At 58.7% G+C, this 110,351-nt stretch carries 127 protein-coding genes (2 of these 127 cut by a window edge); 111 read left to right on the top strand and 16 right to left on the bottom strand.

The window, feature by feature from the left end; translation table 11 throughout:
• From pyrH to ispD, 21 genes are all read left to right on the top strand, one after another.
• Window positions 1–317, top strand: the 3' portion of a protein-coding gene (gene pyrH, locus ICA15_RS06195; RefSeq protein ID WP_003222124.1) for a UMP kinase. 427 nt of this gene lie to the left of the window's left edge; only the last 317 of its 744 coding nucleotides appear in the window; its start codon lies beyond the left edge, outside the window; the stop codon is at window positions 315–317.
• On the top strand, window positions 314–871 hold the full coding sequence (gene frr / locus ICA15_RS06190; RefSeq protein ID WP_042557876.1) for a ribosome recycling factor: 558 nt from the start codon (window positions 314–316) through the stop codon (window positions 869–871). The genes pyrH and frr overlap by 4 nt, the downstream gene beginning before the upstream one ends.
• A 14-nt stretch (window positions 872–885) precedes the next feature.
• Window positions 886–1,641, top strand: a complete 756-nt coding sequence (gene uppS, locus ICA15_RS06185; RefSeq protein WP_042557877.1) for a polyprenyl diphosphate synthase — start codon at window positions 886–888, stop codon at window positions 1,639–1,641.
• Window positions 1,641–2,447, top strand: a complete 807-nt coding sequence (locus tag ICA15_RS06180) for a phosphatidate cytidylyltransferase (protein WP_210553890.1) — start codon at window positions 1,641–1,643, stop codon at window positions 2,445–2,447. The genes uppS and ICA15_RS06180 overlap by 1 nt, the downstream gene beginning before the upstream one ends.
• Window positions 2,444–3,634 carry a 1-deoxy-D-xylulose-5-phosphate reductoisomerase gene (gene ispC, locus ICA15_RS06175; protein ID WP_210553889.1) on the top strand — a complete coding sequence of 397 codons (1,191 nt, stop codon included), beginning with the start codon at window positions 2,444–2,446 and terminating at the stop codon, window positions 3,632–3,634. The genes ICA15_RS06180 and ispC overlap by 4 nt, the downstream gene beginning before the upstream one ends.
• 54 nt (window positions 3,635–3,688) lie before the next feature.
• Complete coding sequence (gene rseP, locus ICA15_RS06170; RefSeq protein WP_150604709.1) at window positions 3,689–5,041, top strand: sigma E protease regulator RseP; 1,353 nt, start codon at window positions 3,689–3,691, stop codon at window positions 5,039–5,041.
• A gap of 74 nt (window positions 5,042–5,115) precedes the next feature.
• A complete protein-coding gene (gene bamA / locus ICA15_RS06165) occupies window positions 5,116–7,506 on the top strand; it encodes an outer membrane protein assembly factor BamA (RefSeq protein ID WP_150604708.1) in 2,391 nt (796 codons plus the stop codon).
• Between the two features lie 45 nt (window positions 7,507–7,551).
• Window positions 7,552–8,055 (top strand): OmpH family outer membrane protein, encoded by a 504-nt coding sequence (locus ICA15_RS06160; RefSeq protein WP_042557882.1) that lies wholly within the window; start codon window positions 7,552–7,554, stop codon window positions 8,053–8,055.
• A gap of 3 nt (window positions 8,056–8,058) precedes the next feature.
• Window positions 8,059–9,114: a UDP-3-O-(3-hydroxymyristoyl)glucosamine N-acyltransferase gene (gene lpxD / locus ICA15_RS06155; protein WP_210553888.1), complete on the top strand. Its 1,056-nt coding sequence runs from the start codon at window positions 8,059–8,061 to the stop codon at window positions 9,112–9,114.
• 106 nt (window positions 9,115–9,220) lie between these two features.
• Window positions 9,221–9,661 carry a 3-hydroxyacyl-ACP dehydratase FabZ gene (gene fabZ, locus ICA15_RS06150; RefSeq protein WP_016771469.1) on the top strand — a complete coding sequence of 147 codons (441 nt, stop codon included), beginning with the start codon at window positions 9,221–9,223 and terminating at the stop codon, window positions 9,659–9,661.
• Window positions 9,658–10,434 (top strand): acyl-ACP--UDP-N-acetylglucosamine O-acyltransferase, encoded by a 777-nt coding sequence (gene lpxA / locus ICA15_RS06145; protein ID WP_150604706.1) that lies wholly within the window; start codon window positions 9,658–9,660, stop codon window positions 10,432–10,434. The genes fabZ and lpxA overlap by 4 nt, the downstream gene beginning before the upstream one ends.
• 2 nt (window positions 10,435–10,436) lie before the next feature.
• Window positions 10,437–11,567, top strand: a complete 1,131-nt coding sequence (gene lpxB / locus ICA15_RS06140) for a lipid-A-disaccharide synthase (protein ID WP_215731359.1) — start codon at window positions 10,437–10,439, stop codon at window positions 11,565–11,567.
• A gap of 11 nt (window positions 11,568–11,578) precedes the next feature.
• Window positions 11,579–12,205 carry a ribonuclease HII gene (rnhB, locus tag ICA15_RS06135; protein WP_007908845.1) on the top strand — a complete coding sequence of 209 codons (627 nt, stop codon included), beginning with the start codon at window positions 11,579–11,581 and terminating at the stop codon, window positions 12,203–12,205.
• A gap of 76 nt (window positions 12,206–12,281) precedes the next feature.
• On the top strand, window positions 12,282–15,803 hold the full coding sequence (dnaE, locus tag ICA15_RS06130) for a DNA polymerase III subunit alpha (RefSeq protein ID WP_150604704.1): 3,522 nt from the start codon (window positions 12,282–12,284) through the stop codon (window positions 15,801–15,803).
• 139 nt (window positions 15,804–15,942) lie between these two features.
• Window positions 15,943–16,890 carry an acetyl-CoA carboxylase carboxyltransferase subunit alpha gene (locus ICA15_RS06125; RefSeq protein ID WP_042557889.1) on the top strand — a complete coding sequence of 316 codons (948 nt, stop codon included), beginning with the start codon at window positions 15,943–15,945 and terminating at the stop codon, window positions 16,888–16,890.
• A gap of 123 nt (window positions 16,891–17,013) precedes the next feature.
• A complete protein-coding gene (gene tilS, locus ICA15_RS06120) occupies window positions 17,014–18,342 on the top strand; it encodes a tRNA lysidine(34) synthetase TilS (protein ID WP_210553887.1) in 1,329 nt (442 codons plus the stop codon).
• Between the two features lie 274 nt (window positions 18,343–18,616).
• Window positions 18,617–20,248 (top strand): CTP synthase, encoded by a 1,632-nt coding sequence (locus ICA15_RS06115; protein WP_150594519.1) that lies wholly within the window; start codon window positions 18,617–18,619, stop codon window positions 20,246–20,248.
• 5 nt (window positions 20,249–20,253) lie between these two features.
• A complete protein-coding gene (gene kdsA, locus ICA15_RS06110) occupies window positions 20,254–21,099 on the top strand; it encodes a 3-deoxy-8-phosphooctulonate synthase (protein WP_150594518.1) in 846 nt (281 codons plus the stop codon).
• Between the two features lie 156 nt (window positions 21,100–21,255).
• Window positions 21,256–22,545 carry a phosphopyruvate hydratase gene (eno, locus tag ICA15_RS06105; RefSeq protein WP_210553886.1) on the top strand — a complete coding sequence of 430 codons (1,290 nt, stop codon included), beginning with the start codon at window positions 21,256–21,258 and terminating at the stop codon, window positions 22,543–22,545.
• Between the two features lie 171 nt (window positions 22,546–22,716).
• Window positions 22,717–22,995 (top strand): cell division protein FtsB, encoded by a 279-nt coding sequence (gene ftsB / locus ICA15_RS06100; RefSeq protein WP_007908838.1) that lies wholly within the window; start codon window positions 22,717–22,719, stop codon window positions 22,993–22,995.
• A complete protein-coding gene (gene ispD, locus ICA15_RS06095; protein WP_210553885.1) occupies window positions 22,992–23,699 on the top strand; it encodes a 2-C-methyl-D-erythritol 4-phosphate cytidylyltransferase in 708 nt (235 codons plus the stop codon). Before ftsB ends, ispD begins: the two co-directional genes overlap by 4 nt.
• An 87-nt stretch (window positions 23,700–23,786) precedes the next feature.
• Here the strand turns inward: ispD and ICA15_RS06090 are convergent, their stop codons facing one another.
• Window positions 23,787–24,683, bottom strand: coding sequence for a LysR substrate-binding domain-containing protein (locus ICA15_RS06090; RefSeq protein ID WP_210553884.1), 897 nt, complete (start codon window positions 24,681–24,683; stop codon window positions 23,787–23,789).
• 117 nt (window positions 24,684–24,800) lie between these two features.
• On the opposite strand from ICA15_RS06090, the gene ICA15_RS06085 reads away from it, so the two are divergent.
• The 8 genes from ICA15_RS06085 to rpoS all read left to right on the top strand — a co-directional run bounded on the left by ICA15_RS06085 (window position 24,801) and on the right by rpoS (window position 32,009).
• Window positions 24,801–25,913: an S-(hydroxymethyl)glutathione dehydrogenase/class III alcohol dehydrogenase gene (locus ICA15_RS06085; RefSeq protein WP_042557895.1), complete on the top strand. Its 1,113-nt coding sequence runs from the start codon at window positions 24,801–24,803 to the stop codon at window positions 25,911–25,913.
• Between the two features lie 65 nt (window positions 25,914–25,978).
• Window positions 25,979–26,824, top strand: a complete 846-nt coding sequence (fghA, locus tag ICA15_RS06080) for an S-formylglutathione hydrolase (protein WP_210553883.1) — start codon at window positions 25,979–25,981, stop codon at window positions 26,822–26,824.
• Between the two features lie 44 nt (window positions 26,825–26,868).
• Window positions 26,869–27,342, top strand: coding sequence for a 2-C-methyl-D-erythritol 2,4-cyclodiphosphate synthase (gene ispF / locus ICA15_RS06075; RefSeq protein WP_042557897.1), 474 nt, complete (start codon window positions 26,869–26,871; stop codon window positions 27,340–27,342).
• Window positions 27,339–28,397, top strand: a complete 1,059-nt coding sequence (gene truD, locus ICA15_RS06070; protein WP_210553882.1) for a tRNA pseudouridine(13) synthase TruD — start codon at window positions 27,339–27,341, stop codon at window positions 28,395–28,397. Before ispF ends, truD begins: the two co-directional genes overlap by 4 nt.
• Entirely contained in the window at window positions 28,385–29,134 is a 750-nt protein-coding gene (gene surE / locus ICA15_RS06065) for a 5'/3'-nucleotidase SurE (protein WP_008081730.1), read from the top strand. The genes truD and surE overlap by 13 nt, the downstream gene beginning before the upstream one ends.
• Before the next feature lie 41 nt (window positions 29,135–29,175).
• Window positions 29,176–29,811 carry a protein-L-isoaspartate(D-aspartate) O-methyltransferase gene (locus ICA15_RS06060; RefSeq protein ID WP_170947254.1) on the top strand — a complete coding sequence of 212 codons (636 nt, stop codon included), beginning with the start codon at window positions 29,176–29,178 and terminating at the stop codon, window positions 29,809–29,811.
• A 211-nt stretch (window positions 29,812–30,022) separates the two neighbouring features.
• Complete coding sequence (locus ICA15_RS06055; protein ID WP_210553881.1) at window positions 30,023–30,892, top strand: peptidoglycan DD-metalloendopeptidase family protein; 870 nt, start codon at window positions 30,023–30,025, stop codon at window positions 30,890–30,892.
• 106 nt (window positions 30,893–30,998) lie between these two features.
• Window positions 30,999–32,009, top strand: a complete 1,011-nt coding sequence (rpoS, locus tag ICA15_RS06050; RefSeq protein ID WP_150597634.1) for an RNA polymerase sigma factor RpoS — start codon at window positions 30,999–31,001, stop codon at window positions 32,007–32,009.
• 539 nt (window positions 32,010–32,548) lie between these two features.
• Here rpoS and fdxA read toward each other — a convergent pair.
• Together fdxA and mutS are read right to left on the bottom strand one after the other, a co-directional pair.
• Window positions 32,549–32,872 carry a ferredoxin FdxA gene (gene fdxA, locus ICA15_RS06045; RefSeq protein ID WP_007908827.1) on the bottom strand — a complete coding sequence of 108 codons (324 nt, stop codon included), beginning with the start codon at window positions 32,870–32,872 and terminating at the stop codon, window positions 32,549–32,551.
• A 163-nt stretch (window positions 32,873–33,035) separates the two neighbouring features.
• Window positions 33,036–35,615 (bottom strand): DNA mismatch repair protein MutS, encoded by a 2,580-nt coding sequence (gene mutS, locus ICA15_RS06040; protein ID WP_210553880.1) that lies wholly within the window; start codon window positions 35,613–35,615, stop codon window positions 33,036–33,038.
• Window positions 35,616–35,817: 202 nt separating this feature from the next.
• Here mutS and ICA15_RS06035 point away from each other — a divergent pair, with 202 nt between their 5' ends.
• The 43 genes from ICA15_RS06035 to recX all read left to right on the top strand — a co-directional run bounded on the left by ICA15_RS06035 (window position 35,818) and on the right by recX (window position 69,876).
• Entirely contained in the window at window positions 35,818–36,561 is a 744-nt protein-coding gene (locus ICA15_RS06035; protein ID WP_150604695.1) for a helix-turn-helix transcriptional regulator, read from the top strand.
• A 557-nt stretch (window positions 36,562–37,118) separates the two neighbouring features.
• Complete coding sequence (locus ICA15_RS06030; protein ID WP_210553879.1) at window positions 37,119–37,544, top strand: tail fiber assembly protein; 426 nt, start codon at window positions 37,119–37,121, stop codon at window positions 37,542–37,544.
• 256 nt (window positions 37,545–37,800) lie between these two features.
• On the top strand, window positions 37,801–38,139 hold the full coding sequence (locus tag ICA15_RS06025; protein WP_047299923.1) for a phage holin family protein: 339 nt from the start codon (window positions 37,801–37,803) through the stop codon (window positions 38,137–38,139).
• Between the two features lie 70 nt (window positions 38,140–38,209).
• The gene (locus ICA15_RS06020) at window positions 38,210–38,731 is read left to right on the top strand and encodes a hypothetical protein (protein ID WP_047299924.1); all 522 of its coding nucleotides are present in this window, start codon (window positions 38,210–38,212) and stop codon (window positions 38,729–38,731) included.
• A 3-nt stretch (window positions 38,732–38,734) separates the two neighbouring features.
• Window positions 38,735–39,343: a phage baseplate assembly protein V gene (locus ICA15_RS06015; protein ID WP_150618095.1), complete on the top strand. Its 609-nt coding sequence runs from the start codon at window positions 38,735–38,737 to the stop codon at window positions 39,341–39,343.
• Window positions 39,344–39,357: 14 nt separating this feature from the next.
• Window positions 39,358–39,690: a phage baseplate protein gene (locus ICA15_RS06010; protein ID WP_016985063.1), complete on the top strand. Its 333-nt coding sequence runs from the start codon at window positions 39,358–39,360 to the stop codon at window positions 39,688–39,690.
• Window positions 39,687–40,682, top strand: a complete 996-nt coding sequence (locus tag ICA15_RS06005) for a baseplate J/gp47 family protein (protein WP_210553878.1) — start codon at window positions 39,687–39,689, stop codon at window positions 40,680–40,682. The genes ICA15_RS06010 and ICA15_RS06005 overlap by 4 nt, the downstream gene beginning before the upstream one ends.
• Complete coding sequence (locus ICA15_RS06000) at window positions 40,679–41,314, top strand: phage tail protein I (RefSeq protein WP_210553877.1); 636 nt, start codon at window positions 40,679–40,681, stop codon at window positions 41,312–41,314. Before ICA15_RS06005 ends, ICA15_RS06000 begins: the two co-directional genes overlap by 4 nt.
• Window positions 41,315–43,219 (top strand): phage tail protein, encoded by a 1,905-nt coding sequence (locus ICA15_RS05995; RefSeq protein WP_210553876.1) that lies wholly within the window; start codon window positions 41,315–41,317, stop codon window positions 43,217–43,219.
• Window positions 43,220–43,245: 26 nt separating this feature from the next.
• Window positions 43,246–43,794, top strand: a complete 549-nt coding sequence (locus tag ICA15_RS05990) for a DUF4376 domain-containing protein (protein ID WP_210553875.1) — start codon at window positions 43,246–43,248, stop codon at window positions 43,792–43,794.
• Between the two features lie 99 nt (window positions 43,795–43,893).
• Entirely contained in the window at window positions 43,894–44,079 is a 186-nt protein-coding gene (locus ICA15_RS05985) for a hypothetical protein (RefSeq protein ID WP_210553874.1), read from the top strand.
• 2 nt (window positions 44,080–44,081) lie between these two features.
• Window positions 44,082–45,248 (top strand): phage tail protein, encoded by a 1,167-nt coding sequence (locus ICA15_RS05980; protein WP_210553873.1) that lies wholly within the window; start codon window positions 44,082–44,084, stop codon window positions 45,246–45,248.
• Window positions 45,248–45,754 (top strand): phage major tail tube protein, encoded by a 507-nt coding sequence (locus ICA15_RS05975; protein WP_047299932.1) that lies wholly within the window; start codon window positions 45,248–45,250, stop codon window positions 45,752–45,754. Before ICA15_RS05980 ends, ICA15_RS05975 begins: the two co-directional genes overlap by 1 nt.
• Before the next feature lie 155 nt (window positions 45,755–45,909).
• On the top strand, window positions 45,910–46,491 hold the full coding sequence (locus ICA15_RS05970; protein WP_210553872.1) for a phage tail assembly protein: 582 nt from the start codon (window positions 45,910–45,912) through the stop codon (window positions 46,489–46,491).
• 128 nt (window positions 46,492–46,619) lie between these two features.
• The gene (locus ICA15_RS05965) at window positions 46,620–49,046 is read left to right on the top strand and encodes a phage tail tape measure protein (protein ID WP_210553871.1); all 2,427 of its coding nucleotides are present in this window, start codon (window positions 46,620–46,622) and stop codon (window positions 49,044–49,046) included.
• Entirely contained in the window at window positions 49,046–49,429 is a 384-nt protein-coding gene (locus ICA15_RS05960) for a phage tail protein (RefSeq protein WP_150618087.1), read from the top strand. The genes ICA15_RS05965 and ICA15_RS05960 overlap by 1 nt, the downstream gene beginning before the upstream one ends.
• Window positions 49,422–49,634 (top strand): tail protein X, encoded by a 213-nt coding sequence (locus ICA15_RS05955; RefSeq protein WP_210553870.1) that lies wholly within the window; start codon window positions 49,422–49,424, stop codon window positions 49,632–49,634. Before ICA15_RS05960 ends, ICA15_RS05955 begins: the two co-directional genes overlap by 8 nt.
• Window positions 49,635–49,643: 9 nt before the next feature.
• Window positions 49,644–50,675, top strand: coding sequence for a phage late control D family protein (locus ICA15_RS05950; protein WP_210553869.1), 1,032 nt, complete (start codon window positions 49,644–49,646; stop codon window positions 50,673–50,675).
• 172 nt (window positions 50,676–50,847) lie between these two features.
• Window positions 50,848–51,432, top strand: coding sequence for a hypothetical protein (locus ICA15_RS05945; protein WP_210553868.1), 585 nt, complete (start codon window positions 50,848–50,850; stop codon window positions 51,430–51,432).
• Window positions 51,429–51,611, top strand: coding sequence for a DUF2635 domain-containing protein (locus tag ICA15_RS05940; RefSeq protein ID WP_210553867.1), 183 nt, complete (start codon window positions 51,429–51,431; stop codon window positions 51,609–51,611). Before ICA15_RS05945 ends, ICA15_RS05940 begins: the two co-directional genes overlap by 4 nt.
• Window positions 51,611–53,107 carry a phage tail sheath subtilisin-like domain-containing protein gene (locus tag ICA15_RS05935; protein WP_210553866.1) on the top strand — a complete coding sequence of 499 codons (1,497 nt, stop codon included), beginning with the start codon at window positions 51,611–51,613 and terminating at the stop codon, window positions 53,105–53,107. The genes ICA15_RS05940 and ICA15_RS05935 overlap by 1 nt, the downstream gene beginning before the upstream one ends.
• Before the next feature lie 67 nt (window positions 53,108–53,174).
• Window positions 53,175–53,522, top strand: a complete 348-nt coding sequence (locus tag ICA15_RS05930) for a phage tail tube protein (RefSeq protein WP_007908779.1) — start codon at window positions 53,175–53,177, stop codon at window positions 53,520–53,522.
• A complete protein-coding gene (locus tag ICA15_RS05925) occupies window positions 53,519–53,815 on the top strand; it encodes a phage tail assembly protein (RefSeq protein WP_007908778.1) in 297 nt (98 codons plus the stop codon). The genes ICA15_RS05930 and ICA15_RS05925 overlap by 4 nt, the downstream gene beginning before the upstream one ends.
• 130 nt (window positions 53,816–53,945) lie before the next feature.
• On the top strand, window positions 53,946–55,508 hold the full coding sequence (locus ICA15_RS05920) for a phage tail protein (protein WP_210553865.1): 1,563 nt from the start codon (window positions 53,946–53,948) through the stop codon (window positions 55,506–55,508).
• Entirely contained in the window at window positions 55,495–56,730 is a 1,236-nt protein-coding gene (locus tag ICA15_RS05915) for a DNA circularization protein (protein ID WP_210553864.1), read from the top strand. Before ICA15_RS05920 ends, ICA15_RS05915 begins: the two co-directional genes overlap by 14 nt.
• 3 nt (window positions 56,731–56,733) lie before the next feature.
• Window positions 56,734–57,780 (top strand): phage baseplate assembly protein, encoded by a 1,047-nt coding sequence (locus tag ICA15_RS05910; protein ID WP_210553863.1) that lies wholly within the window; start codon window positions 56,734–56,736, stop codon window positions 57,778–57,780.
• A gap of 114 nt (window positions 57,781–57,894) precedes the next feature.
• A complete protein-coding gene (locus ICA15_RS05905) occupies window positions 57,895–58,404 on the top strand; it encodes a phage baseplate assembly protein V (protein WP_210553862.1) in 510 nt (169 codons plus the stop codon).
• Window positions 58,404–58,802, top strand: coding sequence for a phage GP46 family protein (locus ICA15_RS05900; RefSeq protein WP_150618079.1), 399 nt, complete (start codon window positions 58,404–58,406; stop codon window positions 58,800–58,802). Before ICA15_RS05905 ends, ICA15_RS05900 begins: the two co-directional genes overlap by 1 nt.
• Window positions 58,792–59,838 carry a baseplate J/gp47 family protein gene (locus ICA15_RS05895; RefSeq protein WP_210553861.1) on the top strand — a complete coding sequence of 349 codons (1,047 nt, stop codon included), beginning with the start codon at window positions 58,792–58,794 and terminating at the stop codon, window positions 59,836–59,838. The genes ICA15_RS05900 and ICA15_RS05895 overlap by 11 nt, the downstream gene beginning before the upstream one ends.
• Complete coding sequence (locus tag ICA15_RS05890) at window positions 59,826–60,425, top strand: YmfQ family protein (RefSeq protein ID WP_115146408.1); 600 nt, start codon at window positions 59,826–59,828, stop codon at window positions 60,423–60,425. The genes ICA15_RS05895 and ICA15_RS05890 overlap by 13 nt, the downstream gene beginning before the upstream one ends.
• An 11-nt stretch (window positions 60,426–60,436) precedes the next feature.
• A complete protein-coding gene (locus ICA15_RS05885) occupies window positions 60,437–61,594 on the top strand; it encodes a phage tail protein (protein ID WP_210553860.1) in 1,158 nt (385 codons plus the stop codon).
• Window positions 61,591–62,106, top strand: a complete 516-nt coding sequence (locus ICA15_RS05880; RefSeq protein ID WP_210553859.1) for a phage tail protein — start codon at window positions 61,591–61,593, stop codon at window positions 62,104–62,106. The genes ICA15_RS05885 and ICA15_RS05880 overlap by 4 nt, the downstream gene beginning before the upstream one ends.
• 129 nt (window positions 62,107–62,235) lie before the next feature.
• Window positions 62,236–63,333: a phage tail protein gene (locus tag ICA15_RS05875; RefSeq protein WP_210553858.1), complete on the top strand. Its 1,098-nt coding sequence runs from the start codon at window positions 62,236–62,238 to the stop codon at window positions 63,331–63,333.
• 7 nt (window positions 63,334–63,340) lie between these two features.
• The gene (locus ICA15_RS05870; protein WP_210553857.1) at window positions 63,341–63,907 is read left to right on the top strand and encodes a tail fiber assembly protein; all 567 of its coding nucleotides are present in this window, start codon (window positions 63,341–63,343) and stop codon (window positions 63,905–63,907) included.
• Between the two features lie 22 nt (window positions 63,908–63,929).
• Entirely contained in the window at window positions 63,930–64,670 is a 741-nt protein-coding gene (locus ICA15_RS05865; RefSeq protein WP_210553856.1) for a hypothetical protein, read from the top strand.
• A gap of 2 nt (window positions 64,671–64,672) precedes the next feature.
• Window positions 64,673–65,104: a phage tail assembly chaperone gene (locus ICA15_RS05860; protein WP_150618072.1), complete on the top strand. Its 432-nt coding sequence runs from the start codon at window positions 64,673–64,675 to the stop codon at window positions 65,102–65,104.
• Between the two features lie 54 nt (window positions 65,105–65,158).
• Window positions 65,159–66,361, top strand: coding sequence for a carbohydrate-binding protein CenC (locus ICA15_RS05855; protein ID WP_210553855.1), 1,203 nt, complete (start codon window positions 65,159–65,161; stop codon window positions 66,359–66,361).
• Between the two features lie 11 nt (window positions 66,362–66,372).
• Window positions 66,373–66,591 carry a hypothetical protein gene (locus tag ICA15_RS05850; protein WP_210553854.1) on the top strand — a complete coding sequence of 73 codons (219 nt, stop codon included), beginning with the start codon at window positions 66,373–66,375 and terminating at the stop codon, window positions 66,589–66,591.
• A gap of 33 nt (window positions 66,592–66,624) precedes the next feature.
• Window positions 66,625–67,191 (top strand): glycoside hydrolase family 19 protein, encoded by a 567-nt coding sequence (locus ICA15_RS05845; RefSeq protein ID WP_210553853.1) that lies wholly within the window; start codon window positions 66,625–66,627, stop codon window positions 67,189–67,191.
• Window positions 67,170–67,688 (top strand): lysis system i-spanin subunit Rz, encoded by a 519-nt coding sequence (locus ICA15_RS05840; protein WP_210553852.1) that lies wholly within the window; start codon window positions 67,170–67,172, stop codon window positions 67,686–67,688. The genes ICA15_RS05845 and ICA15_RS05840 overlap by 22 nt, the downstream gene beginning before the upstream one ends.
• Before the next feature lie 68 nt (window positions 67,689–67,756).
• The gene (locus tag ICA15_RS05835) at window positions 67,757–68,257 is read left to right on the top strand and encodes a CinA family protein (RefSeq protein ID WP_210553851.1); all 501 of its coding nucleotides are present in this window, start codon (window positions 67,757–67,759) and stop codon (window positions 68,255–68,257) included.
• Window positions 68,258–68,340: 83 nt separating this feature from the next.
• Entirely contained in the window at window positions 68,341–69,399 is a 1,059-nt protein-coding gene (gene recA / locus ICA15_RS05830; protein ID WP_042557927.1) for a recombinase RecA, read from the top strand.
• Between the two features lie 9 nt (window positions 69,400–69,408).
• Window positions 69,409–69,876, top strand: coding sequence for a recombination regulator RecX (gene recX, locus ICA15_RS05825; RefSeq protein WP_115146419.1), 468 nt, complete (start codon window positions 69,409–69,411; stop codon window positions 69,874–69,876).
• Window positions 69,877–69,931: 55 nt separating this feature from the next.
• Here the strand turns inward: recX and ICA15_RS05820 are convergent, their stop codons facing one another.
• The gene (locus ICA15_RS05820) at window positions 69,932–71,050 is read right to left on the bottom strand and encodes a TIGR00730 family Rossman fold protein (protein ID WP_150605445.1); all 1,119 of its coding nucleotides are present in this window, start codon (window positions 71,048–71,050) and stop codon (window positions 69,932–69,934) included.
• Window positions 71,051–71,402: 352 nt separating this feature from the next.
• On the opposite strand from ICA15_RS05820, the gene ICA15_RS05815 reads away from it, so the two are divergent.
• The gene (locus tag ICA15_RS05815; RefSeq protein ID WP_150605446.1) at window positions 71,403–71,597 is read left to right on the top strand and encodes a hypothetical protein; all 195 of its coding nucleotides are present in this window, start codon (window positions 71,403–71,405) and stop codon (window positions 71,595–71,597) included.
• On the opposite strand, the gene ICA15_RS05810 is transcribed toward ICA15_RS05815, so the two are convergent.
• Window positions 71,598–72,023, bottom strand: a complete 426-nt coding sequence (locus ICA15_RS05810) for a PA3611 family quorum-sensing-regulated virulence factor (RefSeq protein ID WP_042557929.1) — start codon at window positions 72,021–72,023, stop codon at window positions 71,598–71,600.
• 189 nt (window positions 72,024–72,212) lie between these two features.
• On the opposite strand from ICA15_RS05810, the gene ICA15_RS05805 reads away from it, so the two are divergent.
• The 3 genes from ICA15_RS05805 (at window position 72,213) to ICA15_RS05795 (ending at window position 74,270) form a co-directional block, all read left to right on the top strand.
• A complete protein-coding gene (locus ICA15_RS05805) occupies window positions 72,213–72,959 on the top strand; it encodes a tRNA-uridine aminocarboxypropyltransferase (RefSeq protein ID WP_191627723.1) in 747 nt (248 codons plus the stop codon).
• A 223-nt stretch (window positions 72,960–73,182) separates the two neighbouring features.
• Window positions 73,183–73,833, top strand: coding sequence for a response regulator transcription factor ErdR (gene erdR / locus ICA15_RS05800; protein WP_150618065.1), 651 nt, complete (start codon window positions 73,183–73,185; stop codon window positions 73,831–73,833).
• A gap of 74 nt (window positions 73,834–73,907) precedes the next feature.
• Window positions 73,908–74,270, top strand: a complete 363-nt coding sequence (locus ICA15_RS05795) for a diacylglycerol kinase (RefSeq protein WP_042557932.1) — start codon at window positions 73,908–73,910, stop codon at window positions 74,268–74,270.
• Here the strand turns inward: ICA15_RS05795 and ICA15_RS05790 are convergent.
• Window positions 74,267–75,193, bottom strand: coding sequence for a LysR family transcriptional regulator (locus ICA15_RS05790; RefSeq protein ID WP_042557933.1), 927 nt, complete (start codon window positions 75,191–75,193; stop codon window positions 74,267–74,269). The two genes, ICA15_RS05795 and ICA15_RS05790, sit on opposite strands and share 4 nt — an antisense overlap.
• Before the next feature lie 146 nt (window positions 75,194–75,339).
• Here ICA15_RS05790 and fpr point away from each other — a divergent pair, with 146 nt between their 5' ends.
• Window positions 75,340–76,119, top strand: coding sequence for a ferredoxin-NADP reductase (fpr, locus tag ICA15_RS05785; RefSeq protein ID WP_003443014.1), 780 nt, complete (start codon window positions 75,340–75,342; stop codon window positions 76,117–76,119).
• Window positions 76,120–76,329: 210 nt separating this feature from the next.
• On the opposite strand, the gene tsaA is transcribed toward fpr, so the two are convergent.
• The 6 genes from tsaA to rimO all read right to left on the bottom strand — a co-directional run bounded on the left by tsaA (window position 76,330) and on the right by rimO (window position 81,531).
• The gene (gene tsaA / locus ICA15_RS05780) at window positions 76,330–77,028 is read right to left on the bottom strand and encodes a tRNA (N6-threonylcarbamoyladenosine(37)-N6)-methyltransferase TrmO (RefSeq protein WP_210553850.1); all 699 of its coding nucleotides are present in this window, start codon (window positions 77,026–77,028) and stop codon (window positions 76,330–76,332) included.
• Window positions 77,029–77,172: 144 nt separating this feature from the next.
• A complete protein-coding gene (locus ICA15_RS05775; protein ID WP_210553849.1) occupies window positions 77,173–77,943 on the bottom strand; it encodes an SDR family oxidoreductase in 771 nt (256 codons plus the stop codon).
• A 136-nt stretch (window positions 77,944–78,079) separates the two neighbouring features.
• Window positions 78,080–78,550 carry a DUF1456 family protein gene (locus tag ICA15_RS05770; protein WP_150594482.1) on the bottom strand — a complete coding sequence of 157 codons (471 nt, stop codon included), beginning with the start codon at window positions 78,548–78,550 and terminating at the stop codon, window positions 78,080–78,082.
• 75 nt (window positions 78,551–78,625) lie between these two features.
• Complete coding sequence (locus tag ICA15_RS05765; RefSeq protein WP_210553848.1) at window positions 78,626–79,336, bottom strand: rRNA pseudouridine synthase; 711 nt, start codon at window positions 79,334–79,336, stop codon at window positions 78,626–78,628.
• A gap of 188 nt (window positions 79,337–79,524) precedes the next feature.
• The gene (locus ICA15_RS05760; protein ID WP_210553847.1) at window positions 79,525–79,998 is read right to left on the bottom strand and encodes a GNAT family N-acetyltransferase; all 474 of its coding nucleotides are present in this window, start codon (window positions 79,996–79,998) and stop codon (window positions 79,525–79,527) included.
• A 207-nt stretch (window positions 79,999–80,205) separates the two neighbouring features.
• Window positions 80,206–81,531 carry a 30S ribosomal protein S12 methylthiotransferase RimO gene (gene rimO, locus ICA15_RS05755; protein WP_210701091.1) on the bottom strand — a complete coding sequence of 442 codons (1,326 nt, stop codon included), beginning with the start codon at window positions 81,529–81,531 and terminating at the stop codon, window positions 80,206–80,208.
• Window positions 81,532–81,564: 33 nt separating this feature from the next.
• Here rimO and ICA15_RS05750 point away from each other — a divergent pair, with 33 nt between their 5' ends.
• From ICA15_RS05750 to ICA15_RS05720, 7 genes are all read left to right on the top strand, one after another.
• Window positions 81,565–83,184 (top strand): recombinase family protein, encoded by a 1,620-nt coding sequence (locus ICA15_RS05750; RefSeq protein WP_210701040.1) that lies wholly within the window; start codon window positions 81,565–81,567, stop codon window positions 83,182–83,184.
• A gap of 65 nt (window positions 83,185–83,249) precedes the next feature.
• On the top strand, window positions 83,250–83,507 hold the full coding sequence (locus ICA15_RS05745; RefSeq protein WP_210701039.1) for a DUF1654 domain-containing protein: 258 nt from the start codon (window positions 83,250–83,252) through the stop codon (window positions 83,505–83,507).
• A 125-nt stretch (window positions 83,508–83,632) separates the two neighbouring features.
• Window positions 83,633–84,172, top strand: coding sequence for a hypothetical protein (locus tag ICA15_RS05740; RefSeq protein ID WP_210701038.1), 540 nt, complete (start codon window positions 83,633–83,635; stop codon window positions 84,170–84,172).
• Window positions 84,169–84,375, top strand: coding sequence for a hypothetical protein (locus tag ICA15_RS05735; protein WP_210701037.1), 207 nt, complete (start codon window positions 84,169–84,171; stop codon window positions 84,373–84,375). The genes ICA15_RS05740 and ICA15_RS05735 overlap by 4 nt, the downstream gene beginning before the upstream one ends.
• Window positions 84,368–85,363: a hypothetical protein gene (locus ICA15_RS05730; protein WP_210701036.1), complete on the top strand. Its 996-nt coding sequence runs from the start codon at window positions 84,368–84,370 to the stop codon at window positions 85,361–85,363. The genes ICA15_RS05735 and ICA15_RS05730 overlap by 8 nt, the downstream gene beginning before the upstream one ends.
• A gap of 221 nt (window positions 85,364–85,584) precedes the next feature.
• Complete coding sequence (locus tag ICA15_RS05725; protein WP_210701035.1) at window positions 85,585–85,875, top strand: hypothetical protein; 291 nt, start codon at window positions 85,585–85,587, stop codon at window positions 85,873–85,875.
• Between the two features lie 11 nt (window positions 85,876–85,886).
• Window positions 85,887–86,255: a hypothetical protein gene (locus ICA15_RS05720; RefSeq protein WP_210701034.1), complete on the top strand. Its 369-nt coding sequence runs from the start codon at window positions 85,887–85,889 to the stop codon at window positions 86,253–86,255.
• 23 nt (window positions 86,256–86,278) lie between these two features.
• On the opposite strand, the gene ICA15_RS05715 is transcribed toward ICA15_RS05720, so the two are convergent.
• Entirely contained in the window at window positions 86,279–86,998 is a 720-nt protein-coding gene (locus ICA15_RS05715; RefSeq protein ID WP_210701033.1) for a S24 family peptidase, read from the bottom strand.
• 181 nt (window positions 86,999–87,179) lie between these two features.
• Between ICA15_RS05715 and ICA15_RS05710 the strand changes: the two genes are divergently transcribed.
• From ICA15_RS05710 to ICA15_RS05700, 3 genes are all read left to right on the top strand, one after another.
• A complete protein-coding gene (locus ICA15_RS05710) occupies window positions 87,180–87,437 on the top strand; it encodes a Cro/CI family transcriptional regulator (protein WP_210701032.1) in 258 nt (85 codons plus the stop codon).
• The gene (locus tag ICA15_RS05705) at window positions 87,434–88,066 is read left to right on the top strand and encodes a hypothetical protein (RefSeq protein ID WP_210701031.1); all 633 of its coding nucleotides are present in this window, start codon (window positions 87,434–87,436) and stop codon (window positions 88,064–88,066) included. Before ICA15_RS05710 ends, ICA15_RS05705 begins: the two co-directional genes overlap by 4 nt.
• Window positions 88,067–88,254: 188 nt before the next feature.
• Complete coding sequence (locus ICA15_RS05700) at window positions 88,255–88,968, top strand: hypothetical protein (protein ID WP_210701030.1); 714 nt, start codon at window positions 88,255–88,257, stop codon at window positions 88,966–88,968.
• A gap of 704 nt (window positions 88,969–89,672) precedes the next feature.
• Here the strand turns inward: ICA15_RS05700 and ICA15_RS05695 are convergent.
• The 3 genes from ICA15_RS05695 to ICA15_RS05685 form a co-directional block, all read right to left on the bottom strand.
• Window positions 89,673–89,933, bottom strand: coding sequence for an ogr/Delta-like zinc finger family protein (locus tag ICA15_RS05695; RefSeq protein ID WP_210701029.1), 261 nt, complete (start codon window positions 89,931–89,933; stop codon window positions 89,673–89,675).
• Window positions 89,934–90,005: 72 nt separating this feature from the next.
• A complete protein-coding gene (locus tag ICA15_RS05690; protein ID WP_210701028.1) occupies window positions 90,006–90,875 on the bottom strand; it encodes a phage portal protein in 870 nt (289 codons plus the stop codon).
• Complete coding sequence (locus ICA15_RS05685; RefSeq protein ID WP_210701027.1) at window positions 90,772–92,850, bottom strand: terminase large subunit domain-containing protein; 2,079 nt, start codon at window positions 92,848–92,850, stop codon at window positions 90,772–90,774. Before ICA15_RS05685 ends, ICA15_RS05690 begins: the two co-directional genes overlap by 104 nt.
• A 162-nt stretch (window positions 92,851–93,012) precedes the next feature.
• Between ICA15_RS05685 and ICA15_RS05680 the strand changes: the two genes are divergently transcribed.
• From ICA15_RS05680 to ICA15_RS05565, 24 genes are all read left to right on the top strand, one after another.
• Entirely contained in the window at window positions 93,013–93,921 is a 909-nt protein-coding gene (locus tag ICA15_RS05680; RefSeq protein ID WP_210701026.1) for a GPO family capsid scaffolding protein, read from the top strand.
• Window position 93,922: 1 nt separating this feature from the next.
• Window positions 93,923–94,939, top strand: coding sequence for a phage major capsid protein, P2 family (locus ICA15_RS05675; protein ID WP_210701025.1), 1,017 nt, complete (start codon window positions 93,923–93,925; stop codon window positions 94,937–94,939).
• Window positions 94,939–95,652, top strand: a complete 714-nt coding sequence (gene gpM / locus ICA15_RS05670; RefSeq protein WP_210701024.1) for a phage terminase small subunit — start codon at window positions 94,939–94,941, stop codon at window positions 95,650–95,652. The genes ICA15_RS05675 and gpM overlap by 1 nt, the downstream gene beginning before the upstream one ends.
• Window positions 95,653–95,752: 100 nt before the next feature.
• On the top strand, window positions 95,753–96,214 hold the full coding sequence (locus tag ICA15_RS05665) for a head completion/stabilization protein (protein ID WP_210701023.1): 462 nt from the start codon (window positions 95,753–95,755) through the stop codon (window positions 96,212–96,214).
• Window positions 96,211–96,654: a phage tail protein gene (locus ICA15_RS05660; protein ID WP_210701022.1), complete on the top strand. Its 444-nt coding sequence runs from the start codon at window positions 96,211–96,213 to the stop codon at window positions 96,652–96,654. Before ICA15_RS05665 ends, ICA15_RS05660 begins: the two co-directional genes overlap by 4 nt.
• Window positions 96,644–97,312, top strand: a complete 669-nt coding sequence (locus tag ICA15_RS05655; RefSeq protein ID WP_210701021.1) for a phage virion morphogenesis protein — start codon at window positions 96,644–96,646, stop codon at window positions 97,310–97,312. Before ICA15_RS05660 ends, ICA15_RS05655 begins: the two co-directional genes overlap by 11 nt.
• A gap of 14 nt (window positions 97,313–97,326) precedes the next feature.
• The gene (locus tag ICA15_RS05650) at window positions 97,327–98,439 is read left to right on the top strand and encodes a DUF2586 domain-containing protein (RefSeq protein ID WP_210701020.1); all 1,113 of its coding nucleotides are present in this window, start codon (window positions 97,327–97,329) and stop codon (window positions 98,437–98,439) included.
• A gap of 3 nt (window positions 98,440–98,442) precedes the next feature.
• Window positions 98,443–98,895, top strand: a complete 453-nt coding sequence (locus tag ICA15_RS05645; RefSeq protein WP_210701019.1) for a phage protein — start codon at window positions 98,443–98,445, stop codon at window positions 98,893–98,895.
• Window positions 98,895–99,107, top strand: coding sequence for a TraR/DksA family transcriptional regulator (locus ICA15_RS05640; protein ID WP_210701018.1), 213 nt, complete (start codon window positions 98,895–98,897; stop codon window positions 99,105–99,107). Before ICA15_RS05645 ends, ICA15_RS05640 begins: the two co-directional genes overlap by 1 nt.
• Window positions 99,104–99,310, top strand: a complete 207-nt coding sequence (locus ICA15_RS05635) for a hypothetical protein (protein WP_210701017.1) — start codon at window positions 99,104–99,106, stop codon at window positions 99,308–99,310. The genes ICA15_RS05640 and ICA15_RS05635 overlap by 4 nt, the downstream gene beginning before the upstream one ends.
• A complete protein-coding gene (locus ICA15_RS05630) occupies window positions 99,307–99,834 on the top strand; it encodes a lysozyme (protein WP_210701016.1) in 528 nt (175 codons plus the stop codon). The genes ICA15_RS05635 and ICA15_RS05630 overlap by 4 nt, the downstream gene beginning before the upstream one ends.
• Window positions 99,831–100,322 (top strand): lysis protein, encoded by a 492-nt coding sequence (locus ICA15_RS28500; protein WP_210701015.1) that lies wholly within the window; start codon window positions 99,831–99,833, stop codon window positions 100,320–100,322. Before ICA15_RS05630 ends, ICA15_RS28500 begins: the two co-directional genes overlap by 4 nt.
• Window positions 100,323–100,355: 33 nt before the next feature.
• Window positions 100,356–100,646, top strand: coding sequence for a putative phage tail assembly chaperone (locus tag ICA15_RS05615; RefSeq protein WP_210701014.1), 291 nt, complete (start codon window positions 100,356–100,358; stop codon window positions 100,644–100,646).
• Window positions 100,647–100,666: 20 nt separating this feature from the next.
• Complete coding sequence (locus ICA15_RS28560; RefSeq protein ID WP_003342293.1) at window positions 100,667–100,810, top strand: DUF6890 family protein; 144 nt, start codon at window positions 100,667–100,669, stop codon at window positions 100,808–100,810.
• A 5-nt stretch (window positions 100,811–100,815) separates the two neighbouring features.
• Window positions 100,816–103,113: a phage tail tape measure protein gene (locus ICA15_RS05610; protein ID WP_210701013.1), complete on the top strand. Its 2,298-nt coding sequence runs from the start codon at window positions 100,816–100,818 to the stop codon at window positions 103,111–103,113.
• Complete coding sequence (locus tag ICA15_RS05605) at window positions 103,113–103,430, top strand: DUF2590 family protein (protein ID WP_210701012.1); 318 nt, start codon at window positions 103,113–103,115, stop codon at window positions 103,428–103,430. The genes ICA15_RS05610 and ICA15_RS05605 overlap by 1 nt, the downstream gene beginning before the upstream one ends.
• Window positions 103,427–104,596, top strand: a complete 1,170-nt coding sequence (locus tag ICA15_RS05600; RefSeq protein WP_210701011.1) for a baseplate J/gp47 family protein — start codon at window positions 103,427–103,429, stop codon at window positions 104,594–104,596. Before ICA15_RS05605 ends, ICA15_RS05600 begins: the two co-directional genes overlap by 4 nt.
• Window positions 104,593–105,117, top strand: a complete 525-nt coding sequence (locus ICA15_RS05595; RefSeq protein ID WP_210701010.1) for a phage tail protein — start codon at window positions 104,593–104,595, stop codon at window positions 105,115–105,117. The genes ICA15_RS05600 and ICA15_RS05595 overlap by 4 nt, the downstream gene beginning before the upstream one ends.
• Before the next feature lie 8 nt (window positions 105,118–105,125).
• Window positions 105,126–107,336, top strand: coding sequence for a phage tail protein (locus tag ICA15_RS05590; protein ID WP_210701009.1), 2,211 nt, complete (start codon window positions 105,126–105,128; stop codon window positions 107,334–107,336).
• Entirely contained in the window at window positions 107,333–107,833 is a 501-nt protein-coding gene (locus ICA15_RS05585; protein WP_224450851.1) for a hypothetical protein, read from the top strand. The genes ICA15_RS05590 and ICA15_RS05585 overlap by 4 nt, the downstream gene beginning before the upstream one ends.
• On the top strand, window positions 107,826–108,755 hold the full coding sequence (locus tag ICA15_RS05580) for a hypothetical protein (protein WP_210701008.1): 930 nt from the start codon (window positions 107,826–107,828) through the stop codon (window positions 108,753–108,755). Before ICA15_RS05585 ends, ICA15_RS05580 begins: the two co-directional genes overlap by 8 nt.
• The gene (locus ICA15_RS05575) at window positions 108,752–109,294 is read left to right on the top strand and encodes a DNA-binding protein (protein ID WP_210701007.1); all 543 of its coding nucleotides are present in this window, start codon (window positions 108,752–108,754) and stop codon (window positions 109,292–109,294) included. Before ICA15_RS05580 ends, ICA15_RS05575 begins: the two co-directional genes overlap by 4 nt.
• Window positions 109,291–109,989 (top strand): hypothetical protein, encoded by a 699-nt coding sequence (locus ICA15_RS05570; protein WP_210701006.1) that lies wholly within the window; start codon window positions 109,291–109,293, stop codon window positions 109,987–109,989. Before ICA15_RS05575 ends, ICA15_RS05570 begins: the two co-directional genes overlap by 4 nt.
• On the top strand, window positions 109,974–110,351 hold the 5' end (the start) of the coding sequence (locus ICA15_RS05565; RefSeq protein WP_210701005.1) for a hypothetical protein. 594 nt of this gene lie beyond the right edge of the window; the window shows 378 of its 972 coding nt (coding positions 1–378); it begins with the start codon at window positions 109,974–109,976; the stop codon falls past the right edge of the window. Before ICA15_RS05570 ends, ICA15_RS05565 begins: the two co-directional genes overlap by 16 nt.

The raw sequence follows: 110,351 nt of genomic DNA, 5'->3' as shown, positions 1-110,351 counted from the left end.
ATCCGTTCTTTACCACGGATTCGGCAGCCTGCCTGCGTGCAATCGAAATCGATGCCGATGTCGTGCTCAAGGCGACCAAGGTGGATGGCGTCTACACCGCAGATCCGTTCAAAGACCCGCATGCCGAGAAGTTCGATCATCTGACTTATGATGAAGTACTGGATCGCAAGCTGGGTGTAATGGACCTGACAGCTATTTGCCTGTGCCGCGACCACAAGATGCCGCTGCGCGTATTCAACATGAACAAGCCCGGCGCCCTGCTGAACATCGTGCATGGCGGCGCTGAAGGCACCCTGATCGAGGAAGGTCAACAATGATCAACGAAATCAAGAAAGACGCTCAAGAGCGTATGCAGAAATCCCTGGACTCTCTGGCCCATGCATTTGGTCAGATTCGTACCGGCAAGGCTCACCCAAGCATTCTGGGTAGCGTAATGGTCCCGTACTACGGCGCTGATACGTCCATTACCCAAGTGGCCAACATCACCGTTAAAGATTCGCGCACCCTGCAAGTCGTGGCTTTCGAGCGCAACATGCTTGCGGCTGTCGACAAGGCAATCCAGAGCGCTGGTCTGAACCTCAACCCGACCAACCTGGGCGAGTTGTTGCTGATCTCCATGCCTGCCCTGACCGAAGAAACCCGCAAGGGCTTCACCAAGCAGGCACGCAGTGCCGCAGAAGACGCTCGTGTTGCCGTGCGCAACATCCGTCGCGATGCGCTGGGTGATTTGAAGAAACTGGTTAAAGACAAAGAAATCAGCGAAGACGAAGAGCGTCGCGCTGCTGCCGATATCCAGAAGCTCACCGACAAGGCTGAGGCTGATATCGACGCGGCTACCAAGCAGAAAGAAGCGGATTTGATGGCCGTATAAGGGTCGAGTTTTTAATGGACAAGACCAAGCAGACTGCGCCGTCCGCGGTGCCGCGCCATGTCGCGATCATCATGGATGGCAACAATCGCTGGGCGAAAAAACGCTTTATGCCGGGTGTCGCCGGGCATAAGGCGGGCGTGGATGCGGTTCGTGCGGTAATCGAGGTGTGTGCCGAGGCCAAGGTCGAGGTGCTCACCCTGTTCGCTTTCTCCAGTGAAAACTGGCAGCGCCCGGCCGATGAGGTCAGCGCTTTGATGGACCTGTTCTTCAAGGCGCTGCGTCGTGAGGCCAAGCGCCTCAACGACAACAACATCAGCTTGCGCATCATTGGCGATCGCTCGCGCTTTCATCCGGAGCTTCAGGTCGCGATGCGCGAAGCCGAGGCCATGACCGCGGGTGCCAACCGTTTTATCCTGCAGATTGCCGCCAATTACGGCGGTCAGTGGGATATCGCACAAGCTGCACAGCGTCTTGCACGTGAAGTTCAGGCCGGGCATCTGCGTCCGGAGGACATCACTCCGGATCTGCTGCAAACCTGTCTGGCAACCGGTGATCTGCCGTTGCCGGATTTGTGCATCCGCACCGGTGGCGAGCACCGCATCAGCAACTTCCTGTTGTGGCAACTGGCTTACGCCGAGTTGTACTTCTCCGACCTATTCTGGCCGGACTTCAAACACGATGCCATGCGCAACGCGCTGGCCGATTTCGCTTCGCGCCAACGTCGCTTCGGTAAAACGAGCGAACAAGTCGAAGCTGGAGCCCGGGTTTAATGCTTAAACAACGAATCATCACCGCGCTGATCCTGCTGCCGATCGCCTTGTGCGGGTTTTTCCTGCTTGAAGGTTCCGGTTTTGCGCTGTTCATCGGGCTGGTCGTGAGCCTGGGCGCCTGGGAATGGGCGCGGCTGGCGGGCTTCACCGCACAATCGTTCCGCGTCGGTTTTGCCGCCGTCGTCGCATTGATGCTGTTCGTCATGTATGTGCTGCCCGGTCTCGCACCTTGGGTGCTCGGTGCTTCGGTGCTGTGGTGGGCGGTCGCGACGTATCTGGTGCTGACCTATCCACGTTCCAGCGAGCATTGGTCCAGTGCAGCCACCAAACTGGTGATCGGTTTGCTGATTCTGCTGCCGGCCTGGCAAGGTCTGGTACAGATCAAGCAATACCCGCTGGGTAACTGGCTGATCATGGCGGTCATGGTGTTGGTCTGGGGCGCAGATATCGGTGCCTATTTCTCTGGCCGTAAATTCGGCAAGCGCAAGTTGGCTCCTCAAGTCAGCCCCGGCAAGAGCTGGGAAGGCGTTTACGGCGGTCTGGCGCTGAGCCTGGTGATCACCGCGATTGTCGGTCTGGTGCGTGACTGGACGGTGGCCGAGTTGCTCAAGGGCCTGATTGGCGCTGCGCTGATCGTGTTTATTTCGGTTGTGGGAGACCTGACCGAAAGCATGTTCAAGCGTCAGTCCGGCATCAAGGACAGCAGTAATCTGCTGCCCGGTCACGGCGGCGTGCTTGATCGCATCGACAGCCTGACCGCGGCCATTCCGATCTTCGCCGTGTTGCTGTGGATGGCTGCGCCGTGAGTCGCCCGCAACTGATTACCGTTCTGGGCGCGACCGGCTCGATTGGTCTAAGCACCCTTGATGTGATTGCGCGTCATCCTGAGCGTTATCAGGTGTTCGCGTTGACCGGTTTTACGCGCCTCAGCGAATTGCTGGCCTTGTGCATACGTCACGCGCCGCAATTTGCCGTGGTGCCGGAAGTCACAGCAGCTCGCGGTTTGCAGGACGATTTGCGTGCAGCCGGTCTGGCGACCCGTGTGCTGGTGGGTGAGGCAGGTTTGTGTCAAGTCGCTTCTGCGCCGGAAGTCGATGCGGTCATGGCGGCGATTGTGGGTGCCGCTGGCCTACGTCCGACGCTGGCTGCTGTCGAAGCAGGCAAGAAGATTCTCCTGGCTAATAAAGAGGCGCTGGTAATGTCCGGCGCCTTGTTCATGCAGGCCGTACGCAAGAGCGGTTCGGTGCTACTGCCGATCGACAGCGAACACAATGCGATTTTCCAGTGCATGCCACAGGATTTCGCCACCGGATTAAGCAAGGTCGGTGTCCGTCGGATTTTACTCACAGCCTCTGGTGGACCGTTCCGGCAGACGCCCATGAGTGAATTGGCACATGTTTCGCCTGAGCAGGCGTGTGCGCATCCGAACTGGTCGATGGGCCGCAAGATCTCCGTGGATTCGGCCAGCATGATGAACAAAGGTCTTGAGTTGATCGAGGCCTGCTGGTTGTTTGATGCAAAACCGGCGCAGGTCGAGGTGGTCATTCATCCGCAAAGCGTGATTCACTCGCTGGTCGATTATGTCGACGGTTCGGTCCTGGCGCAGTTGGGCAATCCTGACATGCGCACGCCGATCGCCAGCGCGCTGGCCTGGCCGGAGCGTATCGACTCCGGCGTCGCGCCGCTGGATCTGTTTGCGATTGCGCGTCTGGACTTCGAGGCGCCGGATGAAGAGCGCTTCCCGTGCCTGCGTCTGGCGCGGCAAGCGGCCGAGGTGGGCGACAGTGCACCGGCGATGCTCAATGCGGCCAACGAAGTAGCGGTGGCCGCGTTTCTCGACGGACGGGTTCGTTACCTGGAAATCGCGAGTATCATCGAGGACGTCTTGAGTCTTGAGCCGGTCGTAGCGCTGGATGATCTCGATGCTGTGTTCACGGCGGACGCGAAGGCCCGAGTTCTGGCCGAGCAATGGTTGGCTCGTCACGATCGATAGGTTTTGCAACACAATGGTTTCAAGCAGCACTGAACGGGATTGCGGAGAAAGTAGATGAGCGCGCTCTATATGATTGCCGGCACCCTGATCGCCTTGGGTGTGCTGGTCACCTTTCACGAATTCGGCCACTTCTGGGTCGCGCGTCGCTGTGGCGTCAAGGTTCTGCGCTTTTCCGTAGGCTTTGGCATGCCGCTGCTGCGCTGGCACGACAAGCAAGGCACCGAGTTCGTCATCGCTGCGATTCCGCTGGGTGGCTACGTCAAGATGCTCGACGAGCGCGAAGGCGAAGTGCCGGTTGATCAGCTCGATCAGTCGTTCAATCGCAAGTCCGTTCGCCAGCGTATTGCTATTGTCGCGGCCGGCCCTATCGCCAACTTTCTACTGGCCCTGGTGTTTTTCTGGGTATTGGCGATGCTCGGTAGTGAGCAGGTGCGTCCGGTTATCGGTGCGGTCGAATCCGGCAGTATCGCCGCGAAGGCCGGTTTGGGTGCAGGTCAGGAGATCGTTGCGATCGATGGCGAGCCGACTTCCGGCTGGGCTGCCGTCAATTTGCAGCTGGTTCGCCGGCTCGGCGAAAGCGGCTCGTTGCAGGTGCTGGTGCGCGAGCAGGGCTCTACGGCGGATTTGCCCCGTGAACTGACGCTGGATGAGTGGCTCAAGGGTGCTGATGAGCCGGATCCGATCCGTTCTCTGGGGATTCGTCCATGGCGTCCAGCCTTGCCGCCTGTACTTGCCGAACTTGATCCAAAAGGCCCGGCCCAGGCCGCTGGCCTGAAAACCGGTGATCGCCTGGTGTCTCTTGACGGTCAGGCGCTCAATGACTGGCAACAAGTGGTCGATACCGTTCGTACGCGTCCTGATACCAAAATCTTGCTGCGAGTCGAGCGCGATGGTGCTCAAATCGACGTCCCTGTGACCTTGGCGGCGCGCGGTGAGAGCAAGGCGCCCAGCGGTTATCTGGGTGCAGGCGTAAAAGCTATCGACTGGCCGCCGGAGATGATCCGCGAAGTCAGTTATGGGCCGTTGGCCGCGATTGGCGAGGGTGCTCGTCGCACTTGGACCATGAGCATCCTCACGCTGGATTCGCTCAAGAAAATGCTGTTCGGCGAGCTCTCGGTAAAAAACTTGAGTGGACCGATAACCATTGCTAAAGTGGCGGGCGCTTCTGCCCAGTCGGGCGTCGCTGATTTCCTGAATTTCCTTGCTTATCTGAGTATTAGCCTGGGTGTTCTGAATTTGCTGCCCATTCCTGTACTGGATGGGGGGCATTTGTTGTTTTATCTGATCGAGTGGGCGCGTGGTCGTCCCTTGTCGGATCGGGTGCAAGGTTGGGGGATACAGATCGGTATCAGTTTGGTGGTCGGGGTGATGTTGCTTGCTCTGGTCAACGATCTGGGTCGACTGTAACGCTTCGCTGAATTGCGAATCTGCCGCATTTTGCGGCAGTTTGTTTATTGCCAGTTGGAATAAGAAAGGACTTCATGAAACGTCTGCTGCTAACTGCGGTTCTCACCGTATTGATGATCGCCGAAGTTCACGCCGAGTCCTTCACCATCTCTGATATTCGCGTCAATGGCCTCCAGCGGGTCTCCGCGGGTAGTGTCTTTGGTGCCTTGCCGTTGAACGTCGGCGAGCAGGCGGATGATCGTCGCCTGGTGGAATCCACTCGTGCGTTGTTCAAAACCGGTTTCTTTCAAGATATCCAGCTGGGCCGCGAAGGCAACGTTCTGGTGATCACGGTCGTCGAACGTCCGTCGGTTGCCAGTATCGAGATCGAGGGCAACAAGGCGATCTCCACTGAAGACTTGATGAAAGGCCTCAAGCAGTCCGGTCTGGCCGAAGGCGAGATCTTCCAGCGTGCCACCCTCGAAGGCGTGCGTAACGAACTGCAGCGCCAGTACGTCGCGCAAGGTCGCTATTCGGCTACGGTCGATACCGAAGTGGTATCCCAGCCGCGTAACCGCGTCGGCCTGAAAGTGAAGATCAACGAAGGCACCGTTGCGGCCATTCAGCACATCAACGTGGTGGGTAACACGGTTTTCCCTGAGGAAGACCTGACCGACCTGTTCGAGCTGAAGACCACCAACTGGCTGTCGTTCTTCAAGAACGATGACAAATATGCCCGTGAAAAACTATCCGGTGACCTGGAGCGTCTGCGTTCCTACTATCTGGATCGCGGCTATATCAACATGGATATCGCTTCGACCCAGGTGTCCATCACCCCGGACAAGAAGCACGTCTACATCACTGTCAACGTGACCGAAGGCGAGAAGTACACCGTTCGCGACGTCAAACTCAGCGGTGACCTCAAAGTCCCTGAAGACCAGGTCAAGTCCCTGTTGCTGGTGCAGAAAGGCCAGGTGTTCTCGCGCAAGCTGATGACTACCACCTCTGAACTGATCACCCGTCGTCTGGGTAACGAGGGTTACACCTTCGCCAACGTCAACGGCGTGCCTCAGCCGCACGATGATGACCACACTGTGGACATCCTCTTTGCCGTCGATCCGGGCAAGCGTGCCTACGTCAACCGCATCAACTTCCGTGGTAACACCAAGTCGGAAGACGAAGTGTTGCGTCGTGAAATGCGTCAGATGGAAGGTGGCTGGGCTTCGACTTACCTGATCGACCAGTCCAAGACCCGTCTTGAGCGTCTGGGCTTCTTTAAAGAAGTCAACGTCGAAACCCCGGCCGTTCCGGGGGTCGATGACCAGGTTGATGTGAACTACAGCGTTGAAGAGCAGGCTTCGGGTTCGATTACCGCCAGTGTCGGTTTCGCCCAGAGTGCCGGTCTGATCCTCGGTGGTTCGATCACCCAGAACAACTTCCTCGGTAGCGGTAACCGCGTCAGCATCGGTCTGACCCGAAGCGAATACCAGAGCCGCTACAACTTCGGCTATGTTGACCCGTACTGGACCGCCGATGGTGTGAGCCTGGGTTACAACGCGTTCTACCGCACCACTGACTACGATGAACTCGATGCCGATATCTCGAGCTACTCCGTAGACAGCCTGGGCGCCGGTGTCAACGTTGGCTACCCGATCAGCGAGACTTCGCGACTGACCTTCGGTCTGTCTGCTCAGCAAGACACGATCAATACAGGTAAATACACCGTTGACGAGATTTTTGACTTCGTCAAACAGGAAGGCGACAGCTATCTGAACTTCAAGGCGTCGGCCGGCTGGTCCGAGTCGACCCTTAACAAAGGTGTACTGCCGACCCGTGGCCGTTCCCAGAGCCTGACCCTGGAGAGCACCATTCCGGGCAGCGACCTGTCGTTCTTCAAACTTGATTACCGTGGTCAGTTGTTCCAGCCACTGAGCGAAAACTACACCATGCGTCTGCACACCGAACTCGGTTATGGCGACGGTTACGGTTCGACTGACGGCTTGCCGTTCTATGAAAACTACTATGCTGGTGGTTTCAACTCGGTTCGTGGTTTCAAGGACAGTACGCTTGGCCCGCGAAGCACGCCAAGCCGTGGCGCAGGTGTGACCGGTAACACCGGTACGCTGGCCGACCCGGATCAGGATCCGCTGCCGTTCGGCGGTAACGTGTTGATCCAGGGTGGTGTCGAACTGCTGTTCCCGCTGCCGTTTGTCAAAGATCAGCGTTCCCTGCGTACTTCGGTATTCTGGGATGTGGGTAACGTATTTGACTCCAAGTGCGAGAAGACTACCAACGCTACCGTCGGTTCGACTTCCTCCACTCAGTGCAACGACATCAGCCTGAGCAACATGGCAAGTTCCGTCGGTGTAGGCGTGACTTGGGTTACCGCGCTGGGTCCTCTGAGCTTCGCGTTGGCCATGCCGATCAAGAAACCGGATGACGCTGAAACTCAAGTGTTCCAATTCTCCCTCGGCCAGACGTTCTAAGCGTCTGACCCAAGATAACGACAATGGATTTTGTAGGAGTGCATCGTGCGTAAGTTGACTCAATTGGTTCTCCTGGCCTCCGTACTGGTGGCAGGCCCGGCGTTCGCCGACATGAAAATCGCCGTCCTGAACTATCAGATGGCTCTGCTGGAATCCGATGCGGCGAAGAAGTACGCCGTGGATGCCGAGAAGAAGTTCGGTCCTCAACTGACCAAACTGAAGACTCTGGAAAGCAGCGCCAAAGGCATTCAGGATCGTCTGATGGCCGGTGGTGACAAGATGCAGCAAGGCGAGCGCGAGCGTCTGGAGCTTGAATTCAAGCAAAAGGCCCGTGATTTCCAGTTCCAGTCCAAGGAGCTGAACGAAGCCAAAGCCGTTGCCGACCGCGAAATGCTCAAGCAACTGAAGCCAAAACTGGATGGCGCCGTGGAAGAAGTCATCAAGAAAGGTGGTTTTGACCTGGTGTTCGAGCGTGGCGCAGTCATCGATGTCAAACCTCAGTACGACATCACGCGCCAGGTTATCGAGCGCATGAATCAGCTGAAGTAACCCATGACCGTGACTATCAAGCTCGGCCAGTTGGCCGAGTTCCTCGGCGCCACCCTGCGTGGCGACCCGGAGAAGCAAATTACTGGGCTAGCCACTTTGCAAGAGGCTGGCCCAGCTCAGTTGAGCTTTCTGGCAAATCCGCAATACCGCAAATTCCTGGCAGGCTCGCAGGCGGCAGCGCTGTTGCTCAAAGAAGCTGATGCCGAAGGTTTTGCCGGCAATGCGCTGGTGGTGCCGGATCCTTATCTGGCCTATGCACGCATCTCTCACTTGTTCGATCCCAAGCCAAAAGCCACTGCGGGTATTCATCCTTCGGCGGTGATAGCAGCTGATGCGGTGGTTGATCCAACCGCCAGCATCGGTGCGTTTGTGGTGATCGAGGCAGGTGCGCGGATTGGTGCGCAGGTCGCTCTGGGTGCCCATTGTGTTATCGGTGCGCGCAGTGAAATTGGTGAAGGCGGCTGGCTCGCGCCGCGCGTGACCCTGTATCACGACGTTCGCATCGGCAAGCGTGTGGTTATCCAGTCGGGTGCCGTAATCGGTGGTGAAGGCTTCGGCTTTGCCAACGAGAAGGGTATCTGGCAGAAAATCGCCCAGATTGGTGGTGTGACCATCGGTGACGATGTGGAGATCGGCGTGAATACCGCCATCGACCGCGGTGCGTTGGCCGATACAGTGATCGGCAATGGTGTAAAGCTCGACAACCAGATCCAGATTGCTCACAACGTCCAGGTCGGTGATCACACCGCGATGGCTGCGTGCGTGGGTATTTCCGGCAGCACCAAAATCGGCAAGCACTGCATGCTGGCCGGTGGTGTCGGTCTGGTCGGGCACATTGATATTTGCGACAACGTTTTCCTGACCGGGATGACCATGGTGACCCACTCGATTACCGAGCCGGGTGCCTATTCTTCCGGCACAGCCATGCAACCGGCTGCCGAATGGCGCAAAAGCGCGGCACGCATCCGTCAGCTCGATGACATCGCGCGACGTTTGAAACAGCTGGAAAAGCGCGTAGGGGAAGTGACCCCTGACGGCAATGCTTCATCTGATGGCTGATACCATTTCCATATCAAGTGTGCACAGCCGCTAGACTGCCTCCTTGATTTGCTAGAGGAGTGCGCGTCAGTCGCGCTCCCAATCTTTACATAGGCTTCCCCCCGAAATGATGGACATCAACGAGATTCGCGAATACCTGCCTCACCGTTACCCGTTCCTGCTGGTGGACCGGGTGGTGGAACTGGACACTGAAGGCAAGCGAATTCGCGCCTACAAGAATGTCAGCATCAATGAGCCGTTCTTCAATGGTCACTTCCCTGCGCACCCAATCATGCCGGGCGTGCTGATCATCGAAGCGATGGCTCAGGCTGCCGGGATCCTCGGTTTCAAAATGCTCGACGTCAAACCGGCCGACGGCACCCTGTATTACTTCGTTGGTTCGGACAAATTGCGCTTCCGCCAGCCAGTCAAGCCGGGCGACCAGTTGATTCTTGAAGCCACGTTCATCAGCTGCAAGCGCAAGATCTGGAAATTCGAATGCCAGGCTTCGGTTGATGGCAAGCCGGTCTGCTCGGCCGAGATCATCTGCGCGGAACAAAAAGTATGAGTTTGATTGACCCTCGCGCAATCATCGATCCGTCTGCCGTTCTGGCTGACGGCGTCGAGGTCGGCCCGTGGTCGATCATCGGCGCAGGTGTGGAAATCGGCGAGGGTACCGTGATCGGGCCGCATGTGATTCTCAAAGGCCCGACCCGCATTGGTAAACACAATCGCATCTACCAGTTTTCTTCGGTAGGCGAAGACACACCCGATTTGAAGTACAAGGGTGAAGAAACCCGTCTGGTGATCGGTGACCACAACGTCATCCGTGAAGGCGTGACGATTCACCGGGGTACCGTTCAGGACCGTTCGGAAACCACGCTGGGCGATCACAACCTGATTATGGCTTATGCTCACATCGGTCACGACAGTGTCATCGGCAATAACTGCATTCTGGTCAACAACACCGCGTTGGCTGGCCACGTGCACGTCGATGACTGGGCGATCCTCTCCGGGTTCACCCTGGTTCACCAGTATTGCCACATCGGCGCCCACAGCTTTTCCGGTATGGGCACGGCAATTGGCAAAGACGTTCCGGCGTTCGTCACCGTGTTCGGCAACCCGGCCGAAGCGCGCAGCATGAACTTCGAGGGCATGCGCCGTCGCGGGTTCAGCGAAGACGCTATCCACGCGCTGCGCCGTGCTTATAAAACCGTTTATCGCCGAGGGCTGACAGTTGATCAGGCCTTGGCCGACCTGGCAGAGCCTGCTGCTCAGTTCCCGGAAGTCGCTGTGTTCCGCGACTCCATCGAGTCATCGACTCGCGGCATCACCCGCTGATCATGGCCAGTCTGCGTATTGCGCTGGTGGCGGGGGAGGCTTCCGGTGACATTCTCGGTGCCGGTCTCATGCGTGCCCTCAAGGCACAACATCCGTCAGTCGAGTTCATCGGTGTCGGCGGTCCGTTGATGGAGGCCGAAGGCCTGACTTCCTACTTCCCCATGGAGCGCTTGTCGGTCATGGGGTTGGTTGAGGTGCTCGGCCGGCTGCGCGAGTTGCTCAAACGTCGCAAAAAGCTGATTGCCACGCTGATTGCCGAGAAGCCTGACGCGTTCATTGGCATCGATGCCCCGGACTTCAACCTCAATATCGAACTCAAGCTGCGTCAGGCCGGGATCAAAACCGTGCATTACGTCAGCCCGTCGGTGTGGGCATGGCGGCAGAAGCGCGTGCTGAAGATTCGCGAAGGTTGCGATCTGATGCTCACGCTGTTCCCGTTTGAAGCCAAATTCTACGAAGAGAAAGGCGTGCCGGTGCGGTTCGTCGGTCACTCGCTGGCCGATGCCATACCGCTGCAAGCCGATCGCGCCGCAGCGCGTGCCGAGTTGGGTTTGCCCGACGGACCGCTGGTCGCGTTGATGCCCGGCAGTCGTGGCGGTGAAGTCGGTCGTCTCGGCGCGTTGTTTCTCGATACGGCGCAACGCCTGCGAGCCCTGCGCCCCGGTGTGCGTTTTGTCATGCCGTGCGCCAGTCCGGAGCGCCGTGTGCAGCTTGAAGAGCTGCTCGCCGGCCGCGACTTGCCGGTGACCTTGCTTGATGGCAAGTCCCATCTGGCCCTGGCTGCGTGCAATGCTGTGCTGATCGCTTCCGGCACGGCGACCCTTGAAGCGCTGTTGTACAAGCGGCCGATGGTGGTTGCGTATCGCCTGGCACCGCTGACGTTCTGGATTCTCAAGCGGATGGTCAAGAGCCCGTACGTGTCTCTGCCGAACCTGCTGGCCCAGCGCCTGTTGGTGCCGGAATTATTGCAGGATGATGCGACAGTCGAGGCGCTGGCGCAGACCCTGTCGCCATTGATCGAGGGCGGCGAAGAGCAGACCCGTGGTTTCGACGAGATCCATCGCACACTGCGGCTGGATGCTTCCAACCAAGCGGCGGATGCCGTGCTGAACCTGATCGGTCAAACACGATGAGCAAGAAAGTTATGCAGATGGGCCTGGATTTCACTCTGGTTGCCGAAGTTGAAGAACTGGTCGCTGGCGTCGATGAAGTCGGTCGTGGCCCGTTGTGCGGTGCGGTGGTGACGGCGGCGGTGATCCTCGATCCGAACCGGCCGATTCTCGGTCTCAATGACTCGAAGAAACTCACCGAAGCCAAGCGTGAAAAGCTTTACGACGAGATCATCGAGAAGTCCCTGAGCTGGTGCATCGCCCGCGCCGAAGTCGAAGAAATCGACGAGCTGAACATTCTGCACGCGACCATGCTGGCCATGCAGCGCGCGGTGGCCGGGCTGCACATTCAGCCGAAACTGGCGATGATCGACGGCAATCGCTGCCCGCAATTGCCCATGCGCGCCGAAGCGGTGGTGCAGGGCGATGGCAAGGTTCCAGCCATTGCGGCGGCATCGATTCTGGCCAAGGTCAGTCGTGACCGCGAAATGGCGGCATTCGAGTTGATCTATCCGGGTTACGGTATCGGCGGCCATAAAGGCTACCCGACGCCCGTTCATCTGGAAGCGTTGGTTCGCTTGGGCCCGACGCCGATCCACCGGCGCTCGTTCGCCCCGGTGCGTCAGGCTTATGAGGCACTGGAAGGTCTGACTCAGGTTTAGTCGCAAGGCTGATGTTTTGTTCGAGGCCCGGTACAATCCGGGCCTTGTTGTCTCTCTGTAACTGGACAGGATCACTATGCCGGCTTCATTCGTTCATCTACGCCTGCACACTGAATACTCCCTGGTCGACGGGCTGGTGCGGATCAAGCCGCTGGTCAAGGCACTGACCGCCATGAACATGCCGGCGGTTGCGGTCACTGATCAGAACAACATGTGTTCCCTGGTCAAATTCTATAAAAACACCATGGGCGCAGGCATCAAGCCGATCTGCGGCGCCGACCTGTGGCTGTCGAACAAGGATCCGGACGCGCCCCTGAGCCGGCTCAGCCTGTTGGTGATGAACGCCAAGGGCTATCGCAACCTCACCGAGTTGATCTCGCGCGGCTTCATCGAAGGCCAGCGCAACGGCATGATCATCATCGAGCGTGAGTGGGTTGCCGAGGCGAATGAAGGCCTGATCATGCTCTCCGCCGCCAAAGAGGGCGAGATCGGCATGGCGCTGATCAGTGGCAACCCGGCCGAAGCCGAGGCCCTGACGCGTGAGTGGATGTCGGTGTTCCCGGACCGCTTCTACCTGGAAATCCAGCGCACCAGTCGCCCTAACGATGAAGAACAGTTGCACGGTGCCGTGGCCCTGGCCGACAAGCTCGGCGCGCCGCTGGTGGCGAGCAACGATGTGCGTTTCATCAAGCAGGAAGACTTTGCTGCCCACGAAACACGAGTGTGCATCGGTGAGGGCCGTGCACTCGACGATCCGCGGCGCTCGAAGAATTACAGCGATCAGCAATACCTCAAAAGCGCCGAGGAAATGGCCGAGCTGTTCAGCGACATTCCCGACGCAATCGAAAACACCGTCGAGATCGCCAAGCGCTGCAACATCGATGTAAAACTGGGCACGCACTTTTTGCCCAACTTCCCGATTCCCGATGGCATGACCATCGACGAGTATTTCCGCAAGGTGTCCTTCGATGGTCTGGAGGAACGGCTGGCGGTTTTGTTGCCAAAAGACACCACCGAAGATTACGAAACCAAGCGTCAGGTCTACGTCGACCGGTTGAATTTCGAGCTGGATATCATCATCCAGATGGGCTTTCCCGGTTACTTCCTGATCGTTATGGACTTTATCCAGTGGGCCAAGAGCAACGGTGTCCCGGTAGGCCCGGGCCGTGGATCGGGTGCCGGCTCGCTGGTGGCCTATGTGCAGAAGATCACCGATCTCGATCCGCTGGAATATGACCTGCTGTTCGAACGTTTCCTTAACCCGGAACGGGTTTCCATGCCCGACTTTGACGTCGACTTCTGCATGGACGGGCGTGACCGGGTCATTGACTACGTGGCTGAGAAATACGGCCGCAACGCGGTAAGCCAGATCATCACGTTCGGTTCCATGGCCGCCAAGGCTGTTGTGCGTGACGTGGCGCGGGTGCAGGGCAAGTCGTATGGCCTGGCGGATCGTCTGTCGAAGATGATTCCGTTCGAAGTCGGCATGACCCTGGAAAAAGCCTACGAACAGGAAGAGATCCTGCGCGATTTCATCAAGGTCGATGAAGAAGCCGCGGAAATCTGGGAGATGGCGCGCAAGCTCGAAGGCGTTGTGCGTAACGTCGGTAAACACGCCGGTGGTGTAGTGATCGCGCCGACCAAGCTGACTGACTTCTCGCCTATCTATTGCGACGAGGCCGGCGACGGTCTGGTAACCCAGTTCGACAAGGACGACGTCGAGGCTGCCGGTCTGGTGAAGTTCGACTTCCTCGGCCTGCGAACCCTGACGGTCATCGACTGGGCGTTGAAGACCATCAACCGCGACCGCGCCAAGGTCGATCAGCCGCCGCTGGACATTGCGTTCATCCCGCTTGACGACAAGCCGACCTATCAGCTACTGCAAAAAGCCGAAACGACGGCGGTGTTCCAGCTCGAGTCGCGCGGCATGAAAGAGCTGATCAAAAAGCTCAAGCCCGACTGCCTGGAAGACTTGATTGCACTGGTGGCCCTGTTCCGTCCGGGCCCGCTGCAGTCAGGCATGGTTGACGACTTCATCAACCGTAAGCACGGTCGCGCCGAACTCGCGTACCCGCACTCGGACTACCAGTACGAAGGCCTCAAACCGGTATTGGCGCCGACTTACGGCATCATCCTGTATCAGGAACAGGTGATGCAGATTGCCCAGGTCATGGCCGGTTACACCCTCGGTGGTGCGGACATGCTGCGTCGGGCCATGGGTAAGAAAAAACCCGAAGAAATGGCCAAGCAGCGCGGCGGTTTCATTGAGGGTTGCAAGACCAACAATATCGATGCGGATCTGGCCGGTAACATTTTCGACCTGGTGGAAAAATTCGCCGGTTACGGCTTCAACAAGTCTCACTCCGCCGCTTACGGCCTGGTCTCGTACCAGACCGCTTGGCTGAAGACGCATTACCCGGCGCCGTTCATGGCGGCGGTGTTGTCGGCGGATATGCACAACACCGACAAGGTCGTGACCTTGATCGAAGAAATTCGCACCATGAAGCTGCGTCTCGACGCGCCGGATGTGAACACTTCGGAATTCAAGTTTACGGTGAACGACGACGGCCGCATCGTCTATGGTCTCGGCGCAATCAAAGGCGTCGGCGAAGGCCCGGTAGAGGCAATTACCGAGGCGCGTCAGGCGGGGCCGTTCAAGGATCTGTTCGACTTCTGCGCCCGCGTCGACCTCAAACGCATCAACAAGCGCACCCTTGATGGCTTGATCCGCAGCGGTGCGCTAGATCGTCTCGGTCCGTATTTCCACGACGAACAAAAGGCTTATCAAGCCAACATCGACCGTAACCGCGCCGTGCTGCTGGCGGCGATGGAAGAGGCAATCAAGTCAGCCGAACAGACTGCCCGTACCCGCGACAGTGGCCACGCCGATCTGTTTGGCGGGCTGTTCGTCGAGGAAGACGCCGATGTGTATGCGGTGCATCGCAAGGCCAAGGAGCTGACCCTCAAGGAACGTCTCAAGGGTGAGAAAGACACCTTGGGCCTGTACCTGACCGGCCACCCGATTGACGAATACGAAGGCGAAATTCGTCGTTTCGCCCGTCAGCGCATCATCGACCTGAAACCGGCGCGCGATACGCAAACCGTGGCGGGGATGATCATTGCCCTGCGGGTGATGAAGAACAAGAAGGGCGACAAGATGGGTTTCATCACCCTCGACGACCGCTCCGGGCGGATCGAGGCGTCGCTGTTTGCCGAGGCGTTCCACTCGGCGCAGTCACTGCTGCAGACCGACGCGATGGTGGTGGTCGAAGGCGAAGTCAGTAACGACGACTTCTCCGGTGGCCTGCGCCTGCGGGTCAAGCGGGTGATGAGCATGGAAGATGCGCGCACCAACCTCGCCGAGAGCCTGCGTCTGAAGTTGCAGACGCAGGATCTCAAAGGCGATCAGCTACGCTGGTTGGGTGATCTGCTCAAGCGTCATCGCGGGGCGTGCCCGATCACCATGGAGTACACCAGCCCTGATGCGAAGACCTTGCTGCAGTTCGGCGAGACCTGGCGAATCGATCCAGCGGATGCCTTGATTCAAGCCCTGCGTGACCAGTTCGGGCGAGACAACGTCTTCCTCCAATACCGTTGACCGGCAGGTGCCATCATTGCACTTGCCCGCAACCTGAATTTTTAATCTCGACCTCAGCGCGCCTCTCCCTTAAGGTAGGGCGCGAATAGACAACCGGCCGGCCCAAGCTCATTTGGGACACGACCCAAGACGGACGCCTATGAACCCGAATTTTCTAGATTTCGAACAGCCGATCGCCGACCTGCAAGCCAAGATCGAAGAGTTGCGCTTGGTCGGTAATGACAATTCGCTGAATATCGGCGATGAGATCTCCCGCCTGCAGGACAAGAGCAAAACGCTGACCGAAGACATCTTCGGCAAGCTGACCAGCTGGCAGATCGCGCGTCTGGCGCGTCACCCGAAGCGTCCGTACACCCTGGACTACATCGAACACATCTTCACCGAGTTCGACGAACTGCACGGCGACCGTCATTTCTCCGACGACGCTGCAATCGTTGGCGGTATTGCCCGTCTGGACGACCAGCCAGTGATGATCATCGGACACCAGAAGGGCCGCGAAGTACGCGAGAAGGTTCGCCGCAACTTCGGCATGCCGCGTCCGGAAGGCTACCGTAAGGCTTGCCGTTTGATGGAAATGGCCGAGCGTTTCAAAATGCCGATCCTGACCTTCATCGACACCCCGGGTGCCTACCCTGGCATCGACGCTGAAGAGCGCAACCAGAGCGAAGCGATCGCCTGGAACCTGCGTGTCATGTCGCGTCTGAAAACTCCGATCATCGCCACCGTCATCGGTGAGGGTGGTTCCGGGGGCGCATTGGCGATCGGCGTTTGCGATCAGTTGAACATGTTGCAGTATTCGACCTACGCGGTAATTTCGCCGGAAGGTTGCGCCTCGATTCTGTGGAAAACCGCTGAAAAAGCGCCGGATGCCGCTGAAGCGATGGGCATCACCGCCGAGCGTCTGAAAGGCCTGGGCATTGTCGACAAGGTGATTGGCGAGCCATTGGGCGGCGCGCATCGTGACCCGGCAGCCGCTGCGGCGTCGATCCGTGCCGAGCTGAGCTCGCAACTGGCGATGCTGAAGAAGTTCGACAACGAAGCGCTGCTCAAGCGCCGTTATGATCGACTGATGAGCTACGGTCTCTAACCGAACTCGTTGCCTGTGTAGGAGCTGCCGCAGGCTGCGATCTTTTGATCTGGTTTTTTCAAGATCAAAAGATCGCAGCCTGCGGCAGCTCCTACAGGAATCTTTGAGAAGTGATCGATCTTTATGAATCCTTCGAAAAGTGATTTGCCATCCCTGCTACTGCTCAATCTTGCAGCCTGGCGCAATGCTAGGAACTGGCGCGTCGCTTTCTCCGGCGGCCTCGACTCAACTGTCCTCCTGCATCTACTGGCCAATCTCGCCAAAACCGATTCCCTCCCAACGCTAAGCGCCATCCACATCCATCACGGCCTCCAGGCTGCGGCCGATGCCTGGCCGGAACATTGCCAGTCGGTCTGCGATGCGTTGGGTATTGCGTTGCAAGTGGAGCGGGTAAAGGTGCAACCGGGCGCGAGTCTGGAGCGGGCGGCGCGGGATGCGCGTTATTCGGTGTTCGGTGCGGTAACCCAGGCCAATGACGTTTTGCTGACCGGGCAACACCGCGACGATCAGGCGGAAACCCTGTTGTTTCGTCTGTTGCGCGGTGCCGGCGTGCGCGGGCTTTCGGCAATGCCGGCGCAACGTCCGTTGGGGCAGGGCACGTTGGTTCGGCCTTTGCTCGACGTCACTCGCGCAGAGCTTGAAGCCTACGCCGCGGCGCACCAGTTGCAATGGATCGAAGACCCGTCAAACGAAGATCGGCAGTTTTCGCGCAATTACCTGCGTCATCAGATCGTGCCGCTGCTGACCGGGCGCTGGCCGCAAGCGCAAGCCAGCATGGCCCGTAGCGCCGCGCATTTGCGTGAAGCGCAAGGCTTGCTGGATGAGCTGGCGCAGATCGATCTGGCGCACGCCAAAGCCTCAACTAATTTCGACTGGCTGGGCGTACCCTCGCTGGAATTGGCACCTTTGGCGGAGCTGTCTCCCGCCCGTCAGCGAAATGCACTGGGCCACTGGCTCCAACCACTGACTCGGTTGCCTGATACTGACCATTGGTCGGGTTGGGCGAATCTGTGCGAAGCCGCCCACGATGCATCGCCGGTCTGGCGTCTGGCCGATGGCGAGTTGCACCGCAGCGCCGGTCGACTCTGGTGGCTGAGTGGCGACTGGCTGCGTGCGCCAGTGATCGGCAGCGAGTGGCACGCCCCGACATCACCGCTACGCTTGTCCGATAACGGCTGCGTCGTGCTCAGTGGCCAGACGCCTTGTGGGCCGCTGCGCATTGCTTACCGTCGGGGCGGCGAAGTGATGCATCTGGCCGATCGTGGCCATCGTGATCTCAAACGCTTACTCAACGAGCGCGCGGTGCCGGCCTTCGTGCGTGGCAGATTGCCGCTGCTGTTTCGCGGTGAAGAATTGCTCGCGGTGGCGAACCTGCCGGGCCTTGATGGCAATGTGCAGGACGGCTGGAAATTGCATTGGCAGCCAACGGACGAAGATCTAGGTTTGAGATGAAAGGGGCATTCCGGTAGACTACGCTCCCTTCTTGATACAACTTCTGTGGATTCGCCTGAATTGCAGGAGTTGCCGATTACCAAGCAGTCTTTGCTGGGCGATTCCAAAAAATGTGTAGCGAGCAACGTACCGGTGTTTCATCTGCCGGTCTGTCCCAACGCGGCGGTTTTTTTGAAAGGTGCACTGTGATTAATGCAGGTGATCGGGGGCTTCGGCCTTCCTTCGCTTTCCCCGGCGGCTCGTACCGCTTTAACGCAGACTTCTAGGGTTTTTCATGACGCGCTACATATTCGTCACGGGCGGTGTTGTTTCTTCATTGGGGAAAGGCATTGCCTCGGCTTCATTGGCGGCTATCCTGGAGGCGCGGGGGCTTAAGGTCACCATGCTTAAGCTGGATCCGTACATCAACGTCGACCCGGGCACCATGAGCCCGTTCCAGCATGGTGAAGTGTTCGTCACCCACGACGGCGCCGAAACCGACCTGGACCTGGGCCACTACGAGCGGTTCATCCGCACGACCATGACCCAGAACAACAACTTCACCACCGGCCGTGTTTACGAGCACGTGTTGCGCAAAGAGCGCCGTGGTGACTACCTGGGTGCAACCATCCAGGTGATTCCGCACATCACCGACGAAATCAAGCGCCGCATCATCAAGGGTGCAGGCGATGCCGACGTGGCGATGGTCGAAATCGGTGGCACCGTGGGTGACATCGAGTCGCAACCGTTCCTCGAAGCCATCCGTCAGCTGCGATTCGAAGTCGGCGCCAAGCGCGCGATGCTGATGCACCTGACGCTGGTGCCGTACATCGCCACCGCTGGCGAAACCAAAACCAAGCCAACCCAGCACTCGGTCAAGGAACTGCGTTCCATCGGCCTGCAGCCTGACGTGCTGGTTTGCCGCTCCGATCACCCGATCGACATCTCGTCGCGTCGCAAGATCGCGCAGTTCACCAACGTTGAAGAGCGTGCGGTTATCGCTCTGGAAGACGCCGACACCATCTACAAGATCCCGGGCATTCTGCATTCGCAGGGTCTGGACGATTTCGTCGTCGAGCGTTTCGGTCTGCAATGCGGCGGTGCCGATCTGTCCGAGTGGGAAGCTGTGGTTGACGCCAAGCTGAACCCGGAACACGAAGTCACCATCGCCATGGTCGGCAAGTACATGGAGCTGCTGGACGCCTACAAGTCGCTGATCGAAGCGATGAGCCATGCGGGCATCAGCAACCGTACCAAGGTCAACCTGCGCTACATCGATTCCGAAGACATCGAAAACCAGGGCACTGCGCTGCTTGAAGGCGTTGACGCCATCCTCGTACCGGGCGGCTTCGGTCTGCGCGGCGTGGAAGGCAAGATCACTGCCGTTCAGTACGCTCGCGAAAACAAGGTTCCGTACCTGGGTATCTGCCTGGGCATGCAAGTGGCGGTCATCGAGTTCGCTCGTAACGTCATGGGCTGGAAAGACGCCAACTCCACCGAGTTCGATCGCGCCAGCGGCCACCCGGTTGTCGGCCTGATCACCGAGTGGGAAGACGCCACCGGTGCCGTGGAAGTGCGTACTGAAACCTCCGATCTGGGCGGCACCATGCGCCTCGGCGCTCAGGAATGCCTGCTCGAAACCGGCTCCAAAGTGCACGATTGCTACGGCAAGGACGTGATCGTCGAGCGTCACCGTCACCGTTACGAAGTGAACAACAACCTGCTGCCGCAAATCATCGAGGCCGGCCTGAAGATTTCCGGTCGCTCCGCCGATGCTGCACTGGTTGAAGTGGTTGAAGCACCGGATCATCCATGGTTCGTCGCTTGCCAGTTCCACCCTGAGTTCACCTCGACACCACGTGATGGCCATCCGCTGTTCAGCGGCTTCGTCAAAGCAGCGTTGGCTCAACACCAGAAGAAGGCGTAACCCCGATGGCACAGAAGATCATCCGCGTCGGCGACATCGAAATTGCCAACGACAAACCCATGGTGCTGTTCGGCGGCATGAACGTGCTGGAAAGCCGTGACATGGCCATGCAGGTTTGCGAAGAGTATGTGAAGGTCACCGAAAAACTCGGTATCCCTTACGTGTTCAAGGCCAGTTTCGACAAGGCCAACCGTTCTTCTGTGACCTCGTATCGCGGTCCTGGCCTGGAAGAGGGCATGCGCATCTTCCAGGACATCAAGCAGGCTTTTGGCGTGCCGATCATCACCGACGTCCACGAGCCTGAACAGGCCGCGGTCGTCGCCGAGATCTGCGACATCATCCAGTTGCCGGCCTTCCTGTCGCGCCAGACCGATCTGGTCGTGGCGATGGCCAAGACCAACGCGATCATCAACATCAAGAAAGCCCAGTTCCTCGCCCCTCAGGAAATGAAACACATCCTGAACAAGTGCGTTGAAGCGGGTAATGATCAACTGATCCTCTGCGAGCGTGGTTCGAGCTTCGGCTATAACAACCTCGTGGTCGACATGCTCGGCTTCGGCATCATGAAGCAGTTCGAGTACCCGGTATTCTTCGACGTGACCCATTCGCTGCAAATGCCTGGCGGTCGTTCCGACTCCGCCGGCGGTCGCCGTGCGCAGGTTCTGGACTTGGCCAAGGCTGGCATGAGTCAAGGTCTGGCAGGTCTGTTCCTCGAAGCTCACCCGGATCCGGACAACGCCAAATGCGATGGCCCTTGCGCCTTGCGTCTGGACAAACTGGAGCCATTCCTGGCCCAGCTCAAAGCCCTGGACGAACTGGTTAAGAGTTTTCCGACGGTAGAAACCGCGTAAACCTCAATTCTCCGGTAAAGTACCGCACGATTTGTCGCTCATGCCCTCGGGCATGAGCGTTATCGTCTGCAAATCTGCCCGCTGCACCCCCTTGCCGACGGTAAAAAGATTTCCTCTAGCTGCGTCGTTTTCGTCAACTTTGGAGTGTTTACAACAATGGCAAAAATCGTCGACATCAAAGGTCGTGAAGTTCTCGACTCCCGTGGCAATCCCACCGTGGAAGCGGACGTGCTTCTCGACAACGGCATCATCGGCAGCGCATGCGCGCCGTCCGGTGCATCCACTGGCTCGCGTGAAGCACTCGAGCTGCGTGATGGCGACAAGAGCCGTTACCTGGGCAAGGGCGTGCTTAAAGCGGTAGCCAACATCAACGGTCCGATCCGCGATCTGCTGCTGGGCACCGACCCAATCGACCAGAAAGCCCTCGATCACGCGATGATCAAGCTCGACGGTACTGAAAACAAAGCGACCCTGGGCGCCAACGCCATTCTCGCCGTGTCCCTGGCTGCGGCCAAGGCTGCTGCGCAGGATCAGGACCTGCCGCTGTACGCTCACATCGCCAACCTGAACGGCACTCCGGGTGTGTACTCGATGCCGGTTCCGATGATGAACATCATCAACGGTGGCGAGCACGCCGATAACAACGTCGACATCCAGGAATTCATGGTTCAGCCGGTTGGCGCCAAGTCTTTCTCGGAAGGTCTGCGCATGGGCACCGAGATTTTCCATCATCTCAAAGCTGTGCTGAAGGCTCGTGGTCTGAGCACTGCTGTCGGCGACGAAGGTGGTTTCGCGCCTAACCTGGCTTCCAACGAAGACGCGCTGAAAGTGATTTCCGAGGCCGTTGCCAACGCCGGTTACAAGCTGGGCACCGACGTGACCCTGGCTCTGGACTGCGCGGCCAGCGAATTCTACGAAGACGGCAAGTACAATCTGTCCGGCGAAGGCCAGGTGTTCACTGCTGAAGGTTTCGCCGACTACCTCAAAGGTTTGACCGAGCGTTACCCGATCATCTCCATCGAAGACGGTCTGGACGAGTCCGACTGGGCTGGCTGGAAAATTCTCACCGACAAAATCGGCGAGAAAGTGCAGCTGGTGGGCGACGATCTGTTCGTGACCAACACCAAGATCCTGAAAGAAGGCATCGATAAAAAGATCGCCAACTCGATCCTGATCAAGTTCAACCAGATCGGCACCCTGACCGAAACCCTGGAAGCCATCCAGATGGCCAAGGCTGCCGGTTACACCGCAGTGATCTCGCACCGTTCCGGCGAAACCGAAGATTCGACCATTGCCGACCTGGCTGTGGGCACCTCGGCTGGCCAGATCAAGACCGGTTCACTGTGCCGTTCCGACCGCGTTTCCAAGTACAACCAACTGCTGCGTATCGAAGAGCAGTTGAATGGCAAAGCCAAGTACAACGGTCGTAGCGAGTTTCGCGGTTAAGCTGAAACTGATAAAAGGACACCGGATTGTGTCGAAAAAGTCGTGACAGCGATGGATTTGCCACTAATCTGATGCCTTAACAGCACAAGCCTGGATTTTCCAGGCTTCGTGCTATCAGACGCTGCAAAGTTTTGGCGTGGCTGTCTTTTTTCACTGGATACCTGATATTCGATGCGCAGTCCTTACTGGTTGTTTCTCGTCTTGCTCCTGCTGCTGGCCGGTCTGCAGTACCGCCTGTGGGTGGGCAATGGCAGTCTGGCGCAAGTCGCCGAGCTGAATCAGCAGATTGCTGATCAACATGCCGAGAACGAAGGTTTGCTGGAGCGCAACCGGGTGATGGACGCTGAGGTCAGCGAGTTGAAGAAAGGCATGGAGACCGTTGAAGAGCGGGCTCGTCACGAGTTGGGCATGGTCAAGGACGGCGAAACCCTTTACCAGTTGGCCCAATGATCAATTCCCTGCCGGCCTTCTGGGCCGTGATTCCTGCCGCGGGCGTCGGTGCCCGAATGGCCGCGGACCGTCCCAAGCAATATCTGCAACTGGGCGGGCGCACAATTCTCGAACACAGCCTCGGCTGTTTCCTCGATCACCCGAGCCTCAAGGGCCTGGTGGTCAGTCTCGCTGTCGATGATCCTTACTGGCCGAACCTGGCATGCGTCAACGATCCGCGTATTCAGCGCGTTGACGGCGGTGCCGAGCGTTCCGGTTCGGTGCTCAATGCCTTGCTGCATCTGCACGCGCAAGGTGCGGACGATGAGGACTGGGTGCTGGTGCACGATGCGGCACGGCCCAATCTGAGTCGTGATGATCTCGACAAATTACTCGATGCGCTGGCGGACGACCCTGTGGGCGGGTTGCTGGCGGTTCCTGCGCGCGACACCCTGAAGCGCATCGACAAGCACGGTCGTGTGGTTGAAACCGTTGACCGCAGTGTGATCTGGCAGGCTTATACGCCGCAGATGTTCCGCCTCGGTGCACTGCATCGCGCGTTGGCGGACAGCCTGGTGGCAGATGCGGTGATTACCGATGAGGCATCGGCGATGGAGTGGGCGGGGCAGGCACCCCGTCTGATCGAAGGGCGTGCGGATAACCTCAAGGTGACCCGGCCGGAAGATCTGGAGTGGTTGCGTCAGCGTTGGGCTAACCGCCGCTAAAAGATTGCGGCCTGCTGCACTCCTACAGTGGTTTTTGTCGCGGTAAATCCCCCTGTAGGAGCTGCCGCAGGCTGCGATCTTTTGATCTTAAATCCGATACTCCGGCCGTTCGGCCAACCCCTCCTTAAGAAAGTCCACCAACTTGCGCACCTTCGGCGACAAATGCCGCTGCTGCGGATACAGCGCCCACACCGCGGTATTCGGCGGCTGATGCGCCTCCAGCAACGAAATCAATGCGCCGCTGTGCAAATGCTTCAGCACGTAATAGTCCGGCAACTGACACAACCCGACCCCTTGCAAAGCAGCATCCAGTACCGCTTGCCCACTGTTGCAACGCCAGTTTCCTTGCACTCTCTGGGAAAATTCCCTCCCGTTTTGCTCAAGCTGCCAGATGTCTGTGCTGCCGATCAGGCAATTATGCCGGCTCAGTTCCGACAAGCTGTGTGGGCGGCCGTACCTTTCCACGTAGGAAGGGGACGCGCAAAGATACATACGCCGTGGCGCCAGGCGCGTCGCGACCAGTCGTGAGTCTTGCAAGCGTCCCAGTCGAATCGCCAGATCCAGCCCCTCATGCACCAGATCGAGTTGCCGATTGCTCAGCTCTATATCGATGCGCAGTTGCGGGTAGAGCCCCATGAACCGTGTCACCAGCGGCACGATAAATCGCTCGCCATAGGCAACAGCGCACGTCATGCGCAGCATGCCTTTGGGTTCGCTGGTCAGATCGCCCACCGCGCGCAGAGCTTCTTCGCGTCCGTCCTGCAAGCGCTGGCAGTGTTGCAGGAATGTCTGCCCGGCTTCGGTCAGCGTCACCCTGCGGGTACTGCGATAGAGCAGGCGTGTTTGCAAACGCTCTTCCAGTCGTACGATTTGTCGACTGATATGCGAGGAAGAAACCCCAAGACGTTCGGCTGCAGCGGTGAATTGGCTGCATTCGGCTACGGCGACAAACTCGTCGATGCCTTCCCAGCGGTTTTCGGACATCAGGATTATCCCTGTATGGCAATAATGTTTTGCTTTTGGCCTGATTATTCATCGTCAGGCCATGTATTACACTCCTTGTCTGCTTTTTTTATTTAATGGATTCACTGGAGAGTCAGCATGATCAAGTCGCGCGCAGCCGTTGCCTTTGAGGCCAAGAAGCCGCTGGAAATCGTAGAAGTTGATGTCGCCATGCCCAAGGCCGGTGAAGTGCTGTTGCGCGTAGTCGCTTCCGGTGTTTGCCATACCGACGCCTACACCTTGTCCGGCGCTGACCCGGAAGGGATTTTCCCTTCGATCCTCGGCCACGAAGGTGGCGCCATCGTTGAGGCGATCGGCGAAGGCGTGACTTCGGTTGCTGTAGGCGATCATGTCATCCCGCTCTACACCCCGGAGTGTGGCCAGTGCAAATTCTGTAAGTCGGGTAAGACCAACCTGTGTCAGGCCATTCGTGCGACCCAGGGCAAAGGCTTGATGCCGGATGGCACTTCGCGTTTTTCCTACAAGGGCGAAACGATTTTCCACTACATGGGTACTTCGACCTTCTCGGAATACACCGTGTTGCCGGAAATCTCCGTGGCCAAAATCGCTAAAGACGCACCGCTGGAAAAGGTCTGCCTGCTCGGTTGCGGCGTCACCACCGGTATCGGTGCAGTGCTCAACACCGCCAAGGTCAAACCGGGCGACACCGTGGCCATTTTTGGTTTGGGCGGCATCGGTCTGTCGGCAGTCATCGGTGCAGTGAAGGCCAAGGCCGCGCGCATCATCGCCATCGACATCAACCCGGCCAAGTTCGAAATCGCCAAGCAGCTGGGTGCGACTGATTGCGTAAACCCTAAAGACTTCGACCGTCCGATTCAGGAAGTCATCGTCGACATGACCGATGGCGGCGTCGACTTTTCCTTCGAGTGCATCGGCAACGTGCAACTGATGCGCGCCGCCCTCGAGTGCTGCCACAAAGGCTGGGGCGAGTCGGTCATCATCGGCGTTGCCGGTGCCGGTCAGGAAATCGCTACCCGCCCGTTCCAGTTGGTCACCGGTCGCGTCTGGCGCGGTTCGGCATTCGGCGGCGTACGTGGCCGCAGCGAATTGCCAAGCTACGTCGACATGGCCCAGAGCGGTGAAATCCCGCTGGATACTTTCATCACCCACACCATGGGCCTGGAAGATATCAACAAGGCGTTCGACCTGATGCACGAAGGCAAGAGCATTCGTACCGTCATCCATTTCTGATCAATCGTGATGTCATGGCTACAAGTCTTGAAGGCTTGTGGCTGTGACCGCGTAGGAGTTTTTACATGAGCCTGGAAAACATCTCCTGTCAGAAGAGTTTTGGCGGTTGGCACAAGCGCTATCGTCACCGTTCCGACGTGCTGGGCTGCGACATGGTGTTTGCCGTGTACCTGCCGCCGCAGGCGGAGCAGGGCGGCAAGCTGCCGGTGTTGTACTGGCTGTCGGGGCTGACCTGTACCGACGAGAACTTCATGCACAAGGCCGGCGCGTTGCGCATGGCTGCTGAACTCGGTCTGATCATCGTCGCGCCGGACACCAGCCCGCGCGGTGCCGATGTGCCGGGCGATCCGGATGGCGCGTGGGACTTTGGTCTCGGTGCCGGGTTTTATCTGAATGCCACGCAGGAGCCTTGGTCGCGGCACTATCGGATGCATGACTATGTCGTGCAGGAATTGCCTTCACTGGTTGAAGCGCATTTCCCTGCGTCCGATAAACGCAGCATCAGCGGCCACTCCATGGGTGGCCACGGTGCGTTGGTGTGTGCCTTGCGCAATCCGGGACGTTATCAATCGGTGTCGGCGTTTTCTCCGATCAACAACCCGATGGATTGCCCTTGGGGGCAGAAGGCATTCTCGCGTTATCTGGGTGAAGACCGTTCGAAGTGGAAAGAGTGGGATGCCTGCGCGCTGATCGCCGAGGCTGACGAGAAGCTCCCGCTGCTGGTCGATCAAGGTGATCGCGATGATTTCCTCGCGACTCAGCTCAAACCCGAAGCCTTGCAACAAGCGGCAAAACAAGCGGGTCATCCGCTGACGCTGCGCTTGCAACCGGGCTACGACCACAGCTATTTCTTCATCTCAAGCTTTATAGACGACCACTTGCAGCATCACGCACAAGCCCTTCGGGGCTAATGCAGGTAGAATCACGCCCTGACAAAAATCGGGGCGTTTTTTTTATGCGTATTGGCCACGGCTATGATGTGCACCGTTTCGCTGAAGGCGATTTCATTACTCTGGGCGGCGTGCGCATTGCACACAGCTTCGGGCTGCTCGCTCATTCCGACGGTGACGTCCTGCTGCACGCCTTGAGCGATGCCTTGCTCGGCGCGGCTGCGCTGGGCGATATCGGCAAACACTTCCCGGATACCGACCCACAATTCAAGGGCGCCGACAGCCGTGCGTTGTTGCGTCATGTGGTCGGTCTGATCCACGCCAAGGGCTGGAAAGTCGGCAACGTCGATAACACCATCGTTGCCCAGGCGCCGAAAATGGCCCCGCATATCGAATCGATGCGCGCACTGATCGCCGCGGATCTTCAAGTTGAGTTGGATCAAGTGAACGTGAAAGCTACCACCACCGAAAAGCTTGGCTTTGTCGGTCGCGAAGAAGGCATCGCCGTACACTCCGTTGCCTTGTTGCTGCGCGCATGAATGAACTGCAATTGCTCGGCCCGCGCGCCTACGGCGAACCCCTCGGCACCGCGCTACTGAAAGCCATCGCTGAAGATTTTCAGGTGGATGAAGTTCTGGATATTCCGTTCAGCGGCGACGGCGAACACCTGTGGATCTGGGTGGAAAAACGTGGTCTGAACACCGAAGAAGCCGCACGGCGTATCGCCAAGGCTGCCGGTGTGCCGCTGCGCACTGTCAGCTACGCCGGTCTCAAGGATCGTCAGGCGCTGACCCGCCAGTGGTTCAGCGTGCAACTGCCGGGCAAGGCAGATCCTGATCTGTCGGCGGCGGAAAACGACACGTTGAAAATCCTCAAAACCACTCGCCACAAGCGCAAGCTGCAACGCGGCGCGCATTCGGCGAATGGTTTCACGTTGCGCCTGACGCAATTCGCCGGCGACAAAGCCGCGATTGAAGAGCGCCTGCAACTGATCGTCAAACAAGGTATTCCCAATTATTTCGGCGCCCAGCGTTTCGGCCATGACGGCGGCAACGTCGTCGACGCCCGTTCGTGGGCGGCGCGCAAGGCCCTGCCGGAGCAGCGCAATGTGCGCTCACGCCTGCTGTCGACGGCGCGCAGTTTTCTGTTTAACCAGGTGTTGGCTGCACGTGTGGCAGATGGCACCTGGCAACGTGCGCTGGTTGGCGATCTGCTGGCTTTCACCGATAGCCGCAGCTTCTTCCCGGCCGGTGAAGCTGAATTGAGCGACCCGCGTCTGGCGATTCTCGATTTGCATCCGACCGGCCCGCAGTGGGGTGAAGGTGACTCCCCGGCCGCTGGCGCTGTCCATGATCTGGAGCAGGGGATTGGCGCGCGTGAAGCGGATCTGCGCGATTGGTTGATCAACGCCGGCATGAGTCACGAACGTCGCATCCTGCGGCTGCCCATTGGCGGGTTGACGTGGCATTATCCCCAGCCTGACATTCTGCAACTGGAATTCGTCCTCCCGGCCGGATGCTTCGCCACTGTATTAGTGCGCGAGCTCGTTGATCTGGTGCCGGTGGGGCAGACGGACAGCCCATGCGTATTCTGATTTCTAACGATGATGGGGTAACCGCACCCGGTCTTGCCGCGCTTTATGCTGCGCTGGCGGATTACACCGAGTGCGTGGTTATCGCCCCTGAGCAGGACAAAAGCGGCGCCAGCAGTTCGCTGACGCTCGACCGTCCGTTGCACCCGCAATACCTGGCCAACGGCTTCATCAGCCTCAACGGCACGCCAACCGACTGCGTACATCTGGGCCTGAATGGCTTGCTGGAACGCCAGCCGGACATGGTGGTTTCCGGGATCAACCTCGGCGCCAACCTTGGCGATGACGTGTTGTATTCCGGTACGGTGGCGGCGGCCCTTGAAGGACGTTTCCTCGAGCGACCGTCGTTCGCCTTCTCGCTGGTCTCACGCCAGGTCGATAATCTTCCTACGGCAGCCTACTTTGCGCGCAAACTGGTCGAAGCCCACGCCGGGCTCGATCTGCCGCCGCGCACGGTGCTCAACGTGAACATTCCCAATCTGCCTATCGACCACATTCGCGGCATCCAGCTGACCCGACTGGGGCACCGTGCCCGGGCGGCGGCGCCGATGAAAGTGGTCGACCCGCGTGGCAAGGCCGGTTACTGGATTGCGGCCGCCGGCGATGCCGAAGATGGCGGCCCGGGCACCGACTTTCATGCGGTGATGCAGGGCTATGTTTCGATCACGCCGCTGCAACTCGATCGCACCTTCAATGATGCCTTCAGAAGTCTCGATGGCTGGCTGGAGGGACTGCGCTGATGGCTCGCGAACACGAAGACAGAATGCGCAGCGGCATCGGCATGACGTCCCAGCGCACGCGGGAACGTTTGATCCAGCGTCTGTATGAAGAAGGTCTGTCCAACGCCAAGGTGCTGGAAGTCATCCGGCGCACGCCGCGTCACCTGTTCGTCGACGAAGCGTTGGCGCACCGCGCTTATGAAGATACAGCGCTGCCGATCGGCCATAACCAGACCATCTCCCAGCCTTATATGGTGGCGCGCATGAGCGAGCTGCTGTTGGAGGCCGGTCCGTTGGACAAGGTGCTGGAGATCGGCACCGGTTCCGGTTACCAGACTGCCGTGTTGTCGCAACTGGTTGAGCGGGTGTTCTCGGTCGAGCGCATCAAGGTCTTGCAGGATCGGGCCAAGGAACGTCTGGTCGAACTCAATCTGCGCAACGTGGTGTTCCGTTGGGGCGACGGTTGGGAAGGCTGGCCGGCGCTGGCACCGTACAACGGCATTATTGTCACCGCCGTGGCCACCGATGTGCCGCAAGCGTTGCTTGATCAACTGGCACCGGGCGGGCGCCTGGTGATCCCGGTCGGTTCCGGAGAAGTGCAGCAATTGATGCTGATCGTGCGTGAAGAAAATGGCTTTTCTCGACACGTTTTAGGCGCCGTGCGTTTTGTGCCTTTGCTTAATGGCCCACTGGCCTGAGCATTTATTCAACGGCGCTGAATTCCTTTCGTTGGCCTTGGTCTTACACCGGCAGCGATCGTTTAAACGCAGCAGATTGTCAGCTTGCAAACGTGTGCGTGAAGTGATTTCGCTTCATTAAAGGTAAAGCCGATTCGGCCCGTTATACTTGCGACACCTCATGCCGGAGTTCGGCATTCGAATTTTTCAGCCACCACAAAGGGAGCGGCGGGTGAGTCTCACTGTCATTGCGCAGCGTATGGGTAACACGAGCTTTCAGCGCCTGGTGACTGGCCTTGTCTTGAGCACCTTGCTGGTGGGTTGCTCCAGCACCAAATCGAGCAATGTCCGGGTGGTCGATCGCAACGGCGCGGTCGCACAGCGTCCTACCGTGACGACCGGCCAATATGTAGTCCGTCCGGGCGATACGATGTTTTCCATCGCGTTTCGCTACGGCTGGGACTACAAAGCCCTCGCGGCACGGAACAATATTCCTACGCCGTATACGATCCATCCGGGTCAGACAATTCGCTTCGACGGGCGTACCGGTTCTACGCCGACTGCCGTGGTGAGCAGCGCCAGTTCTTCGCCATCATCGTCCAGCAAAACCACCGTAATCCGGCGCCAGGCAAATGGCACGACGACCACCACAACCCGCGGTTCTACGAGCGCTGTACCGTCCGTCGCCAACAAGCAAACCCCGGCTCCAATGCCTCCAGCCGGTCCGGCCCCGACCGGCTGGGGATGGCCATCTAATGGCATTCTGATTGGTAAATTCTCTTCAAACGGTAGTTTGAATAAAGGAATTGATATCGCCGGAGATTTGGGACAGCCTGTTTTAGCTGCGTCTGATGGGACGGTGGTTTACGCCGGGAGTGGCTTAAGGGGCTACGGCGAATTAGTCATCATCAAACACAGCGAAACCTACGTCAGTGCTTACGGACATAACCGCAGGCTGTTGGTTCGGGAGGGACAGCAGGTCAAAGTCGGACAGACAATTGCCGAAATGGGGTCAACGGGTACAGACCGGGTGAAACTGCATTTTGAGATTCGCCGACAAGGTAAACCAGTAGATCCGCTGCAGTTCCTGCCAAGGCGTTGATTTGCAATCCAGCCTGTTCCGTCGCGTAGAGGGGACAGGCTCCAGCGTTGCCAAGGATAGAGGCGTCGCTTGAGCTTGGGGTCGAACTCACCAAAGGACTATAACAATGGCTCTCAGTAAAGAAGTGCCGGAGTTTGACATCGACGATGAGGTTCTCCTTATGGAGACCGGCATCGATTCGGAATCTTCGATGTCGAATGATGAAGGGGCTGCTCCACCTTCCGTTCGTTCCAAATCCAAACAATCCGCCACACTTAAACAACATAAATACATCGATTACACTCGGGCACTTGATGCCACGCAGCTGTATCTCAACGAAATCGGCTTTTCCCCGTTGCTCTCCCCCGAGGAAGAAGTTCATTTTGCGCGCTTGTCGCAAAGTGGCGATCCGGCGGGGCGCAAGCGCATGATTGAAAGTAACCTGCGGCTGGTGGTGAAAATCGCCCGGCGTTACGTCAATCGGGGGCTGTCGCTGCTGGATCTGATCGAAGAGGGCAACCTCGGCTTGATCCGCGCGGTAGAAAAGTTCGACCCCGAGCGCGGCTTCCGCTTCTCGACCTACGCGACCTGGTGGATTCGTCAAACCATCGAGCGCGCGATCATGAATCAGACCCGGACCATCCGGTTGCCGATCCATGTGGTCAAGGAGCTCAATGTGTACCTGCGGGCTGCACGGGAGCTGACGCAGAAACTCGACCACGAACCTTCACCCGAAGAAATCGCCAACCTGCTGGAAAAACCGGTGGGTGAGGTCAAGCGCATGCTGGGCCTGAACGAGCGTGTTTCTTCGGTCGACGTCTCGCTGGGTCCGGATTCGGATAAAACCCTGCTGGACACACTTACCGATGATCGTCCGACCGATCCATGCGAACTGCTGCAGGACGATGACCTGTCGCAGAGCATCGATCAATGGCTGTCGGAGCTGACCGACAAGCAGCGCGAGGTGGTCATCCGCCGCTTCGGCCTGCGCGGCCACGAGAGCAGTACGCTGGAAGATGTAGGCCTGGAGATCGGCCTGACCCGGGAGCGGGTAAGACAGATCCAGGTAGAAGGCCTCAAGCGCCTTCGCGAAATCCTTGAGAAGAATGGCCTGTCGAGCGAGTCGCTGTTCCAGTAAGCGCTTCAAACGACCGCCCGCAAAATGCCCCGACTGGTTCGGGGTTTTTTGTTGCCTGAAATCCACGTCGAATCTTGGCTCTGTGTAGGAGCTGCCGAGCCTTCGGCAGCTCCTGCAAAAGATATCGGTCGAGATTTGTAGTCTCACTCTGTAAGCCTTTGCTTACTGTTTCGTAAGTGTTCGTTATTTTTACACGGCAGTAGACGTCGATATTTCCAATGGTCAGTTTTTAACTTATTGATTCGTATACTTATTTTCTAATATGAAACGCTTGTGACAGACCGTTTAAGCGTCCAGGACCTGTTGCTCTTACCTAAGAATTCTCTAGTATCCGGGTTGTGTCGACGGACAGGCACGCCCTTCAAGGAAGAGGGGAAAGGACATCGCAGGATGCGATTCATCAGGACGATGAAAGGGAACACAGGGAATAGGGAAAAAATGTGGGCGGGTCAAACCGCCCCTTTTTTTGTCTGCAAAAAAGTAAAACCCGCAAAAGCAAAAAGGCCCGCAAGGGGCCTTTTTTTCGAGCGCGTGACAGATCAGCGTTCGAGGTCTTTGATCTTGCCTTTGACGCCATCCCACTCTTCGGCATCCGGCAGCGATTCTTTCTTCTCGGTGATGTTCGGCCAGATTTCCGCCAACTCAACGTTCAGCTGGATGAATTCCTGCATCTCTTCCGGAACTTCGTCCTCGGAGAAAATGGCTACGGCCGGGCATTCTGGTTCGCACAGGGCGCAGTCGATGCACTCATCCGGGTGAATCACCAGGAAGTTCGGGCCTTCGTAAAAGCAGTCCACCGGACAGACTTCTACGCAGTCGGTGTACTTGCACTTGATGCAGTTGTCGGTGACGACGAAGGTCATTTCTAGTTCTCTCCTCAGGCGGCGGCAGCGTTTCCCCTTCACGGTTGGGGTCGCCAGGTTCGGGAGCGATGTCTGCTGGCCAGGCTATTAGCCAGTAGCATCCCAAACCGCGCGAGATTCTAACAGCTTGAAGCCGTTTGCGTTATATCCGCTTCTTCAGTGCTTATATCCGGTTCTTCAGCGCATAGAGCATTTCCAGAGCACGACGAGGAGTCATATCGTCGATATCCAGTTTGGCCAGCTCATCCAGTACCGGGTGCGGCAGGCTGGCGAACATATCGCTCTGTTGCGGCGCTGCGGGTTTTCCCTTGACCGGTTTCGGCGCTTCATGGGGCAGCGCGGTCTCTTCCAGTCGACTCAGATGTTCCCGCGCCCGCACGATGACTTCGCTCGGTACGCCCGCCAGTTGCGCGACCGCCAGGCCGTAGCTCTGACTTGCAGGCCCTGGCAGCACATGGTGCAGGAACACAATGCGCTCGTTATGTTCGGTAGCGTTGAGGTGGACGTTGGCCACCAACGGCTCGGCTTCCGGCAACACGGTCAGTTCGAAATAGTGCGTGGCGAACAGCGTGTAGGCACGCAGATGCGCCAAGCGCTCGGCCGCAGCCCAGGCCAGCGACAGGCCATCGAAGGTGCTCGTGCCGCGTCCGACTTCGTCCATCAGCACCAGACTGCGTTCTGTGGCGTTGTGCAGGATGTTGGCGGTTTCGCTCATTTCCACCATGAAGGTCGAGCGGCCACCGGCCAGGTCATCACTGGAACCGATCCGGGTGAAGATCCGATCAACCAACGACAGTTCGCAACTGGCCGCCGGCACGAAGCTGCCGATGTGTGCCAGCAGCACGATCAAAGCGGTTTGCCGCATGTAGGTGGATTTACCGCCCATGTTCGGGCCGGTGATCACCAGCATTCGCGTGTTGTCATCCAGACTCAGGTCATTGGCCACGAACGGCGTGGTCAGGACTTGCTCGACCACCGGGTGACGACCCTGGGTGATGCGCATGCACGGCTCGCTGACGAAACGCGGGCAGTTCAGATCCAGATTCAGTGCGCGTTCGGCTAGGTTGCTCAGCACGTCAAGCTCGGCCAATGCGCCGGCAGTGTCCTGCAGCGGTGGCAACTGGCTGATCAGATCTTCGAGCAGCGCCTCATAGAGCATCTTTTCACGAGCAAGGGCGCGGCTCTTGGCCGACAGCGCCTTGTCTTCGAACTCTTTCAGTTCTGGCGTGATGAACCGCTCGGCACCTTTCAAGGTCTGGCGACGGATGTAATCCGCCGGTGCCGATTCGGCTTGCTTGCTCGGCAGCTCGATGAAGTAGCCGTGAATACGGTTGTAGCCGACTTTCAGGTGGGACAGCCCGGTGCGAGCCTTTTCCCGGGCTTCCAGATCGATCAGGAACTGGCCGGCGTTTTCGCTCAGCGATTGCAACTCGTCGAGTTCGCTGTCGTAACCGGTCTTCAACACGCCGCCGTCACGTATCACCGCAGGCGGGTTGTCGATAATGGCTTTTTCCAGCAGTGCCGCCAGTTCAGGGTAAGTGCTGGTGGTTGTCGCCAGACTTTGCAGGTGCGGCGCTTCCAGATCGGTCATCGCTACTTGCAGTTCCGGCAGCGCGCCAAGGGCATCGCGCAGGCGCGCAAGGTCACGCGGACGCGCATTGCGCAGGCCGATTCGCGCGAGAATCCGCTCGATATCGCCGATTTCCGTGAGCTGCGGTTGCAATTTTTCGAAACGATAGCGATCGAGCAGGCAGGTGATCGATGTCTGACGCGCCAGCAGCACGGTCAGATCACGCAGCGGGCGGTTCAGCCAACGGGTCAGCAGACGGCTGCCCATGGCGGTCTGGCAGCGATCGACCACCGATTGCAGCGTGTTGTCGCGGCCCCCGGCCAGGTTGGTGTCGAGCTCCAGATTGCGTCGGCTCGCGCCGTCGAGCACAACCGTGTCATCTAGACGTTCGTGGCGCAGGCTGCGCAGGTGGGGCAGGGCGGTGCGCTGGGTTTCCTTGGCGTAGGCCAGCAGGCAACCGGCAGCGCCGATGGCCAGGGTCAGGTTTTCGCAACCGAAGCCCTTCAGGTCCTGGGTGGAAAACTGCTGACAGAGACTTTTCAGCGCCGAATCACGCTCGAAATCCCACGGCGCACGACGCCGCACGCCACGGCGTTTTTCCGCCGGCAGATCCCTCGGCCAGTCATCCGGGATCATCAGTTCCACCGGGTTGACCCGCTCAAGCTCTGCCAGCAGGTTTTCCCAGCCCTTGATTTCCAGCACGGTGAAGTTGCCGCTGGTGATGTCCAGCACCGCCAGACCAAACAGGCGCTCGTCGCCCAGCACGGCGGCGATCAGGTTGTCGCGGCGCTCATCGAGCAGCGCCTCGTCACTGACCGTGCCTGGCGTGATGATCCGCACCACCTGACGATCAACCGGCCCTTTACTGGTGGCCGGATCGCCAACCTGCTCGCAGATCACCACCGACTCGCCAAGCTTGACCAGTTTCGCCAGGTAACCTTCTGCCGCGTGGTAAGGAATCCCACACATCGGAATCGCCTGTCCCGCCGATTGCCCGCGCGCAGTCAGAGTGATGTCGAGCAGCTTGGCGGCCTTCTTCGCGTCTTCATAGAAGATCTCGTAGAAGTCACCCATGCGGTAGAACATCAGCTGATCCGGGTGCTGATTCTTCAGGCGCCAGTATTGCTGCATCATCGGGGTGTGGGAGGACAGATCGGAGACGGCTTTATTCATCGGATTGTCAGGCAACTCGTTAAAAGATGTAGGGCAAAAGCGGGGACAACGGCCGGGCTTTTCCGCGATGGGCGCAAGGTTAACATGGGGAGTCTGCTCGACGCAGGCATCGCGAGTCGCTGTGCATTTGCTTCGTCGAAAAGACGCTATATGCATTGATTATGCAAATCAGCATTTGTCTTCGCGAATAACTTCAAGCAATATGCGCGTTATGCAAAAACGCAACGTATCCTCCGTCTTAAGAGCACTGCTCGATCAGCACGGGATCTCCCCCACGGAGCTCCACCGTCGCACCGGCGTGCCTCAATCCACTCTCTCGCGGATTCTCAGCGGGAAGATCGTCGATCCTTCGGATAAACATATTTCGAAGATCGCCGAGTACTTCGCCGTGAGCACCGATCAGTTGCGCGGGCGCGCGGATGTCGCGCCGTCGGCGGGTGCCGGTCGCGGTGAAGTACACGCAGAACTCAAGGACATAATGCTGTGGGACGACGACACACCTGTCGATGACGACGAGGTGTCGGTGCCGTTTCTTCGCGAGGTTGAATTGGCAGCAGGATCAGGAAGATTCGTCATCGAAGAGAGCGAGCGCTCTAGCCTGCGCTTCGGCAAGCGTAGCCTGCGCCATAACGGTGTGCAGTTCGACCAGGCCAAATGCGTGACCGTGCGTGGCAACAGCATGTTGCCGGTGTTGCGTGACGGCGCCACCGTGGGTGTCAACGCGGGCAAGTGCGGCATCGGCGACATCATTGATGGTGATCTGTACGCGATCAACCACAACGGCCAGTTGCGGGTGAAGCAGCTCTATCGCTTGCCTACCGGCATTCGACTGCGCAGCTTCAATCGTGACGAGCATCCGGACGAGGACTACAGCTTCCAGGAAATCCAGGAGGAGCAGATCGTCATCCTTGGGCACGTCTTCTGGTGGGGCATGTACGCCCGGTAATCACACCGCTTTCAGATGAAACCCGCCATCGGCGGGTTTTTTTTCGCCCGTTAAAAACCCTCGGAGCCTTGATCTATGCGGCGTTCATGCGTGCGTGCATTTATTGCGCATAAATAAATGCATCAATGCATTGACTGTATATGCATCCATGCATATTATTGCCACCAAGCCGCTCGACAAAGCGGCTGGAAACGAAAGCTCTTTAGTTCCACAAGAACAGGCAGCGATGAACCGGCCTTAACGGTTCAGAGGGTTGGCAACTGACCCGGGTGTGCAGCGTAAAGCACCAGAAGCAGTTATCCGGCGGGCAGGGACCGCGGTCGGAAAAACAATCTTAATGGACTCGTACCGCGCCAGTAGCGCCGAAAAGTCAGCTTCCTTTTTTGAACACAGGAATTAAAGGAAGGCGAAGGAGCGCATTACTGAAAAGCCCGGCCAATGGCCGGGCTTTTTGGAATGCCTACCTGTCGAAATTGGCGTTTGTCCCAATCGCGGTTAACGCAAGGTTGGCAGAAATGAAAACAACATTTATTGAAACTTCGTAGTAAGGAAACATGATGAATCGATACGTATTTATTGACGCGTACAGCCCGCCCTTTACCCGCGCGGTACAAATTGTGGATGCAGAGGAGTCGCCACAGTTTACGCCTCCAGGGCCGTCTGGTTATTGGGTAGAGGTCTCTATCGACACTCCGGTTCAAGTGGGCTGGAAGGGTAATTACGTTGGCAATGGCTGGGTGTTCACTGAGCTGACCTACCAAGATAACGTCGTCGTCCTTGATATTCGAGTACGCCAGCTACTGACTCAGGCCGCTAGCTGGCTGACGGTCAATCCTCTTCAATACAAACTCGACCTGGGTGTTGCCAGCACTTCCGAGACCGAACTGCTGCTTGCATATAAGCAGTATTGCATCGCAGTCAGTGAGATTAAAAACCAACCTGGCTATCCCTATACAATCAACTGGCCAGTTGCTCCCTTCTAATCCACCCCCTTGGGAAAATCCAACATCGAGATTGCATCATGCAATGGCGCGACTTTTTTAGTCGCGTCTGCAAAATTGTGTTCAGTCAGATGATCGAAGATCGAGCAAGTACTAAAGCTATCTTTGCTTTCAGCGACAATATCGGTGTGGTCACAACTTAACTTGTACTTCGGCGGGCATTCTTGGAATGCCCGCTTTCAGAGATATCGTTTGAACGGACATAAAAAGCGAATAAATCACTCCCAGGAGGCGTGACATGACAAGCGAGCAACAAGCGTTGGCGGAAATGCCGATCTGGCTGGTCATCCTCCTTGCCGTAGTGGGCGGGGTGTCCGGCGAAATGTGGCGCGCCGACAAAGAGGGCGCCCGTGGCTGGTCACTGCTGCGGCGCCTGGCCCTGCGCTCCGGCGCCTGCATGATCTGCGGCGTGTCGGCGATCATGCTGCTGTATGCCGCAGGGTTGTCGATCTGGGCCGCCGGCGCGTTCGGTTGCCTGACCGCCATGGCCGGCGCCGACGTGGCCATCGGTCTATACGAGCGCTGGGCCGCCAAGCGCATCGGCGTCTGCGAAGTTCCGCCGCGCGACCAGCCTTAACCTGAGTGTTTCTCCGTGCCGCCATTTTGGCGGCAGGGCTGCGCGTGGACGATTGAAAAGGAGGTCATGCATGCCCACACCGATCCAGCAGCCGTCGCAACTGTTTACAGCCATCGCGACGACGCTGCGCAACACCGCCGCGCTCAATATCAATGTCGGCAATCACGACGATTTCACTGCACCCGGCGAACAAGCCTGGGTACTGATCGACATCGAACGTAATGCACCGGGAGAGCGCGCAGCCAACGGGCGTATTGCCCATGTGTTGACGTTGTCACTGCAAGTCATCCCGGCGCTTTCCGCGAGTGCTTTTGCAGCCTGCGATCTGATTGCCGTGTTGAAAAACCTGATCACCGACAACCGCTGGAACCTGCCCGGCGATCAATGCGATCTGCCGATGAACATCGATGGCTTGCCGTCATTGCTCATCCGCACAGAGCAGCCATACAAAGCCTGGACGTTGTCATTCAACCAGACTCTTTACCTCGGTCCGACCTTGCTCGACGACCCGCTCGGCATCCCGAAATTCGCCCGCACCTGGGAGGTCAGCAACATCGACGACCCCGACCAATACACCACGCTGGAGGCCTGACCGATGTTCGACGCATTACTGCGCATGCAGCTGGGCCCGATCATCGAACGGCTGGCCGAGATGGAAGCGGAGATCGAAGACCTGCACCGACGTGCCGAAAGTTTCTGCCGCATCGGCGTCTGTCAGGAAGTCGACGCCGCGAGCAACACCTGCAAGGTCAGCCACGGTGGATTGCTTACGCCATCGATCAAGTTCTTCAACCCCAGCGCTGGCGCTCAAAGCGAATCGCGGATACCGACGGTGGGTGAGCAGTGCCTGCTGTTCAATTACGGCAGCGGTGAAAGCGGCGCGCAGAGCGTGGCGTTGTTCGGCTTGAACAGTGATCGTTTTCCGCCCACCTCGACCATACCGACGCTGACGCGCCGCGTGCATCAGGACGGCAGCGAAAGCGCTTACGACGACGCCACGCACACGCTGAATTGGCTTAACGGCCCGGCGGCTTTCAACGGGTCTCGTGAATCGCTTGAACTGAGCATCGGCCCGGCGCGACTGACGCTGACCCCGCAGGTGATCAACCTGCAACTGGGCGCCGTCGGCCTGACCATCGACGCTTCGGGCGTTCACTTCAGCGGCCCATTGGTGGATCACCAGGGCCGTGTCATAAGCCCCTGATCTAAGAGCCTCCCATGATCGGAATCGATAGAGACAGCGGGGCCACGGTCGACGACTGGCTGCAGTTTGTGCAGCGCGCGACCCGGGCCCTGACCACGCCGCTGGGCACTCGGCAAAAAAGGCCCCTCTATGGCTCGCTGATCCCCACGCTGCTGGGGCAGAACCTCGGTGACGACGTCCTGCTTCTGGCCCAGAGCCACGCGGCGCAGGCGTTCTACAACAAGCAAAACGGCATCGATGATTTTCAGCCGCAAGTGATTGTCGCCAGCCGTCAGGGCGCCGGCCTGTTGCTGCGTTTCGCCGGCACCTGGAAAAACCGTCAACAGACTTTCGAGGTAGTGACATGAGCATGTTGATCCCCGGCCAGAACCAATTGGCCGAACCTTCGCTGATCACCGTCGAAGCCTTCGAAGACCTGCTCGCCGAGTTCAAGACCTTTGTCGTCGAATACGTCGGCGCCCGAGCACCGGACAGCGCAGCAAAACTCAAGAGCAGCCTGGAAAACGAAAGCGAATTGCTGACGCTTGCGCTTGAAGCGTTTTGCGTCCGGCTGCAAACCCACGAACGCAAATACAACGCCCGCATCAAGCAGATGCTGGCGTGGTGGGCGACCGGCAGCAATCTCGATGCACGGCTGGCCGACATGGGCCTGGAGCGGCAGTTGCTCGATCCGGGCGATCCGGCAGCCTTCCCGGCGGTGCCGGCGATTTATGAAAGCGACGACGATGCGCGGCTGCGTTATTACCTCGCGCCCCATGCCCCGGCGGCGGGTTCGCGGATGCAGTATCGCCGCGAAGTGTTCACCCTCGGCGAGCGGCCGACAGTGAAAGTCGAGTCGTCCGATGCCGGCGTGGTGAACGTTACCTACACGTTCAACCCCGACGGCCTCGCCGCGAAGGTCAAGGATGGCAACGGCCGCCGCACAGCGCCCGGCGAAGTGCAGGTCACTGTGCTTTCCCGCGACGGTGACGGCACGCCTTCCGAGGCATTGCTCAATGGCGTTCGCCAACACTTTGCCCGGCCCGATGTCCGCCCGGAAACAGATCGGGTCACGGTCAAGGCTGCCGACATTCAGCGCTACAAAATCCGTGTCGTCGCCAAGATCAACTCTGGCCCCGATTCGGGCCTGACCCAAGTCGCTGCGCAACAACAATTGCAGGCCTACGCCGACAGTTGTCATCGCCTTGAAGGGCGGGTCGATCCGAGCTGGATCGACTACACGTTGCACAGTGCCGGCGCCGTGCAACTGCAAATTCTTGAGCCGGTGGATTCGATCATCACCAGCGCGTTTGAAGCGCCGTACTGCACGGCGGTCGAAGTCGAGGTGCTGACTATATGAGCGATCAGACTCAGCGCCCGACGTTGCTGCCGGCGAACAGTTCGGCACTGGAGCGAGGGCTGGATCTTGGCTTCGGCGCACTGCTTGATCGCATCGCGCCGCCGTTTCCCGAATTGATGAATCCGAGCGAAACGCCTGTCGCATTCCTGCCGTATCTGGCAGCCGATCGTGGCGTCGCTGAATGGAGCACGACTGCACCGGAAGCGGAAAAGCGCCTGACCGTCGAACTCGCCTGGCCCACCGCGCGCCAGGCCGGCACACGCAAAGCGCTGGAGAACGCCGCCAAGGGTTTGCAACTGCGCCCGGAAATTCGCGCCTGGTACGAACAGACACCGCCCGGCGCGCCGTACAGTTTTTCCGTGCGCGCCTTCAGCGACCAACCCTACAGCGCAGCAATCGACGCTCGTCTCGACCGCCGTCTGGCGGATGCCAAGAGCGAACGGGACATTCTGTCGGTGTCGGTCGGGTTGAGCGCATTCGGCAGCCATTACATCGGCGCCGCGACCTTCTGCGGCGAACTGACCACGGTTTATCCGGTGTTCATCGAAGGGCTCGAAACCTCGGGAGAGGCGTTCATGGCTGCCGGCATGTACACCGTCGAAACATCCACTATTTATCCTCAGGGGGCCTGAATGGCTGACTATTACACCCTGCTCACCAACGCAGGGATTGCCTACGAAACGGCGTGCAAGGCCGCGGGCACGCCGATCAAGTTGACACAGATTTCCGTCGGTGACGGCGGCGAGGGCGGGGTCTACAACCCGGCCGCAACCGCCACCTCGCTGAAACGCGAAGTCTGGCGCGGGCCGCTCAATGCGCTGTTCCAGGACGAGAAAAATCCTAGCTGGCTGCTCGCTGAAGTGACCATTCCGCCGGATGTTGGCGGTTGGTATGTGCGGGAAGCGGGGCTGTGGACGGACACTGGCGTTCTCTACGCCATCGTCAAATATCCGGAGTCGTTCAAACCGGTTCTGGCCAACTCGGGGTCGGGTAAAGAGTTCTACATCCGCTCGATTTTCGAGACCAGTAACGCGTCGCTGGTGACATTGTTGATTGATGACACGGTGGTGAAGGCGACGCGTGCGTGGGTCATGAGTTATCTGGCCGAAGAACTCGGCAAACTTGATGGCAAGCAATCGGTACGCATCGCTGCAACTGGCAACGTGGTGATGAAAGGCGCGCAGCAGATTGACGGTGTGGCGGTAATTGCCGGTGATCGCGTGTTGCTGGCGAACCAGACTTTGGCCAAGGACAACGGCCTATGGATTGCTGCCAACGGTGACTGGGTTCGAGCGAACGATGCCAGCACCAGTGCCAAAGTCACGCCGGGCCTGACGGTGATGGTGGAGGAGGGCACGGCGAACGGTGATTCGCTTTGGCACTTGACCACTAACGCACCGATCACACTCGGCACCACTGCACTGACCTTCAAGATGCTGGCCGGGCGCACCGGAATTGCTGCCGGCACTTACAAGAGTCTGACCGTTGACGAATACGGCCGGGCGACGGCTGGTGCCAATCCCGAAACGCTGGCCGGGTTCGGTATTAAGGATTCGTACACCAAGGCTGAAGTTGAAGCGTTGATTGCCAAGGCGTCGGCGTTGCCGGTGGGTTCGATAGTTGCGTTCCCGGTTGATGCACCACCGCCGGGTTTTCTGGAGCTGGATAACAGCGTCAAGAGCAGTGCGACTTACCCAGACTTGAGCGCTTATTTGGGCGGCAAGTTTAATAAGGGGGATGAGGGTGTTGGGAATTTCCGCTTGCCTGAGACGCGTGGGGAGTTCTTGCGTGGTTGGGATCATGGGCGGGGTGTCGACAGTAACCGCGCGGTCGGCAGTTACCAAATTGACACTTTGCAAAATATAACCGGTGTCTTTGACGGCTATCTTGACATCACGTCGGCAAGTGGTGCGTTTGAAAAAAGTAATCTGAACACTGCGCCGAATCCCGTTAGCCAAAAAAACGCTTATCACGCCGTTACGTTTGATGCCTCCAAGGTAGCGCGTACCTCTTCTGAAACACGTCCACGCAACATTGCTGTCGTTTGGTGCATCAAAGCCTGGAACGCGTCTGTCAATCAGGGAAACATCGACCTGGCTGCGTTGGCTGTAATGGCGCAGCAAGCGACTGAACTGAATCAGGGCACAGCAAAAATCGCCACCCAAGCCCAGGCAGACGCGGGCACTGATGACAAAGCCGTAGTCACTCCCAAAAAAATGCGTTGGGGATTTTCAATTGGCATTTCTGAGAACTTGGGCAGTAGCTACGTTGTATTTCCGACGTGGCTCGGAGGTTTGATCATTCAGTGGGGTATGACGAACGCAATCGCATCCGGCGCAAATTACCTCCAGGCCTTTCCGGTAGCGTTCCCGTTGTTTGTGCCAGCAGTGTTTACGACTTATCCCAATGCTGCAGTGGATGCGCCGACGAGCTCGACCTATATCGGTCAGGTTCGAGCTCAGAGTAAGGCAAACGTGACCATTCGCAACATTGGCCCCACCCCGGCACAATTTTATTTTCTGGCTATCGGCCGTTGAGGCAGAGAACCAGTCGAGGGTTAGCTATGAAGTTCGCAACATTTAGTGAAACCGGTGAGTTGACCGGACGTTATGACTCGGCCCTTCACTCAGTCATTCCTGAACAAGCGGTCGAACTGAGCGATGAAGTTTTTCTCGCCACCAGAACCGATCAAACGGGTGAGTGGAGGCTGTTAGATGGACAGGTCGTAAAAGTACCCTTCGCAATAGCGGAGCCGAATTACCCCGAACTGTTCGCGCAAACGCGGTTCTTGCATGAAACACACGGTATCGCTGTAGAGGGATTGAATATAGAAACAACTCGCGACAGTCAGGCACTTATTGCCAGTACCGGACTGTCAGCGATTCTCGACCCGGAGTACCGATGCAACTTTAAAACGCTGGATGGGTTTGTCCAGCTCGACGCAGCGCAAATTCTGAACATTGCCAGATCTGTCCGGGCTCACGTCCAAGCCTGTTTTGACAGAGAGCTGGACCTGTTGAGTGCATTTGAGTCCGGTACTTACACAGACCAAATGCTCGTGGACGGCTGGCCCGATTCTTCCACGGACACGCCGGTCTCCGCGCATCCATAAACGCCCCGAACCCCGGGGCGTTTTCTTATCCGCCAAAAAAAACCAACACCCGCCAAAGCCCCTCCCCGAGGGGCTTTCCCGTTCATGGAGAAACGAAAAATGGCAACCCGCCAAACCTACACCGTGCTCGTCCCATTCCCCACCGGGGGTGGTCACTGGTCGAGCATCGGTCAAGACCTTGATCTGCTCGACGTCGAGGCGAGTGCGTTGCACATCGCTGGTCGACTTGAACTGAAAACACCCTCCACTCAGGCCATAAAGGCCGCTGCCAAGAAGGCTGACTAAACATGGCTGAGGTTCTGAACTTCGAGCACAACGGCATTACCGTCAATGCCACTGAATCCCCCGAGGCCATGGGTGGCCTGGGTGACAACGTCATCGGTCTAGTCGGCACCGCGCCGAAGGCTGATCCGCTGATTCCGCGTAACGCACCGTTCCGCATCAACAGCTTCACCACCCATGCACTGCTTGATCCGACCGGTTCGGAAGAGGGCACGCTGTATCACGCGGTCTACCAGATCCTCAAAGTGGTCAAGGTGCCGGTGTATGTCGTGATCGTCGAAGCGGGTGCGACCCCGCCCGATACCGTTAACGCAGTGATCGGCGGCGTCGAGCCGGCGACCGGCCGCAAGCTCGGTCTGGCGGCGCTGGGCAGTGTCCCGGAAGACCTGACCATCATCGGCGCGCCGGGCTTCACCGGCACCAAAGCGGTGGCCAGCGAGTTCGCCTCGTTCGGCAAGCGCATCAAGGCCCGTGTGGTGCTGGACGGCAAAGACGCTTCGGTCGCTGACCAGGTTCTGTACAGCCAGGAACTCGGCGGCGCCGACCTCGGTTTCGACCGTTGCCTGGTGGTGCACAACATGCCCGCCGTTTACTCCAAAGCGGCGAAGAAAAACGTCTTCCTGTCGCCTTCCAGCCTGGCGATCGCCGCGCTGGCCAAGGTCAAGCAGTGGGAGAGCCCGGGCAACCAGGTGACCTACGCCGAAGACGTCTCGCGAGTCGTCGAATACAACATCCTCGACACCTCCACCGAAGGCGATCTGCTCAACCGCTACGGCGTCAGCTACTACGCCCGCACCGTGCTCGGCGGCTTCTCGCTGCTGGGTAACCGTTCGATCACCGGCAAGTTCATCAGCTACGTCGGGCTTGAAGATGCAATCAGCCGCAAGTTGGTGAAGGCTGGCCAGAAAGCCATGGCCAAGAACCTGACCAAGTCCTTCATGGATCAAGAGGTCAAGCGCATCAACGACTGGCTGCAAACCCTGGTCGCCGACGAAACCATTCCAGGCGGCAGCGTGTATCTGCACCCGGAACTCAACAGCGTCGAGAAGTACAAGAACGGCACCTGGTACGTGGTCATCGACTACGGCCGCTACGCGCCGAACGAACACATGGTTTATCAACTCAACGCCCGCGATGAAATCATCGAGCAGTTCCTGGAGGACGTTCTCTAATGTTTACCAACCGTAATCGCCAGGCCATCGCGGCCACTCTGCAAGGCCTCCCGCTGTCGGCGACCGTGGAAGAATTTACTCCGCCGAAGATCGAATTCGACGTGGAAGAAATGCGCGGCGGCCGCTTCATTGTTGAAGAAATGGTCAAGGGTGGCAAAGCCCTCAACGCCAAGCTGACCCTGCAAGGCATGGGTACAGAGGTGATGCTGGCGCTGGGTGTGAACCTTGGCGACGACATTCTGCTGAACGTGCGTGAAGCCGGTCAGGATCAGGATGGCAACACCTGGTTCACCTACCACACCGTCGGCGGCAAGCTGAAATCCCTTGAGGAAACTGCGGTGAAAATGGGCGAAAAACCCAAGACCAACCTGGAGTTGTCCTGCCGCACCTACAACCGTCTGGAAAACGGCGTACCGGTGATCGACATCGACGTGCGCACGCAGAAGTTTGTGCTCAACGGCGTCGACATCCTCGGTGATGCGCGGCGTGCGGTGTTGATGCCGTAACCCCTCCCGACACCGCAAAAACCTGTAGGAGTGAGCCTGCTCGCGATGAGGCCAGCACATGCAATATCGATGTGACTGAAACACCGCTATCGCGAGCAGGCTCACTCCTACAAGGGAATGGTTACACCCCCCAAGAATCACCAAGGAATTCATTCATGTCGTGGATGCCACCCAAGCATGACCTGTTGTCGCCGATTACCGGTGACGACGGCTCGCAGATCGAGACGATCCAGCTCAAGCCGCTGTTCTACGCCGCGCAGAAAGACGCGCTGGAACGTGCCGGCGATGACGAAGACGATCAGTTCTTCGAACTGGCGCTGCTGGCCACCGGGCTCTCGGTCAAGGAACTCGACCAGCTCAAGCGCCCGGACTTTGTGAGCATCGCTCAGTACGTGCACGAAATGTCGACCCGTCCGGCGTCGCACTTTCTCGACCAGGTCGAAGACGCGGAAAAATCCGCCGATCCCGACCAGGTGCAGTTGCTGCAACCGCTCGCCATCACCGGTCGCACAGTCACCTCGCTGAGCCTGGAAATGCCAGTACTGCGCGCCACCAAAGTGATGAAGAAACTGAAAACGGCCAAGGAACGCGCCGAATTCATCACCGCCCATTGCACCGGCCTGATGATCCCCGATCTGGCCCAGTTGACCGTCCCTGACTGGACTCAGTTGCAGGTGCGCATAGACGATTTTTTAAACCAGCCGGCGGCCTACTTTCGGAACGCGACATCGAAGTAATCCTCGATATCGTCCCGCTCATTTACCCGGTAAGTGAGGCGGAAATTCTGGAATGGGACGCCGAAAAGGCGTTGCGCCGCTACGACATAGCGATCACTCGCCTTGGCGTGAAACAGGAGTAGAGCGGCATGGCAGAGAGCAAATATGCGCTCGTGCTGACCACCATGAATGGCGGCGCAGGGTATAACGCCACGGGCCCGGCAAGTGGGCAGTTGGTAATCGATGCGCTGGCCAGACCTCTGGCGGAACTGAAGTTGGCGGTCTTGACGGCGAGCCAGGATATTCGGCTGCTGATCAAGGAACAGGTCAGACTGCGGGATGTTATGGCCGCGCTGCAATCGCTTGCGAAGTTCAATTTAGCGGCTCCAGCAGCCGTTGCGGCGAGTGAGCCGAAGTCAAAACTCACGGCTGCAATCGAGCAGCGTCCACCCCGCGCATCTATGCAGCCAGCCATGGCACTTCAGACGGCCATGGCCAGACTCAAGCAAGTGCCAGGGATGAGCAGCGACCTCAAGAGCATGGAGAATGCCAACCGTGAACTGGCCAGCGAAAAGTCGATGGCCGGCAGTGGCGCTACCGCTGTAAGCCTGGCCGAGGTTGAGTATGCAGCCGGCAAGTCTGGTGTTGGCGCCAATCTCACAGGCGACGCGAAGGAAAAGGAACTGCTTGATTTCGGTCGCGATGCCGCGACGAATGCGACAGCGTTTGGCATTGAACTCAAGGCTGCAGGGGAAATGCTGGCCGCATGGCGAACCTCGCTCAAACTGGATCGTGCACAAAGTCAGAATCTGGCCGATGCCACCAGTCATCTCGGGAAACACTCGCTGAAAGCAACGGCAGCCGATATCGGCTCAGTGGTGCAGAGTTCCGGCGAAGCGGGCGTTGCAGCGGGTATTGCGCCTGAGCAATTGGCCGCACTGGCAGCCTCTCTGCTCAATGCTGATGTGGACAAGGCAACTGCCAGCGCCTCGGTGAAAAGTATTAGCGCGGCGCTGGCGAAGGGCGCCAAAGGCTCCGCTGAGGAGCGCGCGGCCTGGGCAACACTTGGACTTCAGCCAGACAAACTGACCGATGATGTGCCGCAAACCCTTTTCAGGACTTTGGAGGCGCTGAAGAAACAGCCGGCCAGCCAACAGGCCGCACTGCTCAAAACGCTGTTCAACGGCGATGAAGGCGTAAGCAAACTGCTGGAAAAACCGCAGGACGTCGGCCAGACGTTTGCACTGCTGACGGCTAAAAAACCGCTCGATCCACAGACCGAGTTGCTGAAGAAGTTATCCGGCGGTAGTGAGGGCTTACATCAGTTGATGGCACTACCATCGGCTGACGGAAAGGCGTTCTCACCGCTTCCTCTCCAAGGACCGACGCAAAGCCTTGAGCCGCAATACAAGGGTGCGGTGCAAAGGTCAGCTGATGCGGCAGGGGGCAGCGTACAACAAAGCCCGGACGCATATGAAGCCAGCAAAATTCGGCTGACGAAAGCCGTGGCCCCGAATGTGCAAATGCCGGATTGGCTCACCGCCAGCATGAACTTGATGGCGGACAAAGCCGAAGCGAATCCGAAAGTAGCGACGGCCCTGGCACTTGCGGCGGCGGGCATTACGTCGATGGTGGGGGCATTGCTGGCCAAGGCGTTTGACAACTTTACGGGAAAGCTTGTGAAGTCCGCGGCGGCCAGATTACCCTCGGGGCTTGGCAAGTGGATCGCCGATGTCGATGTTGCCGATATCAAGCCTGACACCTCCCCCGACACCTCCCCTGACACATCCAAAGCCCCCAAGGACAAACGTTCAACGGATAAGCCGGGCTCCACAGGGACCTCCGGCAGACGGGGTGGACTGAGACCTCGCCGGGTCCGCATCAACTCCAGGATTCAAGGCAAGGACGCCAATCGGCCCTTGCTGAGCCCCGGCGATTTTGTTGCTCCCAGACCTGTGATCAGCGCACCCGGACCCTGGCCCGGCAGCATGACGGCATTCGCCGGTTCATCGAGCGCCAGTTCAATGCGCGCAGCACCGTTGTCAGGGTCCTACGCCAAGGCAGGCAGGTTAGTCGCCAAAAAAGCACCACCACTGCGCCTGCTCAGCGCCGGTTATGAAATGGTCACTGGCGTGATGAAAGGGGACACCCGCTCGGTGGTGTCGTCCGGCGCCTCGTTGGCCGGGGCTTCTGCCGGCGCAGCCATCGGAGCGGCGATCGGCACTTTGATTCTGCCGGGTGTGGGCACCATGGTCGGCGGTTGGCTCGGAAGCATGGCCGGCGCTGAGATCGGTGCTTCGCTGGGCGACAAGCTAGGGGCTCAAGTCGATCGGCTTGATTCACCTGCGCAGGTCAGTAAAGAACTGACCGCAGTCGCGGCGACGCCTGCGGCCACCGTCGCGAATCAGCCTGTCACGCTCAACTCGACCATTCACATCAATGGGCAGGATCAGGCCAGCGCTCAGACACTGGCCAATCTGGTGGTGCAAACGACGATGAGCCAGTTGGGCCAGATCATGCCGACCAACCCCCTCGCCACCCGCCGTGACGCAGCCCTCACCGATGGAGTCGCCTGATGAAACAACAAATGGCACTGGGCAGTTTCATCTTCGGCCTGTCGCGAAACTTCGCCTACAGCACGCTGGCGCGAAAATCCGATGGCGGCTGGACGGAACTGCCAATCCTCACCAGTAAACCCAAGTCCAGCCAGACCGGGCAAAAGCCGGAAACCCTGACCATCAGCGGCACCTCGATGTACGCCGTCGCCATGGAGCGGCTCGATGAGTTGCGTGCGCTTCAGGCCCTGCGGGTGCCGCTGCCGTTGATTGACGGTATCGGTCGTAACTGGGGCCTGTGGCGGATCAACAGCATCGATGAAAACCAGAGCGAGGTCATCGATGACGGCACCGCGATGGTGATCAAGTGGACCCTCGGATTATCGGAGTTCAACAATGCGTAAGGTTCGAAGCGTGGCCGGTGATTCGGTGAATCTGCTGCTCTACCGCGAAACCGGTCGCAGCGATGACGCCGCCGAAGAGGCGCTGTGGAAACTCAACCCGACCCTGGCCGAGCACGGTCCGGTCCTGCCCGCGGGCATCTGGATCGTGCTGCCTGAACTCGACAGCAAACCCGTCGCGATCAAAGCGCTTACGGCCTGGGATTAAGGAGGTTGTATGGCACTGGGTTTTACCCCGGTCGTTCAGATTTATGGCGCAAACGCGGATCTGCTCAACCAGCGTCTGATCAGTTGGGAACACATCGATGCGGCCGGTATCGAGTCGGATCAACTGACCCTGACCATTGATCTGGAAGGCCTCGAAGGGCTGCCGAACCTCGGCGGGAAAATCGGCCTGCTGGTGGGTTACCTGGAAATGGAGGAAATGGTCGACAAGGGCCAGTTCAAAGTCACTCGCCTGACGCCGACGCTGTTTCCGTTTCGCCTGACCCTGGTGGCCACGGCAGCGCCGTTCAGCAAGGATGATGAAACTGGCTTCAAGCAGCGCCGCACCGCCAGTCATGGACCGACGACGCTCGGTCAACTGTTTAGCAAACTGGTGTCGCAACACGGTTTTTCATCGCGTGTTGCAGGGGATGTCTCGTTGATCAAGATCGCCCACGTTGACCAGTCCAATGAAACCGACATGGGCTTTCTGACGCGGCTGGCGAAGAAGTACAACCTGGTCGCCAAACCGTACGGTGATGCATATGTGCTGGCGCGACCCGGTCAGATCAAATCAATCTCGGGGCAGAAACTGCAGGATGTGACGTTGTCGGTCACCCACGACAATCGTCCCGGCGATCATGCCTTCATCAGCGCCACGCTGGAGGAATCCGCCCGCGAACAGGCCAAGGGCTGCAAAACCTGTTTTGTGGATGCGGCTACAGGCGTATTGCGCTGGATCGAAACGGGGCTTGCACCGTTCAAGACTATCCGCCAGAAGCAATCCAATGAAGCGGATGCCATCGCCGTCGGCGAAGGCGAAGTGCGCAAGATGTTGCGGCACAAGTACAAGGTGAAAATCACCTGCCCGGGTGATCCAAGGCTGGCTGCCGAAGGCCTTGTGCTGCTCGACGACACATGGCCGGACTTCATGCGTGGGCGCTGGTCGATCGACAAGGTCACTGCCAGCGGCAATCGCGAGAACAGCTATCGCTGTTTGATTGATGCGACTTGCCTCGATCCCAAAGCTGAAGACAAGGACTGATTAACACCTTTCTCGCAGAGATGGAGATTTCTGTGGGAGCGGGCTTGCCCGCGAAGAGGCCGGCACATTCGAAAGAGATGCTGGCTGACACACCGCCATCGCGGGCAAGCCCGCTCCCACAGGTTCTTGCAGTGTTCTGCAGACCGCATTTCACTCGACTCTGGACACCCTCATGAAGATCACCCCGATCCTCACGCAGTTGCGTGCGCAATGCCCCAGCCTGGCCAGTCACATTGCGGTAGGCGTCGATCTGGCATTGCTGCAAGGCAATCCCGATCTGCCGACACCTTCGGCCCACGTGCTGCCACTGGCCGATGTGGCCAGTAGCAGCACCGCACAAAACCTCATCACTCAACCGATCCGCGACTGCTTTGAAATCGTCCTCGTGCTTGATGCCACCGACGCTACAAAAGCGCTGGATCTGTTGCACGACCTGCGCGGCGAACTGTGGCGCGCGCTGGTGGGGTTCAAGCCTGACAACGACTACAACGCCATCGTTTATGACGGCGGCGAAATGGTCTCGATCAACAGCAGCCGCGCGTTTTACCGGTTGCGCTTTTTTGCCGAGTTCCAGCTCGGTCGCAACCTGCCCGGTCAACCTGCGCAGAGCTGGCACGAACGTGAACTGGACGGTTTGTCGTCCTTTACCGGGGCCACCGTGCGAGTCGATGCGATCGACCCCGCCGACCCCAACCTGAAACGCCCGGGCCCCGATGGGCGCGTGGAACTGACTTTCTCTTCTGAGGTAACCCCATGAGCAATCGCATCATCGTGCTGCCGGCCGCTGGCCGCGCCGTACCTGACCCGGAGGCGGGCGATCTGCTGCCCCTCGAAGGCCGTGAAGTGCTGGACAGCGCCTGGTGGCGCCGGCGTCTGGCCGACGGCGATATCACACTCAAAACCGCAAAAGCGGCTAAACCACAGGGAGCCAAATAATGGCGATCGGATTCAGCAACATCCCCGCGGACATTCGTGTACCGCTGTTCTATGCCGAAATGGACAACTCGGCCGCCAATAGCGCGAGCTCGACCATGCGCCGTTTGATCGTCGCTCAGGTCAACGATAACGTCGCCCCGAGCGAGGTCGGCAAACTGGTGCTGGTCTCCAGCATTGCACTGGCGAAAAGCATTGGTGGTCAGGGCTCGATGCTCGCCTCGATGTACGAGACCTTCCGCAAGGCTGACCCGATCGGCGAGATCTGGTGCCTGCCGCTGCACAACGCTGAAGGCGCCGTCGCCAAAGGCGTGCTGACCCTGACCGGCACCGCGACTCAGGCGGGTCTGCTCAACTTGTATGTCGGCGGCGTGCGTGTGCAAGCCACCGTGGTCAACGGTGCAACCGCTGCTCAGGCAGCCACTGCGCTGGCGCAGAAAATCAACGCCAGTGCCGATCTCCCGGTGAGTGCTGCAGCGGCCGAAGGTGTGGTCACCCTGTCTGCCAAATGGACTGGCGACAGCGGCAATGACATCAGCCTGCAATTCAATCGCCTGGGCAAGAGCAACGGCGAAGAAACCCCGGCCGGCCTGACCAGCACAATCACCGCCATGACCGGCGGCGCCGGCGTGCCCGATCAGATCGCTGCTGTCGCGGCACTGGGCGACGAGCCATTCGAGTTCATCGCACTGCCGTGGTCGGATCTGGCCACCCTCAACACCTGGCAAGCCGTCATGGATGACAGCACCGGTCGCTGGTCGTGGGCCAAGCAACTGTTCGGTCACGTCTACAGCGCCAAACGCGGCACCGTCGGCACTCTGGTCGCTGCAGGTCAGGCGCGCAACGATCAGCACATGACCATTCAGGCGCTGGAACCGGGCGTTCCGCAACCGGTCTGGGTACAAGCCGCCGCACTGGCTGCACGCACCTCGGTGTTCATCTCCGCCGACGCCAGCCGTCCGACGCAAAGCGGCAGCCTGCCGGGTGTCGATCCGGCGCCGGCGAGCGAGCGCTTCACCCTGACCGAGCGTCAGTCGCTGCTCAACTACGGCATCGCCACCGCGTACTACGAAGGCGGCTACGTGCGCATTCAGCGCTCGATCACCACCTACCAGAAAAACGCTTACGGCCAGGCTGACAACTCCTACCTGGACAGCGAAACCATGCACCAGTCGGCGTTCATCGTGCGTCGTCTGCAAAGCGTGATCACCAGCAAGTACGGCCGGCACAAACTGGCTTCCGACGGCACCCGTTTCGGCGCCGGCCAGCCAATCGTCACCCCGAGCACCATCCGCGGTGAGTTGATCGCCCAGTACGCCAAGCTCGAACTCGAAGGCCACGTGGAGAACGCCGAACTGTTCGCCGAGCACCTGATCGTCGAGCGCGACGTGCAGGACCCGAGCCGCGTGAACGTGCTGTTCCCGCCGGATTACATCAACGGTCTGCGCGTGTTCGCACTGCTCAACCAATTCCGCCTGCAATACGACGACGCGGCTTGATCGCAGCGTTCGACGTCAAGCATTCAGCCCACCTTGCGTGGGCTTTTTTATTGAAGGGAGTAACACCATGGGTCAACTGATTGCAGGCACTTGCTACGTCAAGGTCGACGGCGCACAACTGACTATCAATGGCGGCTGTGAAGCCCCGTTGATGGCGGTCAAACGCGAAACCGTCGTACCCGGTTTCTACAAGGAAACCGACATCGCACCGTCGTTCAAAGTGACCGCGCTGCACACCGCCGACTTCCCGCTGAAGAAGCTGATCGAAGGCACCGATATCACCGTCACCTGCGAATTCAGCAACGGCAAAGTCTATGTGCTGGCCGGAGCTTACCTGGTCGAAGAACCAGTCTCCAAAGGCGATGACGCCACCATCGAACTGAAATTCGAAGGCATCAAGGGGACCTGGCAATGAGCGGCGCCGTGAAGCTTCAAGTTGCGATCGAAGCTCACGGCGAGCCCCTGACCGAACTCGTCCTGCGCCGTCCGACGGTGCAGGAAGTGCGAGCGATCAAGGCGTTGCCGTACAAGATCGACAAGAGCGAAGAGGTCAGCCTCGACATGGATGTCGCGGCCAAATACATCGCCGTGTGCGCCGGCATTCCGCCGTCGTCGGTCAACCAGTTGGATCTGGCTGACCTCAATGCGCTGAGCTGGGCTGTTGCGAGTTTTTTCATGAGTGCGGCGTCGGCGCCATCACCGACCTGATCGCAGTCGCCTATGACCTGGCCTGGTTCTGGAAGGTTGACCCCGAACAGATGATGGCCAGGCCACTGGATGTGCTCCGCGAATCGCTGGAGCACGCGCAACGGATCAATGCGATGCAGCAGGTGCAGTGATGGCAGACGAAGAAAAGAAAGTGAAAACTCCGGTGCTGATCACGGGCATCGATGAACTATCGCCCAAACTCGGCGCCCTTCGGGCCAATGTCGAGAGCTTCAAGAAAAACCTCGAGCAGACCGGCCTCGGCAAACTGGACGTCAGTGGTCTGTTCAAGGGCGGCAGCGTGATTACGCCGTTCGTGGACGGGATCAAGTCGGCGGTGGCGTTTCAGGGAAAGTTGACCGAGGTCAGCGCGACGGCAAAAACCGTCGACCTGCCCGCCGCACCGAAAGTCGCTGCGCAGAACATGAACGTGTTCAGTGCGTCGATGGAAAAGGTCACGGGCGCAATCGATGCCGCGCTGGTGCCCGCTGTCGGTGCATTGGTCGTCGGACTTGAGCCGATGCTCACCCAGGTCAGCGGTATCCTCGCCGACAACCCGCAACTGGTCGAAGGACTGGCGGCGGGGGCTATCGCGTTCTCGGCGATGCAAACCGCTGTGACCGGTGCGACCCAGGTGTTCGACGTGATGAGCATGGTGATGAAGGCTAACCCGATCATGCTGATTGCCGCTGGCATTGCCTTGGCTGCCGGTTTGATCGTGGCCAACTGGAAACCGGTCTCGACGTTTTTCATCGGGCTCTGGCAGAAAATTGCGCCGGTTGTCATTCCGATGGCCGAGTTTTTCAAGACGATGTTCGGTTACACCCCGTTGGGGCAATTGATCAGTAACTGGGGACCGGTCACAGCGTTTTTCGCGGCGTTGTGGGAGGGCGTCAAGGCTGTCGCGGCGCCGGTGATGGAGTTCTTCAAGACCTGGTTCAACTATTCGCCTCATGGGCTGATCGTGAATAACTGGGGGCCATTGGTCGGGCTGTTCTCTTCGATCTGGGATTTGCTCAGAGCGGTCTCGGTGCCTGTGCAGACTTTCCTGCAAGGCTTCTTTGATTGGTCGCCGCTGGAAGTGATCCAGGCAGTCTGGGGCGGGGTGGTCGGTGTGTTCACCGCGATCTGGGATTACATCAAGCTGCCGTTTGTGGCGATGTACGCGGTAATTCGCGAGCAACTGGGCTGGTCACCGCTGGAAAAAATCATCGAGAACTGGGCACCCGTTACCGCCTGGATCGAAAAGTGGGCGCAGAAGTTTCAGGACGCCATCGCACCGATCAAGGCGTTTTTCAACGGCGGTTTCGGCGAGCTGATCGCTGATGCCAAGGCCAGGGTGGATGTTTTCACTCAAGCCCAGTTGAAGACCAACGCTGAAGGTAAAGGCGAACTGGCGCCGGTGTTTTTCAAAGGCACCGTGGAGTCGTCACCGAGCCCGTTGGCGGCACCCGACACTACGCCGGAAAAACCGGCCATGCAGGCCGGCTCACTGTCGCAAACCTCCAACACGCTGATCCAGCAAAGCGCCGCCAACAACCGCACGCAACTCGAGGGCGGCCTCACCGTGCGTTTCGAAAACGCGCCGGCCGGGCTGCGCACCGATCAACCGCAAACCAATCAACCGGGCCTGGCGCTGTCGTCGCGCATCGGCTATCGCTCACTGTCGGCAGGAGGTTCCAATGAACTGGCGTGACCGCTTGTTGCCGGCATCCTTTCGCGGTGTCGGGTTCTGGATCGATCAGGCGAAAACCCCGGTCGGTCGCAAAGGTCAGTTGCACGAGTATCCGCAGCGTGACCTGCCGTTTTTCGAGGACCTCGGCCAGCAGGCCAAGACCCACGATCTGACGGCATTTATCGTCGGTGCCGATTGCCTGGAGCAGCGCGACAAGCTGCTCAAGGCGCTGGAGGCGGGCAGCGGTGAGCTGGTGCATCCATGGCTCGGACGCGTGCAAGTCAAGGTTGGCGAGTGCGACATGACCCACACCCGCCAGGACGGTGGGTTGGTTACGTTCGCGCTGAAGTTCTATCCCGATCAGCCGTTGCCGTTTCCGACGGCAACCGTCAGTACGCAGAAAGTCTTGCTGGCCAAGGCCGACACTTTGCTCGGTTCTGCGGTGGCACGCTTCGAACAGGCGATGACCTTGATCAAGGCTGCGCGGATCGGTATCGCCAATCTGCGCAACAGCCTGACCGGGGTTTATGAGGTGATCAAGGAACAGCTCAAACCGCTGATCGAGCAATACAAACAGATCACCGAACTGGTCAAAGCCGTCAAGGAACTGCCCAAGGAAGTGGCCGCGGAGTTCAAGGGTTTGCTCGGCGATATCAAGGAGCTGAAGGCGTTCGCGAAGGAGGGCTACCGTGGCGTGATTGCCGACGTGTCGCAACAACTCGAAGCCATCCGCAAGGCCGATGCACCGAAGATCACCACCGGCAAGGACACCACCGCGGCGGCGCAAGCCATGGCGGATCTGGTGCAGGACACAATGCTGGTCAAAGTTGCGCAATGGGTGGCATCGATGCCGGTAGCGACCACCCCGGTCAAGCTGCAATCGACGCCATCGGTAGGCCAACAGGCGACGAGCCCGGTGGCCCGGCAGGAAGTCCCGGTCAGTGACGACATGCAGGCTCTGCGTGACGCCGTGGCCGTGGCGATCAATCCAATGCTGGACAAGGCCGACCCCGCGCACTTCCAGGCCATCAGCGATGTGAAAGAGGCGCTGATTGCGCATCTCAAGGCTGTGGCGTCGTCCGGTGTGCGGCAAGTCAACAAATCCTTTCAGGAGAGCTTTCCGGCGGTGGTCGTGGCCTACAAGCAATTTGGCGATGCAACTCGGGTGACCGAAGTGACTCAGCGTAACGGGATATCTCATCCGGGCTTCTCGCCCAACGACGTGAAAGTCTCCGGGGAGTGAACCATGAGCGAGATGGACAACCGCGTTACGTTGATAGTCAACGACATGGAGTACGGCGGCTGGAAAAGCGTGCAAATCACGGCTGATCTGGAGCGCCAGTTTCGCACCTTCAAACTCGACATCACCTGGCAATGGCCGGGGCAGGTGGTTGATCAGCGGATCAAGCCCGGCGACCCGTGCGAAGTGAAGATCGGCAAGGATCTGGTCCTCACCGGTTACGTGTTCAAGGCGCCCATTACCTACGATGGTCGGCAGATCAGCCTGAGTGTCGAGGGCAGTTCCAAGACTCAGGACCTGGTCGATTGCGCCGCCACCAATCGGCCCAATCAATGGCAGGAGCAACCGTTGCTGAGCATCGTCCAGGCGTTGGCGATGGAGTATTCGCTGACGGTGGTCAACGAAATTCCCGAGACCTCGCGGCTGGCCAAGCACACGATTGTGCCGGGTGAAACGGTGTTCCAGTCGATCGACCGTTTGCTCTCGTTGTTCCGGGTGTTTTCCACCGATGACGAGCAAGGCCGGCTGGTACTGGCCAAGCCCGGCAGTGGCGGGCGCGCCAGCGATGCGCTGGAGTTGGGCAAGAACATCTTGTCGGCCAACGCGGCGATGGATTACAGCCAGGTGTTCTCCGAATACCGGGTGATCGGTCAGCAAAAAGGCTCTGACAAGAAGAGCGGGGCGGCCGTCAGCGAAGTTGAATCGACGGCGGCCGACCTGAGCTTCAAACGTCGACGCACTACGATCATCAACGAAGGCACCGCGCTGACGTTTGAGCTGGCGCAACAACGTGCCCAATGGGAAAGCGCCACCCGCATGGGGCGGGCGCAAACCACCACCTATCAGGTGCAGGGCTGGCGGCAGGCCAACGGCGATCTGTGGCGTCACAACACGCTGGTGAAGGTCAAGGATCCGGTGCTCGGTTTCGATGGCGACATGCTGATCTCCAAAGTGACGTACGCGTTGTCGGCACAGGGCTCGGTGACAACCCTGCAGGTTGCGCCGCCGCATACCTTCGATCCTGATCCTTCGCCCCCCCAAAAGACCTCATAGCCCCTCAAAAGATCGCAGCCTTCGGCAGCTCCTACAGGGGCCCGATATACAGCTGTAGGAGCTGCCGAAGGCTGCGATCTTTTGGCGTCGGCCCCGTTCTCACAGGAACCCAAAATGAGCCTACTGACACGCCTCCTGGCGCGCGGCACTGTCGTGCTCGCCAATTCGGCAACCAAGCTGCAATCGCTGCAAATGCGCCTCACCGCCGGCGAAGTCAACGATGACCTCGAACACTTCGAACCTTACGGCTTCACCAGCAACCCGCTGGTGGGCGCCGAAGGTGTCGTCACATTTCTGGGCGGTGACCGTTCCCACGCTATCGCCCTGGTGGTCGCCGATCGCCGCTATCGCTTGCAATCGCTGGCCAGCGGCGAGGTGGCGATCTACACCGACGAGGGCGACAAAATCCATTTCAAGCGTGGGCGGATCATCGACATCGAAACCGCCACGCTGAACATCCGCGCCAGTACCGCTGTGAACTTCGATACGCCGGTGATCAACCAGACCGGCAAGATCGTGTCCACCGGCGATCAGCTTGCCGGCGGCATCAGCCAGATCAAACACGTGCACGTAGGCGTGCAGGCCGGCAACGGCCAGACCGGCGCACCGGCAGGAGGCCAGTGATGTTTATCAGCCAGAACCTCCACGCCGCGCTGACCCGCGCCGTGCTCATCAGCCTGTTTAGCTGGCGCCGCGCCGCCGATGACGACGCCCTCGACGACGAAGAGCGCTACGGCTGGTGGGGCGACACTTTTCCTACCGTTGCCGACGATCGCATCGGCTCACGCCTGTGGCAGTTGCGCCGGGTCAAATTGACCCGACAGACCCAGATGGACGCCGAGTTTTATGCCCGCGAAGCCTTGCAATGGCTTATCGACGACGGCCATTGCAGCGCCATCGACATCATCAGCGAACGCCTCGACGCCCAGCGCCTGAACCTGCGCACGGTCCTGACCCTGGCCGACGGTGAGCGTCTGGACATCAACCCCGATAACAGTTGGCAGGTGATCTATGCCGTTTGAAACCCCTTCGCTGCCGGTGCTGATCAAGCGCACCCAAAGCGACCTGGCCGGCGATTCGCTGCGCCAGTCCGATGCGCAAGTGCTGGCCCGCACTTTGGGCGGTGCCGCTTATGGCCTGTACGGTTATCTAGACTGGATCGCCGAGCAGATCCTTCCGGACAAGGCCGACGAGTCGACCCTGGAACGCATCGCCGCCCTGCGTCTGAACCAGCCGCGCAAACCCGCGCAAGTGGCCAGCGGCAGCGTCAGTTTTACAGCAACGGCCGGCGCAGTGCTGGACGTGGACACGCTGCTGCAAACGAACGACGGTCGCACCTACAAAGTGACCACGGCGCGCACCACCGCCAATGGCATCAACACCACGACCATTGCCGCGCTGGATGCCGGCAGTTTGGGTAACGCCGATGCCGGTCTGGCATTGACCCCGGTGCAGCCGATTGCCGGCATCGTTGGCAACAGTTTTGTGGTCCTGACGCCGGGACTCAGCGGTGGCGTGGCGCGGGAAAGTCTCGAGTCGCTGCGCTCGCGGGTGATCCGTTCCTATCGCGTCATCCCGCACGGCGGCTCGGCCAATGACTACGAGACCTGGGCGCTGGAAGTGCCCGGCGTAACCCGCGCCTGGTGCCGTGGCGGTTTGCTCGGTCCGGGTACGGTGACGGTGTTCATCATGCGTGATGAAGATCCGCAACCGGTGCCCAACGACGAGCAACTGGCAGAGGTTCAGGACTACATCGAACCGCTGCGCCCGGTCACCGCCGAAGTGCATGTGCAGAAGCCGATTCAGGTGCCTGTGATCTATCGCTTCAAAAGCGTCAATCCCGACACCACCGCCGTACGTGCCGCCGTCGAAGCGCAGTTGCGCGACTTGCACAACCGTGAAGCCGATCTCGGCGTGCCGTTGCTGATCAGCCACATCCGCGAAGCGATCAGCAGTGCTGGCGGCGAATTCGATCACACGCTCACCGCACCGGCCGCCGATGTGCCCGCCGCCCAGAGTGAACTGCTGACGTTTGGAGGTTGCGTATGGGGGGCATAAGAACCGCCGCGCAATATCAGGCGCAACTTCGCGCATTGCTGCCATCAGGTCCCGCATGGGACCCGGAGCGGGTTCCGGAGCTTGAAGAAGTGCTGCAAGGCGTCGCCGTCGAACTGGCGCGCCTCGACGCCCGCGCCGCCGACCTGCTCAACGAAATGGACCCGGCCGGCGTCAGTGAATTGGTGCCGGACTGGGAGCGGGTGATGAACTTGCCCGACCCTTGCCTTGGCGCGGAGCCGCTGTTCGACGACCGCCGTCTCGCCGTTCGCCGGCGCTTGCTCGCGGTCGGCAGTCAGGCCGTCGGTTACTACCTCGAAATCGCCAAAAGCCAGGGCTACCCCAACGCCAGCATCACCGAACACGAGGCCCCACGCATGGGCCGTGCGCGTTTCGGTTCGGCACATTTCGGCACCTGGGAAGCGCAGTTCATGTGGACGCTCAACACCGGCGGTCGGCTGCTGCTGGGTCGACGTTTCGGGGCGAGTTACTGGGGCGAACGCTTCGGCGTAAACCCGGGCTCGGCGCTGGAATGCCTGATCCACCGCAGTGCGCCAGCGCACACCAAAGTGCACATCAACTATGACTAGGGAGTGATGGGATGGATTATCCGAACAGTGTGCCCAGCGCCGGGTTGGTGAACGGGAAGTTTGTCGATGAGAACCCGCTGATGGGAACGCCGGGCTCGTTGATTCCGGCGGAGTGGGGCAACAGTGTCACGCAGGAAATCATTAACGTGATCAGGGCCGGGGATCTGGCGCCGGATGAAAACAAATACGATCAGTTGTTGCAGGCGATTCAGTCCGTAACATCCAAGGGCTGGAATCAGGATCTGGCTTTGCCTTTAGTGGCATTGCCGCTGCCGACGGTCGCCACCTCCGATGGTCGTTTGCCAGTCAGTCCGGCTGCGGCATCCACCAGCGGTGGCAGAGTTTCGATTTCTGCCGGTACGTTTATCAGCCTTGGCCAGGAAGTGGTGAGCGGCCAATTGGGGCGTTCACGCACTTTCGTGACTTCGTCCTGGAGCAGTGCGGATCTTCTGCCCAGCAGCCATTACTTTCTGCGTGCGCAGGTCATCGGTGGTGTGCTGACGTTCTACATGCAAAGGGGTGGCATCCACGACGTGGTGCCGGAGTCACTGAAAGGGGCACTCAACGGTGCTACCGGTGGCGGATTCCAATCCACGGCGCTGGACATGTGCCTGGCGTGGGTGGTGACCGGTGCGCCGGGTTCCGTGCCTACGGTGCGCACCATTTACAACAGGGCACGCTTGACCTGGACACAGACCGTCAACGGCACTGGGGCAATATTCCTTCCGCTTGATCCTCATGCACGTTCTGCTCGTCTGGTTGCTGGTAACCCGACTCCGTCGTCGACGGCAGTGACAACGGTTGCCTTTCCGTCAACTGGTTGGGCCGGAGGCAACTATTGCTTTCTGTCGCCCATTATCGCCGGCAGCTCCAATAACCCGGGTGGCTGGAACCCGGCCACGGTTGCACCGTGCGTGTTGTTCAGTAACAACATCGTCAATGACGTTACGGTTTCCAGTCTGACTGCGAGTTTCGATCACGCCAATTTGCGCTCGCTCTGGCAGTGCTATCAGGCTGAGCACAACCTTGGACAATCGGTTGCCGACAGTGACGAATTATTGCTGAGCATGGGCATCAAGAGCCATCCAGTCACCGACTACAGCGTTGGTATCGCGATCAACTTTTCTGACGCCGTGAACGTCCAGCTTTCGTGGGAGCTTATTCGATGATCGTTATTCAAGAACTTCACCAGTTCGATGGCGAGTTACGTGTTCCCCAGCCTTCAACTGCCCACGACTGGGATGGCGAACAGTGGGTACTGAGCGCTGATAAAAAACGTGTTCTGGACGAGCAGGAAACTGAACACCTGTGCACCAAAGTCGATGCAGCCGCCGACAACGCTCGCACGGCACTGGCCGGCGACCCGCTCAAAGCCATGGAATACGCCCAGGCTGCCGCCGACGCCCAGGTTTATCAGGACGCTGGTTACCCGAAAAAAGAAGTACCGCTGTCGATCGCTGCGTGGGTAGTCAAAGGTCGCACGGCGAAACAGGCTGCGGAGCAGATCCTCGGTAAAGCCGAGCAACTTACCGATCACCTGCTGGCTCTGCGCACCTTGCGCCTGAAGGCCAAAACGCAGATCCGCGCGCAAGCGACCAAGGGCAACATCGATCTGGCGCGCAGCGCCGCCGATGAAGCGATTGCGTCGATCCGCGAACTGGTCAGCGCACAGGCCACCTGAGACACCAATCTGCCTCACGCAAGCCCACTTCACCGTGGGCTTTTTGTTTTCAGTAAAAGACCGCGGACGAGGTTGCAGCGGCAGCGCTCGGGACGCGGCTCATTTGTTATTTCAGAGGAACGAACAGTTATGGATTACCCAAAAAGCATCCCCAGCGTCGGCCTTGTCGATGGCCGCTTCGTCGATGAAAACCCGGTGGCGGGAACGCCGGGTTCGTTGATTCCGGCGGTGTGGGGCAACAGCGTGACTCAGGAGATCCTGAGTGTGATCAGCGGCAGTGGGTTGGTGGCTTCGGAAGCGGATAACAGCCAGTTGTTCAAGGCGATTCAGTTGATAGTCGGTAATGCCAGCCCGATGCGTTCGGTCATCACTCGACTTGCTGTTTCCAAAACGCTGACCGAGCAAGAACTCGGTCTCGTGCTGATCGACGCGAGCCCGACTCCGCTGACCGTGCTGTTGCCGCCGGCTGACGTCTCACTCGGTGTGCGCGATGTGATTGTTCGTCGTGTGGACAACAGCGGTAATCGCTTGGTGATCCAGGCATCCGGCACTGACCGCGTCCGTTTTCACACACATCTTTCACCGAGTGGCTATCCATTTTTCGCACTGATGGGCGGTGGTGACTGGTGGCATTTACGCAGTGATGGTGCGGGAGGCTGGTGGCCGGTCGGTCGCTTTGACAGCACTGCCTTGGGGAGGCCGTTTTTTGAAACCACCACGGTGCTTAACCCCGGAGGTTATGGCGTTCCCAATGGCGATCTGTTCAAACGTGCTGAGTGGCCTTGGCTGTGGGATTTTGCCCAGTCATCCGGTGCGTTGACCACTGAGGCCGGGAGAACGGGAAGGGAAGGAGGTTGGACCAGTGGAGATGGTTCCTCGAACTTTCGAATTCCCGAAATTCGCGGCGAGTTTTTGCGGGTACTGAGTGAAACCAGAAACGTTGATGCCGGGCGGTTGGCCGGCAGTCTGCAAACACATGCCTTGCAAAGTCATAACCACTATCTACCGACTGGCACAGGCGCTTCTTTCAAGCCTGCCCCGGCGATTCCGGATCCGGTGTGGGACGTTGGCACCAACGTCAACTTTTCACCGACTACCACGACAGTCGCAACTACCTATCCTAACCCTGCATTCGACTCGGACACCTACATTGGCAATATCGGCAATTTCGCGGGTGAAACCCGCCCGCGAAATATTGCCTACCCCGCTCGTATCAAACTGATTTGAGGTAAATATGTTCAATTATTTGATAGACGACAGCGGCGCACTGACCGGGCCTGTCGAGTTCCCCCTTGTGCCGGGTATCGGTGTGCAATTGCCGAGTAACGCTGTGACATTGAGTATCGAACTGTCGCCGGCCCCGAGCGGATATGCGTGGGCATATGACAACGGGTCTCTGCAACAAAAGCTCGATTTACGCGGTGACGTTTATCGCACCAATACGGGCATTCGAGAAGTCTGGACAGCGTTGGGCGATATACCCGAAGGCTTCACCAAGCTGCCATGGCCGGGCGGATTTCATGCGTGGGTCGATAATGCGTGGCAGATCGATCAAGCCGCGCAATTGGCCGATCTCAAACGTGTCGTTCTCGTCAAGCGCGACACGCTGCTACGCGAAGCAGTCCTGCGCATCGCGCCTCTGCAATACGCCGAAGACATTGGCGACGCCAGTCATGACGAACAGCTGCTCCTGCTCGAGTGGAAGCTCTACAGCGTCGAGCTCAATCGCATCGAAAAGCAGCCCGGTTTTCCGCAAGAAGTGAGTTGGCCGGTGATCCCCGGCGCCTCCGTCGTCAACTGATTAGTACATAAGGAAATGTACAGTGGACTATCCAAAAAGTATCCCCGGCGTTGGCCTGGTCAACGGCGGTTTTGTCGATGAAAACCCCGTGACTGGAACACCTGGGTCATTAATTCCGGCAACTTGGGGCAACAGCGTCACGCAGGAAATTCTTGAAGTCATCAAAAGCTCGGGGGCGGTCGCGGACGAAGCTGATAACACTCAGCTAAGAGCAGCAATCAATACGCTAATCTCGAAAAAATACAGTGACAGCCTGGCTGGACAGGAGGACGCGGAGTCTGGTGCCAGTGCTACCAAATTGATGACCCCGTTGCGCGTATTCCAATCCATTGCGAAAAAGATCCAGCAGGCAACAGAGTCCATCGTTGGCACAGCAAAAGTCGCCTCTCAGGCAGAGGTTAATGCTGGCGTAAGTGACACGACTATTGTGACGCCGAAAAAACTCAGACTTGGCTTCATGGTGAGGCTGGGGATTTCAGGCTACATCGTTTTTCCTTCCTGGATGGGTGGATTGATCATCCAGTGGATTAACGGCAGTGCCAGTCAGTCGGGCAACAACAATTGTGGCGATCTGAATATGTGGCCGCTGGCATTTCCCAATGCGTTGTTTCTTGCAGTTGCCACACATGAAGGTACATCAACAGCAACGTTTTTGACGTGGAACGGTGTTTCAACGGTGAATCCGCGCGTGGGCATCAACGTACGCTGTCCTGATTATCCGGGTGTCTCCATTTCCGCGCGCACCATCGGGATAGGGTATTGACTATGTATTATTTTTCTCCCGCAACTTCTGGCTTCTACCACTCGGATTTACATGGGCCGAATATCCCGGCCGATGCGTTTCAGCTAAGTGAAGGTGAGTACTGCGCGCTGGTGTCGAACGCCCCTAAAGGCACGGTTCTTTCTCTGAACATTGACGGCCGCCCGGAAAGGGTTTTACTCGCCGTACAAACCGACGATGGTTTAGAACGCGCCTGGCGAAACAAGGCGCTGGAGTCGACTCAATGGCTGGTACTTCGCGACGTTGAAGAAATGGAAGCCGGCGAGGGTACGACACTGCGCACGGAGGAGTTCAAAGAACTTCTCGCTTACCGGCAGGCACTGCGCGATTGGCCAAACGATCCTGAATTTCCGGATACACGCTCTCGGCCGGTCGAACCCGACTGGCTGGAAGTGTTGCTGCGTACAAATGGCTGAGCAGTCTGCCCTTTGGCAGCGGAGACGCAGCCCGAACTAACAAGGAAAATTAACGTGGATTATCCAAGAAGTGTGCCCAGCTCCGGCTTGGTCGACGGCAAATTTGTTGATGAAGATGCGATAGCCGGAACACCGGGATCGCTGATTCCGGCGATCTGGGGCAACAGTGTTACTCAGGAAATACTCAGCGCGATTACCGCGGCGGGTTTGAAGCCAGACGAGCAGCAGACTGATCAGTTGGCTCAGGCGATTCGGCAATTGTCCAAGCCCGACCCGCTGCAACAGTTTCCGGTTCAGGTGTATCGCAGAAATCTGTTGATCAATGGCGGGTTCGATATCTGGCAGCGAGGTGCAATCAACCAAGGGCCAAACATTGGCGGCTATGTGGCCGATCGTTTCCGTTGCGATTGGAATGGCAATGCCGCCGTGACCATCTCTCGCCAGGACTTCGCGCCGGGCCAGCCAGAAGTGTCCGGTGAGCCGAGTTATTTTTTACGCTGGCAACAAACCACCGCTGGCGTCGGTGCAACCGAGCACAAGGTTTCCCAGAGCATTGAATCGGTCCGGACACTGGCCGGGAAAACGGCCACCCTAACCTTCTGGGCGCGATCTGATGCTGCTCGACCGTTAAAAGTGGCGATAGGTCAGTACTTTGGGACCGGTGGTTCGGAGGCGGTCGTAAAAGTCGTCGATATTTTTCAATTAAGCACTGCCTGGGCCAAGTACAGCGCAACATTCCAGGTCCCGGCTATTGCGGGAAAGATGCTCGGTGCCAATGATTACCTGCGGCTGGCTTTCGATCTTCCGCTCAATGTTTTACAGACGGTCGACTTCGCAAGAGTCCAGTTGGAGGAGGGACCGATCTCCACGCCATTCGAATATCGTCCAGCCGCTGAAGAGATGATGCTTTGTCAGCGTTACTTCGAGAAGTCTTTTGCCAACCGTTTAGCGATTCGTGCAAACAATGGCGTTGGTACATGCATTGTCACGTTTACTCAGGCAGCGGCTGCAAATAACGGTCAATACGGAATGGTCGTAGACATGCAGGTGCAGAAGAGAGTGCAGCCTACTGTTGTCCTGTATTGCCCCGGAAATGAAAGTAATCAGGTTTGGAATTACTCGGCGGGAGTGGCCTGCACGGGAACAACTGTACAAAGTGTGACACAGCGCAGTTTTGCGATCGGCACTGTGACGCCTGTAAACAGCCAGCCAGGTAACGGATTGCAGATTGAATGGACAGCAGACGCTGAAATCTAGGAGTGAACCCGATGACCTACCAACTGACCGCTTACGGAGTACTGCGCATGGAGGATTCAGCATTTATCCCGCAGGACCTGACCAACCGGGACTGGCTTGAGTATCAAGAGTGGTTGCTGTCTGGTGGCCTGGTTTTGCCATTGAATGAAACACTCGAAAAGACTGCCTCGGATAGCTCCGTGAAAACTCTGGCAAAAAAATGGCTGGCAGGTATCAGTCGCCAACCATGATTCAATCCCGGCATCCAGGGAGGATTACGCATTATGCAAATCACTGAAAAAAACCTTTTAAACATCATGCCAAACGCCCGCAGCCAAGCGGGCGTTTTTGTTTCTGCGCTCAATAGCGCCATGGCTAACCGTCGCATCGAAACGCCCAAGCGTATTGCTGCATTCCTCGCGCAAATCGGTCATGAATCGGGGCAGTTGCAATACGTGCGGGAACTGGGCAACAACCAGTATCTGAGCAAATACGACACCGGCACGCTGGCGTTACGTCTGGGCAACACGCCCGAGGCCGATGGCGACGGGCAGAAGTACCGCGGTCGCGGGCTGATCCAGATCACCGGCCGTAGCAACTATCGTCAATGCAGCGTCGGGCTGTTCGGCGATGAGCGTCTGCTGTCCTTGCCGGAACTGTTGGAGCAGCCGCAATGGGCCGCTGAATCCGCCGCGTGGTTCTGGGAAAAGAATGGCTTGAACGAGCTCGCCGATCGCGATCAGTTCAACACCATCACCCGGCGTATCAACGGCGGGTTGAATGGCCTGCAGGATCGGCTCGACATCTGGGCGCGGGCGAGGGCGGTGTTATGCCAATTCCCTGGCGAGTGATCGGCATCTTGTCGCTGGCCGCTGGTGCGTTTGCCGCGGCTTGGCAGTTTCAGGAGTGGCGCTACGAACGGCAACTGGCCGAACAGGCTCGGTTAAACGCAGAAGTCCTCAATCAACTGACCCTGACCGCAGCCACCGCGCAACAAGCCGAGCAGGATAAACGCCTGGCACTGGAGCAGCGGCTCGCGGCCAGTGAACGAACCCACTATCGAGCGCTGAGCGATGCCCAACGTGATCAGGATCGCCTGCGCGATCGTCTTGCCACTGCTGATGTGCGCCTGTCAGTCCTCCTCGACGCAGGCGACGTTGCCGCAGGCTGTGCAGTGCCAGCCGCCTCCGGCACCGGCGGCGTGGATCATGCAACCGTACGCGCCCGACTTGACCCGGCGCATGCTCAACGAATTGTCGCCATCACCGACGAAGGCGATCGCGGACTGATTGCCTTGCAGGCTTGTCAGGCCTATGTCAGAGCGTTGGCGCCCGAACATTTTGAATAAGCTTGTGTATTGAAAGCGCAACCGGCTCGTGTACGGTGGTACGCATTCCACACGATCCGGAGAGCACCGTGAAAGAGATCACTCAACTGGCAGCCGAGCTTGGCCGACGTCTGCAAGTGCTCAATGCCCACGTCACCACCGCCGAGTCCTGCACCGGCGGCGGGATTGCCGAAGCCATCACGCGGATTCCGGGCAGCTCGGCGTGGTTCGAGGCCGGTTACGTGACGTACTCCAACCGGCAGAAAACCCAGCAACTGAATGTGCCGGCCGAGTTGTTCGACTCGGTGGGCGCAGTCAGTCGCGAGGTGGTCGAGGCGATGGTGCGGGGTGCGCAGGCACAGAGCCTGGCGCGGTTCGCCGTAGCGGTCAGCGGTGTGGCCGGGCCCGACGGTGGCACGCCAAACAAACCGGTGGGCACCGTGTGGCTGGCTTGGGGCGTTGGCGATGCGGTTTCCAGTGAAGTGCAGCACTTCGCGGGCAATCGCGATGATGTCCGCCGACAAACGGTGAAGGCCGCGCTAGAAGGGCTCATGCGACTAGCGGCACGAGAAATCGAAAATCAGGGGTAGGCGATCCGCGAACGCTGTGGAATAATACTGGCTACTTATACAGGTGTTGGCCGTCAGGCCTTATTGATTACGTGAGGACTTTAATGGACGACAACAAGAAGAAAGCCTTGGCTGCGGCCCTGGGTCAGATCGAACGTCAATTCGGCAAGGGTGCCGTAATGCGTATGGGCGATCAGGACCGTCAGGCCATCCCGGCTATCTCCACTGGCTCTCTGGGTCTGGACATTGCACTCGGCATTGGCGGCCTGCCAAAAGGCCGTATCGTTGAAATCTACGGTCCAGAATCTTCCGGTAAAACCACACTGACACTGTCCGTGATCGCCCAGGCTCAAAAAGCTGGCGCGACCTGCGCATTCGTCGACGCCGAACACGCCCTCGACCCTGAGTACGCCGGCAAACTGGGCGTCAACGTCGATGACCTGCTGGTTTCCCAGCCGGACACCGGTGAACAGGCTCTGGAAATCACCGACATGCTGGTGCGCTCCAACGCCGTTGACGTGATCATCGTCGACTCCGTGGCTGCACTGGTGCCGAAGGCTGAAATCGAAGGCGAAATGGGTGACATGCACGTGGGCCTGCAAGCCCGTCTGATGTCCCAGGCGCTGCGTAAAATCACCGGTAACATCAAGAACGCCAACTGCCTGGTTATCTTCATCAACCAGATTCGTATGAAGATCGGCGTGATGTTCGGTAGCCCGGAAACCACCACCGGTGGTAACGCGCTGAAGTTCTATGCCTCGGTTCGTCTCGACATCCGCCGTACTGGCGCGGTGAAAGAAGGCGACGAAGTGGTCGGCAGCGAAACCCGCGTCAAGGTTGTGAAGAACAAGGTCGCTTCGCCGTTCCGTCAGGCCGAGTTCCAGATTCTTTACGGCAAAGGCATCTACCTCAACGGTGAGATGATTGATCTGGGCGTGCTGCACGGTTTCGTCGAGAAGTCCGGCGCCTGGTATGCCTATGAAGGCACCAAGATCGGTCAGGGCAAGGCCAACTCGGCCAAGTTCCTGGCAGACAATCCGGAAATCGCCAAGAAGCTCGAGAAGCAACTGCGTGACAAGCTGCTGGCCCCGGCAGCAGACGTCAAGGCTTCGCTGGCCAAGGACAAAGTCGACGATATGGCTGAGGCCGATGTCGACGTTTGAAGTCTTTGAATGACACTTGTACTCGATACCCTCGTCGCGGTGCGGCGAACCGCCATGGACCTGCTCGCACGTCGCGAGCACGGTCGAGTCGAGCTGACGCGTAAACTGCGTCAGCGCGGCGCTGAGGCGGAAATGATCGAAACAGCCCTCGACCGTTTGACGGAAGAAGGGCTGCTTTCCGAAGCCCGTTATCTTGAAAGCTTTGTTTCCTACCGAGCCCGTTCCGGTTATGGCCCTCTGCGAATTCGTGAGGAGCTGAGCCAGCGTGGATTGCAACGTGCCGATATCGAACTCGCCCTGCGCGAAAGCGGTATCAGTTGGCAGGAGCAACTTCAGGAAACCTGGCAACGGAAATTCTCCGGGCATTTGCCGATTGATGCCAGGGAACGGGCCAAACAAGGCCGGTTCCTGGCGTATCGGGGCTTCTCGATGGAGATGATCAACCGCTTGTTCAGCGGTAGAGGGATGGACGATTAGAACGGTTGCAACGAAACGGCCCGCTATGAAAATAGCGGGCCGTTTTTTTTTGCCTTCAAATTACCTTCGAGGGTTCTCTGCTGCGTTGCGCGGCTTGCGGTTGGGAGTGGGCCCAGTTTTCCGGCAAGTTGATGTAGTCGACCAGTTCCCTCAAGCGCCCTTGATTGCGGGCGGTGAAGGCAAAAGCCAATCGCGCCAGATGGCTGAACTGGGCGTCGTCGTGTTCTTCGCCGCTGTAAACATGCTGATGGAAATGGCCGCTCAAACACAGATCGGCAAAGGCTTCCTGCATATGCTCCAACGCCTGATCGCTGAGCTTGTGATTCATGCGAATCACGAATTGCCCCTTGAGCCAGCGACTGGAGTGGAAGTTGCTGTAAAACTGGGTGATCTGTTCCACCGCTTCCTCGACGGTGTAGACCAATCGCATCAGCTTCATGTCGGTTGGCAGGATGTAGCGGTTTTCCTCCAGTTGCTGGCGGATGAAATCCATCGCGCCTTGCCAGAACGTACCGCCCGGTGAGTCGAGCAATACCACCGGAACCAGTGGGCTTTTGCCGGTCTGGATCAGGGTCAGCACTTCCAGTGCTTCATCCAGCGTGCCGAAGCCGCCCGGGCACAGCACCAATGCGTCGGCCTCCTTGACGAAGAACAGCTTGCGGGTGAAGAAGAAGTGGAACGGAAGCAGGTTGCCGGTACCGTCCACGGTCGGATTGGCATGCTGTTCGAAGGGCAGGGTAATGTTGAACCCGAGGCTGTGATCACGCCCTGCGCCTTCGTGGGCGGCGGCCATGATGCCGCCACCGGCACCGGTGATGACCATCATGTCCGAACTCGCCAGTTTCGCGCCGAGCTCCCGGGCCAGTGCATACAGCGGGTGCTCAACCGGCGTGCGCGCCGAGCCGAACACGGTGACCTTGCGCCGGCCCTTGAATTTTTCCAGAACCCGAAACGCCTGCTCCAGCTCGCGCAGGGCTTGCAACGTGATCTTGGCGTTCCAGCGGTTGTGGTCTTCCTGGGCCATGCGCAGCACCGTCAGGATCATGTCTCGGTAGATGGGAATATTTGGGCTGTTGGGAGAAACACGGCTGAGTTGTTCTTCGACCTGGCTGATGAGGTCGGGGCCGCTTTCCTGAAAATGACGGTTTAGGAGGTCATTCGGTTGGTAAGGCATTCAACGTCTCCTTCTGCACGGAGCGGGCCGCCCTGACGCGCGGCGTCAGGGCTGCGCTGCGAAAACACACAATCGACAGTTCCTTTTCCTGCCGCTGAAAATTGATTGTGAATACTCTGAATCTAGACCCTTGCGGGTGATTTCGCTGATTTGATCATTGCGCTGCAGCGTTGCGGATGGCAATCGCTTGTTGATTGTTCGGTCGATGGCTTCACCGCTCGTCCGAACGTGCGCCGAACGGCGAACCCTCTGATTAACTAACCTACAGGCACCTTGCTACAACTTGGCATTACTGACCGTACGCAAGGAGCACGCTATTCAAGGATTTGTGGGTAGCAAGGAGGCGGGATACATGGCCAGAGTGGTTCTGGAAATCGATACGCAGCTGTATCGGATGTTGAAAGCAGCAGCCGAGACGAACCAAGTGAGTCTCGAAGAGGAGTGCTGCCGAAGGCTGGCAGGCGGGGAGCGTCGTTCGCGTTATTTACAGGCCCTGGTGGCCGAATTGCGCGCCGAGGATGAACAGCGGCGCGCCAATTCGCGATGATTACTTCTTTTTCGCCGGAGCGGCTTTCGGGCAATCTGAATCCTGGTAGCTGGCAGCGCCAACAGCCTTGTTGGTTTTCACTTCGGTAAATTCGTAACGCATGATCGCGCCTTTGGCCATCAGCTTGCGGAACGATGGGTTGTTGCAAACCGAAGCACCCAACTGGAAATACACGGCTTTGGGGTCTGCGCGCATTTTGTCGGCGTGGCTCTTTTGTACGCTCAGGTGATTGATCAACTGAGTGCCTTCAACGGTGTAGCCCTGATCAAGAATGTCTTCGTTGATTGCCCGTGGCGTGCCGACGCTGCTTTGGGCGGCGACGTTGCGCAGCTCTCTGTTCAGATTCTGCTCACTCAAGGATGCAGCTTGAGCGGTGAAGGACGACGCCAGCAGAATGGCAGCGGTGGGAACGATAAGGCGCAGCATGAAACTCTCCTGGTTCAGTGACTGGTGTTTCGACCAGCCACGTGACTGTGCGTTCAGTGGCGGCGAATTATAGGGGAGCCAGTCTGGACGGTACAGGTTTGTCCCTGTCGCTCTGGTAAACTTGCGGTCTTTATTGCCCTGCCGAGTGTTGTTCGTGTCGAGTTTCCCTGCTGTGTGGCGCCGCCCGTGATCAATCATGCCCCCAACGCCGTAGCCCGCCTGCGCGATCAGCGCGAGGACGAGGGCATCAAGCCGATTCAGGCCCGAGGCTTTCGCTCCGAGCGCTGCCGCGACTGTCGGGTGATCATCAGCCATTGCCTGTGCGCCTGGCGGCCAAGCGTCGACTCCCGCTCGGGTGTGTGCCTGATCATGACCGGCAAGGAAGTATTCAAACCGAGCAACACCGGTTGGCTGATTGCTGATGTGGTACGGGATAACCACGCATTCATCTGGTCACGTACCGAGCCTGACCCGCAGATGCTGGCGCTGCTCAATGACCCACAGTGGCAGCCGTACCTGGTGTTTCCCGGGGAATATGTCGAGCCGTCGCGGGTGACCAACACCGTCGAACTCGATAGCAGCAAGCGCCCGCTGTTTATTCTGCTGGACGCGACCTGGACCGAGGCGCGCAAGATTTTCCGCAAGAGCCCGTACTTCGAGCGCTTGCCGATTCTCAGCCTGCTGCCCGACAAACTGTCGCGCTACCGTTTGCGCCGCTCGACCCGCAGCGAGCATCTGTGCACCGCCGAAGTCGCAGCACTGTGTCTGGAACTGGCAGGTGACAGCGACGCCGCATCGGCACTGGACGCTTATTTCGATGTGTTCAGCCAGCATTATCTGGGTGCCAAACAGCAATTGGATATGAATGAAGCAACGCCGGCCCACGCCGAGTTGCAAGCCTTTATACGAAAGCCGCAGGCGGACTTGGCCCAATAGTGGCCCATACTGCACATTGCTGCGGCCGTGTTGCTTGACCACCCTGTCTTCGCTGGGCATGCTTGGCGCCGATTAGGGTGCGGCCAAGGTTTGAAACGCCGTGTTTGCTGGTTATTGGCGTTGAACGTGCCCCTATGGATGCCGCTGCAAGCGGCATCTTGAGTTGCTTTGGCCAGAGCCGAATAGACCGGGTCTGCCATCAAAAAACAGGATCATTTGAAAAATGGCCACATACGACATCCTGATTGCCGATGATCACCCCCTGTTTCGTAGCGCCCTGCATCAAGCGGTGACGCTGGGCCTTGGCCCGGATGTACGGCTGGTGGAAGTGGCGAGCATCGCCGAGCTGGAAACGCGACTGACAGAAAAGGCTGACTGGGATCTGGTCCTGCTGGATCTGAACATGCCCGGCGCTTTCGGGTTTTCCGGGTTGGTGATGTTGCGCGGCCAATACCCGCAAATTCCGGTGGTGATGGTCTCGGCGCAGGAAGAAGCCTCGGTGATGGTCAAATCCCGCGAGTTCGGCGCCAGTGGCTTTATTCCCAAGTCCAGCGACCTCAGCGTGATTCAGGAAGCCGTGCGCAAAGTGCTCGATGGCGATGTGTTCTGGCCACCGCAAGCTTTTGAAGCGGTCAGCGTTTCTGCCGAAGCCAAAGCCGCCAGCGATGGCCTGGCCAGCCTGACACCCCAGCAGTTCCGAGTATTGACCATGGTCTGCGAAGGCCTTTTGAACAAGCAGATTGCCTATGAGTTGAGCGTGTCGGAAGCGACCATCAAGGCTCATGTCACGGCGATCTTTCGCAAGCTGAATGTGCGTACACGAACGCAGGCGGCATTGCTTCTGCAACAACTTGAGTCAATTGCGAGCCAGTAATGGCTGGCGCGTTCACGCTTTTTTGACTTTGGTTGATCTAGCTTTCCCACTCCTTTTTGGTTGGTTTCTACTTTATGTCACCTTTCAAGGGCCAGACCGGCCTGAAACGCATCCTCAACGCCTCCGGTTACTCGCTGGACGGTCTGCGCGCAGCCTTTACCGGCGAAGCGGCATTCCGCCAACTGGTGCTGCTTAATGTGGTGCTGGTACCACTGACGTTCTTTCTGAATGTCAGCCGTGTTGAACAGGCGCTGTTGATCGCCGTGTGTCTGCTGGCGCTGATCGTCGAACTGCTGAACTCGGCAGTGGAAGCGGCCATCGACCGCATCTCGCTGGAGCTGCACCCACTGTCCAAGAACGCCAAGGACATGGGCAGCGCCGCGCAATTTGTCGCGCTGAGCATGATTGCGCTGGTGTGGGCCGTGATTCTGCTTTAAGCGATAGTCGGCAAGACGATCTCGTCGCTGCGCTGAACCCCGGCGGTGAAAGCGCGGCACAGTTCGAGAAACTCGCGCATGGCCGAGGTCTGGTACTTCTGTTTGTGCCAGATGAAGTAGAACTGCCGCGCCAGATCCATATCTGGCGTTTCCACCGCCACCAGGCTCCCGCGCCGGAATGCATCACGCAGCGCCAGCCGCGAAATGCAGCCAATCCCCAGCCCCGATTCCACTGCGCGTTTGATCGCTTCGGTGTGCTCCAGCTCAAGCCGGATATTGAGTGCGCTGCGATGGTGACGCATGGCCTGATCAAACGTCAGGCGCGTGCCGGAGCCTTGTTCGCGCAGAATCCACGCCTCGTGCGTCAACTCTTCCATGCTCGCGCTGCCGCGTTTGGCCAGTGGATGCTGCGGCGCGCAGAACACCACCAGTTCATCCTCGACCCAGCTCTGCACTTCGATGTCCGGATGGCTGCAATCGCCTTCGATTAGACCCAGATCAATTTCATAGTGAGCGACCTGTTGCACGATGTTAGCGGTGTTCTGAACGTGCAGCTTCACCTGGCTTTCCGGATGGCGCTGCATGAAGCTGCCGATCAGCAGGGTCGCCAGGTAATTGCCGATGGTCAGCGTCGCGCCGACGGCCAGCGAGCCGAAACCGGACTTGCCGTTGAGCAGGTCTTCGATCTCTTTGGCCTGATCGAGCAGGGCCACCGCTTGCGGCAACAGCTGTTTGCCGAGGGCGTTGAGGCTCAGCCGTTTGCCGGCGCGGTCGAACAGCTGGCAGCTGGACTGGCGCTCCAATTCGGTGATCGAGGTGCTCGCGGCCGATTGTGAAAGGTTGAGCAGACCCGCAGCACGGGACACGCTTTCCTGCTGGGCGACGGCGACGAAGACTTGCAGTTGACGGAGAGTAAATCGCATATCGATATAACCGATAACCCTTATCTTAATAATCCAGTTAACAGATATTGTCGTCGCTATTAGAATGCGATGCAATTGCGCACCGTCGGCCTGCCATCATTGGCTTCAAGAGACGCGCAGACCCAATATCCAGGAGTCAAACGTACATGAGCAACATGAACCACGAGCGTGTCCTCAGTGTTCATCACTGGAACGATACCCTGTTCAGCTTCAAGTGCACCCGCGACCCGGGCCTGCGCTTCGAGAACGGGCAGTTCGTGATGATCGGCCTGCAACAACCAAATGGCCGCCCGCTTATGCGCGCTTACTCGATCGCCAGCCCGAACTGGGAAGAGCATCTGGAGTTCTTCAGCATCAAGGTGCCTGATGGCCCGCTGACTTCGCAGTTGCAGCACCTGAAGGAAGGCGACGAGATCATCATCAGCAAAAAGCCTACGGGCACGCTGGTACTGGATGACCTGAAACCTGGCAAACACCTTTACCTGCTCAGCACCGGCACCGGTCTGGCGCCGTTCATGAGCGTGATCCAGGACCCTGAAACCTACGAGCGTTTCGAAAAAGTGATCCTGTGCCACGGCGTTCGCTATGTGAATGAAGTCGCCTACCGCGAATTCATCACCGAGCACCTGCCGCAGAACGAGTTCTTCGGCGAAGCGCTGCGCGACAAGCTGATCTACTACCCAACCGTGACCCGCGAACCGTTCGAGAACGAAGGCCGCCTGACCGACCTGATGCGCAGCGGCAAGCTGTTCAGCGACATCGGCCTGCCGCCGATCAACCCGCAGGACGACCGCGCCATGCTGTGCGGTAGCCCGAGCATGCTCGACGAGACCAGTGAAGTGTTGAACAGCTTCGGCCTTAAAGTCTCGCCGCGCATGCGCGAGCCGGGTGATTACCTGATCGAGCGTGCGTTCGTCGAGAAGTAAGCACCACTGAAAAGCCCCCATTGCCTGCACAGGTAATGGGGGCTTTTTCATGCCTGAAACATTTCCTTGTAGGAGCTGCCGAAGGCTGCGATCTGTTGATCTTGATCCATTAAAAACAAGATCAAAAGATCGCAGCCTTCGGCAGCTCCTACACAAAGCAAAAGCCCGCGTTGCCCGAAAAGGCAGCGCGGGCTTTTTGGTTTTCGGGGCTTACGCGTTGGCGGGGATGACTTCGAGGACGCGAATCTGCTCCGGCACCGGGTAATGCCAGCGCACGTCCAGATCCCAGAATTGTGCGCCGTATTCACGTTCCGGCGCTGGCGTCTGATACGCCGGGCGCGGATCCTGCGCCAGACACTGCTCGATCAACTCAACCAACGGCTCGGCCAGGCGCTGTGCGTGTGTGTGCGCTTGTTGCAGCGCGGTGTCCGTCCACTGCACGTCAATCAGTCGCGGCGCAGCGCTGGCGATGCTGTTGGAGGCGTCGGGGATGATGTCGGCGTAAGGCACGTAAGGTTTGATGTCGAGAACCGGCGTGCCGTCGAGCAGATCGATACCGGAGATGAACAGGCGATTGGCTTCGACCTTGTCCAGTTTCACCACGGATTGGCCAATGCCATTCGGACGATGGGTGGCGCGAGTGGCGAACACGCCCATGGATTTGTTGCCGCCGAGCCGGGGAGGGCGCACTTTCAAGCGCGGTTTTTCTTCCAGAGCCTGATGGAACAGGAACAGCAGCCAGACGTGACTGACCTGTTCCAGACCCTGCACGGCGTCACCCTGATCGAACGGCGGCACCAGTTCCAGCACGCCACGGGCGGCGGGCGCCAATTGCGGTTGGCGCGGGATGGCGAACTTCTCCTTGAAGCAGGAGCGGACAAAGCCGATGGGGGAGACGCTGTAAGTCATGGTTTGAGGTCGAGACGGGGTAGGGTGGGAATGATGCCCTAAAGATCAAAAGATCGCAGCCTTCGGCAGCTCCTACAGGATGTTCGCCGATCCTGTGTAGGAGCTGCCGAAGGCTGCGATCTTTTCCAATCGGCTACGCCGATTTCAGAGGCTGAACCCACCATCCAGCGGAATGATATTCCCGGTCATGTACGCCCCGGCCGTGCTCGCCAGACTGATCGCCAGCGCTGCCATTTCTTCTTCGCGCCCCCAACGTTTCATCGGAATCAGCGCCGTGTCTTCGGCCAATGCTTGCTGATCATTGCCAATATGCTGGGTCATCTTGCTCGGGAATCGGCCCGGTGCGATCACGTTGACGTTGATGTGCTGGCTCACCAGTTCGCGGGCCAGAATCCGTGACAACTGATGCAAGGCAGCCTTGCTTGGCCCATAGGCATAGGCCTGCTCGCCGAAGGAAGAAATCCCCGCCACCGATCCGATATTGATGATCCGCGCCGGATTCGCCGCTGAGCCGGCCTGGCGCAATAGCGGCAGAAACTGCTGGATGCAACTGAACACCGACGTCACGTTGAGCTGCATGACTTTCTCCCAGCCCTTGACCGGGTAGCTCTCCAGCGGCGCGCCCCAGGTGGTGCCGGCGTTGTTCACCAGAATATCCAGGTGAGTGATCTGCTCGGCCAATCGAGCGGCCAACTCCTGAACGCCTTCTTCAGTCGCCAGATTCGCTGCCACGCCGTGGCATATGCCCAACGCGCCGAGTTCTTCGGCCGTTTGATGACAGGCCTCGGCATCCCGGGCGCAGACGAAAACCCGGGCGCCGGCCTCGACAAAGGCCTTGGCGATCATTTTGCCGATACCACGAGTGCCGCCGGTCACCAGAGCGGTGCGGCCTTGCAGGGAAAAGTATGGGTGCATGGCGAATCCTGAATGCTAGGGATCAATACACCCTAGTCGTCAGCCACGAAAAGCGGAGCCACTATTTTTGCGAGGAATGGGGATTCATACAGCCGAGCCTCAAGCCGCCGCCCGGGCGGCTCAAGGCTGGCGGGGCTTACTGCGGGCGAACGCGCAGAGTCAGGCCCTTGAGGAAGTTGCGCAGCAGTTGATCGCCACATGGGCGATAGTTGGTGTGGCCAACCTTGCGGAACAGTGCGCTCAGCTCAGGCTTGGACACCGGGAACTCGGCAGCCTTGAGGATTGCGTGCATGTCGTCTTCTTTCAGTTCGAAGGCCACGCGCAGCTTTTTCAGAATGATGTTGTTGGTCACCGGCACTTCGATCGGCTGTGGCGGACGGCTTTCGTCCTTGCCACGTTTGAAGATCACCAGACCGTCGAGGAAGTGCGCGATGACTTCGTCCGGGCAGCGCACGAAGCCTTCTTCGTCTTCTTCTTTCTTGTCGAGGTATTTCACCAGGTCTTCTAGGGCGATTTCCATGCCGCCGGTCTTGGTGATTTCAATGACTTTCTTGTCGCTGATGTCGAGCATGTAGCGCACGCTGCGCAATACGTCGTTATGAATCATGTGGGCAATCCTGATCTTTCGCTGTGGGCATCGCGCGGGGCGCTGCCGAAAATGTGGGGCGGCAAAACAGAGTCGTCAGAACTTCTCTTTGCCGGACATGTAGCGCCATTGGCCGACTGGCACCTTGCCGATGGACACACCGCCAATGCGGATGCGGCGCACGCTGATAACCTTCAAGCCAACGGCCTGGCAGAGCTGGGCGATGATCCCCGGCTGCGGGTTTTTCATGGCGAAGCGCAGGCGGTTTTCGTTCTGCCAGCTGGCTTTGACCGCCGGCAACTCCTTGCCCTTGTGGGTGAGGCCGTGGGTCAGGCGGTTGAGGCCGTGAGCGACCATCTCGCCCTCTACTTCAACCACGTATTCCTGCTCGATCTTGGCGGAGTCGGCGGTGAGCTTGCGCAGGATTTTCCAATCCTGGGTGAATACCAGCAGACCGCTGGCATTGGCCTGCAGGTCGGCGCTGGTGCTCAGGCGCAGGAAGTGTCCGCGCAACGGGCGTTTGCCGTAGCGGTGTTCTTCGCTCAGGGTTTCGGCGCTGATCAGCTGCATTGCGCTGTCGGTATCCATGCCGGCAGGGACGTTGAGCAGAATAGTGACTGGCTCAGGCGCGGTGGCCTTGGCGTCTTTGTCGAGCTCGACCTTTTGGCCTTCGACCTTGAATTGCGGCTCGTCGATGACTTCGCCGTCCACGGTGACCCAGCCGCCCTCAATGAACAGCTCGGCCTCCCGGCGGGAGCAACCGACCAGTTCGATGAGGCGTTTGGAGAGGCGAATCGGGTCAGTCATGACAGGGCCGTAACAAAAAAGGGGTGGGCATTGTACCTGTGTGGCGCCGGTTAAGCCCGGTTCCATTTCGGTGCGTTCGCATTACTTGTGGGAGTTGGCTTGCCAGCGATGGCATCACCTCGATGTATTTGCCAGACCGCGGCGTCTGCATCGCTGGCAAGCCAGCTCCCACAAGGATCTATATTGTGTCAGCCGTTACCTGAGCGTTGCTCGGTCTGGCGCAAGCGCATATGCAGCAACGGATACGGCTGGCCCATGCCATCGACCTCCGAACGTCCGATCACTTCGAAACCCTGCTTGAAGTAAAACCCCAGCGCCTGCGGGTTCTGTTCGTTGACGTCCAGTTCATCGGCGTTCAGGTGCTCCATGGCGTAACGCAATAATCGCTTGCCCAGGCCTTGACCGCGATGCGCGGGGTCAATAAACAGCATTTCTATCTTGCCCGCTGCAACGCCGGCGAACCCGGTGATGTGCTGGTGGCTGTCCTTGGTGCAGATAAGCATTACCGCGTCGAGGTAGCGGGTGAGCACCAGATTGCGCAGCAGCTCTATATAGCTGTCCGGCAGAAAATCATGGGTCGCGCGGACCGAGGCCTCCCAGACCCGGGTCAGTTCCTGATAATCGCTGAGTTTCGGCGTGTGGATGACCGAATGGTGACGCATGCGCGTTTGCCTCTTGTCCGTTTCAAGGGAGTCCGTCCCCCGGTAAACGATAGCCGTAAAAAAGCCCCGCATCTTCAAGAAAAGAGCGGGGCTTTCTGACGCGGCGAAAAAATCCTGTAGGAGCTGCCGAAGGCTGCGATCTTTTGATTTTAAAAAACAAGATCAATAGATCGCAGCCTGCGGCAGCTCCTACAGTGGTGTGCGGGGTTAGATCTGCTCAGCCCACAAGTCGTATTCGTCAGCGTCAGTCACTTTGCACCAGACCTTGTCGCCCGGCTTGAGGTTGCTGCCGTTATCGATAAACACGTTGCCATCGATTTCCGGGGCATCGAAGAAGCAGCGGCCAACCGCGCCTTGCTCGTCGACTTCGTCCACCAGCACTTCGATTTCGCGGCCAATGCGCAGTTGCAGGCGCGCCGAGCTGATGGCTTGTTGGTGCGCCATGAAGCGATCCCAGCGATCCTGCTTGACGTCGTCCGGCACGATGTCCAGATCGAGGTCATTGGCCGGTGCGCCTTCAACCGGCGAGTACTGGAAGCAGCCGACGCGATCGAGCTGGGCTTCGGTCAGCCAGTTCAGCAGGTACTGGAAGTCTTCTTCGGTTTCGCCCGGGAAGCCAACAATGAAGGTCGAACGGATGATCAGGTCCGGGCAGATTTCGCGCCAGTTCTTGATCCGCGCCAGGGTCTTGTCTTCGAACGCCGGGCGTTTCATCGACTTCAACACTTTCGGGCTGGCGTGCTGGAACGGGATGTCCAGGTACGGCAGGATCTTGCCGGCGGCCATCAATGGGATCAGCTCGTCGACGTGCGGGTATGGGTAAACGTAGTGCAGACGCACCCAGACGCCCAGCGTGCTCAGCGCTTCGCAGAGTTCGGTCATGCGGGTTTTCACCGGCGCGCCGTTCCAGAAGCCGGTGCGGTATTTCACGTCGACACCATAAGCGCTGGTGTCCTGCGAGATCACTAGCAGCTCTTTGACGCCGGATTTGACCAGACGCTGGGCTTCGTCGAGCACGTCACCTACTGGACGGCTGACCAGTTTGCCGCGCATCGACGGGATGATGCAGAAACTGCAGCTGTGGTTGCAGCCTTCGGAAATCTTCAGGTAGGCGTAGTGGCGCGGGGTCAGTTTGATGCCTTGCGGTGGCACCAGATCGATCAGCGGGTTGTGGTCTTTGCGCGGCGGCACGACGTCGTGCACAGCGTTGACTACCTGCTCGTACTGCTGCGGACCGGTCACGGCCAGCACGCTCGGGTGCACGTTGCGGATGTTGCCTTCTTCCACGCCCATGCAGCCGGTGACGATGACCTTGCCGTTCTCCTTGATCGCTTCGCCGATCACTTCCAGAGATTCAGCCTTGGCCGAGTCGATAAAGCCGCAAGTGTTGACCACCACGACGTCGGCGTCCTGGTAAGTGGACACCACGTCATAGCCTTCCATGCGCAGCTGGGTCAGGATCCGTTCGGAGTCGACCAGAGCTTTCGGGCACCCTAACGATATCATTCCTACACGCGGGGCTTTTACTGTCATCATAGGATGATCCTCATCAGGGTCTTTTTTCTAATGGCTAAAAACGGTGCGCGAGTATACAGCTATTTGCGCTTCTCAGACCCTCGACAGTCCACCGGTGGTAGCGCCGATCGTCAGTTGCAGTACGCCCAGAAGTGGGCCGCTGAAAAAGGCCTGGTGCTCGACGAATCGCTATCCATGCGTGACGAAGGTCTATCCGCATATCACCAACGCCACGTTACCCAGGGAGCCCTCGGGGTTTTCCTGGTGGCGATCGAGGAAGGCCGAATCGCGTCCGGCTCAGTCCTGGTCGTGGAAGGGCTGGATCGTTTGAGCCGTGCTGAGCCGATCCAGGCTCAAGCCCAACTTGCGCAAATTATCAATGCCGGCATTACCGTAGTGACCGCCAGTGATGGCCGGGAGTACAACCGCGCCGGGTTGAAGGCCCAGCCGATGGACCTTGTTTACTCGCTCCTGGTCATGATCCGCGCTCACGAAGAGTCGGACACTAAGAGCAAGCGAGTGAAGGCCTCGATCCGGCGACTATGCGAGGCTTGGCAAGCTGGCACCTATCGGGGCCAGATCCGCAACGGCAAAGATCCTCAGTGGCTCAAGTGGACTGGTACCGAATGGGAATTTATTCCTGAGCGAGTTGCTACCGTACGTCGAGCTCTGCAACTGTATCTGGAGGGGATGGGGGCGGCTCGCGCAGTTCGTATCTTGCACGACGAGGGGCTTAGTTACAGCGACGTTGGAATTACCACTCTGCAGATCTACCGGATGATCAAGCTCAAGGCACTGCGAGGAGCTAAGAGCCTGACAGTTGAGGGTGAGGAGTTTGTCCTTGAGGACTACTACCCACGGCTATTGTCGGAAACGGAATGGGCCGAGTTGCAGCACATGGGTGGCCAAAGATTACGGCGCAGGATGAAAGGCGAGATTCCAGGGATTATCACTGGCATCGGCCTGACTTACTGCGGCTATTGCGGTACCGCCGTCATCGGACAGAACTATATGAGCCGCGCCCGTGCTGACGGCACGCTCGCAGACGGCCATCGCCGCCTGCATTGTGTGTCATACAGCCGAAACGACGGCTGCGGCTCCGGTGGTTCGTGCAGCGTGGTCCCGATTGAGAAAGCATTGCTGAACTTCTGCTCTGACCGACTCAACTTGCAGCGATTGATGCAACTTGGTGACGATGGTCAAGGCCTTCGCCATCAACTGGTGGGTGCGCGGGCTGCGGTACAAAAAATTTCGAACCAACTCGAAAAAGTCACCGCAGCTCTGCTTGCAGATGATGACGGCCCCGCGCCGGTTTCTTTCGTTCGTAAAGCTCGCGAGCTGGAGGCGCAGCAGCTTGATGCAGAAAGGAATGTGGCGAGCATTGAATACGAACTAGCGGTAGCGGCGGGTTCTGGTAAGCCAGCGCAGCATGAGCAATGGACAGAACTGGCTGCCCTGGTAGCTGTGGGTGACTACGCAGCCAGGGAAAAGGTGCGCCAGTTGGTGATGGATACCTTCCAGCGGATCGTGGTTTATATGAGAGGGATGGGCGACGAGGATCGCAAGAGCAAGTTTATTGATGTGCAGCTGCTTTCCCGTACCGGTCAGCACAGGCTCTTGCAGATTAGCCGGAAGACGGGTGAGTGGGTGGCCAGCGAAGACTGGGACTGATGTTGTAGGCTGGCGAGGAGCTATCATATACTGGTTGTACGTACAGTATAGGCAAGGAGCGTTTAATGTCCAACAGCGTCAATCCCGGTGGTCTTGAGCTATCGCATACCCCATTCGAACAGCTTTCCCGCCGCATTCATCGGCAGGTCAATAGCTCGGCGGCGCAGACGCGAAGACGGACGATCATTGCGAAACTAGCAAGTGAAAAGCTGGATGACTGGGAGTGCTTGCTTGATCAACTGGACGTTGAGGACTGCGTGCGGGTTACACGTTTGGAATGTGGTGCTGTTGGTCTGACGTGGACGAATCAGCATTTGGGCTGATCGGAAACGCATACCTCAGGTTTTATATACCTGAGGTATTGATTTAAAAAGATACCTGCGGTTAATCTATGTCCGTCAACTCAGGAACCCAAAGGGGTGTCCTGATTTCAACGGAGGTCAACCGCATGATTCGCCCTACATTTAGCCTTTCTCTTGATGCCAGAGCGCAGCTGGCAGAGCACGTCAAACAGAACGGCGTATTCCCCCTTCCTCTCGTCTGCAACTACGCACCGAGTTTTCTCCTAGCCAATTTGACGATCGAGCAATGTGGTTCCGACGTTGCTGTGCAGGTCCGGTTGGGTGAGACGGTAAACACGCTTACCGTTGGCCTTCAGGGCGATACGGCTCATAGGGTCGAGCAGTTCGTAGAAGAGCTGGCCAACGTACATTACGAGCGTATGGCCCAGCCTATCCTCGATCGAGATCTGGAGTTCTTGTTGCGCAATGCTGCAACAAGCCGCCGTGGACTCTATCTGTTGCCGCAGTCGGGAATGCATGACCTCAGGTTGCTACTGACAGCAGCCGCTGAGAATCCAGAACAGACGTATTTCAGATTTTTATTAGGTGGTGCCGGTATTTCTGCTCCGGCGCTGATGCCCGCAGATCCTGATAAAGCCTACGACCTGCTCTCCAATTTCGTCCGCGAAATCAAGGAGTGGCAATGACCAACTCTCAGCTCCTATTGATATTGGCGAGCTTGTCTGTTTGCCAGGTGATTGCCATGGCTCTGCCTTACTGGATGGGCTGGAGGTCTGGTCAAACAATTGCCGCCGCATCACTCCAAAACGAAAACCAACGATTGCGTGCGGAGTTATCTTCGGCCCTTGCCCAGATACGGCAAATCAAACAGGGGGTGAGCTATGCCTAAGCATCTCATCTGCCAGCGTGTTCGATGGCTGTTGCTGGCCATCGCTGTGGCCCTTTCCAGCGTCACTGCTCTCTCTGTTGGCATGGCCATGTCAACGCTGATTGCTGACCCGATGCTGGCTGCTGTATTCGCCGCGGCGGCGGTACTGCTGGATCTATACAAGTACCTAGCCTGGCCGATTGCTTTGGGAATGCTGGCAGCCGGCAAGCGTGCCTATGCCGTCCTGATGATCACCTCGGCTCTGTTGTTGGCAGCAGTATCAGCGTGGGCTACCTACGATCGCCTACTGACATCCATCGTTTCGGGCCAGGCGCGGCACGCAGCTGTAACCGAACAACGCATGGTTGACCTGCAGGCGGTCAGGTCTGATGGGCTGCGGCAGCTCGAATTCCTGGACAAAGACGCTCGCTCGATCGGAGATCAGGCACGGCAACTGCGCGAGCGCGGCATTGTAAGCAAGGCGCAAGAGTTGGAAGCGTCTGCCCTGGGACGAATCGATGAGCAGCGTGAGCAGGTGCTGCAGCGGCTAGATCGTGCCTCGGTCGAACTCACAGAGCTGCGCGCCAGGCCGATGGCATCCGTGGGGCTGCCGGAGCTGTTGGCGATATTGCTGTGTGCCGGGTTTGCGATTGCCTTGGAGGCGGTGCCCGCGTTGATTGGATCTGCACTGCGAGTTGGCAGTCTGTCCGAGCCCTCGTTGCAAGAGACGATGGCCTCGACAACACCGGCAACGGTCACGGCAACAGTGACAACAGTCCCAGAACATCCAGCATCTGGCGAGCAGCAGGATCTATTCGGATCACCGGACGGAGCCTTGATGAAGACATTGCTCGACATCACGCGAACAGTTGCGCCAGGCACGCCGATATCGCTTCGTGACTTCACTGCTGCAGCTCGTGTCGGGAACCGACGAGCTATGAAGCTATTTCGTGCAGCGCTCGACTTGGGCGAACTACGAAAAACCACCGCCGGCTACGTGACCGCTTGAGGAGGCATGACTATGACTTTCGAATTTTCAGAGCAAGACAGGCAGATCCTCTCGCATAGCGTGTCGGGTTGGAGGAGCGCGAACTTGGATATCGATTCCGCTATCGAGTCCGAGAATTGGCCGGCTATCGACAGTGCCCAGATTGATCGGGCATCGCACGCAAACACCATCGCGTTGATCGTAAATAAGTACACAGATCAAATTGAACAAGGAGCACGGCCATGATCGGCATCCCAGAGACAGGAACCCTGGAAAATGGCCGTATCGCTGCCAACGTCACCAGCGGCTACAAGTTCACCACAGCGGATGGCCGACCTGCGCGTCTGGCGATCATCGATGACCAGGGCAACGTGGTTGAATCTGGCGAAGCAGTGGCGCGTGAGGCGTGGAACGTGTGCATCGCGGTGATTAAAAATTTCAAGATCGGGCAGGGTCATATCGTCGTTCACAGTGCGCCACCGGGCGTGGCTCAGGCCGATGCGAAGAAGAATGTAAAGGGATGCCGTAAATGAATGGAGCCAGCATGTTTACCCACAAGGAACAACTGCTGCACCAGCTGGAAGGGGCAATCAGTGATCTTGCCCGTCAGAACACCAACGAATACCGCGCTCGCTATTATGGCGAGGCGCACGCCTTGCTCAAGTCGCTGGTGATCCTGGAGTCGATTGAGGCTACGGAGGCCCAGCAGTGGCGCGCTGATATTCACGCAACCCACCAGCAGGCTGTTGCGCAATGCCAGGCGGCAGGGGAGTTCGTTGACCTCCAGGTGATCGAGCAGTCCGCGTTTCGCCTGATGCACCTTGCCAAGGATGGCATTTATCCCCGCCGGGAGGTGTTGGCGCCAGTGGCCGGTGTCGGGCGATCAGCACTATATGGAGTATCGCAGGGCTGAACGTCGCCCTGCCGACTCAGCCATTACATTCCGGTGATTTTGGCGTCGATCGCCCGGCCGATGATTTCCCAGTTGCCGTCCAGCACAACCGGTTGATAGCTGGGATTGAGTGGCACCAGGTAACCGACACCCGCGTCCATCGTGTACTGCTTGAATGTCGTCTCTCCACTGACAGTGTTTCGAGCAACATAAAATTTCCCGTTGATGACATCAAAGCCCTCAGGACGGATCAGGATGGGTGTGCCTTCTGGAAAGGTGGGGTGGCTGTCACAGGTCATGGACTTGCCCTTGACCCTCAACCAGTAGCCCTTTGGACCAGCATTCTCCGTAGAGCTAAGCCACTCGTCAGAGATGCCCGACGGGTAACTGGCTAATGACTCGATCCCTTGGCCAGCGTCTACCCAAGTTATTAACGGGTATTCCCTGGCGTCTCTATATGGCTGCAGCATTGGGCTGACATTGGCATGCCCAGTGGTTGCCGCAAGCCCCGATATTTCCGCAGCGAGACGCGGGCTGAACTTCTCAACTGGCTCGCCCAAAAGCTTTGCTAAGGCGGACGCAAACTTGATGTTCAGTGCGTTGATGCCGTTCAGGTAGTGAGCCACTGCAGCAGGACTCACGCCTATTTCATCGGCAATCTTTCGCTTGTTTAAGTTGAGTTCTTTTTTCTTCGAGAGGTATAGCTCGTTGGCAGCTTTGCACTCATCGAAAAGCTCGGGGGGAAGGGGTGGCTTCTTATTCATGGGGGCAATGATAAACCGGAGGTAAATTAAAATAATTTACCTGCGGCATCGTTAATGGCCGTTCTTGAAATACCCAAGGTTTCTTATTAAAGAGATCGTAAGAATACCGTAGGTATCTTTTTTGTTGCGGCTGACGATACCTCAGGTTAATATTGTGGCGTCTACCCAGAGATGCCCTGTTATGAATCAAATCTCATTGTCTGAATTAGCCGCCAAAATTGGTCAGGCAGCGGTTGCGGAAGCCTTCGGGGTCACTCCCGCTGCCGTACATAAGGCAATCAGGTTGGGTCGGAAAATCATCGTGTCTGTGCATGATGATGGCTCCTACACAGCTGAAGAACTGCGCCCATTTCCATCAAACAAAGTTCTTCCTGCCCCCCAGTTAGGGGGCGGGACCGCTGGTGGTGACTCGCAGGTTATTGGGCAGAAGCTCGTATGAACACGTCCAATCTAGGACAGATGTCCACGTCCCGTGATCAGGTGCTGGTGGCCCATGCCGTTGAAATGATCGCGCGCACCGGTTTCAGCCAGGACGACTTTGCCCAGTTACTGAGCAGCAGCCTGCATCGCATCGTTCCAGACAAGGCTGCTAGCAAGGACGTGCCCGATTTCGACGAGCTGGCCAAGGGCAACGACGCGTCGGCGTTTCTGAGAGCATCAGGGGCCTGGCTGCGTCGTGTTGGCCGCTGGCTCAACGGTGAGGTAGATTTGCCGTGCTGGCTTGAAGAGGCTTGGGTAGAAGCTCTTGACGGCGAATTCAAAGACGATTGCATCAATGAACTTGCTAGTCGTCACGGTCTGACTGGCGCACGCGAGCAGGAAGGTGACGGTAATCCGCTGTGTGCGTTCGGCCTGCTCGTGGCCAGACTGGGCGATACAGTTGCCTTGGGCAGCGAGATCCTTGCAGACGGTCATATCGACCTCCAAGACATCGACAAGCTACCTAGCTTTGTCGATAGGCTCCGGTCAGTCGAAGCGCGGTGCGGTGAGCTTCGCTCGCGTGCCGAAGACGTGCTGCTCGAGCAGCACCAGAAACCTATCCTGCAACAGGTGAACACCCGCCTGTGACTCCGCCGGATAAGGACATCAAATCGCGAACGAGCGACCGCAAGGCCGGCCCCAGAAAGGGCCGACCTACTGCTGTGCATCGCGACAAGAAAGATCCCCACGCGGCTCTGCGAGCGCCTGCTCGCGCACCCCGGTATTCCGCTCCCCGCCGGTTGACTGGCCAGCAGCTCAAAAACCCCCTTCTGCGGATGGCGTTCAAGCGCCTGAGCCAAATCGGCGACCTGCGCGGTATGTACCTACGCGATCTGGACACCATTCATGGTGGCCGCCGTACACGCTCTGAGAAATTCGATGCGCTGGCTAAGGTTGCCGAGCAGATGCTTCTACGCCTGGATCTGGCGACAGGCGTTATGGGATGGCTCGACGTCGAGCGGGGGCAGTTTTTCCTCAACACCCAGTGCGGTGTCGCAGAGGATAGCGGCGTCTCTGCTGCGTCCTTCAATCGCCTGCTGCACAGCATGGAACTGGCCGACTATGTTTACCGGCGCGTCGAGAAAATTCGCTTGGATGAAAAGGACGAAGCTGGACTTAACCTGGTGCGAACTCGTGTCCTGGTGCGATTCACTGAAAAGTTCTTTGCTGACCTCGGTGTACGGTACCTCTGGCACCGGGCGAAAAAGGCCGCACTGAAGAAGCGTGAAAAGGAGCTGCGTGACATCAGCGGGCTTCGCCTAGCGCGTCAGGAGAAGGCGTCTCTGGAAGCCTTACGGCGCGAGAAGTCACGTACCAACTGGGAACGTAGTGAGGCACGCAAGGTGGCTCACAGCCAGGGGGAGATGCCAGAGCAGGTCAATTCACCCGGTCGTGTTAGGGCTTCCCAGGCACCCGACAGTAGGTCAGGTGGCGTGGACGAATCTCTGGCGCGTCTGATGCGCAGCATCCAGGTCAAGACAGACACCTAGCCCCCCGAAACGATCGCATCCCCTGCGAGGCCAGGCTACGTCTGGCAGTCGATAAAACACCTTATCTCTGCACCCAACCTTCCGCCGTGCATCGCCATGGCGGCAATCGGCCATGCGTGCGTCTCCTTTACAGCGCAATTTAGCCGCGCCGCCGGCGCGCAAACGGGGCAACCAGAAAGCCTTTGAATTAAATGGAATTTTATACCCCCCTCAGCACCCCCGTTGGGTATAAAAAGAGGCTTTCGAGGTGTCCACAGGGTCAGTGTGTTGGGTACAAGATGATGCCTTCGCCCAAGGGCTCAGTTCGCTGCGCTCAGCTTTTTATGAGGATCGCGGGCTGCGCGCCCGCCCAGCGGCAGGGCAGTGCCCTGCACCCGGTGCTGGATACCCGGCACTCAGTGCCGTGGATCCAGCGGGCGTCAAAAGCGGTAATTGGGCGCGCCGAGGTGCAATCGAAATTTGCGAGCGGCGGTCGCGGGCACGATCGGGCGGCGCGGCTGAAATTTTTGGGGCGAAATTGTCAGACCACCGGCCGCTACGCGGGTTCCGCCGCGCCAGAATTGTGGGTATCAGCTCAGATCGTGTAGGCGGCTTATATGCCTGCGATGCAGGCATTACGGTGTAGATGTTGAGAGATGTGCAGTGGGGCCACGAGAACGGGGAGGCTGGGTCGCGTCGGGGAGGTTGCGAACAGGGTACTTGGGTCAGCCTGGTTGCGAAGAGCCGACCTGCAGGAATAGTTCTTGCTGCTGATCCGGCGGCAAACTTCTGATTCTCTCTAGAAGAAGTGTGTCGAGGTGTTGGGCTGGAAGTCTCAAGGAATGCTTGAATGTAAGTTCGGATACCCAAGTGTGCCCGCACTTCGCGTCCAGGCATTGGCAGTAGAGCTTCACATAGCCACGAGTAATTTCCTCCCGTGAACTGATACGTCCTTTGTAGTCGCAGGCAGTGCAGTAAATTCGCATGGTTCCCTCCCCAGGGTTTCAGAGCCATCATTATGCCGTCACCTATAGTGATAATCACCTACTACTGTCTATTTATTCAGTGGTTTTTGCTTCTTGATTTGGCGTTCTCCAGCTGATTCTCCTGTCTTCGCGCAACGTGTCATTCAACTGGTCGAACAGCTGGCAGATCGGGCGGATCTCATTGCTGGTGTACACACGATCAATCTTCTCGATGTCGCCGAAGCCACCACTGTTTTCCGGAATGATGCCCGCCAGGGCTGGGTTCATCCGCCACGCGGCGATCACGTCGTTACGCGTGATGTTCTTGACCTTCTCCAGCTCGTCTTTGGCTTGGAAGTCGCCAACCGGGATGATTTGGATCGCCTTCTCGCTGCCGCCCGGGATGTTTACGAACATCGAGCGGAAGTTACCCACACCCTTGCTCGCACTGATCTGGTCGCGCAGAGACTCTTCGTCCTCCTCGGTCAGGTTCGGATCGTTGGTGTAGAAGATGTAACCGGCGTGCGCGCCGTTGCTGTAGTAGCGGCGGCGGAAGAGGGTAGCGGCCTCATTGAGCAGCAGCGCCTGCATGCCGCCCAGGTAGTCGGGCACGCCATAGACGTTCTGTTCCACGTCGTAATTCATGACGTGCTCGACTTCAACTTCCTCGAACTCCACTTGCTTGCCGTCCGGCAGCAGCATTACAAATCCGCCACCCACCTTGACCCGCATGTTGATCGTCGGCAGATGCTCCATTTGCAGCACCTGGCCAAAGGCATTGCGGTTGCGCAGAAAGTACGCCTCGCCGAACACCATGAAATCCAAGCCCGCACGGCTCATGGTTTGAACCGAACAACCCTCAGACGCGATGAACTCGCGCAGAAGCAGGTTGCGCTTGAACCCGGGAATGGCGCCGTGATGAGCGTTGGCGCGCAGCAGCTTGGCCAGGCCTTGGCGGGACACCGGCGGCGTGTAGGTCTTTCCGTCGTGGCTGGCGAACACGCCAAGGTAATGGCCGATGTTCTCGGTCAGAACCTGCTCCGGTGCACCGAATGAAAACGCCCGCATCGGACCTGGTGCTGGTTTTTGCGGCTGGTTTTTTACTGGTTTGCCCATTGGTGCTTGATCCGCTGAGTGTGTAGCGGCTGCGCCGCTGCTTGTTGGTGTTGAGGGGTTCATGGGCCAGGGCATGCATGATTGCCCAAGCAATGTCGGCGTGGCCGGATGCGTCGGTACGCGATGCGCTGTACGTCACTTGCCCGCCGCCGGTGGTGCCGCGCTTAATCGTCAGGAACGCCTGAGCGATGTCATTCCAGCCAGCGTCCCACTCGATGCGGCTGCCCTGAATCGTGTCCTGTGCCTTCAGCACCAGAGTGTTTTTCGTCTCAAGGCTGTAGTGAATTGAAGTCGCACGTGGATAGAAGTCGCGCACCAGGTCGAACACGCCGTAGCCGATGCCGGTGGTATCGATACCGATGTGCTGGACGTTGAAGCGCTCGGTGAGTTTTTTGACCTGCTCGGCCTGGTACTTGAACGACTGGCCACGCCAGCTGTGCTTTTCCAGAATCCGGAACTTGGCGCCGTCCTCGAGCGGCGGGGCGATGACCACACAGCTGGCATCGTCGCGGGTGCGGCTTGGGTCGTAGCCAATCCACACGGGGCTGTTGCCGAACGGTCGCGGATCGTCGGGGTCGTAGTCGGCCCACAACGACAGATCGGAATAGCAGCGCTCCAGGTCGACCAAGGAAAAGGCGCTCTGCGTGCTGTCGATGAACTTGCACATGAACAGCTGCTGAAATTTGTCTTCGTCGTACTCCAGCTGCAGCTGCTCGAGGTCGAACAGATCACAGCCGCCGGCGATGGCGTCGAGGATGGTGATGACCTTGCGCCACTGCCCGTCCGGACACAGCGAGCCAGCTGCGGCTTGTGCTTCGCTGGGCCACGGATCCTTGGCGTTCTTGCGTTTGCTGTTGCGGAATTTCTCGCCGGTCCAGAACGGGTAGGCCTGATGCGACACTGCGCTGGGCGTGGAAAAGTAAGTCTTACGCCATTTCTTGTGGGTGGCCATGGCACTGGCGACGGTGTTCAGTTTTTCGAAGTCGCGAATCCAGAAATATTCGTCGACGTACACATGGCCATGGTGACCCTGGGCGGTACTGCTGTTGGTGCTCAGAAAGCGCAGCTCGGCCCACGGCTTGCCGTCTTTGCTCAACACAATCGGGTTGCCGGTCAGTTCCAGGCCGAACCACTCCTGGGCAAACGACACGATGTAACTGCGGAAAATCTCGGACTGGGCGCGACTGGCCGACAGGAAAATCTGGTTGTCACCGGTGAGCACAGCGTCCATGAACGCTTCGCCGGCGAAGTAGTAGGTCAGACCCACCTGGCGGCTTTTGAGGATGTTCCGGATCCGGCTCGTCAGCGGGTTCTGCTTCGCCGCGAACAGTTCTTTCTGATAGCCGTACATCTTGCTGATGAACTTGTCGAGGAAGTCCACTTCCGTTAGATCGCCGACTTCGTTCTTGGCTTTCTTCTCGCGCTTTTTCCCGCCTTTGTCGCTGCGATCGCCGCGCTCTCGACGGTCACTGCGTTGATTTTCTCGACGCTGGCCATCATCCGCCGGCGGATCTCCAACCGAAACCGGCGCCGGTTTTGTCGTCTGCTTTAACAGTCGTTCGCGGACGGTGGTTAGACGGTCGAGTTCGTCCAGATCGCCTTTGGACAGCGATGTGGATTTGTCCAGGAGGAGGGTGATTCGCCGGCCAACGGCTGTCAGCGGCTCTTCATCCGACAACATATCGTCCCACTCACCCTGGCGGATCCAGTAGTAAACGATCCGGATGTTGGGCAGGGACAATTGCGCCTGAATTTCACGCGGCTTACAGCGGCGTAAATAGAGACGTTTGGCAGCTTCTTTAAGTTCGGGGGCGTATGGCATGGCCGCAGTCTATGCGGCGAAAACGCTTGAAACGCGAGGTTAAATTCCGCCATCCACCTATATCGGCGATATAGGACCAAAGCAAAAGTTAACCGTTTGTTTGGTGGTCTGTCGGTGAATATCGTGGCGGCTCAAATCACCGATTGAGCGCAGTTATCGCCCATGCCCCGTTCCCTTGTTTCGTTCTGGAAACGTGTCGCCACCAGCGGCCCGACCGTAGATGGCCGCGAGATCCTTCCCCAGGAACTGCGTGATATCGCTGAGACCTACAAGCCGTCTTTGTACACGGCTGTGATCTGGTGCGACCACGAACGGTGGCCGGGCTCCCATGGCACTGTCTTCGCGGTGCGCCTGGTGGAAGAAGGCGACGATCTGGCCCCGGGGCAAATTGCCCTCGAGGCGCAGTTGAAGCCTAACAACAAATTGCTGTGGCTCAACGACCAGGGCGAGAAGCTGTTCACCAGCATCGAAATCACGCCCAACTTCGCGAACACCGGTAAAGCCTATCTGACTGGCCTGGGTGTCACCGATGAGCCGGCCAGCCTGGGCACTCAAGAACTCTACTTTTCGAACAAGACCAGCAAGGCCGCGTACTTCGCCGCCTCTCACGAGCTTGGTCCCCTACGCGACGATCCACCGCAAGGCGAACTGAACAAGTTTGTCGCGTTGTTCGCGGGGCTGCTCAAGCGCTTCGGCGTCGAAGAAACCCCCGCATCCCCGCAAACCCCAACCGAGAGCAAACCCCCAATGGATGAAGCTACAGCCAAGGCGCTGAAGGCACTGCTGGAGCAACTGTTGCTTGTTGCTGCAGGCATTCAGACCGTGATCGAACCCGTCACAGAAGACGTCGTAGATCCTATCGTTGACGAAGTCGACGATGTTGAATCCGCTGTTAAGGACATCGTCGACCAGGCCGCAACCGACCGTGAGTTCGCCCGTAAAGGCGGCGATACCGACAAGCGCCTGGCCAGCATCGAGAAGCTGCTGAACAAGGCGTTCAACACCGTCAGCCCTCGCACCGTTCCTCGCGTCACCGGCCCTGCCGACAAATCTAAAGCGCGGGTGCTCTGACATGGCCCAGTCTCTTAGCACTTATGGCGCGAAAATGTTCGCGCAGATGCAGCTCGATATCGCCGAGAACTACGGCGTTGAGCTGGCGAGCAAAATGTTCAGCGTTGAACCGACAGTCGCTCAAGAGCTGAACGAGGCGATCACTGCCAAATCGGACTTCCTGCAGCGCATCAACGTCATTGGCGTGAGCGAGATCAAAGGTCAGAAAGTGTTCCTGGGCGTTTCCGGTCCTGTGACCGGACGCACCAACACCAAGACCACCGATCGTGAAGCCAAGGACGGCTCGGCGCTCGACGAAAACACTTACGAGCTGTTTTCCACCGAGTCCGACGTCAGCTTGCCATACGCGAAAATCGACGCCTGGGCGAAATTCCCGGACTTCCATCAGAAGTACTCTGCTGCTGTGCAGAAACAGATCGCGCTCGATCGCATCATGATCGGCTTCCACGGCACCAGCGCTGCTGCGCAGACCGATATCGTCGCCCACCCGATGCTGCAGGACGTCAACAAAGGCTGGCTGCAGATCGCTCGCGAGCAGATCCCGCAGCAGGTCATGTCCCAAGGTCTTACTGCCGGCAAAGTCACGCTGGGCGAGGGCGGTGATTACCCAAACCTTGACGCCCTCGTGCACGACACCAAGCAGATGGTCGACGAGCGTCTGCGTGACGGCGGTGATCTGATCGCCATCATCGGTAGCGATCTGCTGGCCGCCGACAAGGCGAAGCTTTACGCCAAGCAAGGCGATGTTCCGACCGAAAAAGAACGCATCGAAGACGCTCAGGTCATCGCGACCTATGGCGGTCTGCCGAGCTTTAGCGTGCCTTTCTTCCCGGTCAACGGCGTCATGGTCACCAGCTTCGACAACCTGTCGATCTACTTCCAGGACTCCAGCTGGCGCAAGCAAACCATCGACAACCCCAAACGCTCTCGCGTCGAGGATTACAACAGCCGTAACGAAGGCTATGTGATCGAGCAGCTTGAAAAGTTCGCGATGACTGAAAACGTGGAGCTGGTCTGATGAGTCTGGCACTGGCGCACAAGCGCCGAACTCTGGCCGAAGGTCCAGTCGCTGCGCGCGCCGGTGCCGAAGCAGTGGCGTATTCATCCGCCACCGCGCTGTCCAGCCCAGCCAACGCGAAGAAACACCTGAGGCTGATGGAAGACGCATTGGCGCAGGACCTGGAACGCGTCAGCGCGATTAACAGCCGCGAACTGCGACAGCAGCTCAAGCGTGACGAGCTGCTGCCCAAGTACCAGGACTACGTGCAGCGCTACCGCGATTCCGGATTGAGTTTCCCGAACTCGGTAGTGATGCAGGTCCTGGTCTGGCTGTTCGACACGGTGCAATTCGAGGCGGGTCTTGATCTGGCGAACTTCGCGATGGAGCAAAACCAGCCGATGCCTGAGCGCTTCAGTCGTGACGTGCAGACGTTTGTCGCGGATGCGGTGCTCGAGTGGGCCGAGGCCGAGCAGAAAGCCGGGCGCAGTCCAGAGCCGTATGTGTCCGACCTGTTGCCGCGTGTCGATGGCGAATGGCAACTGACCGAGCAGATTCCGGCGAAGTACCACAAGTTGCTTGGGATCCGCGCCTTGGCCGCCAGGGAATGGACGAAGGCCATCACCCACTTCGAACGCGCCACCGAGTTGCACGCCGCTGTTGGTGTGGGCACCCGCCTTGAGGGCGCACGCAAGGCCCTGGCAAAAGAACTGGCTAACAAAGCCTCCGAATAACCCGACTACCCCCCCCGGCGAGAAACTGTGGATGTGAGCCAACCATTTATGGCCCTGACCCACTGAAACAGTTTTCCCGCCCCTATTCGAGTGCCCAGCAATGAGCTTTTCCGGGAAACCCACGACCCTTGTGGAACAGGTGATCGAGAACGACGGCTTTTGGCCGAACCTCTCCGTGACCGAGTTCCAGAAGGGTTACCGCCTGCCGGCGGAGTACCTGGTGGACATGCTGGTCACTGATTTGACTACAGCAATGTGCGAGGTCAATAGCGACTTGGCCAAGCGCAAAGGCCAATGGCAGAAAATGGGCATCGCCTGCGTGGAATGTGCTGACCCTATGGTGCTGCCAAAGCACACATTTCACACAGCGACATACAAGCGCGCCGTGTACTGCCGGGCCAAGGCCAGTTTGCTGACCCAGTTCGCCACCGTAAATCGTCGCGAAAGCGCGGAAAACATTGGCAAAGAATTGCCCGAGCGCGGCGAAACTTTTCTGGAGTTCAGCCAGCAAGCCGTCCGATCACTGCAGGGCCGAGGGCGCATCACGGCGGTGCTGCTGTGATCAAGCTGAAGGCATTGACCCAGTACCTGCTGGAGCGCCAGTTGGTCGCCTCGGAACAGCTCGACAGCTGGACCGACCAGGTACAAGTCGAACTGGTATGGAAGCCCGATACCCAGGGTATGCACATGGGTGACATGAACTACGGCGCGACAATTTCCATCGAGCGCTTCGCGGATCACCCGGCCCGCTTGTTTGCCTTGGTGGGCAGTTGGCTGGAAACCCACGACCAGGACCGTGACGGTCTGCCCAATGTCGTCTTCGACGTGGTCATGCTCGACAACGACCTGGCCGACGTCGACATCAAACTTCAATTCACCGAAGCCCAGTACCTGGCCGAGGATCTGGAAGGCGAGATCGAGGCCTTCGGTAAGACCTGGTCATTCGTGCCATTCGAACTGTGGGTTGCGGAAACCGGCGAGGTGACCGGCCATGGCCTTTGATCTGGACATTCGCGGCATGCTCGAAGCCCAGGATCTGCTGGCTTTGATGGAGTTGCCGACGCCCAAGCGCAAGCGCCTGCTGAACAACGTGGCCAAGCGCGTGCGCAGCCTCAGTCGCCAGCGCATCCGCAACCAGCAGAACCTGGACGGCACACCGTTTGTAGCCCGCAAGGACACGTCAAAGGGCAAGAAAAAGATGGAGGCGGGACTGGGCAAGCTGCTCGATGTCACCCGCCTGAGCGGAAACGAGGCCGAACTGGGCTGGCGTAACACCCTGACCCGCTGGGTTGCCTCGCAGCAACACAACGGCGTGTCCGAACGGCGCACCGCCGCGCAGATGCGAGAGTGGAACAAGGTCCCTCCGGGTACCGCTGCCACTGAAAAGCAGGCCAAGAGCCTGCGCCGGTTGGGCTTTAAAACCCGCCAGACCGGCAAAAAGACCCTGACACGCCCATCCGTGGCGTGGATTCAGCAACACCTGAACTACGCCCGGGCGGGATTGTTGATCCGCGTCCTGGACGACCAACGAGCCGAATCTGCCGGCGCGCAAAGCTGGGACATCCGGCTACCTGCACGTCAGTTCCTCGGTGCCAGCGACAGTGAAACCAGCCAACTGGTGAATCTGGTGCTGCAACAAATCCTTAATTCTCCCCGCTAACGAGGCACCGCTTTATGGCACTCGGCAAAGTCAGCGTTAACAATCTCAACCTCGGCCAGGGTGCCGTGACCGAGATCGAACGCTATTTCCTGTTCATCGGTCCCGCCGCCAAGAATGTCGGCAAGCTGGTCCCCCTCGATACCCAGAGCGATCTGGATGTCCAGTTGGGCGTTCCGGACAGCGACCTGAAAACCCAAATCTTGGCGGCGCGCAGCAACGGCGGCGATCGCTGGGCTTGCGTGGCCGCTCCGATCGCAGATGACATCACGTGGCAACAGGCGCTGGAGAGCGCGACCAGCACCTATTCCTTTGAAGCGGTGGTGGTGGTCAAGCCGTCGACCACCCAAGCCGAGCTGTCAGCGATGCACGTTGCGGCCACTGACCTGAGCAACAAGCTGGGCCGCCGCATCTTTGTGATGGCCGCCACTGCTGGCATCGCACCGCAGCTGACCTGGAGCGCCTACGTCGTCGAACAGAAAGCCATCGTCGACGGCCTGGCTGCGCCTCGGGTCCTGCCGGTACCTCAACTGCACGGCAACAACCTGGGCGTTCTTGCCGGTCGTCTGGCCAACGCTTCCGTGAGCGTGGCAGACACGCCGATGCGCGTTGCGACCGGCGCAGTAGTGGGCCTGGGCGCTGAGCCGAAGGATCTGGACGGCGTAGCACTGACGTCGGCCGTACTGACACAACTGGACGCAGCGCGCCTGTCGGTGCCACAGACCTACCCGGACTATCCCGGCACCTACTGGGGTGACGGCAATCTGCTGGATGCCCCGGGCAGTGACTTTCAGGTGATCGAAAACCTGCGTGTCGTCGACAAGGCTGCCCGCCGCGTCCGAATCCTGCTGATTCGCTATGTGGGCGATCGGAGCCTGAACAGTTCGGCCAACAGCATGGCGACCACCACTTCCAAGCTCATGGCCCCACTGCGTGCGATGGCCAAGTCCACCAAGTTCGCCGGTCAGGTGTTCCCTGGCGAGATCGAGCAGCCCAAGGACGGCGACATCGTGCTGACCTGGACAAGCAAAACCTCTGTCGTGGCCTACCTAAAGCTGCGCCCCCTCAACTGCCCGAAAGACCTGACCGCCAACATCGCGCTCGATCTTTCCGTAACGGATTCGGAGTAATACATGGCCGCAAAAATTGGCGGTAAGAACTTCGACGTGAACTTGGGCGATCTGCTCGTTCACGTTGAGGCCGGCACCCTGGACATCACGGACAACAGCACCGTGGCCCAGACCAAGGGCGTGCCAAACGGCCACGTTGATGGCGATGTCGCTGCAGCGGGCGAACTGGAGCTGGACACCACCAACTTCAATCTGTTGGTCGAGCAGGCGAAAACATCCGGAAGTTTCCGTGAGCTGGAACCGTTCGACATCGTGTTCTTCGCCAAGGCCGGCGAAGAGGAACTGCGCATCGAGGCGTTCGGTTGCAAGGTTCGCGTATCCAGCCTGCTGAGCATCGATCCCAAGGGCGGCGCGAAGAACACCCACAAGGTGCCTTTCGACGTCACCAGTCCGGACTTCATCAAGATCAACGGTGTGCCGTACCTGGCTGCTGCTGAAATCGAAGGCCTGACGTAATGGTCTGCCCGTTCGATCGTGCGCAGGCTCTGGAGCAGCGACAACGCGACCAAGCCATTGCGGCCCAGTTGGCCAAATCGCGAGCGAGCGGGCCAAGCCTCACCCATTGCGAGGATTGCGATAAGGAGATCCCGCCAGCGCGCCAGGCACTGGGCGGCATGACTCGTTGCGTCCCTTGCCAAACCCTCACCGAAAAAGGACTTCGCCGATGAGTACGAATCAGGCTGCTCAGGACACCGCCATTGCCCTGGTAAAAGCTTCGCCCGCCATCGGCGTCGCCGCCACTGGTGTGACAGGTGCTGTCGACTGGTCGGCAGTGGCTTACATGCTGACCGCTTTCTACATGGTGCTGCAGATCCTGCTGCTGGTCCCCAAGTACCGCCAAATGCTGCGTGACTGGAAGGTGAAGGGATGAGCCTGCGCAACAAGATATTCGCCGGCGTTCTGGTGCTCTGCAGCGGCACGTTGACCGCGTTCCTGGGCGACTGGGAAGGCAACGGCCAGAACGTCGTCTATGCCGACAAGCTGGCCGGTGGATTGCCGACTGTCTGCAAAGGCATCACCCGCCATACCAGCCCGGAACCGGTCGTAGTCGGTGACTACTGGTCCGATGCGCGCTGCGCCGAAGTTGAAGGCCTGGTCATCGCGAAGGGGCAACTGAGCCTGGCGGACTGCCTGACCAATCAGGCGATTGGGCAGAACACTTTTGACGCCTTGAGCAGCCATGGCCACAACTTCGGCATGCCCACGACGTGCGCGAGCCGCGCCGTCGGCCTGATTAACGCGGGACGTATTGCCGAGGGCTGCAAAGCACTGGCCTGGGCCTCTGACGGCACGACGCCGGTGTGGGCATATGTGACCGGTGCCGATGGTCGCAAGACCTTTATCCGTGGCCTGCACAACCGCCGGCTGGCCGAGATGGAGCTTTGCCTGAAATGACTCTTTCGCCGTTCCGACTCGCCCTCATCGTGATGCTGATCACCGCATTGGTGCCGTTGTATTGGTTCATGCGCGTGGTGGACCAGCGCGATGACGCGCTGAAAGACCTGGGCAGCGTGCAATCGGAAGTGAAAGGCCTGCGCGAAGCGGCGCGCCTCAGTGGCGAAATGCTCGCCGAGCGAGACGCGATCGATCAACGAAACACCACGGAATTGAGCAATGCACTCACTGAAAACGACCGCCTGCGCCGCTCTGTTGGCGATGGTACTGGCCGGCTGCGGATCCGCGCCACCTGTCCTGCCTCCGGATCTGTGTCCGCCACCGCCGAAGCCTCCGGCCTGGCTGATGCAGGCAGCGCCGAACTCGCAGCAGACGCTCGATCGGATTATTTCACCCTCCGCGATCAACTCGCCTTAAGCCGGCAAATGATCCTCGGCCTGCAGGATTACATCCGCCAGGTCGTGCAACGCACGCCGGCACAACCCTGACCCTTTGCAACTCAACCTTACGGAAATACAGACATGAGCGAAGTAAACCGCAACATCACTTTGGAACGTGGCGACAAGGAATTCACGTTCTCCCTGACCCCTCAGGTCATCACCAAATACTTCAACGCCACCACCCAGGCCAACAAGGTCGCCCCGGCCCATAACCTGCTGATGGGCACGGTGAAGGATGAAGACAAGGCTGCACTGAAAGTGCTGCTGGAAAACCCGATCACCACCATGACCCTCGCAGGTGCGTTGCTGGAAGAGTATTCGCCGGACGTTGAAGTGATCGTAAAAAAGCCCTCGGCCATGCCGAAGGCCTGACCGAAGACGGGCTTGGCCAACTGTTGGCCCTGACCCAACGCTGGCTACCTGGCGCTGAACCCACGATCGAGAGCATGGGCACCGCCAAGTGGCTAGAAGATGAACATTGGAGACGCATGGAAATTGCCGTCGCCAACGGTATTTCTACTGCCTTTAACGGATAACCCTGATGGCTGACCGATCCGCCCGCCTGGCTTTCATCCTCAATCTGACCGACAAAGTCAGCGCCCCACTGGGCAAGGTGAAAACCAGCTTTAGCGACCTTGCCGCCCAGAGTCAGCAGAACATCATTCAGATGGGTGCAGGCTTGGCCGGCATGGTGGGCGCAGGTGTGGCCATTACCGAATCCCTCGAGCCGGCGCTGGAAGTCAATCGGGCACTGGGCGACATGCGCGCCCTCGGTACTGCTGAGGACGCGCTGTCGTCCCTGAACCGGACCGCCCTGGAATTCTCGATCGACTACGCGGCTAGCGCCGCCGAATTTGTGGCCTCGTCACGCGTCATCGATGGGGCCATCAAGGGGCTGGTCGGCGGTCAGTTGGCCGCTATCACCAGCTCCAGCAACCTGCTGGCCAAGGTCACAAAGGCCGACGCGGAAACCACCGGCGCCTACCTGGGCACCATGTACAACTTGTTCAAGACCGAAGCCGACAAGATGGGCAAAGTCGAGTGGGTCGAGCAGTTGACCGGGCAAACTGCGCTTGCGGTGAAGCTCTTCCGCACTGACGGGGCCCAGCTCAAGGACGCGTTCAAGGAAGTAGGCGCGATTGCCACTCAGGCCGGTGTGAGCGTGGCCGAGCAGATGGCAGTGATCGGTACGCTGTCCAGCACCATGGAAGGCGGAGACGCCGGCGGGCGCTACAAGGCGTTCTTCGAAAATATGGGCGCTGCCGCTGAGAAAACCGGCCTCACGTTCACCGATGCCGCTGGCAATGCGCTGCCGATGATCCAGATCCTGGACAAGCTGACCGCCAAGTATGGCGACCTGACCACTGCTGCCGCCGGTACCAAGCTGACGGAAGTGTTCGGCGGTGAAGGTGCCCAGGTGATCGGTGCGCTTGCCAAGGACACCGACCGGCTGCGCAACGGTATCAGCGAGCTGGGCAAGGTCCGAGGTTTGGAGAACGCCGAAAAGATGGCCAAGGCGATGGTCGATCCGTGGCAGCAGTTCGGCAAAGCCGTCGAAGCGCTACGCATCGCGTTCGGCCAATCCCTGATTCCGACCCTGACCCCGTTGATGGAGCGCCTGGTGGGCATCGCCAGTACCTTGACCCGCTGGACGCAGCTATTCCCGAACATCACGCGGATCATCGGCATCACGACGCTGATCGTCTTTGGATTCATCGCCGCAATGTCGTTGCTGACCCTTGTTGTCGGGGCCAGCAAGATGGTCTGGCTGGGCATGCTCACGGTGTGGAAGCTGCTCAACTGGCAGGGCTTCAAGTCCATCGCCATGTTCCTGTTCCACACCGTTCTGGTCGCGGCCTTCGCTGCCGGTCTGGTGGTGCTTTACACCTGGATGGGTCTGGTGCGGGTCGGCATGTTGCTCTGGCAGGGCGCGATCTGGCTGGTCAACGCCGCCATGCTGGCCAACCCTGTGCTGCTGATCGTGGCCGGTATCGTTCTGCTGGCCGCCGCCGTGGTCGCGGCTGTCGTGTACTGGGATGAGCTTTGCGCGGCGGTGATGAACACCGCTGCGTTTCAGTGGATCAGCGAACAGCTGACCTCCCTGTCTGACTGGTTCGGTTCTATGGGCGGCTGGTCCGGCATGGCCAAGGCCGCGTGGGACGGCATCATCAACATCTTTAAACAGGCCATCAATGGCTTGATTGAAATGCTGAACAAGATTCCAGGTGTGCAGATCGACGCGGCCTTTGGTGACATGCCGGTGGCGCCGGAACTGCCCTCTATCACGGCTCCGCTGGTCGATGCGCCGCTGCTGCCGCAATTGGTGAGTTCGCCCCAGTCGCCGATTCAGGCGCCGCCGCTGGTGATGGCTGCGGTACCGCAGGCATCGGCGCCGGTCACGCCAATGCTGAACGCCATGGCGCCCCAGGCGCAGCTGCCGCAAACCAACGTGTTGCCCTTCAAGCCGTTGCAGATGCCAGCCCCTCAGATCAACCAGGCCGAGCCGATCTTGCTGCCGCCGGCATCCGCTGACCTGGCGTCTTCAATGCAGCCCAAAAGTGTACTGCCGGCGCGCGTCGAAAAGGTCATCGAGCTGCCCGCCAAGTCGGACAAAGGCATCGAAGCCCGCAAGGCGATCAACGCCAATACGTCCATCAGCCCCACTAAACCCGAGGCCGTCCCGAGAGGAGGACTGATGCAAAGCTTCCAGAACCAGAGCAACGCCATGAACCCTAACCAGCGCCCTGGCACCCACGTCGAGACATTGAATATCAATACCTCCAAGCCTATGACCCCGCTGGAGCTGGAAAACATGATGGCCATGGCGGTGGGCGGCTGATGAGCGAGTACATCGATCTGCTGATCATCAACAACGACCTGGTGCTCGATCCAGCCCACCAGCCACTGCTGGTAACTGACCGCGCCTCGATCGCCCAGGACATCGCGCATCTGATCCGTGAAAGCGGTTTGCTGATCACGTTGGTGGCCGAGCGTGACCGGCTACGTCAGCGCGACTGCATTCAGCAAATGGAGCTGCTGGTGGAAGCGGACGAACGTCTGGTACCGGGCACGGCGCAGATCGTTCAGAGCAGTCCCGGCGTGTACCTGGTCACCGCCACCACCGTGAAATTCGGCCTGCTGGAGATCACCCTGTGACCGTCGACTTCAAAAAGGCACTCAGTGATTCAGGCGTGCCAACCACTGAGGCGCAGCTCAAGCAGGCTTGGGAAAAGCTGGCCGTCGAGCACGGCAGCACGCTGAGCAACACCAGCGCTTACAGCCCGTTCTGGCGGATCATCACGGCTCTGGTCACCAAGCCGGTGTTGTGGCTGCTGGAGTTCGTCAGCGGCACGGTGCTGCCGAACTTCTTCGTCAAGACTGCCGGCAAACAGTGGCTCGACATGCTTGCCTGGGCGGTGAATATCGAACGCAAGGCCGCCACGGTGGCCACGGGTGAACTGCTCTTTACCCGTGCCAACACCGGTGGCGAACTGGAAGTCCCGATCGGCACGGTCGTCCAGTCACCGACCCTCAACGGTCATATCTACCAGTTGATCACAACCGAACCGCGCAGCTTTGAAGAGGGCCAGAGCCAACTGGTGGTGCCGGTCAAGGCCGTCGGCGCCGGCAGCGGCTACAACCTGGCACCAGGTTATTACGCAGTGTTGCCCCAGTCAGTACCGGGCATCGTCCAGGTGGTGAACAACACCGACTGGCTGCAGACGCCCGGTGCGGATTCCGAGCATGACGATCAGTTGCGCCTGCGTGTGCGCAACCAGTTCTCCGCGGTGAACCAATGGCATACCGATGCCGTTTACCGGGCAATCATCACCGGGTTTCCGGGAGTTGCAGCGGACGGCGTGTACTTTGAACACGGCGCGCCGCGTGGGCCAGGCAGTGCCAATGCTTTCGTGCTGTTCGATGCCGGCGTGCCAGCCGATACGTTTCTGGAGCAGATCAACACGCACATACGTGACGGCGGAAACCACGGCCACGGCGACGATCTGCTGGCGATGGCCATGCCCGAGACGCAGCACGCAATCAGCCTCATGGTCTGGCCGGAATCCAACCTGACCGTGCTGCAGCTGCAGACGCTGCAGGCTGAGATCGGGCTGTTCATCCGCGCTGCGTTCCGGGAAAGCACACAGAGTGACTACGCACCGACTCGCACGTTTCCTCAGTCGCGTTTCAGTTTCAGCCGGCTGACCGAAGAACTGCACGCCCAGTTTCCGAATATCAGCTCGTTGCGGTTCGCCAATAGCGACATCGTGTCGGGCTTGGACATTCCTCGGATCAGCTCCCTGGCGGTGGCCCTGCAATGATCAGGCTCAAGCTACCGTTCTGGCTCGAAGGACTGGAGCTGACCAAGCTGGCGACCACCGCCCAGCTCTGGTGGGAGCAGGCCACCGAGTGGCTGCGCTGGCCCTACCTGCAGTTCGACGCCGACACCTGCCATCTGTCCATTCTGGAACTGTGGGCCTGGCAGCGAGACGTCACGCGCTTCAACGGCGAGCCCGAGAGCTTATTTCGCCTGCGGGTGAAACACGCCTTTATCAACTCGGTGGACGCAGGCAGCACCGCCGGCCTGAGACGCATCCTGATGCGTCTGGGCGTTGGCTATATCGAGATCAGCGAGCGCATGCCCGATCGGGACTGGGACGTCGTCCTGTTGACCCTCAGTGACTCGCAGCTCTCCGAAAACCCTGACCTGTTGCGCGTGCTGATCCGTCAGTACGGCCGCACCTGCAGACGTTACGACTTCGTCACCATCACCCCAGTGCAACTACGTGTCGCCCTGGTCGATTTCAACGACGACCAGCAAACGCTGGTTGCCAGCCTGTAGGAGCATTCATGGCTGCAAGTATCACACTGGCCGGCGAAAGCCTTATTGCCCAAAAGCAGGCAGCAAGCCAACCGCTGAAGATCGCCAATTTTGTGTTGGCCAACGTCCCCGGCCTGAACCCGAACGGGCCAGTCGATCGTGCAGCAGGCAAACCGACCGCTGCTCAAGTCAAGTACACGTGGCCGGTCACCCAGAGCGGGTTCGTCAACCCGAATCAGGTGGTTTACAGCCTGATGATGGGGACCGACGTCGGCGATTTCGATTGGAACTGGATCGGCCTAGAGAGCAGCGAAGGTGTGCTGTTGTCGGTGGCTTACGTGCCGGTCCAGCAGAAGCGCAAAAACATCCTGCCCGAGCAGATCGGCAACAACGTCACCCGCAACTTTTTGGTGGTGTTCGATGGGGCGCAACAGCTGACGGGTATCACCGTCGATGCCAGCACTTGGCAGCATGACTTCACCGCTCGCCTGAAAGGCATCGACGAGCGTCAACGCCTGAGCAACCGCGACCTATTCGGGCGCGCCTGTTTCTTCAGTAGCGGCCTGGCACTGGAAAAGGTCGGCAGCAACTATCAGCTCAAACCCGGGATCGCCTACGTCGAGGGCATTCGCCTCGAGCGCAAGACCGCGCAGCCTGTGACGGTGCCGTCCGTGCCGAACAAGGCATGGCTCGATGTCGTGCTGCAGCGCGAACTGAGCGACGTGGTGGGTACGTTCGAAGTTGTGTTCGGTACCGGAAAGGTGGATTACACCGACGGCGCCGGTGCGCGCCATTACCTGGTACCGCTGGCGGATCTGCCGGCGACGACAGTCATCACGGATTTGCGCCCGATCGAGCCCGTCACCGGTGAGCTAATCAAGCATTGGGCCGCGCAGAACGGCGACTACCAAAACCTGCGTGCTCGTGCGACCACGAAGGCAGACGTCGAACTCGACCAGATTCCCAACGCGATCAGTGACAGCGAGGCGAGCGACAGCAGCTCGGTATTGGCCACGACCAAAATGGTCACCGCCGTGCGTGCGCTGTTGTGGAGCTCGATCTACGCACTGATGCAAGGCACCGCGATAGCGGGTAAAGCCGCGCGTTTAGCGACTGCGCGTACTTTCAGGTTCAAAGGCGCGGCCACCGGCAGCGCCTCCTTTGACGGTTCTGCCGACGCGGATATCACCCTGACCCTGGCAGACAGCGGCGCCGCTGCCGGCACCTACACAAAAGTCAGCATCAACCAAAAAGGCATCGTCACGGGCGGCGACAACCCGACAACGCTAGCGGGCTACGGCATCACCGATGGTTATACAAAGCCTGCCGCGAACGCCGCTTTTGTTAAGCAAGGTGGTGGTGCCAATCAGCTCACCAACAGTGTCCACCTCGGTTGGTCGAATCGAGGCCTTCTTGCCACTGTCGACTCTACGGATCTTGGCCTGATCTGGTGTGAGCAAAATTTCAATCCCGGCAGCAAAGCGAATTGGGCAAGCAGCCTTGCGGGCTACGGCATTACTGACGCTTTCACAAAAGCCGAAGCGAACGTTGCGTTTATCAAACAAGGCGGAGCGCCGAATCAAGGAGGCAACCGGATAAACATCGGCTGGTCTGGTACCGCCGTAAGGGTGGCGGTTGATGGCAATGACCTCGGCGTGATCTGGACCCAGAACAACTTTGATCCAAACGGCAAAGCCAACAAGGCCAGCACCATTGCCGGCTATGGCATTGGTGACTGTTACAACATGGCTCAAGTGAACAGTCTTCTGGACGCTCGCGTGATGGGTGACTCGTTGACGCACGCGGGATTTGCCAGTGACGACCCTGAGTACCCGTACTTCCGACGCAGGACTGACAGCGGGATTTACTACCTACAGCGTCGACTGGGCTTCACCCCGGTGCAGCAGGGTGGCGGTGATAGACAAGGCGGCAGCACTATTCGGCTCGGTTGGTCTACAGATGGCGCTGGGGTCCGCGCTCAGGTTGATTCCACTGATATGGGCGTGCTGTGGAGCGAAAGCACCTTTTATCGCCCCGACTCCAACAATTTTCTGGCTGTAAGCATGACTGGTACCTCTGTCCAGCTTCCGGCTGGCGGCACCTGGTGCTATTCGCTGATGCACTACTTTGCTGGGGGAAACGGTGCTGTCGGTAAAAGTGGGCAGGCAGCAGGTGGCACCGTGATCACCTTCGGTGGCGGGGCAACTATTTACGGTTTTGCGTGGAGATATGCACCTTGAACGAACTAACAGAAATGCCAGTAGCAGCCATTCCTGAGCATGAAGACGAGTCAATGGTTGAGGGGTCGTCTGCTTTCCTCACCCCATTCAGTGATGTGGCCGTCAAAACCGACGGTTCCTACGTCGTGACCGTGGCGGGCAATCGTTGTCACGTAACGCAAGATTACAACTCCGCGCTTTTCCATGCGATCGGCGAATACCTGCGCGACGGTGGCGATTTTCTCGAATATGCAGAAGACATCTTTGTCGAATCAGACCCGGCGCTTGTGGCAAGAGTGTGGATCGATACCACGTTAAAGGCATCCGAGAACGTCGTTTCGGAATATCGGGATGCCCGCGACCTCGACGAGTCCCCGCCAATCACATCGGAACAGTTCACCGAGTTGCTGAAGTGGCGCCGAGCCGTGCGCGAGTGGCCGCAAGTCGAGGGGTATCCATTGGAATCGACCCGGCCTGAAATGCCGGCCTGGATTGACGCGGTGCTTTCTGATGAATGACTGGGCACCAATTAAACTGCGCTGGCCAGCGCAAGCCACGCAGTGGATGGATCAGATGGGCGCGGCGCGAGATCTGATCCAGGGCGAAATGCTCAGCACTGGGGAGCGCGTCGCGAAGCTTGCCGATATCGCCACCACCAGCCCGGGGCCGATCGGCGGCGCCGCACAAGCGGCAATCAGCGCCGGCCGCAACGCGTTAGCCGACCAGTTCCAGAATGTGCCGGCGTGCATCGTCGTGACGCCGTTCCAGCACGGGGTTGGCCAAGGCAGCGGCGGCAATCAGCGTTTTCTGTCGGCACCGAACCTGCTGCAGCTGCTGGCTGACAAACTGACCGACACCACCGACGCTGTCCGCCCTCAAGGTCAGCAAAGCGCCTTGGTACTGATCTTCCTCGCCACGCGTCTGGATCAGCTCGCAGCGACGTTGGGTCGGTTTAACGTTGTATTGCCTATGCCGGACCTGGTACGCGCCGAACGCCGAGCGGAACACTTGGCCAAGCTTGAGGTGGAAAAGTGGATCATGCCGATCGCGGGCCAAATGCCGCTATGGAGTCAGTTGCCGTTGCAACGCTGCCCGATCACCAAGCTGGCCAGTCAATCGATGGCGGGGCAACTGGCGGTACTTGAGGGCTATGCCGCTGACAGTTCGCCGATGGCGGACCTTGCAGATCTGCAGGCGCGAAAGAAGGCCCAAGCTCAGGAACGCGATCGACAGCTGGCCGATCTGAAGGCCCAGTTCACCAACAGTGCAGACGACGCATCGATACAGTCCCGAATGTTGGGACCGGGTGACGCAGGACAACTGCGTCGCGAGCTGCTCGAAGGCGAAGCGCCGGGTCACGAATGGCCTCTGTGTGCCGGCGCACTGCTGGTCGGATCGGCAAAAAGCTTGAGCTTTGTCCGGGAGTTGGTGGGCCTATGACATTGCTACTAAATGGCGAGCAGGTTATCGGTCATCGCATGAAGCTGACGGCCAACCTCAAGATCGAGGCCGACGATATGGGTGGCCAGACTTCGGGCACCGACAAATCACACAAGGGATTTAAGCCCAAGACGCTGACCGTAGCGCTAACCATTCCGTACAAGGCGCTCGACAACCTGCGCACCATCATGCGTCTGGCCGAGGCGACTGCAGGCGGTGGCCAGCTCCAGACCTACCGTATCGTCAACGACACGGCCAAGGCCTTTGGCATCCGCCAAGTGACGTTCTCTGATGGCGTCAGCGCCCGGGAAGACGACACTCTGGCCCAGTGGATCGTCCAGTTCACCTTGAGCGAAAAGCTGTCCAATCCGGAGAAGGTCGAGAACCGCCGCGCTGGCAATGGGGTGACGACTCAGTCAGCGCCTGGTGATGGCGTGGCCGGTAACGGATCAGCGGGATCGACGGGGGCGCCTGAAGAGTTGACCGGCTTTGAAGCGGTGCTCAAGAAGGTGGACACCTACCTGGGCGGGACGTCATGAGCATGAAGCTGCACAAGGTGCTGACCATCGGCGGCGTGAACATGCCGCTGGTCAATGACGATGTCCGCCTCGACCTTAAAAGTCCGGGCCGCGCCACGTTCACGGTCAAGGCCGGAGTTACTGTCAAAGGTTTGGTCACGTTCGATATCGGCTACAACGAAGCGGTGCTACAGCGTCACTTCATCGGTTACGTGGAGCGTTGCACCGCCACCAACGGCATCGAGCAAGTGGTGCTGTGTCGTGAGTTAGCCGCGGTGCTGGCCAACCCGCTGCCCATGAACCTGCGTCATGTGGACCTGCGCGCCGTGCTGGCCGACATCAGCAGCAAGACCGGCCTTCGCTTTCGGGTTCCGGATCAGGCTTATACCCGTGTCAAGACGCCGTTTTTCTACAACCTGGCCGCTGGTTACCAGGCGCTGGACAGCGTGGCGCGGGTGTTCGGCATCAAAGATTTTATCTGGCAGCAACAGGGTGACGGCGAGATCTATGTCGGTGCCTGGGCTGACAGCTTCTTCGGCGCTCGATCGCCGCTACAACTGCCAGTCAACCTCTTCGACGGTTACCAGGGTAGCCAGAGCGCAATGATCGCCGCCTTGCCAGGCCTGCGACCAGGCGTATCAATCAACCAGGGCGAGCGGATCACGAACGTGACGTTGGCCGGCACACAGATGGCCATCAAATGGACGACGCAATAAAGCGCAGTGTAGAACGCCAATTTCCTGAACTCACCGGCGGCTATCACTTGCCGCGCTTCGCCAAGGTGATGGCCGTGGCCGACGCACCAGCCAATGCTGGGTTGTGTGACGACTTCCGACCGCGCTTCTCAGTTGACCTGCAGGTGATGGGGCCGGACGGCGAGATCGATACGACACTCCCGGTGTTGTCTGGCGTTCCGCTACCCATGCCGGTGGGTGGTGATGAAATGGGTTTCTTTGCGTTTCCGGAGGAAGGCACCAGCGTGGTGGTGTGTTTCGCTTATGGCTTACCGCACAAGCCATATATCCAGACCATCTTGCCGCACGGATTGACGTTGCCGAAGGTGCCGAAAGGTGACCAG

It is taken from the genome of Pseudomonas sp. P116, from assembly GCF_020149425.1.
Taxonomy (GTDB): Bacteria; Pseudomonadota; Gammaproteobacteria; order Pseudomonadales; family Pseudomonadaceae; genus Aquipseudomonas; species Aquipseudomonas anatoliensis.
Note: the sequence above shows the minus strand (reverse complement) of the source record. Positions and strands in the feature narration are given on the sequence as shown.

What these genes read in the sequence shown, in the direction of transcription:
- frr (WP_042557876.1), top strand. Translation starts at nt 314, where the DNA reads ATGATCAACGAAATCAAGAAAGACGCTCAAGAGCGTATGCAGAAATCC.
- uppS (WP_042557877.1), top strand. Translation starts at nt 886, where the DNA reads ATGGACAAGACCAAGCAGACTGCGCCGTCCGCGGTGCCGCGCCATGTC.
- ICA15_RS06180 (WP_210553890.1), top strand. Translation starts at nt 1,641, where the DNA reads ATGCTTAAACAACGAATCATCACCGCGCTGATCCTGCTGCCGATCGCC.
- rseP (WP_150604709.1), top strand. Translation starts at nt 3,689, where the DNA reads ATGAGCGCGCTCTATATGATTGCCGGCACCCTGATCGCCTTGGGTGTG.
- bamA (WP_150604708.1), top strand. Translation starts at nt 5,116, where the DNA reads ATGAAACGTCTGCTGCTAACTGCGGTTCTCACCGTATTGATGATCGCC.
- lpxD (WP_210553888.1), top strand. Translation starts at nt 8,059, where the DNA reads ATGACCGTGACTATCAAGCTCGGCCAGTTGGCCGAGTTCCTCGGCGCC.
- fabZ (WP_016771469.1), top strand. Translation starts at nt 9,221, where the DNA reads ATGATGGACATCAACGAGATTCGCGAATACCTGCCTCACCGTTACCCG.
- lpxA (WP_150604706.1), top strand. Translation starts at nt 9,658, where the DNA reads ATGAGTTTGATTGACCCTCGCGCAATCATCGATCCGTCTGCCGTTCTG.
- lpxB (WP_215731359.1), top strand. Translation starts at nt 10,437, where the DNA reads ATGGCCAGTCTGCGTATTGCGCTGGTGGCGGGGGAGGCTTCCGGTGAC.
- rnhB (WP_007908845.1), top strand. Translation starts at nt 11,579, where the DNA reads ATGCAGATGGGCCTGGATTTCACTCTGGTTGCCGAAGTTGAAGAACTG.
- dnaE (WP_150604704.1), top strand. Translation starts at nt 12,282, where the DNA reads ATGCCGGCTTCATTCGTTCATCTACGCCTGCACACTGAATACTCCCTG.
- ICA15_RS06125 (WP_042557889.1), top strand. Translation starts at nt 15,943, where the DNA reads ATGAACCCGAATTTTCTAGATTTCGAACAGCCGATCGCCGACCTGCAA.
- tilS (WP_210553887.1), top strand. Translation starts at nt 17,014, where the DNA reads ATGAATCCTTCGAAAAGTGATTTGCCATCCCTGCTACTGCTCAATCTT.
- ICA15_RS06115 (WP_150594519.1), top strand. Translation starts at nt 18,617, where the DNA reads ATGACGCGCTACATATTCGTCACGGGCGGTGTTGTTTCTTCATTGGGG.
- kdsA (WP_150594518.1), top strand. Translation starts at nt 20,254, where the DNA reads ATGGCACAGAAGATCATCCGCGTCGGCGACATCGAAATTGCCAACGAC.
- eno (WP_210553886.1), top strand. Translation starts at nt 21,256, where the DNA reads ATGGCAAAAATCGTCGACATCAAAGGTCGTGAAGTTCTCGACTCCCGT.
- ftsB (WP_007908838.1), top strand. Translation starts at nt 22,717, where the DNA reads ATGCGCAGTCCTTACTGGTTGTTTCTCGTCTTGCTCCTGCTGCTGGCC.
- ispD (WP_210553885.1), top strand. Translation starts at nt 22,992, where the DNA reads ATGATCAATTCCCTGCCGGCCTTCTGGGCCGTGATTCCTGCCGCGGGC.
- ICA15_RS06090 (WP_210553884.1), bottom strand. Translation starts at nt 24,683, where the DNA reads ATGTCCGAAAACCGCTGGGAAGGCATCGACGAGTTTGTCGCCGTAGCC.
- ICA15_RS06085 (WP_042557895.1), top strand. Translation starts at nt 24,801, where the DNA reads ATGATCAAGTCGCGCGCAGCCGTTGCCTTTGAGGCCAAGAAGCCGCTG.
- fghA (WP_210553883.1), top strand. Translation starts at nt 25,979, where the DNA reads ATGAGCCTGGAAAACATCTCCTGTCAGAAGAGTTTTGGCGGTTGGCAC.
- ispF (WP_042557897.1), top strand. Translation starts at nt 26,869, where the DNA reads ATGCGTATTGGCCACGGCTATGATGTGCACCGTTTCGCTGAAGGCGAT.
- truD (WP_210553882.1), top strand. Translation starts at nt 27,339, where the DNA reads ATGAATGAACTGCAATTGCTCGGCCCGCGCGCCTACGGCGAACCCCTC.
- surE (WP_008081730.1), top strand. Translation starts at nt 28,385, where the DNA reads ATGCGTATTCTGATTTCTAACGATGATGGGGTAACCGCACCCGGTCTT.
- ICA15_RS06060 (WP_170947254.1), top strand. Translation starts at nt 29,176, where the DNA reads ATGACGTCCCAGCGCACGCGGGAACGTTTGATCCAGCGTCTGTATGAA.
- rpoS (WP_150597634.1), top strand. Translation starts at nt 30,999, where the DNA reads ATGGCTCTCAGTAAAGAAGTGCCGGAGTTTGACATCGACGATGAGGTT.
- fdxA (WP_007908827.1), bottom strand. Translation starts at nt 32,872, where the DNA reads ATGACCTTCGTCGTCACCGACAACTGCATCAAGTGCAAGTACACCGAC.
- mutS (WP_210553880.1), bottom strand. Translation starts at nt 35,615, where the DNA reads ATGAATAAAGCCGTCTCCGATCTGTCCTCCCACACCCCGATGATGCAG.
- ICA15_RS06035 (WP_150604695.1), top strand. Translation starts at nt 35,818, where the DNA reads ATGCGCGTTATGCAAAAACGCAACGTATCCTCCGTCTTAAGAGCACTG.
- ICA15_RS06030 (WP_210553879.1), top strand. Translation starts at nt 37,119, where the DNA reads ATGAATCGATACGTATTTATTGACGCGTACAGCCCGCCCTTTACCCGC.
- ICA15_RS06025 (WP_047299923.1), top strand. Translation starts at nt 37,801, where the DNA reads ATGACAAGCGAGCAACAAGCGTTGGCGGAAATGCCGATCTGGCTGGTC.
- ICA15_RS06020 (WP_047299924.1), top strand. Translation starts at nt 38,210, where the DNA reads ATGCCCACACCGATCCAGCAGCCGTCGCAACTGTTTACAGCCATCGCG.
- ICA15_RS06015 (WP_150618095.1), top strand. Translation starts at nt 38,735, where the DNA reads ATGTTCGACGCATTACTGCGCATGCAGCTGGGCCCGATCATCGAACGG.
- ICA15_RS06010 (WP_016985063.1), top strand. Translation starts at nt 39,358, where the DNA reads ATGATCGGAATCGATAGAGACAGCGGGGCCACGGTCGACGACTGGCTG.
- ICA15_RS06005 (WP_210553878.1), top strand. Translation starts at nt 39,687, where the DNA reads ATGAGCATGTTGATCCCCGGCCAGAACCAATTGGCCGAACCTTCGCTG.
- ICA15_RS06000 (WP_210553877.1), top strand. Translation starts at nt 40,679, where the DNA reads ATGAGCGATCAGACTCAGCGCCCGACGTTGCTGCCGGCGAACAGTTCG.
- ICA15_RS05995 (WP_210553876.1), top strand. Translation starts at nt 41,315, where the DNA reads ATGGCTGACTATTACACCCTGCTCACCAACGCAGGGATTGCCTACGAA.
- ICA15_RS05990 (WP_210553875.1), top strand. Translation starts at nt 43,246, where the DNA reads ATGAAGTTCGCAACATTTAGTGAAACCGGTGAGTTGACCGGACGTTAT.
- ICA15_RS05985 (WP_210553874.1), top strand. Translation starts at nt 43,894, where the DNA reads ATGGCAACCCGCCAAACCTACACCGTGCTCGTCCCATTCCCCACCGGG.
- ICA15_RS05980 (WP_210553873.1), top strand. Translation starts at nt 44,082, where the DNA reads ATGGCTGAGGTTCTGAACTTCGAGCACAACGGCATTACCGTCAATGCC.
- ICA15_RS05975 (WP_047299932.1), top strand. Translation starts at nt 45,248, where the DNA reads ATGTTTACCAACCGTAATCGCCAGGCCATCGCGGCCACTCTGCAAGGC.
- ICA15_RS05970 (WP_210553872.1), top strand. Translation starts at nt 45,910, where the DNA reads ATGTCGTGGATGCCACCCAAGCATGACCTGTTGTCGCCGATTACCGGT.
- ICA15_RS05965 (WP_210553871.1), top strand. Translation starts at nt 46,620, where the DNA reads ATGGCAGAGAGCAAATATGCGCTCGTGCTGACCACCATGAATGGCGGC.
- ICA15_RS05960 (WP_150618087.1), top strand. Translation starts at nt 49,046, where the DNA reads ATGAAACAACAAATGGCACTGGGCAGTTTCATCTTCGGCCTGTCGCGA.
- ICA15_RS05955 (WP_210553870.1), top strand. Translation starts at nt 49,422, where the DNA reads ATGCGTAAGGTTCGAAGCGTGGCCGGTGATTCGGTGAATCTGCTGCTC.
- ICA15_RS05950 (WP_210553869.1), top strand. Translation starts at nt 49,644, where the DNA reads ATGGCACTGGGTTTTACCCCGGTCGTTCAGATTTATGGCGCAAACGCG.
- ICA15_RS05945 (WP_210553868.1), top strand. Translation starts at nt 50,848, where the DNA reads ATGAAGATCACCCCGATCCTCACGCAGTTGCGTGCGCAATGCCCCAGC.
- ICA15_RS05940 (WP_210553867.1), top strand. Translation starts at nt 51,429, where the DNA reads ATGAGCAATCGCATCATCGTGCTGCCGGCCGCTGGCCGCGCCGTACCT.
- ICA15_RS05935 (WP_210553866.1), top strand. Translation starts at nt 51,611, where the DNA reads ATGGCGATCGGATTCAGCAACATCCCCGCGGACATTCGTGTACCGCTG.
- ICA15_RS05930 (WP_007908779.1), top strand. Translation starts at nt 53,175, where the DNA reads ATGGGTCAACTGATTGCAGGCACTTGCTACGTCAAGGTCGACGGCGCA.
- ICA15_RS05925 (WP_007908778.1), top strand. Translation starts at nt 53,519, where the DNA reads ATGAGCGGCGCCGTGAAGCTTCAAGTTGCGATCGAAGCTCACGGCGAG.
- ICA15_RS05920 (WP_210553865.1), top strand. Translation starts at nt 53,946, where the DNA reads ATGGCAGACGAAGAAAAGAAAGTGAAAACTCCGGTGCTGATCACGGGC.
- ICA15_RS05915 (WP_210553864.1), top strand. Translation starts at nt 55,495, where the DNA reads ATGAACTGGCGTGACCGCTTGTTGCCGGCATCCTTTCGCGGTGTCGGG.
- ICA15_RS05910 (WP_210553863.1), top strand. Translation starts at nt 56,734, where the DNA reads ATGAGCGAGATGGACAACCGCGTTACGTTGATAGTCAACGACATGGAG.
- ICA15_RS05905 (WP_210553862.1), top strand. Translation starts at nt 57,895, where the DNA reads ATGAGCCTACTGACACGCCTCCTGGCGCGCGGCACTGTCGTGCTCGCC.
- ICA15_RS05900 (WP_150618079.1), top strand. Translation starts at nt 58,404, where the DNA reads ATGTTTATCAGCCAGAACCTCCACGCCGCGCTGACCCGCGCCGTGCTC.
- ICA15_RS05895 (WP_210553861.1), top strand. Translation starts at nt 58,792, where the DNA reads ATGCCGTTTGAAACCCCTTCGCTGCCGGTGCTGATCAAGCGCACCCAA.
- ICA15_RS05890 (WP_115146408.1), top strand. Translation starts at nt 59,826, where the DNA reads ATGGGGGGCATAAGAACCGCCGCGCAATATCAGGCGCAACTTCGCGCA.
- ICA15_RS05885 (WP_210553860.1), top strand. Translation starts at nt 60,437, where the DNA reads ATGGATTATCCGAACAGTGTGCCCAGCGCCGGGTTGGTGAACGGGAAG.
- ICA15_RS05880 (WP_210553859.1), top strand. Translation starts at nt 61,591, where the DNA reads ATGATCGTTATTCAAGAACTTCACCAGTTCGATGGCGAGTTACGTGTT.
- ICA15_RS05875 (WP_210553858.1), top strand. Translation starts at nt 62,236, where the DNA reads ATGGATTACCCAAAAAGCATCCCCAGCGTCGGCCTTGTCGATGGCCGC.
- ICA15_RS05870 (WP_210553857.1), top strand. Translation starts at nt 63,341, where the DNA reads ATGTTCAATTATTTGATAGACGACAGCGGCGCACTGACCGGGCCTGTC.
- ICA15_RS05860 (WP_150618072.1), top strand. Translation starts at nt 64,673, where the DNA reads ATGTATTATTTTTCTCCCGCAACTTCTGGCTTCTACCACTCGGATTTA.
- ICA15_RS05850 (WP_210553854.1), top strand. Translation starts at nt 66,373, where the DNA reads ATGACCTACCAACTGACCGCTTACGGAGTACTGCGCATGGAGGATTCA.
- ICA15_RS05845 (WP_210553853.1), top strand. Translation starts at nt 66,625, where the DNA reads ATGCAAATCACTGAAAAAAACCTTTTAAACATCATGCCAAACGCCCGC.
- ICA15_RS05840 (WP_210553852.1), top strand. Translation starts at nt 67,170, where the DNA reads ATGCCAATTCCCTGGCGAGTGATCGGCATCTTGTCGCTGGCCGCTGGT.
- recA (WP_042557927.1), top strand. Translation starts at nt 68,341, where the DNA reads ATGGACGACAACAAGAAGAAAGCCTTGGCTGCGGCCCTGGGTCAGATC.
- recX (WP_115146419.1), top strand. Translation starts at nt 69,409, where the DNA reads ATGACACTTGTACTCGATACCCTCGTCGCGGTGCGGCGAACCGCCATG.
- ICA15_RS05820 (WP_150605445.1), bottom strand. Translation starts at nt 71,050, where the DNA reads ATGCCTTACCAACCGAATGACCTCCTAAACCGTCATTTTCAGGAAAGC.
- ICA15_RS05815 (WP_150605446.1), top strand. Translation starts at nt 71,403, where the DNA reads ATGGCCAGAGTGGTTCTGGAAATCGATACGCAGCTGTATCGGATGTTG.
- ICA15_RS05810 (WP_042557929.1), bottom strand. Translation starts at nt 72,023, where the DNA reads ATGCTGCGCCTTATCGTTCCCACCGCTGCCATTCTGCTGGCGTCGTCC.
- erdR (WP_150618065.1), top strand. Translation starts at nt 73,183, where the DNA reads ATGGCCACATACGACATCCTGATTGCCGATGATCACCCCCTGTTTCGT.
- ICA15_RS05795 (WP_042557932.1), top strand. Translation starts at nt 73,908, where the DNA reads ATGTCACCTTTCAAGGGCCAGACCGGCCTGAAACGCATCCTCAACGCC.
- ICA15_RS05790 (WP_042557933.1), bottom strand. Translation starts at nt 75,193, where the DNA reads ATGCGATTTACTCTCCGTCAACTGCAAGTCTTCGTCGCCGTCGCCCAG.
- fpr (WP_003443014.1), top strand. Translation starts at nt 75,340, where the DNA reads ATGAGCAACATGAACCACGAGCGTGTCCTCAGTGTTCATCACTGGAAC.
- tsaA (WP_210553850.1), bottom strand. Translation starts at nt 77,028, where the DNA reads ATGACTTACAGCGTCTCCCCCATCGGCTTTGTCCGCTCCTGCTTCAAG.
- ICA15_RS05775 (WP_210553849.1), bottom strand. Translation starts at nt 77,943, where the DNA reads ATGCACCCATACTTTTCCCTGCAAGGCCGCACCGCTCTGGTGACCGGC.
- ICA15_RS05770 (WP_150594482.1), bottom strand. Translation starts at nt 78,550, where the DNA reads ATGATTCATAACGACGTATTGCGCAGCGTGCGCTACATGCTCGACATC.
- ICA15_RS05765 (WP_210553848.1), bottom strand. Translation starts at nt 79,336, where the DNA reads ATGACTGACCCGATTCGCCTCTCCAAACGCCTCATCGAACTGGTCGGT.
- ICA15_RS05760 (WP_210553847.1), bottom strand. Translation starts at nt 79,998, where the DNA reads ATGCGTCACCATTCGGTCATCCACACGCCGAAACTCAGCGATTATCAG.
- rimO (WP_210701091.1), bottom strand. Translation starts at nt 81,531, where the DNA reads ATGACAGTAAAAGCCCCGCGTGTAGGAATGATATCGTTAGGGTGCCCG.
- ICA15_RS05750 (WP_210701040.1), top strand. Translation starts at nt 81,565, where the DNA reads ATGGCTAAAAACGGTGCGCGAGTATACAGCTATTTGCGCTTCTCAGAC.
- ICA15_RS05745 (WP_210701039.1), top strand. Translation starts at nt 83,250, where the DNA reads ATGTCCAACAGCGTCAATCCCGGTGGTCTTGAGCTATCGCATACCCCA.
- ICA15_RS05740 (WP_210701038.1), top strand. Translation starts at nt 83,633, where the DNA reads ATGATTCGCCCTACATTTAGCCTTTCTCTTGATGCCAGAGCGCAGCTG.
- ICA15_RS05735 (WP_210701037.1), top strand. Translation starts at nt 84,169, where the DNA reads ATGACCAACTCTCAGCTCCTATTGATATTGGCGAGCTTGTCTGTTTGC.
- ICA15_RS05730 (WP_210701036.1), top strand. Translation starts at nt 84,368, where the DNA reads ATGCCTAAGCATCTCATCTGCCAGCGTGTTCGATGGCTGTTGCTGGCC.
- ICA15_RS05725 (WP_210701035.1), top strand. Translation starts at nt 85,585, where the DNA reads ATGATCGGCATCCCAGAGACAGGAACCCTGGAAAATGGCCGTATCGCT.
- ICA15_RS05720 (WP_210701034.1), top strand. Translation starts at nt 85,887, where the DNA reads ATGTTTACCCACAAGGAACAACTGCTGCACCAGCTGGAAGGGGCAATC.
- ICA15_RS05715 (WP_210701033.1), bottom strand. Translation starts at nt 86,998, where the DNA reads ATGAATAAGAAGCCACCCCTTCCCCCCGAGCTTTTCGATGAGTGCAAA.
- ICA15_RS05710 (WP_210701032.1), top strand. Translation starts at nt 87,180, where the DNA reads ATGAATCAAATCTCATTGTCTGAATTAGCCGCCAAAATTGGTCAGGCA.
- ICA15_RS05705 (WP_210701031.1), top strand. Translation starts at nt 87,434, where the DNA reads ATGAACACGTCCAATCTAGGACAGATGTCCACGTCCCGTGATCAGGTG.
- ICA15_RS05700 (WP_210701030.1), top strand. Translation starts at nt 88,255, where the DNA reads ATGGCGTTCAAGCGCCTGAGCCAAATCGGCGACCTGCGCGGTATGTAC.
- ICA15_RS05695 (WP_210701029.1), bottom strand. Translation starts at nt 89,933, where the DNA reads ATGCGAATTTACTGCACTGCCTGCGACTACAAAGGACGTATCAGTTCA.
- ICA15_RS05685 (WP_210701027.1), bottom strand. Translation starts at nt 92,850, where the DNA reads ATGCCATACGCCCCCGAACTTAAAGAAGCTGCCAAACGTCTCTATTTA.
- ICA15_RS05680 (WP_210701026.1), top strand. Translation starts at nt 93,013, where the DNA reads ATGCCCCGTTCCCTTGTTTCGTTCTGGAAACGTGTCGCCACCAGCGGC.
- ICA15_RS05675 (WP_210701025.1), top strand. Translation starts at nt 93,923, where the DNA reads ATGGCCCAGTCTCTTAGCACTTATGGCGCGAAAATGTTCGCGCAGATG.
- gpM (WP_210701024.1), top strand. Translation starts at nt 94,939, where the DNA reads ATGAGTCTGGCACTGGCGCACAAGCGCCGAACTCTGGCCGAAGGTCCA.
- ICA15_RS05665 (WP_210701023.1), top strand. Translation starts at nt 95,753, where the DNA reads ATGAGCTTTTCCGGGAAACCCACGACCCTTGTGGAACAGGTGATCGAG.
- ICA15_RS05655 (WP_210701021.1), top strand. Translation starts at nt 96,644, where the DNA reads ATGGCCTTTGATCTGGACATTCGCGGCATGCTCGAAGCCCAGGATCTG.
- ICA15_RS05650 (WP_210701020.1), top strand. Translation starts at nt 97,327, where the DNA reads ATGGCACTCGGCAAAGTCAGCGTTAACAATCTCAACCTCGGCCAGGGT.
- ICA15_RS05645 (WP_210701019.1), top strand. Translation starts at nt 98,443, where the DNA reads ATGGCCGCAAAAATTGGCGGTAAGAACTTCGACGTGAACTTGGGCGAT.
- ICA15_RS05640 (WP_210701018.1), top strand. Translation starts at nt 98,895, where the DNA reads ATGGTCTGCCCGTTCGATCGTGCGCAGGCTCTGGAGCAGCGACAACGC.
- ICA15_RS05635 (WP_210701017.1), top strand. Translation starts at nt 99,104, where the DNA reads ATGAGTACGAATCAGGCTGCTCAGGACACCGCCATTGCCCTGGTAAAA.
- ICA15_RS05630 (WP_210701016.1), top strand. Translation starts at nt 99,307, where the DNA reads ATGAGCCTGCGCAACAAGATATTCGCCGGCGTTCTGGTGCTCTGCAGC.
- ICA15_RS28500 (WP_210701015.1), top strand. Translation starts at nt 99,831, where the DNA reads ATGACTCTTTCGCCGTTCCGACTCGCCCTCATCGTGATGCTGATCACC.
- ICA15_RS05615 (WP_210701014.1), top strand. Translation starts at nt 100,356, where the DNA reads ATGAGCGAAGTAAACCGCAACATCACTTTGGAACGTGGCGACAAGGAA.
- ICA15_RS05610 (WP_210701013.1), top strand. Translation starts at nt 100,816, where the DNA reads ATGGCTGACCGATCCGCCCGCCTGGCTTTCATCCTCAATCTGACCGAC.
- ICA15_RS05605 (WP_210701012.1), top strand. Translation starts at nt 103,113, where the DNA reads ATGAGCGAGTACATCGATCTGCTGATCATCAACAACGACCTGGTGCTC.
- ICA15_RS05595 (WP_210701010.1), top strand. Translation starts at nt 104,593, where the DNA reads ATGATCAGGCTCAAGCTACCGTTCTGGCTCGAAGGACTGGAGCTGACC.
- ICA15_RS05590 (WP_210701009.1), top strand. Translation starts at nt 105,126, where the DNA reads ATGGCTGCAAGTATCACACTGGCCGGCGAAAGCCTTATTGCCCAAAAG.
- ICA15_RS05580 (WP_210701008.1), top strand. Translation starts at nt 107,826, where the DNA reads ATGAATGACTGGGCACCAATTAAACTGCGCTGGCCAGCGCAAGCCACG.
- ICA15_RS05575 (WP_210701007.1), top strand. Translation starts at nt 108,752, where the DNA reads ATGACATTGCTACTAAATGGCGAGCAGGTTATCGGTCATCGCATGAAG.
- ICA15_RS05570 (WP_210701006.1), top strand. Translation starts at nt 109,291, where the DNA reads ATGAGCATGAAGCTGCACAAGGTGCTGACCATCGGCGGCGTGAACATG.